At 30.5% G+C, this 115,343-nt stretch carries 126 protein-coding genes, 1 tRNA gene, 2 other RNA genes, 2 pseudogenes, 1 riboswitch and 1 other annotated feature (2 of these 133 only partly in view); of the genes and pseudogenes, 20 read left to right on the top strand and 111 right to left on the bottom strand.

Features of this window, described 5'->3' with window-relative positions; all coding sequences use genetic code 11:
* Positions 1-773, bottom strand: the 5' portion of a protein-coding gene (locus tag ACUV9F_RS01870; protein ID WP_446183997.1) for a helix-turn-helix domain-containing protein. It extends 634 nt beyond the left edge of the window; 773 of the gene's 1,407 nt are visible here — the first part of the coding sequence; it begins with the start codon at positions 771-773; its stop codon lies beyond the left edge, outside the window.
* Between the two features lie 267 nt (positions 774-1,040).
* Positions 1,041-1,820 carry a recombination regulator RecX gene (gene recX / locus ACUV9F_RS01865; RefSeq protein ID WP_446183996.1) on the bottom strand — a complete coding sequence of 260 codons (780 nt, stop codon included), beginning with the start codon at positions 1,818-1,820 and terminating at the stop codon, positions 1,041-1,043.
* Between the two features lie 68 nt (positions 1,821-1,888).
* Between recX and rlmD (ACUV9F_RS01860) the strand changes: the two genes are divergently transcribed.
* Both rlmD (ACUV9F_RS01860) and ACUV9F_RS01855 read left to right on the top strand, forming a co-directional pair.
* Positions 1,889-3,265: a 23S rRNA (uracil(1939)-C(5))-methyltransferase RlmD gene (gene rlmD / locus ACUV9F_RS01860; RefSeq protein WP_446183995.1), complete on the top strand. Its 1,377-nt coding sequence runs from the start codon at positions 1,889-1,891 to the stop codon at positions 3,263-3,265.
* Between the two features lie 9 nt (positions 3,266-3,274).
* Positions 3,275-3,751 carry a nucleoside 2-deoxyribosyltransferase gene (locus ACUV9F_RS01855; RefSeq protein ID WP_446183994.1) on the top strand — a complete coding sequence of 159 codons (477 nt, stop codon included), beginning with the start codon at positions 3,275-3,277 and terminating at the stop codon, positions 3,749-3,751.
* Positions 3,752-4,001: 250 nt separating this feature from the next.
* Here ACUV9F_RS01855 and ACUV9F_RS01850 read toward each other — a convergent pair whose 3' ends face one another.
* The 3 genes from ACUV9F_RS01850 to ACUV9F_RS01840 are packed head-to-tail and all read right to left on the bottom strand — an operon-like array spanning position 4,002 to position 7,546.
* The gene (locus tag ACUV9F_RS01850; protein ID WP_446183993.1) at positions 4,002-5,165 is read right to left on the bottom strand and encodes a hydroxymethylglutaryl-CoA synthase; all 1,164 of its coding nucleotides are present in this window, start codon (positions 5,163-5,165) and stop codon (positions 4,002-4,004) included.
* A gap of 1 nt (position 5,166) precedes the next feature.
* The gene (locus ACUV9F_RS01845; RefSeq protein ID WP_446183992.1) at positions 5,167-6,399 is read right to left on the bottom strand and encodes a hydroxymethylglutaryl-CoA reductase, degradative; all 1,233 of its coding nucleotides are present in this window, start codon (positions 6,397-6,399) and stop codon (positions 5,167-5,169) included.
* A 10-nt stretch (positions 6,400-6,409) separates the two neighbouring features.
* Positions 6,410-7,546, bottom strand: coding sequence for a thiolase family protein (locus ACUV9F_RS01840; RefSeq protein WP_446183991.1), 1,137 nt, complete (start codon positions 7,544-7,546; stop codon positions 6,410-6,412).
* 88 nt (positions 7,547-7,634) lie between these two features.
* Here ACUV9F_RS01840 and ACUV9F_RS01835 point away from each other — a divergent pair, with 88 nt between their 5' ends.
* A complete protein-coding gene (locus ACUV9F_RS01835) occupies positions 7,635-7,919 on the top strand; it encodes a hypothetical protein (protein WP_446183990.1) in 285 nt (94 codons plus the stop codon).
* Here the strand turns inward: ACUV9F_RS01835 and galU are convergent.
* The 3 genes from galU to map are packed head-to-tail and all read right to left on the bottom strand — an operon-like array spanning position 7,916 to position 10,544.
* On the bottom strand, positions 7,916-8,803 hold the full coding sequence (gene galU / locus ACUV9F_RS01830; RefSeq protein ID WP_446183989.1) for a UTP--glucose-1-phosphate uridylyltransferase GalU: 888 nt from the start codon (positions 8,801-8,803) through the stop codon (positions 7,916-7,918). The two genes, ACUV9F_RS01835 and galU, sit on opposite strands and share 4 nt — an antisense overlap.
* Positions 8,800-9,741 (bottom strand): YihY/virulence factor BrkB family protein, encoded by a 942-nt coding sequence (locus tag ACUV9F_RS01825; protein WP_446183988.1) that lies wholly within the window; start codon positions 9,739-9,741, stop codon positions 8,800-8,802. The genes galU and ACUV9F_RS01825 overlap by 4 nt, the downstream gene beginning before the upstream one ends.
* 14 nt (positions 9,742-9,755) lie before the next feature.
* On the bottom strand, positions 9,756-10,544 hold the full coding sequence (gene map, locus ACUV9F_RS01820; RefSeq protein ID WP_446183987.1) for a type I methionyl aminopeptidase: 789 nt from the start codon (positions 10,542-10,544) through the stop codon (positions 9,756-9,758).
* Between the two features lie 131 nt (positions 10,545-10,675).
* On the opposite strand from map, the gene ACUV9F_RS01815 reads away from it, so the two are divergent.
* The 3 genes from ACUV9F_RS01815 (at position 10,676) to fba (ending at position 12,574) form a co-directional block, all read left to right on the top strand.
* Complete coding sequence (locus ACUV9F_RS01815; protein WP_446183986.1) at positions 10,676-11,125, top strand: flavodoxin; 450 nt, start codon at positions 10,676-10,678, stop codon at positions 11,123-11,125.
* A gap of 9 nt (positions 11,126-11,134) precedes the next feature.
* A complete protein-coding gene (locus ACUV9F_RS01810) occupies positions 11,135-11,548 on the top strand; it encodes a GtrA family protein (protein WP_446183985.1) in 414 nt (137 codons plus the stop codon).
* A 162-nt stretch (positions 11,549-11,710) separates the two neighbouring features.
* The gene (fba, locus tag ACUV9F_RS01805) at positions 11,711-12,574 is read left to right on the top strand and encodes a class II fructose-1,6-bisphosphate aldolase (RefSeq protein ID WP_446183984.1); all 864 of its coding nucleotides are present in this window, start codon (positions 11,711-11,713) and stop codon (positions 12,572-12,574) included.
* Between the two features lie 36 nt (positions 12,575-12,610).
* Here the strand turns inward: fba and ACUV9F_RS01800 are convergent, their stop codons facing one another.
* From ACUV9F_RS01800 to ACUV9F_RS01780, 5 genes are all read right to left on the bottom strand, one after another.
* Positions 12,611-13,357, bottom strand: coding sequence for an ABC transporter permease (locus ACUV9F_RS01800; protein WP_446183983.1), 747 nt, complete (start codon positions 13,355-13,357; stop codon positions 12,611-12,613).
* Positions 13,342-14,067, bottom strand: coding sequence for an ABC transporter ATP-binding protein (locus ACUV9F_RS01795; RefSeq protein ID WP_446183982.1), 726 nt, complete (start codon positions 14,065-14,067; stop codon positions 13,342-13,344). The genes ACUV9F_RS01800 and ACUV9F_RS01795 overlap by 16 nt, the downstream gene beginning before the upstream one ends.
* Before the next feature lie 39 nt (positions 14,068-14,106).
* The gene (locus ACUV9F_RS01790) at positions 14,107-15,069 is read right to left on the bottom strand and encodes an ABC transporter substrate-binding protein (protein WP_446183981.1); all 963 of its coding nucleotides are present in this window, start codon (positions 15,067-15,069) and stop codon (positions 14,107-14,109) included.
* A 399-nt stretch (positions 15,070-15,468) separates the two neighbouring features.
* Positions 15,469-16,635 (bottom strand): site-specific integrase, encoded by a 1,167-nt coding sequence (locus ACUV9F_RS01785; protein WP_446183980.1) that lies wholly within the window; start codon positions 16,633-16,635, stop codon positions 15,469-15,471.
* 36 nt (positions 16,636-16,671) lie between these two features.
* Positions 16,672-17,055: a helix-turn-helix transcriptional regulator gene (locus ACUV9F_RS01780; protein ID WP_446183979.1), complete on the bottom strand. Its 384-nt coding sequence runs from the start codon at positions 17,053-17,055 to the stop codon at positions 16,672-16,674.
* A gap of 121 nt (positions 17,056-17,176) precedes the next feature.
* On the opposite strand from ACUV9F_RS01780, the gene ACUV9F_RS01775 reads away from it, so the two are divergent.
* From ACUV9F_RS01775 to ACUV9F_RS01755, 5 genes are all read left to right on the top strand, one after another.
* Positions 17,177-17,443, top strand: coding sequence for a hypothetical protein (locus ACUV9F_RS01775; protein ID WP_446183978.1), 267 nt, complete (start codon positions 17,177-17,179; stop codon positions 17,441-17,443).
* Positions 17,444-17,856: 413 nt separating this feature from the next.
* Entirely contained in the window at positions 17,857-18,111 is a 255-nt protein-coding gene (locus ACUV9F_RS01770; RefSeq protein WP_446183977.1) for a hypothetical protein, read from the top strand.
* Positions 18,112-18,131: 20 nt separating this feature from the next.
* Positions 18,132-19,949, top strand: coding sequence for a CD3337/EF1877 family mobilome membrane protein (locus ACUV9F_RS01765; RefSeq protein WP_446183976.1), 1,818 nt, complete (start codon positions 18,132-18,134; stop codon positions 19,947-19,949).
* A 290-nt stretch (positions 19,950-20,239) separates the two neighbouring features.
* Positions 20,240-21,439, top strand: a complete 1,200-nt coding sequence (locus ACUV9F_RS01760; RefSeq protein ID WP_446183975.1) for a replication initiation factor domain-containing protein — start codon at positions 20,240-20,242, stop codon at positions 21,437-21,439.
* Between the two features lie 7 nt (positions 21,440-21,446).
* Positions 21,447-21,887: a hypothetical protein gene (locus tag ACUV9F_RS01755; RefSeq protein ID WP_446183974.1), complete on the top strand. Its 441-nt coding sequence runs from the start codon at positions 21,447-21,449 to the stop codon at positions 21,885-21,887.
* A gap of 35 nt (positions 21,888-21,922) precedes the next feature.
* Here ACUV9F_RS01755 and ACUV9F_RS01750 read toward each other — a convergent pair whose 3' ends face one another.
* Both ACUV9F_RS01750 and ACUV9F_RS01745 read right to left on the bottom strand, forming a co-directional pair.
* Positions 21,923-22,555, bottom strand: coding sequence for a restriction endonuclease (locus tag ACUV9F_RS01750; protein ID WP_446183973.1), 633 nt, complete (start codon positions 22,553-22,555; stop codon positions 21,923-21,925).
* Positions 22,556-22,697: 142 nt separating this feature from the next.
* Positions 22,698-23,390 (bottom strand): AbiTii domain-containing protein, encoded by a 693-nt coding sequence (locus ACUV9F_RS01745; protein ID WP_446183972.1) that lies wholly within the window; start codon positions 23,388-23,390, stop codon positions 22,698-22,700.
* 34 nt (positions 23,391-23,424) lie between these two features.
* Between ACUV9F_RS01745 and ACUV9F_RS01740 the strand changes: the two genes are divergently transcribed.
* Entirely contained in the window at positions 23,425-23,607 is a 183-nt protein-coding gene (locus ACUV9F_RS01740) for a hypothetical protein (RefSeq protein ID WP_446183971.1), read from the top strand.
* Between the two features lie 201 nt (positions 23,608-23,808).
* Here ACUV9F_RS01740 and ssrA read toward each other — a convergent pair.
* The 22 genes from ssrA to murB all read right to left on the bottom strand — a co-directional run bounded on the left by ssrA (position 23,809) and on the right by murB (position 45,126).
* Positions 23,809-24,173, bottom strand: a transfer-messenger RNA (tmRNA) gene (ssrA, locus tag ACUV9F_RS01735).
* Between the two features lie 66 nt (positions 24,174-24,239).
* The gene (locus ACUV9F_RS01730; protein WP_446183970.1) at positions 24,240-25,427 is read right to left on the bottom strand and encodes an acetate/propionate family kinase; all 1,188 of its coding nucleotides are present in this window, start codon (positions 25,425-25,427) and stop codon (positions 24,240-24,242) included.
* A gap of 12 nt (positions 25,428-25,439) precedes the next feature.
* Positions 25,440-26,453 (bottom strand): class I SAM-dependent methyltransferase, encoded by a 1,014-nt coding sequence (locus tag ACUV9F_RS01725; RefSeq protein ID WP_446183969.1) that lies wholly within the window; start codon positions 26,451-26,453, stop codon positions 25,440-25,442.
* Positions 26,454-26,598: 145 nt separating this feature from the next.
* A complete protein-coding gene (locus tag ACUV9F_RS01720) occupies positions 26,599-27,120 on the bottom strand; it encodes a competence type IV pilus minor pilin ComGF (RefSeq protein ID WP_446183968.1) in 522 nt (173 codons plus the stop codon).
* A complete protein-coding gene (locus tag ACUV9F_RS01715) occupies positions 27,101-27,388 on the bottom strand; it encodes a hypothetical protein (protein ID WP_446183967.1) in 288 nt (95 codons plus the stop codon). Before ACUV9F_RS01715 ends, ACUV9F_RS01720 begins: the two co-directional genes overlap by 20 nt.
* On the bottom strand, positions 27,369-27,803 hold the full coding sequence (locus ACUV9F_RS01710) for a type II secretion system protein (RefSeq protein WP_446183966.1): 435 nt from the start codon (positions 27,801-27,803) through the stop codon (positions 27,369-27,371). The genes ACUV9F_RS01715 and ACUV9F_RS01710 overlap by 20 nt, the downstream gene beginning before the upstream one ends.
* Positions 27,775-28,080 (bottom strand): competence type IV pilus major pilin ComGC, encoded by a 306-nt coding sequence (comGC, locus tag ACUV9F_RS01705; protein ID WP_446183965.1) that lies wholly within the window; start codon positions 28,078-28,080, stop codon positions 27,775-27,777. Before comGC ends, ACUV9F_RS01710 begins: the two co-directional genes overlap by 29 nt.
* A 2-nt stretch (positions 28,081-28,082) precedes the next feature.
* Complete coding sequence (locus ACUV9F_RS01700; protein ID WP_446183964.1) at positions 28,083-29,066, bottom strand: type II secretion system F family protein; 984 nt, start codon at positions 29,064-29,066, stop codon at positions 28,083-28,085.
* A complete protein-coding gene (comGA, locus tag ACUV9F_RS01695; protein WP_446183963.1) occupies positions 29,059-30,000 on the bottom strand; it encodes a competence type IV pilus ATPase ComGA in 942 nt (313 codons plus the stop codon). The genes ACUV9F_RS01700 and comGA overlap by 8 nt, the downstream gene beginning before the upstream one ends.
* Before the next feature lie 117 nt (positions 30,001-30,117).
* The gene (locus ACUV9F_RS01690; protein ID WP_446183962.1) at positions 30,118-30,849 is read right to left on the bottom strand and encodes a YebC/PmpR family DNA-binding transcriptional regulator; all 732 of its coding nucleotides are present in this window, start codon (positions 30,847-30,849) and stop codon (positions 30,118-30,120) included.
* Between the two features lie 66 nt (positions 30,850-30,915).
* Positions 30,916-31,425, bottom strand: a complete 510-nt coding sequence (locus tag ACUV9F_RS01685) for a VanZ family protein (protein ID WP_446183961.1) — start codon at positions 31,423-31,425, stop codon at positions 30,916-30,918.
* A 5-nt stretch (positions 31,426-31,430) separates the two neighbouring features.
* Positions 31,431-33,041, bottom strand: a complete 1,611-nt coding sequence (locus ACUV9F_RS01680; protein ID WP_446184335.1) for an APC family permease — start codon at positions 33,039-33,041, stop codon at positions 31,431-31,433.
* 40 nt (positions 33,042-33,081) lie between these two features.
* Positions 33,082-34,890 carry a glutamine--fructose-6-phosphate transaminase (isomerizing) gene (gene glmS, locus ACUV9F_RS01675; protein ID WP_446183960.1) on the bottom strand — a complete coding sequence of 603 codons (1,809 nt, stop codon included), beginning with the start codon at positions 34,888-34,890 and terminating at the stop codon, positions 33,082-33,084.
* Positions 34,891-35,069: 179 nt separating this feature from the next.
* Positions 35,070-36,419, bottom strand: a complete 1,350-nt coding sequence (gene glmM, locus ACUV9F_RS01670; RefSeq protein ID WP_446183959.1) for a phosphoglucosamine mutase — start codon at positions 36,417-36,419, stop codon at positions 35,070-35,072.
* Between the two features lie 32 nt (positions 36,420-36,451).
* On the bottom strand, positions 36,452-37,486 hold the full coding sequence (locus ACUV9F_RS01665; protein ID WP_446183958.1) for a CdaR family protein: 1,035 nt from the start codon (positions 37,484-37,486) through the stop codon (positions 36,452-36,454).
* Positions 37,486-38,325 carry a diadenylate cyclase CdaA gene (gene cdaA / locus ACUV9F_RS01660; protein ID WP_446183957.1) on the bottom strand — a complete coding sequence of 280 codons (840 nt, stop codon included), beginning with the start codon at positions 38,323-38,325 and terminating at the stop codon, positions 37,486-37,488. The genes ACUV9F_RS01665 and cdaA overlap by 1 nt, the downstream gene beginning before the upstream one ends.
* Positions 38,326-38,377: 52 nt before the next feature.
* Positions 38,378-39,448: an ABC transporter substrate-binding protein gene (locus tag ACUV9F_RS01655; RefSeq protein ID WP_446183956.1), complete on the bottom strand. Its 1,071-nt coding sequence runs from the start codon at positions 39,446-39,448 to the stop codon at positions 38,378-38,380.
* Complete coding sequence (locus ACUV9F_RS01650) at positions 39,448-40,251, bottom strand: ABC transporter permease (RefSeq protein WP_446183955.1); 804 nt, start codon at positions 40,249-40,251, stop codon at positions 39,448-39,450. Before ACUV9F_RS01650 ends, ACUV9F_RS01655 begins: the two co-directional genes overlap by 1 nt.
* On the bottom strand, positions 40,244-41,062 hold the full coding sequence (locus ACUV9F_RS01645) for an ABC transporter permease (protein ID WP_446183954.1): 819 nt from the start codon (positions 41,060-41,062) through the stop codon (positions 40,244-40,246). Before ACUV9F_RS01645 ends, ACUV9F_RS01650 begins: the two co-directional genes overlap by 8 nt.
* Positions 41,063-42,142, bottom strand: coding sequence for an ABC transporter ATP-binding protein (locus ACUV9F_RS01640; RefSeq protein ID WP_446183953.1), 1,080 nt, complete (start codon positions 42,140-42,142; stop codon positions 41,063-41,065).
* Positions 42,143-42,144: 2 nt separating this feature from the next.
* Positions 42,145-44,205 (bottom strand): cation:proton antiporter, encoded by a 2,061-nt coding sequence (locus ACUV9F_RS01635; protein WP_446183952.1) that lies wholly within the window; start codon positions 44,203-44,205, stop codon positions 42,145-42,147.
* 27 nt (positions 44,206-44,232) lie between these two features.
* The gene (gene murB, locus ACUV9F_RS01630) at positions 44,233-45,126 is read right to left on the bottom strand and encodes a UDP-N-acetylmuramate dehydrogenase (protein ID WP_446183951.1); all 894 of its coding nucleotides are present in this window, start codon (positions 45,124-45,126) and stop codon (positions 44,233-44,235) included.
* A gap of 140 nt (positions 45,127-45,266) precedes the next feature.
* Between murB and ACUV9F_RS01625 the strand changes: the two genes are divergently transcribed.
* Together ACUV9F_RS01625 and ACUV9F_RS01620 are read left to right on the top strand one after the other, a co-directional pair.
* On the top strand, positions 45,267-46,448 hold the full coding sequence (locus tag ACUV9F_RS01625; RefSeq protein WP_446183950.1) for a MalY/PatB family protein: 1,182 nt from the start codon (positions 45,267-45,269) through the stop codon (positions 46,446-46,448).
* Between the two features lie 12 nt (positions 46,449-46,460).
* The gene (locus ACUV9F_RS01620; protein ID WP_446183949.1) at positions 46,461-46,994 is read left to right on the top strand and encodes a 3'-5' exonuclease; all 534 of its coding nucleotides are present in this window, start codon (positions 46,461-46,463) and stop codon (positions 46,992-46,994) included.
* Here ACUV9F_RS01620 and ACUV9F_RS01615 read toward each other — a convergent pair.
* From ACUV9F_RS01615 to ACUV9F_RS01600, 4 genes are read right to left on the bottom strand one after another with little or no spacing between them, the layout of a single operon-like run.
* The gene (locus ACUV9F_RS01615) at positions 46,991-47,443 is read right to left on the bottom strand and encodes a GNAT family N-acetyltransferase (RefSeq protein WP_446183948.1); all 453 of its coding nucleotides are present in this window, start codon (positions 47,441-47,443) and stop codon (positions 46,991-46,993) included. The two genes, ACUV9F_RS01620 and ACUV9F_RS01615, sit on opposite strands and share 4 nt — an antisense overlap.
* Positions 47,436-47,894: a tRNA (adenosine(37)-N6)-threonylcarbamoyltransferase complex ATPase subunit type 1 TsaE gene (gene tsaE, locus ACUV9F_RS01610; RefSeq protein ID WP_446183947.1), complete on the bottom strand. Its 459-nt coding sequence runs from the start codon at positions 47,892-47,894 to the stop codon at positions 47,436-47,438. Before tsaE ends, ACUV9F_RS01615 begins: the two co-directional genes overlap by 8 nt.
* Before the next feature lie 9 nt (positions 47,895-47,903).
* Positions 47,904-48,875 (bottom strand): phosphate acetyltransferase, encoded by a 972-nt coding sequence (pta, locus tag ACUV9F_RS01605; protein WP_446183946.1) that lies wholly within the window; start codon positions 48,873-48,875, stop codon positions 47,904-47,906.
* A 15-nt stretch (positions 48,876-48,890) separates the two neighbouring features.
* A complete protein-coding gene (locus tag ACUV9F_RS01600; protein ID WP_446183945.1) occupies positions 48,891-49,568 on the bottom strand; it encodes a uracil-DNA glycosylase in 678 nt (225 codons plus the stop codon).
* A 73-nt stretch (positions 49,569-49,641) separates the two neighbouring features.
* Between ACUV9F_RS01600 and ACUV9F_RS01595 the strand changes: the two genes are divergently transcribed.
* Together ACUV9F_RS01595 and ACUV9F_RS01590 are read left to right on the top strand one after the other, a co-directional pair.
* On the top strand, positions 49,642-50,505 hold the full coding sequence (locus ACUV9F_RS01595; protein WP_446183944.1) for a Cof-type HAD-IIB family hydrolase: 864 nt from the start codon (positions 49,642-49,644) through the stop codon (positions 50,503-50,505).
* Between the two features lie 15 nt (positions 50,506-50,520).
* On the top strand, positions 50,521-51,051 hold the full coding sequence (locus ACUV9F_RS01590; RefSeq protein WP_446183943.1) for a hypothetical protein: 531 nt from the start codon (positions 50,521-50,523) through the stop codon (positions 51,049-51,051).
* Positions 51,052-51,068: 17 nt separating this feature from the next.
* Here the strand turns inward: ACUV9F_RS01590 and ACUV9F_RS01585 are convergent, their stop codons facing one another.
* From ACUV9F_RS01585 to ACUV9F_RS01520, 14 genes and pseudogenes are all read right to left on the bottom strand, one after another.
* Complete coding sequence (locus ACUV9F_RS01585; RefSeq protein ID WP_446183942.1) at positions 51,069-51,449, bottom strand: hypothetical protein; 381 nt, start codon at positions 51,447-51,449, stop codon at positions 51,069-51,071.
* A gap of 32 nt (positions 51,450-51,481) precedes the next feature.
* Complete coding sequence (locus tag ACUV9F_RS01580) at positions 51,482-51,727, bottom strand: hypothetical protein (protein WP_446183941.1); 246 nt, start codon at positions 51,725-51,727, stop codon at positions 51,482-51,484.
* 42 nt (positions 51,728-51,769) lie between these two features.
* Positions 51,770-52,195, bottom strand: coding sequence for a GmrSD restriction endonuclease domain-containing protein (locus ACUV9F_RS01575; protein ID WP_446183940.1), 426 nt, complete (start codon positions 52,193-52,195; stop codon positions 51,770-51,772).
* A gap of 14 nt (positions 52,196-52,209) precedes the next feature.
* Positions 52,210-52,410, bottom strand: a complete 201-nt coding sequence (locus ACUV9F_RS01570) for a hypothetical protein (protein ID WP_446183939.1) — start codon at positions 52,408-52,410, stop codon at positions 52,210-52,212.
* Between the two features lie 14 nt (positions 52,411-52,424).
* On the bottom strand, positions 52,425-52,589 hold the full coding sequence (locus tag ACUV9F_RS01565; RefSeq protein WP_446184334.1) for a helix-turn-helix domain-containing protein: 165 nt from the start codon (positions 52,587-52,589) through the stop codon (positions 52,425-52,427).
* Between the two features lie 524 nt (positions 52,590-53,113).
* On the bottom strand, positions 53,114-53,797 hold the full coding sequence (locus tag ACUV9F_RS01560) for a DUF554 family protein (protein ID WP_446183938.1): 684 nt from the start codon (positions 53,795-53,797) through the stop codon (positions 53,114-53,116).
* Between the two features lie 47 nt (positions 53,798-53,844).
* Positions 53,845-55,002: pseudogene (locus tag ACUV9F_RS01555) on the bottom strand (pyridoxal-dependent decarboxylase).
* A 310-nt stretch (positions 55,003-55,312) separates the two neighbouring features.
* A pseudogene (gene trpS, locus ACUV9F_RS01550) lies at positions 55,313-56,329 on the bottom strand (tryptophan--tRNA ligase).
* A gap of 272 nt (positions 56,330-56,601) precedes the next feature.
* Positions 56,602-57,795, bottom strand: a complete 1,194-nt coding sequence (locus tag ACUV9F_RS01545) for a NupC/NupG family nucleoside CNT transporter (protein WP_446183937.1) — start codon at positions 57,793-57,795, stop codon at positions 56,602-56,604.
* Between the two features lie 10 nt (positions 57,796-57,805).
* Entirely contained in the window at positions 57,806-58,957 is a 1,152-nt protein-coding gene (locus ACUV9F_RS01540; RefSeq protein ID WP_446183936.1) for an iron-containing alcohol dehydrogenase, read from the bottom strand.
* Positions 58,958-58,963: 6 nt separating this feature from the next.
* Positions 58,964-59,464: a YczE/YyaS/YitT family protein gene (locus ACUV9F_RS01535; protein ID WP_446183935.1), complete on the bottom strand. Its 501-nt coding sequence runs from the start codon at positions 59,462-59,464 to the stop codon at positions 58,964-58,966.
* Between the two features lie 131 nt (positions 59,465-59,595).
* Positions 59,596-60,171, bottom strand: a complete 576-nt coding sequence (locus ACUV9F_RS01530) for a phosphoribosylanthranilate isomerase (RefSeq protein WP_446183934.1) — start codon at positions 60,169-60,171, stop codon at positions 59,596-59,598.
* Positions 60,172-60,293: 122 nt separating this feature from the next.
* Positions 60,294-60,470: a hypothetical protein gene (locus tag ACUV9F_RS01525; protein WP_446183933.1), complete on the bottom strand. Its 177-nt coding sequence runs from the start codon at positions 60,468-60,470 to the stop codon at positions 60,294-60,296.
* Positions 60,436-61,155, bottom strand: a complete 720-nt coding sequence (locus ACUV9F_RS01520; protein WP_446183932.1) for a PfkB family carbohydrate kinase — start codon at positions 61,153-61,155, stop codon at positions 60,436-60,438. Before ACUV9F_RS01520 ends, ACUV9F_RS01525 begins: the two co-directional genes overlap by 35 nt.
* A 265-nt stretch (positions 61,156-61,420) precedes the next feature.
* On the opposite strand from ACUV9F_RS01520, the gene ACUV9F_RS01515 reads away from it, so the two are divergent.
* Positions 61,421-62,515, top strand: coding sequence for a PfkB family carbohydrate kinase (locus tag ACUV9F_RS01515; protein WP_446183931.1), 1,095 nt, complete (start codon positions 61,421-61,423; stop codon positions 62,513-62,515).
* Between the two features lie 32 nt (positions 62,516-62,547).
* Here the strand turns inward: ACUV9F_RS01515 and manA are convergent, their stop codons facing one another.
* From manA to ACUV9F_RS01490, 5 genes are all read right to left on the bottom strand, one after another.
* Positions 62,548-63,513: a mannose-6-phosphate isomerase, class I gene (gene manA / locus ACUV9F_RS01510; RefSeq protein ID WP_446183930.1), complete on the bottom strand. Its 966-nt coding sequence runs from the start codon at positions 63,511-63,513 to the stop codon at positions 62,548-62,550.
* A 172-nt stretch (positions 63,514-63,685) separates the two neighbouring features.
* Positions 63,686-65,098, bottom strand: coding sequence for a PTS fructose transporter subunit IIC (locus tag ACUV9F_RS01505; RefSeq protein ID WP_446183929.1), 1,413 nt, complete (start codon positions 65,096-65,098; stop codon positions 63,686-63,688).
* Positions 65,099-65,110: 12 nt separating this feature from the next.
* On the bottom strand, positions 65,111-65,575 hold the full coding sequence (locus ACUV9F_RS01500; RefSeq protein ID WP_446183928.1) for a PTS sugar transporter subunit IIA: 465 nt from the start codon (positions 65,573-65,575) through the stop codon (positions 65,111-65,113).
* Entirely contained in the window at positions 65,575-67,458 is a 1,884-nt protein-coding gene (locus ACUV9F_RS01495) for a BglG family transcription antiterminator (RefSeq protein WP_446183927.1), read from the bottom strand. The genes ACUV9F_RS01500 and ACUV9F_RS01495 overlap by 1 nt, the downstream gene beginning before the upstream one ends.
* A gap of 181 nt (positions 67,459-67,639) precedes the next feature.
* The gene (locus ACUV9F_RS01490) at positions 67,640-68,281 is read right to left on the bottom strand and encodes a redox-sensing transcriptional repressor Rex (RefSeq protein WP_446183926.1); all 642 of its coding nucleotides are present in this window, start codon (positions 68,279-68,281) and stop codon (positions 67,640-67,642) included.
* A gap of 147 nt (positions 68,282-68,428) precedes the next feature.
* Here ACUV9F_RS01490 and ACUV9F_RS01485 point away from each other — a divergent pair, with 147 nt between their 5' ends.
* Positions 68,429-70,342, top strand: a complete 1,914-nt coding sequence (locus ACUV9F_RS01485; RefSeq protein ID WP_446183925.1) for an ABC-F family ATP-binding cassette domain-containing protein — start codon at positions 68,429-68,431, stop codon at positions 70,340-70,342.
* Between the two features lie 26 nt (positions 70,343-70,368).
* Here ACUV9F_RS01485 and tsaD read toward each other — a convergent pair whose 3' ends face one another.
* The 29 genes from tsaD to ACUV9F_RS01340 form a co-directional block, all read right to left on the bottom strand.
* Complete coding sequence (gene tsaD / locus ACUV9F_RS01480) at positions 70,369-71,382, bottom strand: tRNA (adenosine(37)-N6)-threonylcarbamoyltransferase complex transferase subunit TsaD (protein WP_446183924.1); 1,014 nt, start codon at positions 71,380-71,382, stop codon at positions 70,369-70,371.
* Positions 71,383-71,391: 9 nt separating this feature from the next.
* Entirely contained in the window at positions 71,392-71,919 is a 528-nt protein-coding gene (gene rimI, locus ACUV9F_RS01475; RefSeq protein WP_446183923.1) for a ribosomal protein S18-alanine N-acetyltransferase, read from the bottom strand.
* Positions 71,903-72,622 carry a tRNA (adenosine(37)-N6)-threonylcarbamoyltransferase complex dimerization subunit type 1 TsaB gene (tsaB, locus tag ACUV9F_RS01470; RefSeq protein WP_446183922.1) on the bottom strand — a complete coding sequence of 240 codons (720 nt, stop codon included), beginning with the start codon at positions 72,620-72,622 and terminating at the stop codon, positions 71,903-71,905. The genes rimI and tsaB overlap by 17 nt, the downstream gene beginning before the upstream one ends.
* Positions 72,623-72,682: 60 nt before the next feature.
* The gene (locus ACUV9F_RS01465) at positions 72,683-73,210 is read right to left on the bottom strand and encodes a folate family ECF transporter S component (RefSeq protein WP_446183921.1); all 528 of its coding nucleotides are present in this window, start codon (positions 73,208-73,210) and stop codon (positions 72,683-72,685) included.
* A gap of 36 nt (positions 73,211-73,246) precedes the next feature.
* Positions 73,247-73,341, bottom strand: a riboswitch (THF riboswitch).
* A gap of 52 nt (positions 73,342-73,393) precedes the next feature.
* A complete protein-coding gene (locus ACUV9F_RS01460; RefSeq protein ID WP_446183920.1) occupies positions 73,394-73,627 on the bottom strand; it encodes a hypothetical protein in 234 nt (77 codons plus the stop codon).
* A 64-nt stretch (positions 73,628-73,691) separates the two neighbouring features.
* Complete coding sequence (locus ACUV9F_RS01455) at positions 73,692-74,423, bottom strand: acyl-[acyl-carrier-protein] thioesterase (RefSeq protein ID WP_446183919.1); 732 nt, start codon at positions 74,421-74,423, stop codon at positions 73,692-73,694.
* A 9-nt stretch (positions 74,424-74,432) separates the two neighbouring features.
* Positions 74,433-75,293 carry a 16S rRNA (cytidine(1402)-2'-O)-methyltransferase gene (rsmI, locus tag ACUV9F_RS01450; protein WP_446183918.1) on the bottom strand — a complete coding sequence of 287 codons (861 nt, stop codon included), beginning with the start codon at positions 75,291-75,293 and terminating at the stop codon, positions 74,433-74,435.
* Between the two features lie 9 nt (positions 75,294-75,302).
* A complete protein-coding gene (locus ACUV9F_RS01445; RefSeq protein ID WP_446183917.1) occupies positions 75,303-75,647 on the bottom strand; it encodes an initiation control protein YabA in 345 nt (114 codons plus the stop codon).
* Between the two features lie 16 nt (positions 75,648-75,663).
* Entirely contained in the window at positions 75,664-76,608 is a 945-nt protein-coding gene (locus ACUV9F_RS01440; protein ID WP_446183916.1) for a DNA polymerase III subunit delta', read from the bottom strand.
* Positions 76,609-76,616: 8 nt separating this feature from the next.
* Positions 76,617-76,940 carry a cyclic-di-AMP receptor gene (locus ACUV9F_RS01435; protein WP_446183915.1) on the bottom strand — a complete coding sequence of 108 codons (324 nt, stop codon included), beginning with the start codon at positions 76,938-76,940 and terminating at the stop codon, positions 76,617-76,619.
* A 12-nt stretch (positions 76,941-76,952) separates the two neighbouring features.
* Complete coding sequence (gene tmk / locus ACUV9F_RS01430; protein ID WP_446183914.1) at positions 76,953-77,594, bottom strand: dTMP kinase; 642 nt, start codon at positions 77,592-77,594, stop codon at positions 76,953-76,955.
* A gap of 83 nt (positions 77,595-77,677) precedes the next feature.
* Positions 77,678-77,890, bottom strand: a complete 213-nt coding sequence (locus tag ACUV9F_RS01425) for a YaaL family protein (protein WP_446183913.1) — start codon at positions 77,888-77,890, stop codon at positions 77,678-77,680.
* 1 nt (position 77,891) lies between these two features.
* Entirely contained in the window at positions 77,892-78,491 is a 600-nt protein-coding gene (gene recR, locus ACUV9F_RS01420) for a recombination mediator RecR (RefSeq protein ID WP_446183912.1), read from the bottom strand.
* Position 78,492: 1 nt separating this feature from the next.
* Positions 78,493-78,807 (bottom strand): YbaB/EbfC family nucleoid-associated protein, encoded by a 315-nt coding sequence (locus ACUV9F_RS01415; protein WP_446183911.1) that lies wholly within the window; start codon positions 78,805-78,807, stop codon positions 78,493-78,495.
* 9 nt (positions 78,808-78,816) lie between these two features.
* Complete coding sequence (gene dnaX / locus ACUV9F_RS01410; RefSeq protein WP_446183910.1) at positions 78,817-80,514, bottom strand: DNA polymerase III subunit gamma/tau; 1,698 nt, start codon at positions 80,512-80,514, stop codon at positions 78,817-78,819.
* Between the two features lie 96 nt (positions 80,515-80,610).
* Positions 80,611-80,698: signal recognition particle sRNA small type (ffs, locus tag ACUV9F_RS01405), an RNA gene on the bottom strand.
* 45 nt (positions 80,699-80,743) lie between these two features.
* On the bottom strand, positions 80,744-81,238 hold the full coding sequence (locus tag ACUV9F_RS01400) for a nucleoside deaminase (RefSeq protein ID WP_446183909.1): 495 nt from the start codon (positions 81,236-81,238) through the stop codon (positions 80,744-80,746).
* On the bottom strand, positions 81,228-81,833 hold the full coding sequence (locus tag ACUV9F_RS01395) for a class I SAM-dependent methyltransferase (protein ID WP_446183908.1): 606 nt from the start codon (positions 81,831-81,833) through the stop codon (positions 81,228-81,230). The genes ACUV9F_RS01400 and ACUV9F_RS01395 overlap by 11 nt, the downstream gene beginning before the upstream one ends.
* An 87-nt stretch (positions 81,834-81,920) precedes the next feature.
* Entirely contained in the window at positions 81,921-82,289 is a 369-nt protein-coding gene (gene rplL, locus ACUV9F_RS01390) for a 50S ribosomal protein L7/L12 (RefSeq protein ID WP_446183907.1), read from the bottom strand.
* 46 nt (positions 82,290-82,335) lie between these two features.
* Positions 82,336-82,839, bottom strand: coding sequence for a 50S ribosomal protein L10 (gene rplJ / locus ACUV9F_RS01385; RefSeq protein WP_446183906.1), 504 nt, complete (start codon positions 82,837-82,839; stop codon positions 82,336-82,338).
* Between the two features lie 40 nt (positions 82,840-82,879).
* Positions 82,880-82,994: a sequence feature (ribosomal protein L10 leader region), on the bottom strand.
* A gap of 34 nt (positions 82,995-83,028) precedes the next feature.
* Positions 83,029-83,715 carry a 50S ribosomal protein L1 gene (gene rplA, locus ACUV9F_RS01380; RefSeq protein ID WP_446183905.1) on the bottom strand — a complete coding sequence of 229 codons (687 nt, stop codon included), beginning with the start codon at positions 83,713-83,715 and terminating at the stop codon, positions 83,029-83,031.
* A 103-nt stretch (positions 83,716-83,818) separates the two neighbouring features.
* A complete protein-coding gene (gene rplK / locus ACUV9F_RS01375) occupies positions 83,819-84,244 on the bottom strand; it encodes a 50S ribosomal protein L11 (RefSeq protein WP_446183904.1) in 426 nt (141 codons plus the stop codon).
* Between the two features lie 122 nt (positions 84,245-84,366).
* Complete coding sequence (gene nusG, locus ACUV9F_RS01370; protein ID WP_446183903.1) at positions 84,367-84,912, bottom strand: transcription termination/antitermination protein NusG; 546 nt, start codon at positions 84,910-84,912, stop codon at positions 84,367-84,369.
* A 96-nt stretch (positions 84,913-85,008) separates the two neighbouring features.
* Positions 85,009-85,191 carry a preprotein translocase subunit SecE gene (gene secE, locus ACUV9F_RS01365; protein WP_446183902.1) on the bottom strand — a complete coding sequence of 61 codons (183 nt, stop codon included), beginning with the start codon at positions 85,189-85,191 and terminating at the stop codon, positions 85,009-85,011.
* A gap of 16 nt (positions 85,192-85,207) precedes the next feature.
* Entirely contained in the window at positions 85,208-85,357 is a 150-nt protein-coding gene (rpmG, locus tag ACUV9F_RS01360; protein WP_446183901.1) for a 50S ribosomal protein L33, read from the bottom strand.
* Between the two features lie 107 nt (positions 85,358-85,464).
* Entirely contained in the window at positions 85,465-86,025 is a 561-nt protein-coding gene (locus ACUV9F_RS01355) for a sigma-70 RNA polymerase sigma factor region 4 domain-containing protein (protein ID WP_446183900.1), read from the bottom strand.
* Between the two features lie 110 nt (positions 86,026-86,135).
* On the bottom strand, positions 86,136-86,483 hold the full coding sequence (locus tag ACUV9F_RS01350) for a hypothetical protein (RefSeq protein WP_446183899.1): 348 nt from the start codon (positions 86,481-86,483) through the stop codon (positions 86,136-86,138).
* A 203-nt stretch (positions 86,484-86,686) separates the two neighbouring features.
* Complete coding sequence (locus ACUV9F_RS01345) at positions 86,687-87,256, bottom strand: TMEM175 family protein (RefSeq protein ID WP_446183898.1); 570 nt, start codon at positions 87,254-87,256, stop codon at positions 86,687-86,689.
* A gap of 16 nt (positions 87,257-87,272) precedes the next feature.
* Entirely contained in the window at positions 87,273-88,361 is a 1,089-nt protein-coding gene (locus ACUV9F_RS01340) for a lactate oxidase (RefSeq protein WP_446183897.1), read from the bottom strand.
* Between the two features lie 176 nt (positions 88,362-88,537).
* On the opposite strand from ACUV9F_RS01340, the gene ACUV9F_RS01335 reads away from it, so the two are divergent.
* Positions 88,538-88,906 (top strand): hypothetical protein, encoded by a 369-nt coding sequence (locus tag ACUV9F_RS01335; protein ID WP_446183896.1) that lies wholly within the window; start codon positions 88,538-88,540, stop codon positions 88,904-88,906.
* Positions 88,907-88,912: 6 nt separating this feature from the next.
* Positions 88,913-89,701: an alpha/beta hydrolase gene (locus ACUV9F_RS01330; RefSeq protein WP_446183895.1), complete on the top strand. Its 789-nt coding sequence runs from the start codon at positions 88,913-88,915 to the stop codon at positions 89,699-89,701.
* Positions 89,702-89,713: 12 nt separating this feature from the next.
* On the opposite strand, the gene ACUV9F_RS01325 is transcribed toward ACUV9F_RS01330, so the two are convergent.
* The 22 genes from ACUV9F_RS01325 to cysS form a co-directional block, all read right to left on the bottom strand.
* Positions 89,714-90,865, bottom strand: coding sequence for an ArgE/DapE family deacylase (locus tag ACUV9F_RS01325; RefSeq protein ID WP_446183894.1), 1,152 nt, complete (start codon positions 90,863-90,865; stop codon positions 89,714-89,716).
* Positions 90,866-91,365: 500 nt separating this feature from the next.
* Positions 91,366-91,989, bottom strand: coding sequence for an NADPH-dependent F420 reductase (locus ACUV9F_RS01320; RefSeq protein ID WP_446183893.1), 624 nt, complete (start codon positions 91,987-91,989; stop codon positions 91,366-91,368).
* Complete coding sequence (locus ACUV9F_RS01315; RefSeq protein WP_446183892.1) at positions 91,982-93,043, bottom strand: LLM class flavin-dependent oxidoreductase; 1,062 nt, start codon at positions 93,041-93,043, stop codon at positions 91,982-91,984. Before ACUV9F_RS01315 ends, ACUV9F_RS01320 begins: the two co-directional genes overlap by 8 nt.
* A 163-nt stretch (positions 93,044-93,206) precedes the next feature.
* Positions 93,207-94,949: a pyruvate oxidase gene (spxB, locus tag ACUV9F_RS01310; protein WP_446183891.1), complete on the bottom strand. Its 1,743-nt coding sequence runs from the start codon at positions 94,947-94,949 to the stop codon at positions 93,207-93,209.
* A 122-nt stretch (positions 94,950-95,071) separates the two neighbouring features.
* On the bottom strand, positions 95,072-95,275 hold the full coding sequence (locus tag ACUV9F_RS01305) for a hypothetical protein (RefSeq protein ID WP_446183890.1): 204 nt from the start codon (positions 95,273-95,275) through the stop codon (positions 95,072-95,074).
* A 123-nt stretch (positions 95,276-95,398) separates the two neighbouring features.
* Positions 95,399-98,473 (bottom strand): adhesive domain-containing protein, encoded by a 3,075-nt coding sequence (locus tag ACUV9F_RS01300; RefSeq protein ID WP_446183889.1) that lies wholly within the window; start codon positions 98,471-98,473, stop codon positions 95,399-95,401.
* Positions 98,474-98,615: 142 nt separating this feature from the next.
* Positions 98,616-98,689, bottom strand: a tRNA-Arg gene (locus ACUV9F_RS01295).
* 23 nt (positions 98,690-98,712) lie between these two features.
* The gene (locus tag ACUV9F_RS01290; RefSeq protein WP_446183888.1) at positions 98,713-99,915 is read right to left on the bottom strand and encodes a DEAD/DEAH box helicase; all 1,203 of its coding nucleotides are present in this window, start codon (positions 99,913-99,915) and stop codon (positions 98,713-98,715) included.
* 8 nt (positions 99,916-99,923) lie between these two features.
* Positions 99,924-100,910, bottom strand: a complete 987-nt coding sequence (locus ACUV9F_RS01285; RefSeq protein WP_446183887.1) for a Gfo/Idh/MocA family protein — start codon at positions 100,908-100,910, stop codon at positions 99,924-99,926.
* A 21-nt stretch (positions 100,911-100,931) separates the two neighbouring features.
* Positions 100,932-101,693, bottom strand: a complete 762-nt coding sequence (locus ACUV9F_RS01280) for a GH25 family lysozyme (RefSeq protein WP_446183886.1) — start codon at positions 101,691-101,693, stop codon at positions 100,932-100,934.
* Positions 101,694-101,709: 16 nt separating this feature from the next.
* Positions 101,710-103,059 (bottom strand): 23S rRNA (uracil(1939)-C(5))-methyltransferase RlmD, encoded by a 1,350-nt coding sequence (rlmD, locus tag ACUV9F_RS01275; protein WP_446183885.1) that lies wholly within the window; start codon positions 103,057-103,059, stop codon positions 101,710-101,712.
* Positions 103,046-104,011, bottom strand: a complete 966-nt coding sequence (locus ACUV9F_RS01270) for a diacylglycerol kinase (RefSeq protein ID WP_446183884.1) — start codon at positions 104,009-104,011, stop codon at positions 103,046-103,048. Before ACUV9F_RS01270 ends, rlmD (ACUV9F_RS01275) begins: the two co-directional genes overlap by 14 nt.
* An 18-nt stretch (positions 104,012-104,029) precedes the next feature.
* A complete protein-coding gene (gene gatB, locus ACUV9F_RS01265) occupies positions 104,030-105,460 on the bottom strand; it encodes an Asp-tRNA(Asn)/Glu-tRNA(Gln) amidotransferase subunit GatB (protein ID WP_446183883.1) in 1,431 nt (476 codons plus the stop codon).
* A 1-nt stretch (position 105,461) separates the two neighbouring features.
* On the bottom strand, positions 105,462-106,925 hold the full coding sequence (gene gatA, locus ACUV9F_RS01260; RefSeq protein WP_446183882.1) for an Asp-tRNA(Asn)/Glu-tRNA(Gln) amidotransferase subunit GatA: 1,464 nt from the start codon (positions 106,923-106,925) through the stop codon (positions 105,462-105,464).
* On the bottom strand, positions 106,925-107,215 hold the full coding sequence (gene gatC, locus ACUV9F_RS01255; RefSeq protein ID WP_446183881.1) for an Asp-tRNA(Asn)/Glu-tRNA(Gln) amidotransferase subunit GatC: 291 nt from the start codon (positions 107,213-107,215) through the stop codon (positions 106,925-106,927). The genes gatA and gatC overlap by 1 nt, the downstream gene beginning before the upstream one ends.
* Positions 107,216-107,227: 12 nt before the next feature.
* Entirely contained in the window at positions 107,228-108,379 is a 1,152-nt protein-coding gene (locus tag ACUV9F_RS01250; protein ID WP_446183880.1) for a CamS family sex pheromone protein, read from the bottom strand.
* 10 nt (positions 108,380-108,389) lie between these two features.
* Complete coding sequence (gene ligA / locus ACUV9F_RS01245; protein WP_446183879.1) at positions 108,390-110,405, bottom strand: NAD-dependent DNA ligase LigA; 2,016 nt, start codon at positions 110,403-110,405, stop codon at positions 108,390-108,392.
* A gap of 21 nt (positions 110,406-110,426) precedes the next feature.
* Positions 110,427-112,658 (bottom strand): DNA helicase PcrA, encoded by a 2,232-nt coding sequence (gene pcrA / locus ACUV9F_RS01240; RefSeq protein WP_446183878.1) that lies wholly within the window; start codon positions 112,656-112,658, stop codon positions 110,427-110,429.
* A 124-nt stretch (positions 112,659-112,782) separates the two neighbouring features.
* Positions 112,783-113,310, bottom strand: a complete 528-nt coding sequence (locus ACUV9F_RS01235; RefSeq protein ID WP_446183877.1) for an NYN domain-containing protein — start codon at positions 113,308-113,310, stop codon at positions 112,783-112,785.
* A gap of 4 nt (positions 113,311-113,314) precedes the next feature.
* Positions 113,315-114,091 carry a 23S rRNA (guanosine(2251)-2'-O)-methyltransferase RlmB gene (gene rlmB / locus ACUV9F_RS01230; RefSeq protein ID WP_446183876.1) on the bottom strand — a complete coding sequence of 259 codons (777 nt, stop codon included), beginning with the start codon at positions 114,089-114,091 and terminating at the stop codon, positions 113,315-113,317.
* Positions 114,072-114,485, bottom strand: coding sequence for a Mini-ribonuclease 3 (locus ACUV9F_RS01225; RefSeq protein ID WP_446183875.1), 414 nt, complete (start codon positions 114,483-114,485; stop codon positions 114,072-114,074). Before ACUV9F_RS01225 ends, rlmB begins: the two co-directional genes overlap by 20 nt.
* Positions 114,485-115,343: the 3' portion of a cysteine--tRNA ligase gene (gene cysS, locus ACUV9F_RS01220; protein ID WP_446183874.1), read on the bottom strand. 551 nt of this gene lie beyond the right edge of the window; 859 of the gene's 1,410 nt are visible here — the last part of the coding sequence; its start codon lies beyond the right edge, outside the window; its stop codon occupies positions 114,485-114,487. The genes ACUV9F_RS01225 and cysS overlap by 1 nt, the downstream gene beginning before the upstream one ends.

Genomic DNA, 115,343 nt, shown 5'->3' with positions numbered 1-115,343 from the left:
TATAAATGTAAGTATTCTATTTCATTTTTTGGAATCTTACGCAAGGAGAAGCTAGACTTAAAAATATTGGGAAATTTTTCAGAATCAAAATTTGTATAAATTTTATTTTTAATAAAATGATTATTACTTATTCTATAGATTTGGATACCCAAAAAAATATTTAGTTGGGTATTCTGATTTTGAGAAATACTCACCGATATATTTTGTCTAATAATTTTTAAATTATCAGAAATTATTGTATCTATACGATCGGAAAATGGAGATTGCATTCCTCCGTAATAACTAAAGAAAAGTTGAAAATAAAAACTTCTAATATTTTTTTCTTCTCCAGTTACAGTTGCTGATTTCAAACTTAAACCATACTCACTTAAAAAATTATTAACTTCTTTTTGAAGTCTATAGATTGATGAAGAACTCATATAATGCAAATCAGCAAACTCATTCAATGAAAATGATTCAAGTAAACCTACTTTAATTAAAAAATCTGCAGCAATAGACTTTTTAAAATAAGATAATCTTAAAGCTTGATAATCTTTTGACGTAAATGTTGAAGAATCAATCATTTTATCAATAATAATTATTTTTGATTTTAAAAAATATAAGTCTGATTTTAATTCTTTTAATAACTGATTGAACTTAAAGTCCGATAATTCCACTATCTTTTTTAATTCACCAGTTGAAATACCTCCTTCCTTTCTTATTTGTAGAATTTGGTAAATAAACAATTTATAGCGATCATCGTTTTCTAATAATTCATCCAATTTTGAATCCATTTCTTCTCACCCACATAACAATGTTTATTTTAACTATTTAACGCAGTTAATTTTCCCAGCTTTTTAGTGATTTTCTTAAATTTTTGAAAAATCTGAATAATAGTCATTTAAAAAGCGTGTATATAAATATTAGTACACGCGAAGCACTTGTTATTAAATACACAGAATTGAATAAAAAAATTGATATGAGTAGACTCACAATGACAAAACAAAAAATCGTTGCCGACTATTTCAGCAACGATTTTAGTTTTACTTATAAATAATAGTTTATTCTTCTCTCAAAATATCTGTTATATCAGAACTATTGAATCCTTTTCTCATTAAAGACTGATATATTTTATTTTTTTCATTACCTTTTCCTTTGTAATGTTTTTTTGCTTTTTCATATTCCCTTTGTAAATTTTCTTTTTCTTGCTCAAAATCAGGTGTGATATTTAAGTTGTTTATTACTTCTTCAATAATTTCAGTAGTATACCCTTTTTGCATTAGTCCAACTTTAATCTTTATAATTGTATCTTTAAAAGCTCTCCTACTAGATCTTTTCTCTATTTTTTTTGCAGCCTTTGTAGCATTTTCTAGCCATCTATCATAGTCAACATTTAATAATTTTTCATTTGCTAATTCTTTACTGATTCCTTTTTTAAATAGTTTATTTTGTATAGTCTTTGGTCCATCAAGACTTGTAATCAATTGTGTATTAATAAAACTTTGTGTATATAGGTTATCATTTAAGTAATTTTCTGCTTCTAGTCTTTTTATAATTTCTTTTATATCAGATTCATCTACTTCTTTTTCCTTCAAAAAATCAGATATTTCTTTTTTAGTTCTAATTTGATGACTTATATAATCTAAAGATTTAACATAATACTTATCTATGTTTTCTTTTTCTTTTATCTGAATAATTTCATCTTCAGTAAGTTCAGTATCTTTATATAAATGAAATTTTATTAAAATATTTTCACTAACAGCAAAAGAATATTTACCATCTAAAAATACATTGAATCTTCCTTTTCTCTTTTGTGCTTGTATTTTTGTTATTTTTGCCAACTATTTTCCCTCTCGTGATATACTTCAATTAATACTAATAATAAATTACTTAAAAGCAAAGGTAAATCATGCAAAACAATCAAACTGAATTACAAATTGGGGATAGGTTCCCACTTACAATCAAAAAAATCGGAATTAATGGTGAAGGTATCGGATATTTCAAGAAAAAAGCAACTTTTGTTCCTGGAGCAATTACCGGTGAAGAAATTGTCTGCGAAGTAAAAGATATCCATGACAAATATATTGTTGGAATTCTTCATAAAATTCGTAAAAAAAGTCCTAATAGAATCACTGCTTTTTCAGATTTAGCTGACAGTGTTGGTGGACTAGAACTTGCTCATATAAAATATTCAGAACAATTAAAAATAAAAAAAGATATTTTGCTACAAGCATTAGAACGTTTCAGTCCTAATGGATATAAATATTACAAAATAAACGATACTATCGGAATGGATAATCCTTTAAATTATCGCAATAAAGCTCAATTCCAAGTAAGAAAAATTGACGATAAAGTTATCTGTGGATTATATCAACATGGTACGCAAAAAGTTGTAGACTTACCAAAAATGCCAACACAAGCCAGTCTAACAATGAGTATTATTCTAAGATTAAAGACAATTCTTGAGGAATTAAATATTCCAATTTATAATCCTGAGGAAAAATCAGGAATTATAAAAACTATTGTTGTCAGAGAATCACAAGCCTTTAAAAATGCTCAATTAACATTCATCACAAACAGTAAAAAGCTTCCACGAAAAAGAGAATTAATAGAAAAAATTAATAAAGAAATACCTGAAGTAATTTCTATATCTCAAAACGTTAATCAAAGTACCGGAAGTCTTATCTGGGGTGAAGAGACCACTTTATTATGGGGTGATAAATATCTTCAAGAAAAAATTAATAATCTAACTTTTAATCTATCTCCTAGAGCCTTTTTACAACTTAATCCTTCTCAAACAAAAAAACTTTATAAAATTGCGCTTGATTATTTAGATGCATCTGCAAATAGTGTCTTATATGATGCATATTGTGGTGTTGGTACAATTGGTCTTTCACTAGCCAAAAATGTCAAACAGGTTTATGGATCCGAAATTATATCAGAGGCAATCGATGATGCTAAATTAAATGCTGAAATAAACAACATTACAAATGCTGACTATCGTGTTGGAACTGCTGTAAACATATACAATCAACTAATTGACGAAAAGATTAATATCAATACCTTGATAGTTGATCCACCAAGAACCGGTCTTGAGGATGATTTAATCAAAAATATAATAAAACACACTCCTGAAAAATTTGTCTATATTTCTTGTAATCCTTCTACACTTGCTAAGGACTTACGACAATTATCAAAAAAATATATTGTTGAAGAACTACAACCAATAGATATGTTCCCTCAAACACCTCATGTTGAAACAGTAGTAAAATTAAAAAGAAAGTAGGAAGATAAAATGAACATATATTTTGCCAATGGACTTTTTTCAAAAGCCGACTTTAATTTTAACGAAAAATTAGTTAAAAAAATTCGCGATAATTTTTCTAACTTCGATATATATTTACCACAAGAAAATGCTTCAATTAACGATAAATCAGCTTATGCAGATTCAAAAATGATTGCTCAAGCAGATACTGAAAAACTTTTACAAAGCGATTTGGTTATTGCTGTCTTAGATGGTATTACAATTGATGCCGGTGTTGCTTCAGAGATTGGTGTAGCTTATGCAAATAACATTCCAATTATTGGATTATATACTGATTCAAGACAACTTGGTTTTGATAATAAGAAGAAATTAGATGCATTATCAAAAATTGCAGAAAATCAATTTCATTATTTAAATTTATATACAACTGGGCTTATTAAATTAAATGGTGAAATAGTAAATTCTGAAGAAAAATTATTAAATTCTTTAAATAAATATTCAATATAAAGAGGCCATCTCATTTGAGATAGCCTTTTTATTTGTTCAAAGAAGAGTACGGAATTTTTCTTAATTGTAATCAATAAATTATAACTTGTGTTATGAAAAAAAACTAGGAACGATTCTGTCTCAACAACTTTGAAAGAAGGATACTAACTTAATAAACCTCAGGAGAAGATAAAACATTATCTTTGAATCTTGAAATTCAATTCCGCTCTTCCTTAATTAGAATATATCATCTTAAGAATGCTTATACAAATTATAAGCTCTTATATAGACGTTCATTATCTTTTATTTGTTCTAAATAAAATTTTTCATTAGTAAGATTCCCCAAATAAAAATTGCCATTATCTAATTTAATTTCTCTTTCAAACTCTTTTTCATATTCATCAATTGATAATTTCTTTCGATTATTCAATTCTTCAATATGATTTGTTTGGTTTAAATATTTTTCAAATCCAGAATTGATTTTTCCGGTAAATATTTCGCCAACTGATCCTGAACCATAACTAAACAGCATTATTTGATCGTTTTCTTTAATATCTTTATAATTCTCTAAATATGAAATTAATCCAAGATACAGTGAGCCTGTATATAAATTACCAACATTTTTTGAAAGCAAAATACTGCTTTCGTATTTTTTAAGTATATCTTCATACTTAGATTCAGGAATTTTTTCCTCCACTGATTTCAACGCTTTCTTTCCCATTTTTGTGTATGGGATATGGAATAACATAGCTGATATATCATCAAGAGAGGTATTATTTTCTTTGAAATAACGTAAGTATAATTCTTTAAAGAATCTAATATAAACTTCATTTGAATATTTACCACGCGCAAAAGCGTACTGAGAAAATGTTGGTCGCCAAAAATCCCCCACATTCTCACTCATGTACACTGAATCGTTTTGTAAGGTTAAGATTGCTGGATTTGCTTTTACCAACATAGCTACTGCACCAGCACCTTGTGTAACTTCTCCAGGTGTATTTAGTCCATAACGAGCAATATCAGAGCTAATAATAAGAGCAGATTTATTGGGATGTTGTGCAATAAAATTATAAGCCATCTGTAATCCGGCTGTCGCTCCATAACAAGCTTCTTTAATTTCAAATGCACGAACAGATTTAGGCAGTTTTAATAGATCTCTTACATATAAGGCACTTGCCTTTGACTCATCCACACCACTTTCAGTACCTACTATCAATAATTCAATATCTTGCTTATTTTGATCATCTAAAATTTTATCAGCAGCTGATGCCGCCATTGTAACGGCATCTTGACTCAATAAAGGAAGAGCCATCTTTTCTTGACCAATACCAATTGTAAATTTATCTGGATCAATATCACGACGTTTTGCCAGTTCAACTAGGTCAACATACTGATTAGGTGAATAAAAATCAATTCTATCAATTCCAATTTCCATATTATTTACCTCTTAAATTTTCTAAAATATTTTTGGCAGTTTTTAAATCATATTTTTCTTGTTTATTTAATTCACTAGATACAGTAACAATTTCTTCTTCAGTTATCGCACCAGCAGAAATCGCTAAACTTTTACTTTGTAGTTTCATATGACCACTTTGAATTCCTGTGGTTACCAATGCCCTCATTGCTGCTAGGTTATTTGCTAATCCAACACTAGCTACAACTTTTGCGAATTCTTTTACATCTTTAATACCTATTAACTTCATGGCAATTTGTGATGTTTTCAAACTAGAAATAGCTCCACCGACACTTCCAATTGTCATAGGCATCGTTAATTCACCTATTAACTTTTTATCTTTTATATACCAAGTACTTAATGAATTTTTATTTTTTAGATAAATCTGTACTGCGGCACTAATTGCACGTGTATCATTACCTGTCGCACTTAGTACTGCAAAAATTCCATTTAGTATTCCTTTATTATTAGTTACCGCACGATAAGGTGACAGTTGAGTAAATTCACTTAATGCGCTAATTTTTTCAGCAACTGTTGCTCCAGAAATTTCTCTTGTTTTTAATTGATCAAAATCAATTTCTACTTTTGAAGTAACTAATTGTCTTGATCCATCGTTGGATAAAATAGCAATCAGATGTGTTATTTCTAGTTTATCATCAAGGTAAGCGGCAATTTTTTCACACAGTGAATTAACAATATTAGCTCCCATAGCATCGACAGTATCAATATAAAGAAGTAGTTCTACAAAATCCTCATATGTATTAATTTGATGCGAAACTAGGCCTCCACCACGCTTAATTAAACTTGGTTTTGTTTCTTTTATTATTCTTTCTATACTTTCAATTTCATCATTAATATTATCTGATATTAACTGATTTGTTTGCCAAACAATTTGTCCGACAACAAATTTTTCATCAATTATTGATTTGAACCCATTTTCTATTGTTCTATTAGCTATATTGGAAGCAGCCGCGACGACAGATGGTTCTTCAGTTGACATTGGCACAACATAATCTTTTCCATTAACTTTAAATGGATATATTACTGAAAATGGTATGCTGACAGTACCTACAACGTTTTCTGATAAAGAAGTGACTGAGTTATTATCATCAATCGTTTTTACTAAAAAATCTTTTTCATTTAAATCAATCTTTTTTTCTTCAAATAACTTTTCAATTCTTTTTTTTACAGTCAATTCATAGAATTTTTTAGCCATATCAACCTCTTTAATGAACTTTTAGACTCATGGCAATACCCATACCACCACCAATGCAAAGTGAAGCAATTCCATTTTCTTTATTATTTTCTTTTAGATTATTAATCAAAGTAATTACTATTCTAGCACCAGATGCACCCAAAGGATGTCCTAAAGCTAAAGCACCGCCTTTAATATTAACCTTATTTTCATCTATTTTTAAATCTCTAACTATTGCAAAAGACTGAGAAGCAAATGCCTCGTTTATTTCAAATAAATCATAATCAGAAATATTCTTATTTGTTTTTTTCAACAATCCATTAATTGCATAATATGGAGCATATCCCATATAATCCGGATCAGTACCATATTCAAAATAGTCTTCTATTTCAGCTATATAATCCAAATTATTTTCTTCTGCGTATTTTTTTGTAGTTAATATCAATGCAGATGCACCATCATTAATAGGTGAAGAATTCCCAGCAGTGACAGTCCCTTCTTCATTAAAACTTGTTTTAAGTGTAGATAATTTTTCTAAACTTGTATTTGGTCTAATTGATTCATCTGATTTCAAATCATTTATGGTTAAAATTTCATTACTAAAATCTGCATTCTTAGCTTTCATGTGTGAATTATAAGCAAACTCATCTTGCGCCTGTCTATCAATACTATATTTTTCAGCAACATTTTCAGCAGTAATTCCCATATGTATATCTTTAAAAGCATCAAATAATCCATCATTAAATAATGAGTCAATCTCACTATTATCATGCTCAAGTTTGCCTATTCTTTTATTTAAAAAGGGGGCATTTGACATACTCTCGGTGCCACCAGCTATTACAACTTTTGCATCACCTGATTGTAAAGCAAATTGTCCTAATCGAATAGCTTTTAGTCCTGATCCGCAAACTTGGTTTATTGTCATTGCAGTTGTTTCATTTCCTAATCCTGAATTAATAGCAACCTGTCTAGCAATATTTTGACCACCACCAGCTTGCAAAACTGATCCCAAGATCACTTGATTAATATCTTTTATATTTAATTTTGAATTTTCAAGCATTTTTGTAATTAATTTAGTAGCTAGTTCTTCAGAACTAAAATCACTTAATCCACCGAAGAATTTACCAATTGGCGTTCTTTTTGCATCTAAGATTACAACTGAATCCATGAATAATCACCCACACCTTTATTTGTTATAATTATTACTATACAATACAGAAAAAAAACGATTGTGACAAGCGATAAGGCGGTATAAGATGCGGGTTTTAGACTTATTAGAAATGTTAAGAGATATTTCTAAAAATGAATATATTTTTGGAAATATTGAAAAAAATATTTATTCAGTGATTTCTTTAGAAGTAGTAAATAATGAAATAATTCTAAATCTTTCAAAAAATAAAAATAGCTTAAAAAATTGGGAATTATTAATTTTATTAAATAAAAAAGATCAACTTTATTACCCGATATTTTTAAAATTAGATAAAAAAAATCACCAAGTCTTTGGACTACGACTAAGTGATCAAAAAATAGTTTTAAATTAGTTTTTTCCTTCTAATTTTTTACCTAATTCAATAATATATTTTTTCAAATCATCCTTTACTTCCGGATGACTTAAACCATATTGAATACTGGTATGTAGATATCCAAATTTATTACCTACATCAAATCTTTCACCTTTAAACTCACGGGCAAAAACTCTTTGAGTTTGATTCATTCTATCTATTGCATCTGTTAATTGAACTTCATTACCAGCACCTAATTCTTGAGTTTCAAGTAAATCAAAGATTTCTGGTGTTAGTAAATAACGTCCAATAATAGCTAAGTTACTTGGTGCATCTTCTTTATCTGGCTTTTCAACGAATGTATTAACGTTATAAAGGCCTGGTGCAGTCTCACCTTCTGGATCAATAACACCGTATTTTGAAACTTCATCTTCTGGAACTTGCATTACAGCAAGAGTTGAAGCATGAGTTTCTTCGTAATCATTTATTAATTGCTTTGTCAGTGGAACCTTATCTTGCATAAGATCATCACCAAGCATAACTACAAATGGTTCATTCCCAACAAAAGATTTTGCCATTAACACTGCATCTCCCAATCCCTTAGGATGAGCTTGACGTGCATAATATAAATTAACACCTATATCAGTAGTTTCTTGAACTATCTTCAATAGTTCTGTCTTATTTTTTGATTCAAGATTTTGTTCCAATTCGGGAACAGAGTCAAAATGATCTTCGATAGAACGTTTTGACTTTCCTGTAACAATCAAAATATCTTCAATTCCTGATTTTTTTGCTTCTTCAACAATAAATTGGATTGTTGGTTTATCAACAATTGGTAGCATTTCTTTAGCTAAAGCTTTTGTTGCTGGTAAAAATCTTGTTCCTAAACCAGCAGCAGGAATAACTGCTTTTCTTACTTTCATTTTCTTCTCCCTTTTGTGCTTATAATATTTCTCGTATTTATTGTGAAACTTCCATCTAGACATTCTGCAAATGCAGCATTTATTACCGCTCCAAACATGAATACAACAGATGAAGCGTTCATCCATAATAAGAATACTATAAATGCACCGATCGTGCCATAACTACTCCAAGATTTACCAAGATATCTCATGTATAAAGAGAAAAATTGAGTTAATAACGACAGTCCAATAGTTGAAACTATTGTTCCACATAATACAGACCTTATTCGTATTTTTACACTAGGCAATAAGTAATACATAAATAGAGAAATTAAAAATAGAATCGTAAGAGCAATTGGCCATTTCCAAGTTAAAAATTCACTTAAAAACTGTTGGTGTAGATTAACGGTTTTTATCAGCCATTCTAAAAGAATTTGACCAAAAATTAATACAATTGCAATTATTGCAAAAGCAATTACAGACAGTATTGTGATTATAAATGACATTGTCCTTTTTATGACTACGTCAAGCCAAGTTTTTTGTGTATATTGAGGTAAATCTTTAACACCATATATTTCATTTATACTTAGTCTCAACGAATTTATCCCTCTGGAACTAGACCAAAGTGCAACAATAATACCAAAAGAAATTAATCCTCCACTTTGTTGGGAGAGTATTTTTCGTATTGTTGGATTTAATAAATCAGCTACTTGAGTTGGAAATATTAGTTTTATATATTCCATAGTTTCAGATATATTCAAATGTAATAAGGGTAGTAGATTTCCAATGAGAATAAGTAATGGGAATAACGATAATAAAATATAAAAAATTATTACTTTAGAATTATTTAAAATATTTCCTTGTTTAAAATATTTCCCTATCATTGAAATAAAAAGCTCTATCTTTTTCTTCAAAGAAATTTCTTGAAAAAAGATAGGGTTTTTTTCTTTTTTATTCATAATTATCCTGACTGTTATAAATATTTTGCATCAAAATTTTGATCTCGTGATGTTAATATTTTAGGACCATCATTTGTAATAGCAATTGTATGTTCATATTGTGCTGAATTAGTACCATCGGCAGAAACAAAATATTCCCAACCATCTTCATCAACTTTAGTATCAATTTCCCATGTACCTAAATTTACCATTGGTTCAATTGTAACTGTCATTCCGGGTTTTAAACGAAGTCCATGACCTGCTTTTCCATAATGAGGAACATTAGGTTCTTCATGCATTGTTGGTTGAATACCATGGCCAATTAAGTCGCGAACGTCCCCCATACCATTTTCAACTTCAACATATTGTTGAATGGCGTGGCCAATATCACCTATTCTATTTCCTACGACTGCCTGATCTATTCCTAGATATAAAGCTTTTTTTGTAACATCCATAAGTTTTTGAGTCTTTTCATCAACTTCACCTACTGCAAATGAAGAACAAGAATCACTTTCATATCCATCTAAGTTAACGGTCATATCAACTTTTACAATATCACCATTTTTTAAGATTAAACCTTTTCTTGGTGTTCCATGAGCCACTTCATCATTTACGCAAACACAAGTTGCATATTTATAACCTTCAAATCCTTTTTCAGAAGGAATACCACCATGTTCAGTTATATACTTGTCTGCAAGTTCTTCAATTTCCCAACTTGAAATACCAGGCTTAATAATCTTTTTAATTTCATTTAGAGTATCAGCAAGCAATGCTCCTGATTTTCTCATACCTTCAATTTCTCTTTCAGACTTTAATGTTATCAATTACTTTATCTCCTAATTTAATTTACTCGTTATATTATAATGCAAAATTCAATTAAATTCTTGAATATAGTTTATATTTACCATATTTGCTATACTCTATTATAGCTTTTAATCACCTTGGAGGACAAAAAATGCCAAAAGTAAAAATAGTTTACTGTAGTATAACTGGAAACGATGAAGAAATAGCCGATGTATTAGACGAAAAATTTCAAGAATTAGGTTGTGAAGTTGACGTTTCAGAAATGGGACAAACTGATACTTCAGATTTTTTAGATAATGATATTTGTGTTATTGCAACTTATACTTATGAAGATGGAATTGTTCCAGAAGAAGCACTTGATTTTTATGAAGATTTACAAGAAGAAGACCTATCTGGAAAAATTTATGGAGTCTGTGGCTCAGGAGATCACTATTACGATGATTATTGTCGCGCAATCTATGAGTTTGGAAAAGTTTTTGATAAAATTGGCGCAGTAAGTGGAGCAAACCCAGTTGAAGTTGAACTTGCTCCTGAAGAAGAGGATATTAATAATCTAGATAACTTCGCAGAAGAGCTCTTTACAAAATTTCAAAATCAATAGGAATATAAAATGAAACTTTTTTTAAAATATACTGTCTTTGGATTCTTAGCATCAATAATTAATGTTGTTATTTTTAATTTTTATCATGTCGATATGAAAAAGACAATTTTTGTTTCTAATACTTTTGCTTGGTTCGTTGCTAATCTCTTTTCTTTTTTTACTAGTAAGCACATCGTATTTAAAAATAATAAACATACATTAAGTACCTACATGAAAGAACTAGGTTCTTTTTTTACTACTCGAGGTTTTTCATGGATTATCGATATGATGATTATGTACGTTGGAATATGGATAATTCCAAAACATCCTGTCGTTGTTAAAATAATTAATCAAGTTTTGATTGGAATATTAAATTATTCAACATCAAAATTAATTTTCACTTACAATAACAGAAGTTTAATAAGAAAATTCAAGAATCGATAAATACTTTTTTAATTAAATTCAAATATTTATGACTTGTATTCTCTTTTTAAAATGAAAGCGTTTTAATTTTTCTATTCACTACAAATATAATTTATAAAACTGTATAATTGATTTGTTGAATGAAAAAACCATATTTTATGGTAAATACTTAGGAGGATTATCATGACTCTAGTAAATGGTAATGATATTTTTAAAGCTGCTCGTGAAGGTCACTATGCAGTTGGTGCTTTTAACACAAACAATCTTGAATGGACACGTGCTATCTTAGCTGCTGGTCAAAAGACTAATACACCTATTTTGATTCAAACATCAATGGGTGCTGGTAAGTACATGGGTGGATATAAACTAGTTAAAAACCTAGTTGAAAACACAATTGAGTCAATGGGTATAACTGTTCCAGTTATTATGCATTTGGATCACGGTAACTTTGAAGCTGCTAAAGAAGCTATTGCTGCTGGTTACAACTCAGTAATGTTTGACGGACATGATCTACCATTTGAAGAAAACCTTGCAAAGACAAAAGAAATCGTTGAATTAGCTCATTCAAAAGGTATCTCAGTTGAAGGTGAAGTTGGTTCAATCGGTGGAGAGGAAGACGGTATCATTGGTGCTGGTGAATTAGCTGATGTTGAAGAAGCAAAACAACTTGCTGCAACAGGTATTGATTACTTAGCTGTTGGTATTGGTAACATTCACGGTGTATACCCTGCTAACTGGCAAGGACTTAACTTCGATCGTTTGGAAGAATTAGCAAAAGAAATCAAAACACCTCTAGTTTTACATGGTGGTTCAGGAATTCCTAAGGAACAAATCGTTAAAGCAATCTCAATGGGTATTGCTAAAGTTAACGTTAATACTGAACAACAAATTGCTTGGTCAAAAGCTGTTAAAGAATACTATGAAGCTGGTAATGACAAGAAAGAAAAAGGATTCGATCCTAGAAAAGTTCTTGCACCAGGAACACAAGCAATTCAAGATACAGTTGAATCACGTATCGAATGGTTTGGTACTCCAGAAGTTAAATAATTTTTGAAGCAAAAAAGCTCGCTATGCGAGCTTTTTTTATTTCTTCCATTTTGATGTTTTTTTATCTAGAGATTCTAAAACTAAAAATAATATAAAAGATACAATACTCAAAACAATAATTACAGAATACATTTCTAAATAATTTAGTCTATTCCAACTATCCATAATTAAATATCCTAACCCATATTCAGTACCGTACACTTCAGTAAAGAATAATATAGCAATTGCAGTTCCTAAAGCTACCCGAAGTGTTGTAATGAGTGCCGAAACGGAAGCTGGAAAAGTAATGTTTATAAATAATTGCCATTTTGAAGCATGTATAACTTTAAATGAATCATAAAGTTGACTAGGAATACTTATAACCGAATCACGAACTGAAATAATTATTTGAAAAACAATTATTATTGTCAATAAAATAATTTTTGAACCTTCTCCTAATCCAAAAAGTAACATAATAACAGGTAATAATGCTATTTTAGGTATTGGATATGTTAAATAGACAATCGGAGATAAAATTGAACCTATTATTTTTGATTTAGCCATTAATAAACCAACTATAAATCCGATAATTGATGAAATCAATAAACTCCAAAAAAGACGATATAGACTAAAATAAACGTGTAGAAATATTTTATCATCAATTAAGTTAGGAAAATATTTATAAACATCAATTGGATTAGGTAGTATTGCTTTATTAATAATCAATGCAGCAATTAACCACACTACATGAATTACTACAATGGCATACATAATTTGTAATATTTTATTTATTCTAATTCCCATATATTTTCTACCAAGCTAATAATTTTTTGATTTAATTCAATACTTTCACTAGAAAGTCTTCTATTTTTAAAAGGTATGTGGCTAACAGGATTATCTATGATAGTTTCTATTGAACCTTCTTTAGATAAAACGACTATCTTATGTGAAAGATTAATTGCTTCAGAGATATCATGAGTCACTAAAATTACTGTTTGTTTTTTCTTTTCCCATACCTCATTAAATAAATTATGTACACTAATTCTTGTTAAGGGATCTAATGCTGAAAATGGCTCATCCATTAGCAATATATCAGGATCAATACAAAAAGCTCTTGCAATTGCCACCCTTTGAGCTTGTCCTCCACTTATTTGATTAGGATACTTATCCATAAGATTATTTATACTTAATTCAGAAATAAGCTGACTTATATCATTGAATGAGTTAGTAATTTTCATACTAAGCAAAATATTTTTTTTAACTGTTTTAAATGGCAAAAGGCCATAATCTTGTGGAATCCATCCTATTTTCTGTTTTGAAATTGATACATTATTGATTTCAAAAGTCCCAGAATCAGGTTCTTTCAATCCAGCTAAAGTTTTCAATATTGTTGATTTACCTATTCCTGATGGACCAATTATCGAAATAATTTCTCCTTTTGGCAAAGACAATTTGAAATCTTTAATGATATGAGTATTCTCATATGAAATATTAAGGTTCTTTATTTCTAACATACTTATCTCCAAAGAAAAAGCTAGGAAATCCTAGCTTTTTTATTTCAAAATATTTGTCAAATAAGATTTTGGATTTTTGTTTTTATCGTAAATTTTTTGACTCTTAGAGTAATCTAGAGCTTTCTGTAAGTCGTCAGTTTTAACCTCAGTTGCCTTACTATACTTAGGAAGGCTTACCGAATCAATCATTCCTCCTTTATATCCAAGATCTGTAACTAAAACTTTTTTCATGTCTTTTACATCATGAGCATTAATATAATCAACTGCCCTATCGTAAGCTCTGTAAAAAGCTTGAACGGCTTCTTTGTTGTTTTTTAAAGTTTTATCACTAAATGTATAAATTGTCGATTTAAAGTTTTCTGGTGTACTTTGTGCTATAACTCGCATACCAGATTTTTTACTTATTGTTATAAATGGATCAGGTACTACAGTAGCGTCTACTTTTTTAGCTTGTACCATTTGAACTCTTACCGGAATTTGAGGAATTTCTTTTAAAGTTAAATCTTTTAAGCTAAGTCCATTTTTCTTCAATTCATTACTCAAATAAAGTTGTGGAGTTTGTGATGGCATTAGTGCGTATGATTTTCCTTTTAAATCTTTCACTGACTTAATATTTGGATTATTAGTTATAATTCCAAAATATCCTGTTGCTTGACTAGTAATCTTCCAATTCAAATTACCTTGGGCATACGTTGCAAATGCAACCATATCAGAAATTGCTCCATCTAATTGATTAGCAGAAATGGCAGAATCTCTTTCTTTAGGAGATTGAAATTTAGTAATATCCACTTTTAAATTTTCATCTTTAAAGTATCCTTCTTGCTGAGCTATGTATACAGGCAAAGAATCTGGTGCAGGCATAGTTCCAAGCTTAAGCGTCATTTGTTTATCATCATTTGACTTGCTTGTTTTTTTACTATTATTAGAACAACCAGTAATAATTAAAACTAATATAACTAATAGCGGTACTAAAACAGCAACCTTCTTTGTTACTTTTCTCATAATTTCACTCCTTTATAAATGCATAATTACAAGATAAGTCTAACATAAATTGAAACCGTTTTTTTATAATTACAGAGAAATCTCATAATATTTATAAAATTTCGTATTCATATATATTTTTTTAAAATTAACCTATCATCAACTTCCTTGAAATCATAATCATTTAAACTTAGTTTTAACTAAGTTTAAATGTATTTCAAGTACATTAAATTTAATTACTATTCAAAAAAGTCAAAAAGTTTATTACTAAACTTTTTGACTTAATCTAAAAAATTATAGATATTTCTTGATGGAGTCGGCGGGTATTGAGTACATTTTCTAAAAAAGACTGTTATATTAATAATATCAAAGGTTTAAATGACTAAAATTTTAACTAACTACCCTTTTAACTACCCTTTCCTAAAAATCAAGGTAATTAACTACTTTATCTACAACTTCTTTACTTTGTTTTTCAGTAATGTGAGTATAAATATTCAATGTGGTCTTTACATCATCGTGGCCTAATCTATCTTGTACTTCTTTGATAGAAGCACCAGCAGAAAAAAGTGCCGAAGCGTGTGAGTGTCTAAACCCATGAACACTAATTTTAGGTAAATTGGACTTTTTAATAATTGATTCTAGCCACTTAGCAGGAGTATTTAACGATTTATGAGTATTATTTCTTGTAGAAAATATTAATTGATTATCTTTATTCACGTTAAATCCCATCATCAAAAAGTCTTTTCGTTGTTTAATTTGCCATTTTTTTAAATAATTTAAAGTAATTTCGTCAATAAAAATAATTCGATTACCTTTTTTAGTTTTTGTTGGTTGTTCAATTTGTCTTCCTCGAATACCCTGAGTTAAAGTTGTATTGATATTTAGAGTCTTTTCGTTAAAATCTAGATCTCTCCATTTTAAAGCTAAACATTCTCCTCGTCTTATGCCTGTAAATGCTAATAATCTAAATAAAGTATATTTTTCTAATTCTTTTTGTGGGTCAATATAATCAAAAAAAGTTTTTAACTGTTCTTTACTCCAAAAATTAGGCTTTTTGTTACCACCGTGTCCATATTTTTTAGGCATTATAATCTTTTGAGCAGGATTTTTAATTACATATTCTTGTCTTTCAGCGTATGAAAATACAGCTTTAACATAGTTAAACCATTTCTTATAATTTACTTCTGTCTGTTCATACCATTTATTTAACGATTTTTGACATTGTTCAGTACTAATCATTTTAATTCTATACTTACCAAATTCTGGCAGAATATGATTAGAAAACATTCCACGTGTTCTACTATAAGTACTTTCACGGACAGTATGGATATAACTTAAATACCATTCTTCATAAACATCTTCAAAAGTGATGTTTTCCTTTGAATGTTTAGTCTCAAAGGAATTTGTTACAACTTTATAATCTAAAATTTTCAGTGCTTTTTCAGCTTCTTTTATTGATTTGAAATTACTACGTGTAGTACGTTTTTTCTTACCGGTTTTTTCATCAATCCCTAAATATATTTGAAACTTATAGGCGGTAGAACCGTCTTTTTTTGTATACGTTTTAATTCTTTTATCTTTACTCATTTATACTCCTAACGCCATCGGGGCAGGCATAGGAGTTTACTCGTTATTTTCTTTTTTATATTTTAAAACAGTATTCTTAATTTCTTTTAGTTGTGATTCATTTAAATAATGAATGTTATCTAAAATATCATATTCATCTTCAGACAAAATTGTATGTCTAATTTCAATATTATTTGCGTTAGACAAATTGCTCTTGTAGTCTTTGTACTCTTCTATGTAAGGTATGTAATCAGTAACACCAGTCAGATATGGAACTGTTGCATGAAGTATTTTAGCTAACCTTTCAGCCTTATCAACTCTTGGCTGTCTCTTGTTTTGCTCCCAATATGTAATTGTAGCCGTACTAACATTCATTAATTTAGCTAAATCTTGTCTACTAAGGTTATGTTCTTCCCTTAAAAATTTTATATTATTTTTCATCTTATTTTCTCCTTAACAGTTGAATTATATTTTAAATTAACTTTAAAGTCAAAAAAGGTTGATTAACTTTAAAGTTAATGATATATTATTAACATAAAAGTTAATTAAAAGGAGTGCTGAAATGGTTGAAATCATTTTAAATGAAAATCAAAAACAAGAAATAGCATTGCAAATTAGAGATTTAATCAATAATGAAATCTCAAGAATAAAAGATACTTCTAATATTAATAATCAAGAATGGTTTAGAAAAAAAGAAGCAATTAAATATTTAAGAGTATCTAATGTAACGTTTGATAAGTTTAGACTTGCAGAATTACCAAGTCATGAGGTTGCTGGTATTACTTTATATAATCGGCATGAACTTGATGAATTCTATTTGAATCATTAAAAGCTAGTTTGGAATTTAGTAAGAGTTCAATTCTCTTACCTAGCTATTGCTAGAAGTTATTTCTAGTTTGTCCTTTGAAAACTAAATAAGTAATGAGTTGTAAGTTATCTATTAAAACTTTCAGACGTAGTGCTTATAGTGAGTGGTACGAACCTAACAGGTATAGTTGCGGATTTTAAATAATCTTTAACGCCATGATGTAATTGTTGAGTTGAAATATAATTATTGAGCGATTATTTATATATAAGAAAAAACAAAAATTTCAAATAAAAAGATGAGCCGTCGGGGCAGGTAAAAAAAACAATATATAAAAAATACCCATGGATATTGGAAGTATCCGCGGGTATTAAACAAACTATTCTAAATATAAAGAACATAGATATTTTAACATTAAAAATAAGGTAGGTCTAAATATGAAAGAATTAAAGTATTCAATTAATGTATTTGAATTAGAGTATAACTTTAGAAATATGAGTAAGCAAGCAAAGAAAACAGCTAAATTCATTTTTAACAATACTTCTAAAAGCTTTAGTATAAATGAAATCATGATAAATTGTAAATTTCATAAAGAAGAATTAATTCAATCTTTTTGTGAACTTGAAATGCTTGGAGTTATTACTTTTAGAGTTATCGAAAGTCTTGAAAAAAAGGACCTATTAAGTGTTTAAAATAGGAAAGAAGGTAATTATTGAAAAAAAAAGTACAAATATTACTTATACCAATATTTGCTTTTTTATTATTTGTAAAGACTAGTCCAGTACTTGCTGTAGACAATCAGTTAGGAAAGTATGATTTAACATACTATCAAAGTCTATTTAAGCCAGATGGTGGTTGGTTTAATTTTGTAGATTCAGGCGTTTCAAATATATTAAACTCATTGACTAATTTTTTCTTTGGTCTTAATAAGCTACTTTGGACAGGGTTTGATACCGTAATTAAGTATTCAATGAAAGGCAATATATTTGGTACTTATGCAGATATAGTTGGAAACATTGCAGATAAAATGTACCATTCACTGTTTAGTTCTGTAGGATTACTTTTTTTAGCTTTTGTAGTCGCTTCTTGTGCAGTTCTATTTATTACTGTTTCACCAGAAAAAGCATTTAAACAGCTTTTTAAAACATTTTTAATAATAATAGCTTGTGGAATATGGTTTAAACAAAGTGGCTATTTTATGCAAGTAATTAATGGTGCCACAACAGAAATACAAGCGGATATTAGTTCGGCAGGTACAATCTCACAAGATAAACTAGTAAATAATGGTAAGGGAGACTCTTTACAGTCCGCAGCTTATAATCTGAGAAGTTCATATTTTCTAGAATCAGTTGAAGAACCTTATTACTTAATGAATTACGGTACTACGAATACTAAAAAAATTAAAGAACGTACAATTGATGGTAAAACAATTGATGAATTTTTATCTAACAAAGTGGATGAGAAAACTTCCAAGGAAATTACTAATAAATTATCTAAAGTGGATTTCTCTAAAAATAGGTATTTGATGGCTGACCAATTACCATTTCATCTCACTGTATCTGTAAATTCTATTTTTCAAACTCTTATATTTGGATTTATACAATCGGTTATATCAATATTAAACCTTGTACTTCAATTTTTGGCTGTATTAATAGACTTATTATTACCAATATTTGCCATACTAAGTATATTCCCTCGATTTAATAATATGTTTTTTGGAGGGGTCAAAGGAATGATGATGGTCTTATTATCAAAAGCTGGATTAGGATTAATAATGCTTTCATTTAGATTGGTAATAATATTCGTTGATGATTTAATTAGCAGAGATAGCGTAGCAGGTTATACTGGAAATCTACTATTTAAGAATATGTTATTAATAACAATAATTTTATTAAGAAAACCAATATTTTCATTAATGAAAACAGTTATTGGTATGGGTTCAACTGCTGTTAAAAATACAATGCCAGATTCAGTAGTACAGGCAGTAAATCCTAATACTGATTTGAGTAAACAACATCAAATTGATCAAAACGATTTGAGTTTAACCCCACATACCTTAGATAAATTAAATAGTGGAATAAATAATTTGGCTGATGCAATTAAGGGTAATCCAGATAATGATGAAGATGTTAACAATGTACCTGATGATAATGAAGTTCCAAAAGAAAATGAAGAAGAGTTAGAAGAACAAGAAAATCAAACATTAGATAATGAAACGCTAGATGATATTGATTCTGATGAATTAGATAATGCTGATGAAAATAATCTAGAGAATGCCGAAAATACTGACAATATTCAAGCTGATACTTCAATGAGTAATCCTGATGATATCAAAGCAGAGATGTTAGAAAATGAAGAAAGTATTGAGAACAGTAGAGATAATGTTATTAATATGCAGGAATATCAAAATCTAACGGCATTAGATTATCAAAGTGAAAATGGTTTCCAATCATTAGAAGAGACTACACCACCCGAGCAATTTGATAAAGAAGCATTTCAAAAAGAACTTATACAACTTCGCAACGCATAATAACCATTCGACGATAAAAATACATAAAGTGAGTTAGCGAGTGTCGAAGCGTAAGCACGGCATTAAGCCGTGTGAGACTCACTTTATGAATGGAGTGCGGAGTGTCGTAGCACGGAATGGTAATTTTTGAAGTCGCAAGCGGAGGCGAACTTTGTTCGCTGACGCTAATTTAGACCCCCTGTTATTAACAAGGGGGTCTGGTGACAATTATTCCTCATAGGTTATAGCTTAAAAAGTTAATATAAAGGGATTTTAATACAAAATTTATTAGCAACATTTGTAGCTAATAAATGTTACTAAAAAAGGACGTGATGATAATAAAGGTTTCAAAAGAGTTAGAGGCATATAGAATTAGGAATAACTATACGCAAAAAGAAATGTCTAATTTATTAGAAGTTAGTCGTAGTTATTATAATCAAATAGAAAATAATAAAAAAAATTTATCAGATGAAGTTATGAAGAAAATTTATGGGCTTATGCCATACTTAAAAAGTGGAAATAAAATGAACTGTATTTATGATTATATAAGAATTCGTATTGATGATATTCAACCAGAGTTAGTTATTGATAATATTTTGGGATTAAATCATAAAATGTTTTTTAAAGAAAAGAATGGATTTTATGGGTATAATTCAATGTATACCTTAGAAAATATAAAAGTAATGTATGATGAGCCTAAGTTAACTAATAAGGGTGTTCTAATTTTAATGACCGGTCAAGGTTGTAGAGAGTTTGAAAAATATTTAGTATTTCAAAATTCTGAATGGTATCATTTTTTTAATAAGTGCTTTTCTGTCAATGGGGTATTTAAAAGAATTGATTTAGCAATTAATGATTATTATAGATTTTTAGATATTTCAAAATTAATTAGTAAAGTAGAAGATGGAGAGTGTATTTCAAAATTTAGAACTGTTAATACAAATGGGACTATTAATTCCGATGGAAAAAGTCGTGGTAAGACATTATATTTTGGATCTCCCCAATCAAACATGAGAGTTGTTTTTTATGAAAAAGATTATGAACAGTCTGAAAAACTAAAGATATCTCGTGATTTAATTGAAATAAAAAATCGTTATGAATTGAGATTTATGGACGATTATGCGCAAGACTTAATATCAAAGCTAATGCTAACACGTGATGAATTGCAAACTGCAAAAAATATTTTAAGTACGTATATAAGTTTTCGTGATAAAAGAAGTACTAATAAAAAATACTGGCCCTTAAATATTGAATGGGACGCATTTTTAGGAGAAGTTGCTAAGCTGAAGCTTGAGATGAAACCTAAAGAAGATATTTATGAGACAAGTGTTAATCATATGGCTTATCAATATGGTTCTACTTTGAAAATGGTTAAAGAATTAGACAATACTTTGGGAACAGATACATTTTCAAATATTATTGATAGTGCTGAAATGAAAGAAAAACAATATCATATGTTAAAAATTAAATTAGCCTCTGTTAGTGATATTGTTTTAAAGAAAGGAAATTAATTTGTTTATGAAAAAACAATTTATGAAAGATATGATAATTAAGGGATTATACTTCTATGTGCCAATTTGTTTTTTTATTACAATTTCATTTAAAGCTTGGACAGATACATACATATATCCCAAATTTACAATATATTTATTTATCATTATTTTATTAATGTTGCCATTTAGCTGGTTCTCAATAGGAAAACTTTATCACAAAAAATCAAGTAAAAGATTTTTTGAAAAAAACAGGTTTTCAACAAAATATAGTAAAGTAATGATAAGAGTAGGACATAATGGGTTTGTACCAGGTTATAAAAAAAGTGTTTCTACTAATATAGGAACTAATCTATTTAAAATATTTTTAATTTTTATGTTTAGTGGATTTGTACTACCTTTTACATTTATCCTTGGTCCAACTGGAGTATATTATTTCATTAAAGATTATAAAGCATTAACAAACTAAAAAGAGTACTGGTCAATCTGATCAGTACTCTTTTTTTAATTATCGCTTACTATTTTATAATTATCTTTATTAAAAAACTTCATTCCACAATCTAAACAATGCATGTATGTATCACTAACTTTAATTGTATTTAATTTTTCAACTTGCAATGTATATATCATTTTTCCATTACATTCAGCTCTTCTACAGTTTTCTAACACTTCGATTGACTTATAATAATCACCCATTGAAACATTTTCATAATACTTAGACATCAATTGAAACAGTTGCTTTCGGTCTATTAAAGTTATTCTCTCACTATTTTTAGCGTATTCTTTAGCTTCGTCAGAAAAGTACCCTCTATCTACATATATAAATCCATCATAAACCTTTTTTGTAATTCTATTTAATAGAGCTAATGTATGGCTACCCATTTCTACTGCCTTAGCCTGTTCTTGATTAACTCCAGTTAGTCCAACTCTTACACTATAGTATTTATTATTTTTTACTACAGTCAATGTACTAGTTTCCAAATCAAAAATAGTTTTATATCCCATTTTTTTAAAGATATCATTCAATAAATTCAAAGTAGAATATGTAGCTTCGTCTGTAATAATATCCATATTTTCTAAAAACTTTGTTACTATTTTTTCTTCTTTATATCCTTTAATAGATATCGTATCAACCATAATAAAAAGCTCCTTTTTTAACTATATTAAATATAATTAAAAAAAGAGCCAGTTACAACTATAGCTTATTTGACTTATTTTCTCAAACTCCCTATAAAATTAATATAGATTATACTTTTATTACTAATGATAAATAAAAAAATCATTTAATTATTTTTTTTAAGAAACCTAATTTTGATTTTTTTATTGTATTATTGTCACCAATTTTAATAGAATCTCCAAAAATAATTTTTTCGATATTTATATTTAGTTTCTTAATTTCTTTTACATTCTCTTTAATTTCATCTTTTACATCTAATTTATTAATAGATTCGACAGAAAATTGGTTTTCTAATTTTTGAATTATTTCAATAAGTTTATTTTTTATTTCTGAAATAATTTCATTTAGTCTAGATGCATCTACTTCTGATACTGCAGAACTAAGTTGTAATTTTTCCGAAGAAATTGAATACAATAATTCAGTTGGAACTGGCACTCCTATTTTTTCATTATTTGCCATGGTTGAAACTATAACACTGATAGAATCACTTATTTTTAAATCCTCTAAACTTTCAATTATATCTTTCTCCAACGTTGTTATTTTCAAAGGAACTAGGGAATGTGTATACTGTGTATTATAATTAACTACGAAATTACCATATATATATCCATGTAAATGGCGATATTTAGGTAATTCTTCTCCATTAGGATACCCCGTCAATTCATTATTCAACCAATTTTGAATATTTTCAGAATTAGGAATATCTGATATTATTACTTTTAATCTAAGCATTACATTTTCTATATCTGGATTTTTAGATAATACATCGATTAATAAATCACTTCTTTTAGACATAAATATTAGACCTTTCATATTAAGCAGGGATATCATGAAAAAATTAAGAATAAATATTGGTAATAACAATAAAATTAATCAATCTCAAATAGGTTATTTCAATGATTCAAAAAAACAAAATTCAAAAAAAATTTTAAAATGGATTATAGGAATAATTGGTAGCATTATTGCTGGAATTATTGTTGCCATATTTTCAAAATTCTTTAATTTAAAATAATTGTATTATTATTTTTGTCAAAAAAAGGAAAATAATTTATTTTCCTTTACTGCCCCGATGGTTAAATTTATTAACTACCCGTTTAACTACCCGTTTAACTACCCTTTTTATCAAAAACAATGAAATCATTTGAAATTCAAGAAACAGTAAAAGCTATTATATCAATGTTTTATCATCATATAACAGTCTTTAAAATACGCCCAATGGAGTCGGCGGGAGTCGAACCCGCGTCCAAGCATAACGCTATGTAAACCTCTACACTCATAGTTGTGCTACTTAAACTTCGCCACTATGTACGCCACACAACCAGGCAAGCCATAATGGCTATCCTGATCAGTCTCTTTTTAATTATTCAGAATGCATAATTAAACGTAGTCCCATTCTTTAGGACCCATGACTGAACCTGGGACGAATTCAGATGGATCACGTAGTGCTGGTTATTAAGCAGCTACTGCGTAAGAGTTATTATTTTTTGCAGTTATAATTAAACTGTGTCCTTTTAACGTAGTGGACACTACGAAGTGCAGTTCACACGCTATTACACATGTCGAATCCTTAACGACCCCGAATTCACTTTAATATTGTAACGTTAATTAAAACTTAGAGCAAACAAAAAAAGCCCAAAAGGCTTTTTATTTTGTTAATCTAACAACATCTCTAACAATCATTAATTCTTCATCTGTTGGTATCATTAAAACATCTACTTTTGAATCGTCAGCACTTATTACTCGTGGACCATTACCGGTCTCATTACGTTCTTTATCCATTTTCATACCAACATATTTAAAGTTATCAATAACTGCCTGTCTAATTTGTGGATTATGTTCGCCCATTCCGGCTGTGAATACAACTGCATCCACACCACCCAGTAAGGCAATGTATGATCCAACATATTTAACCAATCGATTAATAAAAATATCAATAGCCAATTGAGCTCTAGGATTATCATCCTTAGCTGCAAGTAAATCACGCATATCAGGAGATACCCCCGATATACCTAGTAATCCTGATTTATTATTTAAAATATCAATCATTTCTTCCGGATCTTTAATTCCTTCTTTTTCCATTAAATAAGCAACTAAAGAAGCATCAATATCTCCTGAACGTGAGCTCATAGTTACACCTGCTAATGGCGTGAACCCCATTGAAGTGTCAACAGATTTACCACCATCTATAGCAGTAATAGAAACCCCACTACCAATATGCATAGTAATCATTTTTAAGTCTTCTAACGGCTTATTAAGAACTTCAGCAGCTTTCATAGAAACATATTTATGTGAGGTACCATGGGCTCCAAATTTTCTAACTCCATACTTTTCATAGTACTCATAAGGAATACTGTAAAGGTAATTTTCTTTAGACATTGAAGTATGAAATGCTGTATCAAAAACAGCAACTTGAGAAGCATTTGGCAAAATCTTCATAAATGACTCAATCCCTTTAAGTTCGGCTGGATTATGAAGTGGTGCAAATTCTGCATATTTTTCAATACCTTCAAGAACTTTTTGATCTACTACAACGGAGTCTGTATATTCACTTCCACCAGATACGACACGATGTCCTACACCTTGTATTTCTTCAATATTTTGTAGTACACCCATATCAATAAGATTATCTAACAACATATTAACAGCTTGTTCATGAGACTTTATATCTTCATTTATTTCACGTTTATCTCCATTGTATTTAATAGTAAATACAGAACCCGGTAAGCCTAGTCTATCAACCATACCTTCAGCTAACACACTTTCAGATGGAACTTCATATAATTTCCATTTTAATGTTGAACTACCAGAATTTACAGATAATATTTTACTCAAGATGATCACTCCCTATTTAAAATTTGTCTCAGCCCATTTTTTTATTTCTGACTCAAATCTTTTAACCAGTTTTATATCTTTTAACGAGGGAATTTCTCCCATCAAAACATTTTGAACTTGATTAGCACCATCACCATGTTTTTGTAAAATGACTAATGATTTTTGTGCAGACTTTGAGTGAAACATGTCAGTTGGAAAACTTAGGACTCCCTGTAAGTATACATTTGAAACCATCCACTTGGCTAGGCTTTCAGACTGATTTGTTTCAAATATTTCACTTGGTACTATAAATAGTCCAAAACCACCATTTTTTAAATGTTTCATTGAATTTTCAATTAATAAATGGTGAGCATATGATTTTCCACTTTTTGACTTAGTTTCAAATTTATCTAATCCTTCTTCCATTGGATAATATCCGACTGGTAAGTCAGCTATTACAAAATCAAGGTCAGATACGGGCCACATTGAAACAGAATCTTGATGATATAACTCCAAGTTAGTATCTATCAATTGTGAATAAGAATCTGCAACACTTAATAATGAATCATCATTATCAATTCCAATACCTGTTAATTTAGTATCTGTGGTACTTTCAATATTATTTATTAACTGCAACATTAAATTCCCATTTCCAATTACCGGATCAAGAAGACTTGTACTCTTGACATTCAATGAAACAATTAGTTCGTGTAGTACTATACTAGTTATCATAGCTACAGAACTTGGTGTCATTAATTTATTTACTTCTGTATTATCATCTTGTTCTGCCTTTAAAATTGCTAACTGCATAACATTAAAAATATTTTCTTTAGTAAATCCACTTAAACTCATATCGTTATAGAGTTTTTCTAATTTATCAACTGTTTTTTTATCTGGAGCGCCATTTTCAACAAATACTTCACCAGTTAATAAATCGTGAATATTTTCAGATAACGCATCATGATTACTTACTTGTAAGGAATCTTTTAAAATAGTAGTCGTTGCCACCAATTGCTTAAATAACTGTTCAATTTTTTCTTCTGCCATAAATATCCCTCATATTTCTTACTATGTAATTTTACAAATAAAAAAATAGTATTACAAGTAACTTATCCAGGTTTATTTATTTTCTAATATTGAATTTATTTTTCTTTGATATGACTTATCTAACTGCTGAATATTAGTAATCTCATTATAAAATGATTTTACTTTTATTAACAAACAACCTGTCGTTAACTGTAAAACCATTACTGAAACCAGTAAAACTGATGCTTTTGTTTTTAATCTTAAAAATTTGTTCAAAAATTTTGCCATTTGTTCTAACTACCTTCATACATAAAAATCCGTCCTTGCATTTAAATGAGACTTGATTTACATCATTAAGTACCGGCATATGTCCTGATGATGATCCACTAATCCTTAGCATCTTTTTATACTTCCCTAGTTCATAAATCTTTTGGGGTTCTTTATAATCAGAACTCGTTTTAAAGACTAACTTTCTATTATCTAACTCAACTATTTCAGAATTATTTATCATATTACTTAATTTCATCATAGAACTATGCCAATTAATTACTTCTAAAGATTCACGAGTCATTACTTTCTTTGTAAAAAAAATTTCATTATAAATAGTAGAAAAACAAATACCACAAATAAATAAGTAAATTAACATTTCATATAAAATAAAACCTTTACTATCTTTTTTTAATTTCAAAAACAGAACCTCTATTAATGTTTCTAATAAAATATTTATTATTTTTTTCAATTAATTGATACACTTCATTATTAATTTTTAAAGATTTTATATCAGAGTCATTCATTTCAATAAAAGATAAATGAGCATTAACCTTATCTTTTTGTTTATCAGAAAATTGATTCATATTTTGAAATGAAATTACTAAAACTAAACAACTCATTATTGTTATTGTCAATCCAACTAATGCTTCAGGTATAATGAATCCCTTAGTCAACAATAATTTCACCCCAATCCATCTGCACTTTAAATTTTAATAATTTATTTGTATCTAAATCCCGTATTGCCATTGTAAATGGACGAACCGTACCATCACTTCCAATCTTTACAGTGCCTGATGATTCTAAATAAAAATTCTTAGGAACGATTATTTTCTTTTTCCAAATTGAATTTTTAAAAGTTATATCCTGAGTAGTTTTATTCAGATGCACAAGTATCGTAGCTTGATTTATTTTTGAATTAACTAACGAATAATTCCAATTTGACTTGAACTCACTAATAAAAGTTGATTTAGATAGATTATTATTAAATTTAGAATAAGAATTCATTGGGATAGCAAATATTAAAGTAAGTATAAACAATGCTACTGTTGTCTCAATTAAAGTAAAACCATTTCTATTTACCTTTTTCGACTGTTCCATCATGAATCGTTATTCCTTTTTCATTTGCGTGCTTTAATTGTTTTTCAGAAATATAGTGTTCCTTAGCCAATTGTTCTAAACTAGGAGTACCATCTCCCTCGTATAAGTCGGCTTGCCCTTGTATTGTTGTAATAAATGCCTCATCAGTTTTGTTTGTCGCATGTGATTTTTGTTGAGAGATATTAGGTATTATTATCAATAATAATAAAGAAATTATAAAAATCACAAAAACCATTTCGATGAGGGTGAAGCCGGACCTTCTTTTCAAATTTTTCTTCATTTTTAATACATTCCTTCCATCATTCCGTAAACAGGAATTAATATTTTTAAATACGTAATCAAAATTAAAACTGCAATTATTCCAAAAACAAGTGGTTGTAATTTTACCGTTACTTTCTTTAATTCATCCATTGTTTCATCATATTTAAGTTGGGCCAAAACAAGTATTTCATTTCCTAAATCAACATGATTAGCTCCATAAGACAATAAGATATCTAATTCATTAGGTATAAACCTATTATCTTTAATAAAATCAGATAAGCTCACTCCTTTTCTCAGTTCTTTATTTAGCTTAATACGAAGATTTTCATATAATGAATTATTAGAAAAACTCAATTTACAAATATCAGAAACTTTTAAACCATTTTTTATGATAGATCCTATACCAAATAATAAGTTGTACTCACAATATAACTTATAAATTTTACCTACTATGGGTAATTTAATTTTTTGATTAATAGCTTCAAAGCTGCTAGATTTTTTAATTTTTATCAATTTATATATTGAGATAATCACTAATCCACAAATAACCCCAGCCATCACTAAATCAAGTATGTTTAAACAATTACTAAAAAACGATGGCTCATAGTCAAATTTAAAAAACAATTTGATAAAAACAAGAATCACTAACAAGAAGCAAAAAATAAAAATTGGATATAACATCAATAATTTAATCTTCTTTAGTTGTTTATTTTGAATATTTAAAAGTTCTCCAGTTTGTCTAACAATGCTTTTTAATAACCCATTTTCTTCTGCAATACATAATTGAGAAACTATTATTTCAGATAAGCCTAATAATTTGAAACTGTTAGTCAATTTTTCACCATTTTGCAGTTCACATTCAATTTTTTTAAATATTTTAATATACTTGTTATATTTAATTTTTAAACATTTAATAGAACTAGCTATTGAGAAGCCGTTATTTAAAAGTTTCCCAAGTGTAAATAAAATATCTGCTTGCTCATTTTTTTTGATTTTTTTATCCATAACAATATTCTTCAAGTATTTTTTTGTTAATAACATTCTTTTTGTATAAATCATCTAGTAATAATCGCCAATCTTTAAACTCATCTATTTCATTGGAAACTTCAAAATTTTCTTTCAATAAATCTTGTACACAAATTAAATCATTTTTAATCGTTGGAATGAGTCGTTGATAAGAAATAATGTTTAAAACTGATTTTAAAGAGTATTTTTCTACTCCAAACTCTAACATTCTTGTTATGACTGAATACTTTGATTTAGCATGAACAGTCGACATTACAAGATAACCGCTCAATGCAGCTTTTATGACTAACTCAGCTGTTTTCTTATCTCTTATCTCTCCAATAATCAAAACATCTGGTCTTTGACGAAGACTCGATTTAATTAATGACTCATAAGTAATCTTTGCATCATTATTAACTTGAAGTTGGATAAAGCCATCAACATGAATCTCAGTAGGGTCTTCAATACACATTACTGTTTTTGATTTTGAAAGTTCTCTAGCAAGTCCATACATTGAAGTAGTTTTACCAGAACCCATAGGTCCACTAAATAAAATTAGGCCGCTTTTATTTAGTGATGACTTAAAATTTGAAATATCTTGAAATGAAGATTTAGTTTTATAAATAATTCTAATAACTAAAATTTCTTGTCCCAAATAATTACCCACAGAAGAAAGTCTTACATTTGTTTCTTTATATTTAAATGCACCAATTTGAGGCCTTCTTTTTTCACTTATATCCATATTCCCTTGAAATTTAAGATAATTAATCAGCTTATTTCCAAAATCACTATCTATCTCTTTAAAATTTTTTCTAGAATTACTTAATTTAAAACTAATTTGAATTTTTGATTTTATAGGAATTAAAAAAATATCAGATGCAAAATTTAAAATTGCCCTATTAAATAAATTCTCAGTAAATTCTTGAACTTCCACTTTCTCACCTCCATTCTTATAACTAATTACGCAAAATAAAAAAGAATTTCTATAAATAGAAATTCTTTAATCACTTTTTTAATAATAAGAAATGCTGATAATGTATCCCTTAAAATCTTATTCGTCATCTTCTTCAGCGGCTGTATAAACATTTGAAACATCATCATCGTCTTCTAATTGCTCAATCATGTGTTGGAATTGTTCTTTTTTATCAGCAGGAACAGGTGTCGTATTCTGTGGAATCATTGTTAATTCGGCATTTGCCAACTCATAACCTTTAGCTTCCAAAGCGTCACGAACTGCTGTAAAATCTGTTGCTTCTGTATAAATTTCAAATGCTTCATCTGATGTTTGCAAATCATCTCCACCAGCATCCATTACATCTTCAAGCATTTGATCTTCATCTGCATCTGTTGTTGTGCGATCAATTGCAATGTATCCTTTACGGTCGAACATATATGCAACCGAACCAGCCGAACCCATACTTCCACCATTTCTTGTTATTGCAACACGAACTGATGAAGCAGTTCTGTTTTTGTTATCTGTTAATGCTTCAATTAAAACAGCTACACCACCTGGTGCATATCCTTCATAAGTGATTTCTTCATAGTTATCTGCTGAACCACCAACAGCTTTGTCAATAGCTCTTTTAATATTATCTTTTGGCATATTAGCAGCACGAGCCTTATCCATTACCAAGCGAAGTGCAGCATTGTTCGCAGGGTCAGGATCACCACCTTTTGCAGCCATGAATAATTCACGTGAAATTTTTTGGAAAATTTTTCCACGTTTTGCGTCTTGGGCGTTTTTACGACCTTGTATATTGTGCCATTTTGAATGTCCTGACATCTTGCGTCCTTCTTTCTATAATTTAATTATGAAAACCTCCTACATTTTATCAAAAAAAAAGCTATTTTAAAATAGCTTTTTTCTTCTAGTTTTATAAATAATGCTAAAAATTATAATCGTCATTATTATTCCAATCAAAGCACCACAACTATCAATCATTACATCGTCAACTAGTGGTGTTCTTCCACCTGTTAATTGTTGATGAAATTCATCTAAGGAAGCAAGTCCAGTTACACTTAACCATGAGAACATAAACAATGTCAATTTTGATTTTACTTGGCTAAATGTAGCCACCCACAAAGTAGCTCCCATTATAAAATAGCTGCCAAAATGTGCTCCTTTTCGTATTATAAATTCAACAAACTTATAATATCCAACTGTTTGAATTGATTGGTCAGCACCATCATAATGAATATGAAAATTACTCAATAGTCCATATAATGGCTTACTCGTTAAATATTTACTGAATGTTGGAACCATTGTTTGCTGCTTATATGTCATTGAAGAACTAATGAATATAGAAACTAACATTACGATAAAAATTATTCCTGCAATTTTCTCAATTTTTTTAGGCATCTTTCTCACAATTTTTCGTTAATTTTTTTTGCAAAGCTAAAATCTTCTGTTTTATATGCTCCATTTAATCCCATTAAATAAAAAATGTATGAAACAATAATTATCACAACAAAATCCAACGGATAATGTATCCAATTTAAACCACCGAATTCTTTACTTCCTATAATAGACATTATACCTAAGAATAATAATAGATATAGTATCCACAGACTTCCTTTTAATTGCTTTTTAAAATCATTCCATCCAAGTTTATTCTCATAATAAAAATAAATCGGTAAACCTAACAATATAATACCTATCACTTCTATAGTAGTTGGAAATTTTGCCCAATATATTGCTAAAGAAATTATACTAAATGTAATAGGAGCAAATACATTTGCAAATTTCACCTTAAAGGGTCTAACAAACTCTGGAGCAAGTCGTCTTAAAGCAATCAAAATTACAGGTCCAGTCAACATAGCTATTAACATCATGGATGAAATCATGCTTGATAATATCGACCATTTTTTAAAAACAACAATAATGATTATTCCAACAAATAAATTAAATAGCATTGCATTTCTAGGAATACCATATTTTTTATTTTGTACACCTAAAAATTTAGGTAAGTGTCGATTATCAGTCATACTATACAAAGTCATTGCTGTTGAGGTTGTAAATACCACTCCTGATCCTAAAGGCGAAATAAAAGCATTTAGATATAACAATGTAGTAAACCATCCCAAATTTAGTAAAACTGCTAAATTAGCAAATGGCGAAGTAAATGAAACGTTTTGCCATCCGCTTTTTATCAACTCAACGGGTAAGGAACCAATAAAAGTTACCTGTAATGTTATATAGATAACTGCACTAATTGCAAGAGAAATAATTATTGCTCTTGACATATTTTTCTCGGGATTTTTCATAGAGTTGCCTAAATTAATAACCGTTTGAAAAGCATTATACGACAAAATAATACCTGCTGAACTAATAGCAGTAAATATCGGTGCTGTATTATATGGCATAAATTGTTGCAAACTTGCTCCGAAATTCTCAGTATGAAATGAACTCATCATAAACAATAATATCGTTAATATAGGAATCAGCATTTTAAATACAATAACAACATTAGTAAATCGTGACATTAATTCGACAGTCCAATAATTTAACAATGTAAAAATTATCATCATTACAATGACAGCTATCAAACCACTAATAGTAATATCGTCTTGTTTAAAGAATATTTTAGTCCAACTTGCCCACTTCCAAGGCCAAGTACTCATATATTGAATTGTAGCAACTGCTTCAATAGGCAACAATGTCAATAATCCTAACCAATTTGCCCAAGAAGAGATAAACCCTAACAATGAACCATGTGTAAACTGAGCATACCTACTCATTCCACCACCTATAGGAAACATCGAACCTAACTCTACATAAATTAATGCAACACAACCTATTATTATAGCCCCTAATATCCAAGATATAATAGCAGCTGGACCAGCTTCTTGAGCAGCAATTCCTGAACCAAACAGCCACCCAGAACCTATTAATCCGCTTAAAGAAATCATTGTTGTTGAAAATAAACTTATTTTTTTGTTTCGCAAAATAACCGTCCTTTTAAATCTATAACTAATATAATAACATAAATAAAAAAATCCTCTTTCGAGGATTCTTTTATTCTACAGTTACACTCTTAGCTAGATTTCTTGGTTGATCAACATCATTACCACGTTCTAAACTTGCATAATAGGCAAGGATTTGAGCCGGTATAATACTTATTAATGGCTCCAACATCTCATTAATTGAACTTAAGACAATTTGATCACTGTCTTGTTTATATTTTTCATTTGAAATAACCAATACATTGGCACCTCTGGCTTGTACTTCTTTGATATTTCCACGTGTATGTTCTGATGTATTTGGATCATTAATGAAAGCAACAACTGGCGTACCCTCTTCAATCAAAGAAATTGTTCCATGTTTTAATTCACCCGCTGCAAAACCTTCAGTATGAATATAAGAAATTTCTTTTAATTTCAAGGCTGCTTCTAAAGAAACGTCATAATCAACTCCACGGCCAATATAAAATGCATGTGCTTGATTAATAAAGAATTCATGAGCTAATTTTTTTAGCATTTCTTTTTCATCAACCATTGATTGCATTCCATTTGCAGCTAAAGCCAATTCTTCTTTTAAATCTAGTTCTTTAGCTTTTTGACTATTCATTTTTTCTCCTACAGCTTTTGCTAAAACTGCCTGTATTGCAATTTGAGCAGTATAAGCTTTAGTAGAAGCAACTGCAATTTCAGGCCCCGCAAATAACTGCATTTGATAGGTTGATTCTCTCCAAAGTGTTGAATCTTTAACATTTGTAATAGTTAGGGTTGGTAAGTTTAATTCCTTAACTTTAACAAGAACTTGGCGACTATCTGCGGTTTCTCCACTTTGTGATAAGAATATAAAGAACGGATGTTTTGATAGCTTAGGCATATGATATCCAAACTCACTTGCCACTTTTACATCAACAGGTATGTCAGTCATTTCTTCAATTAGAGTTTTACCGACTAAACCAGCGTGATAACTAGTTCCGGCAGCTACAATATAGATTCTATCAGCCTGAGCCATATCATTTACTAACTTTTCTTCAACTTTTACATCATCATTGTTATCAAAATAACTTTCACTTATTTTTCTCATTACAGCTGGTTGTTCATCTATTTCCTTTAGCATGTAATGTTCATAAGTGCCTTTTGAAATATCATCAGGATCTAAATCTACTGTATATGAATTTCTTTGGATTTCATTATCATCTTTGTCAAAAATCGTATAAGAATTTTTTTCTAAAACTACAACTTCTTTATCCATCAATTCAACAAATTGATTTGTCTGTTCAATCATTGCCATGGCATCTGAACAAATAACATTAAAGCCATCACCTAAACCTATTAGAAGCGGGCTCTTATTCTTAGCCACAAATATTTCATCTGGATTTTTTTTATCTACCATACCAAATGCATATGATCCCTTAATTAAGTTAACAGTCTTCTTAAATGCTTCTAACGTTGACATCCCTTGTTTTGAAAAATAAGAAACTAACTGTACCGCTACTTCTGTATCTGTTTGACTAGCAAATTTTACATTTGATAAATATGTATTTTTCAATTCCTCATAATTTGTAATAACACCATTATGAACCAAATAAAATCTCTCATCTTCTGAAAATTGAGGATGAGCATTTTCAACTGTTGGCTTACCATGAGTTGCCCAACGAGTATGACCTATTCCCATTGCGCCATTAACATTACTTGAAATAGCATTTTCTAGTTCTTTTATTTTTCCGACTTCTTTAACTAAAAAATCTTCTTGTCCATTATTTACAAAAATTCCAGCGGAATCATATCCTCTATATTCAAGTTTTTTTAATCCATCTATTAAAATATCCTTAGCATTATTATTTCCTATTATACCTACTATTCCACACATAATTATCTTCCTTTTTAAAATTGGTATAGACAAAATTTTTAAAATCCATCATTTAATAACAAGAATAAATGTACATTCATAGGCGATAATTGTCAACTATTTTTATAATTTCTTTATTTTTGAAATAATTGGTATATACAATAATGCCAAAATAAACAAAAAAATAGAGCTTTCCAGCTCTATTTTCCAATTTCTGATTTAACTACATCAACGATACTATCACAATATTCGTTTACTTTTTCTTCTGTTGAAGCTTCAACCATAACACGTAATAAGTCTTCTGTCCCACTAGGTCTTACTAAAACACGTCCATCGCCAGCCATTTTTTCTTCAACTAATTTTATTGAATCGACTATCTTACTATAGTTTTCCCAACCTTTTTTATCAGTTACAGAAACATTAACAAGTTTTTGTGGATATGTTTTTACTGGGGCTGCAAGTTGTGACAATGTTTTACCAGTTTGTTTCATCACATTCATTAATTGAATTCCTGTCAGCATACCATCACCAGTGTTATGGAATTCAAACAATACTACATGTCCTGATTGTTCTCCACCTAATGAGTATCCATTTTCTCTTATTTCTTCAACAACATGACGATCGCCAACATCAGTTTGAACGGATTTCATATCATTAGCTTCAATAGCTTTATAAAGACCAATATTACTCATTACAGTTGTTACTATTGTATCTTTTTTCAATGTTCCATTGTCTTTGAAGTAGTTACCCAAGATAAACATAATCTTATCTCCGTCAACAATTTCCCCATTTTCATCAATAGCAATACAACGATCGCCATCACCATCAAAAGCTAACCCTAATTGTGCACCTTGTTTAACAACTTCAGCTGCCAATTTTTCAGGATGAGTTGAGCCAACTCCATCATTGATATTAATTCCATCAGGATTATTAGAAATAATATTAAAGTCAACATCTAAATCAGCAAATAAATTACCTGCAATTTTACTTGTTGCTCCATTTGCAGTATCAGCAACTAACTTAATTCCAGACAAATCTCCAGGAACTGTTTGTTTCAAGAATTCAACGTATTTCAAAGATCCTTCTGGATAATTTTCAATTGTTCCTAATCCTTGTGCCGATGGTCTAGGTAGGTCATCTTCTGTTGCATCAAGATATTTTTCAATTTCTAGTTCAGTTTCATCAGCTAATTTATATCCATCTGAACCAAAAAACTTAATTCCGTTATCCTGGGCAGGATTATGAGATGCTGAAATCATGATACCAGCATCTGCATTTTGAGCTTTTACTAGATAAGCAACTGATGGTGTTGTTATCACATCTAAGTTTAAAACTTCAATTCCTACCGAAAGTAGCCCTGAAATTAATGAATATTGAAGCATTTCTCCTGAAATTCTTGTATCTCTTGCAACCAATACTCTTGGTTGTTTTTTTTCAGTATGTTTTGTTAATACATATCCACCAGCTCTACCTAACTTAAATGCAAACTCTGGTTTCAAACCAACATTAGCAATGCCTCTTACTCCATCAGTTCCAAAATATTTACCCATTTTAAAATACCTCTTCCTTAAGAAAAATTGGTTTAATTATTTTTTTCGTCATTATTATTATTTTTATTAGTGTCAGTATCTGGAGAATCATTCTTTTTATCTTCTGTCTTTTTTACTGTTATTTCCACAGTAACAGTTTTTGGATCTGAATCCCAAATCTGATCTTTAAAAACATCAGTAAGTGTTATTGTTTTTTTAGTATCTGACTTAATTTTAGATACATCTATCGGAATACTTAATTCACTTATTCCTCCTAGTGTATCTTCATCACCATATACTTTTACACTTTGAGTATCTAACTTCATGGCATATTCATAGCCATCAACAGGACTACCTGTTTGTTTAGTTGTGAGTGATACTTGTTTACTTGGAATTGTAACTGGGATTGATACGTGCGTTGTCTGTGGATTTAACACTACGTTAACTATTTTACCATCACTATCTAATGCTTGTAATAAAACTTCTTTATCAATATTAGATTTAATATTTTTAGGTAAGTCAACATCAGCGACAACTTGAGCAACTTTTCTTACTTCAGACCTTGGACCAGATACTGTTACAGTATCTGGATTAGCAGTTGGCATAGCAACTTTATAGCCAGATTTTATTGAACTTTTATCAAAAACAATTTGAATTGGAAATACTCTTGAAATTTTTGTTTGAATATTGACAGTTACGTATTCAGGTTTGATATTTGTTTTTATCTCATTATTTAATCCCGTTGTTCTTAGTTTAACTTTATGTTGTCCAACGCCTAAGTTTGTTAAGTCTAAAATAACATGAAAGTTTTTAGTTTTCTTTGTTGTTTCTACTAACGATGATGAACCAGTTAGTTTAACATCAACGGTACTAGGATATCCTGTTACAAAATATTTATCATCATCTACATTCGTTTGAACTTGCACATCTTTAACTGTAACAACTTTAGTTGCAGTTTGCTTAATTTGTTTACTTGCAGCATCTCTTGTTGAAAGTGATCCCGGAGAGCTTACACTAATAAATAACCATATAGCAATGACGAGAGATACAAGAGCGTATGCATATTTACTATCAAAGAAATTTTTCATTATTTCTTACCCCCTTGTCCATCTTTACTAAAAATTGAAGACAAGAGACTACTTTTTTCATTATTAATATTTAATTGAGCATTTAAATATTTTAGATAATCTTCACGTGATAAATTAGTCATCATTTGACCATTTCTTGTGATCATTACTTCACCAGTTTCTTCTGAAACCACAATTGTTAATGCATCAGTCACTTCACTAATACCAACTGCAGCACGGTGCCTTGTACCAAATTCTTTAGGTATAGTATTACTTTCAGATAGTGGTAAATATGCAGCTGCAACTGCAATCTTGTTATTTTGAATAATAACCGCTCCATCATGAAGTGGAGTATTAGGTATAAAGATATTTATTAATAGCGCTCCTGTAACTTCCGATTCAAGTGGAATACCAGTTTCAATATACTCTTCAAGCCCTGTATTCATTTGAATAGTCATTAAAGCACCAATTCTTCTTTTTGACATATATTGAATAGCATCATCCAAACTACTGATTAAGTTTTCAGCAGAAGCATTAGTTTCTTCATTATTACCAATTCCAAAAAATGGTGCACGTCCAATGTGTTCCAAGCCTCGTCTGATTTCAGGTTGAAAAATAACGATACTTGCAATAATTGCCCAACTTAAAACTTGATCCATTAAGTAAGAAACAGTATGCAAGTTTAAAAGCCAACTGAATCCTTTAATAATTAAAATAACAAATATTCCTTTTAGAAGCTGAATGGCTTTTGTACCTTTGATAAGCATTAATAACTTATACAAAGCAAACCACACTACTAAAACATCAATAATGTTAGTCAATGTGGACCAACTAAAAATATCATAATTTAATATGGTCATTGTCTCTCTCCTAACCTATAAAACCCATTATACCAAATACACAATTATTTGATTAATTGGATATCATTTTAAACTCTAAAAATAAATCATTATATTTTTGAATATATTTTTTACCTAAATCGTTATAAACTTGCAAATTATCTAAAGTAGATTTTTTAGGATAGAGTTCTTTATTATCAATTTGCTCTTTATTTATATATTTTTTTGCAAATTTATTAGGAGTTGCATAACCAATATAATTAGCATTTTGAGCAGCATTTTTAGGATCTAGCATAAAGTTAATAAAGTCATATGCGCCCTTTTGATTTTTACTAGTTTTGGGAATAACAATATTGTCAAACCACATGTTACTACCTTCTTTAGGAACAACATATGTCATATTTTTATTTCTATTCATTATCTCAGAAGCTTCACCGGACCATGTAACTGCGACTGGTGCTTCATTATCTTCCATATACATCTTAATTTCATCGGCAACTATTGCTTTTATATTAGGCGACAACTTATCTAAGTGTTTCTTAGCTTTGATTAACTGTGTATCATTTTTTGAATTTACAGAATATCCTAAATCTATTAATGACATCCCCATAATATCTCTAGCAGAATCTACGATTAGAACTTTTTTCTTAAATTGTTTATTCCATAAGTCAGACCACTTTTTTGGCTGAATATTTTCAGGCATTCTTTTATCATAAACAATTCCTAATGTCCCCCAGAAATAAGGAATTGAATACTGATTATTTTTATCAAATGAAAGGTTTAAAAAAGAATTATCAATATTATTTATGCCATGAATTTGTTTCTTATCTAATTTTTTTAATAGTTTTGCACTTTTCATTTTTTGAATCATATAGTCACTAGGTATCGCAATATCGTAATTTGTTCCACCTTGTTTCACTTTTGAAAACATCGCTTCATTGCTATCAAAAGTTTCGTATATAACTTTATAATGATATTCTTTTTCAAATTTTTTAATTAATTTAGGGTCAAGATAATCTCCCCAATTATAAATAATTAATGTTTTAGAATTGGAATCCGTAGTTTTATTTAATTTGATGTTAGCAACAGTAAATACTCCACATAGGCTAAGCAATAAGAAGATATAAATAACTACTTTTTTCATTACATTATTCTCCCTTTCCCTACTCCTACAGATTTCTTATTGCGGACTGATAATAAATAATATATTACAATTAATATCAGTGAGAACACAAAAATCAAGGCAGATAAAGCATTAATTTCTAAACTAATACCTTGTCTAGCACGTGAATAGACTTCCACTGATAAAGTTTCAAATCCATTTCCAGTTACAAAAAATGTTACAGCAAAATCATCAAGAGAATACGTAAATGCCATAAAAAATCCAGTCAAAATACTAGGAAATAAAAACGGCAAAGTTACTTTATTAAATGCTTGAAGATTTGATGCACCTAAATCCTGAGCTGCATCAATCATTGTTTTATTCATTTCCTTTAGTCTTGGAAGAATCATTAAAACAACAATGGGAATACTAAAAGCAATATGACTCAATAAAACTGACATAAATCCCAAACTAAAGCCTAATACAGTAAACAAAATTAAAAAACTCGATCCAATAATAACATCCGGAGAAACTAATAAAATATCATTTAATGATAAATAAGTTGTAATCAATTTTTTTGAGTGCAAACTATCAATGAATAACGCTCCTGCTAATCCAATAATTGTTGCAATTAAGGATGACAAAATAGCAATCAAAAAAGTATTAATCACTATACTTATTAATCGATTATCAGAGAATAATTCATTAAAATGATCCAATGTAAAGCCCTGAAAGCTTCCCATACTATTTCCAGTATTAAATGCAAACAATACTAAATAAGCAATTGGTAGATACAAAATAACAAATAATAAAATTAAATAAACTTTTGAAAAAATTTTATTCATCTACTTTTATACCTACCTTTCTTTTTGAAGATTTAGATGTAATTAATATGATAATAACCATTATGATCACTAAAATTACACCTACAGTGGATCCCATTCCCCAATTCATTGTTGTTAAAAAATGTTCTTCAATTGCCGTACCTAAGGTAATAACACGATTGCCACCAATTAATCTGGTAAGCATAAATAATGATAATGAAGGAATAAATACAGTTTGAACTCCGGTTCTAATTCCATTCATTGTTAAAGGAAGAATAATTTTATTAAACGTTTGAACCTTGGTAGCTCCTAGATCTTGACTTGCCTGTATATAAGTTTTGTCTAGAGCTTTTATCGAATTATAAATTGGCAATATCATAAACGGAATTTCGATATAAGTAGCGACAAATATAAAACTAAAATTAGTAAATAATAATTGCTTAGGAGCCACTCCTAAAAATGACAAAAAAGAATTAACTGTACCATCGTGGCTTAATATACCAATAAAAGCATAAGCCTTTAATAACAAATTAATCCATGTTGGCAATACTACCAATAAAATTAAAAAAGAATCATATTTTGAATTGGCTATAAAATATGCCGCTGGATAACTAATTATTAAACACAAAAAAGTAATTATAAATGCAAATAAAAATGAATTAAATGTCATCTTTAAGTAAGTTATAGAAGAAAAAAAGTTAAAGTAATTACTAAATAAATTTGTGCCTTTGTTAATTGAAAGCGACTGAATAAAGATTAACAAAATAGGAACAATCACAAAAAACAGTATCCAAAAAAAGTAAGGTATGTAAAAGACTTTTTTTCTCATCATTTACTCCTCATAACTTTCTAATCGGGCATCAAATTCTTCTTCAGATTCATTTAAACGCATAACATGAATATCTTCTGGTTCAAAAAATAATCCAATTCCTTTTTCTTCTTTTGCAAAATTAGTTGAATGAATTAACCATTCATTATCATCTTCATCATGTGCCAATATTTCAAAATGATCGCCTCTAAAAGACTGACTATCCACATTAACCACCAATTTTCCATTTTCTTTTGTAGTAATGTCTAAATCTTCAGGACGAATTACAATTTCTATTTTTTCATTTTTAGGAATACCTGCATCAGCACACTCAAATTCTTTACCGACAAATTCCACTAAATAATCATCAATCATTTTTCCTGCAACAATATTACTATCTCCAATAAAATTAGCCACAAAATGATTAATAGGTTCATCATAGATATCAACAGGTGTTCCACTTTGTTGTACAATTCCATCATTCATAACAATTATTTCATCACTCATTGCAAGAGCCTCTTCTTGATCATGAGTAACAAAAATAAATGTAATGCCTAAATCTTGTTGTAATTGTCGTAATTCATATTGCATCTTTTTTCGTAACTTCATATCTAATGCTGATAAAGGTTCATCTAACAATAATATTTCCGGTTCATTAATTATTGCCCGGGCAATAGCTACTCTTTGCTGCTGGCCACCTGATAATTCATCTATCATTCGACCTTCAAAATTTTCGAGCTGCACTAACTTCAATGCTTTTTTTACTTTTTTTGTAATGATTTTTTCATCAATTTTTTTTAATGACAAACCAAAAGCAACATTTTCATAAACATTTAAATGCGGAAAAAGTGAGTAGTTTTGAAAAACTGTATTCATATTTCTTTTATTAGCAGGAAGATTGCTTATATTTTTCCCATTAAAGATTACTTCTCCACTAGTTGGCTGCATAAATCCTGAAATAATTCTTAGAATTGTTGTTTTTCCTGATCCAGAAGGTCCTAAAACTGAATAGAATTTTCCTTTTTCAATTTCTACATTAATGTTTTTCAAAACAACATTATCATCAAAAACTTTAGTTACATTTTTTAATTCTAAAAGAGTCATATCTACTCCTCTAATTCAATATTCATTGAATTTTCCGCATAATTAATTTTTGTTCTTATATTTGAAGCTGTTTTTCGAGAGATCTTTCCTTGCTCAAGTAAATTTAAAACTGCTACTCTTTGTTCTGACAATACAGCAGTTCTTAATATATTTACCTGTTCTTCGTAATCTTCAATAACTTTATCCACATGCTTCAAAGTCTCTACTCTACGACGATAACTCGAAGCTAGTTGATAAACAAGATTTTGGTTGTATTTTTTTTCAGTTTCATTTAAATACTCAGATAATTTTTTAATAGCGTGCTTAGCTAGCTCTTTTTCATAAATTTTTGCTTCGTGCATCATTTTTTTATGTTTTTTGGATTCTAGTTTAAAGTATTTTTTTAGTCGTCTTAAGTTTAGTATTAACGAACTTATCATTAAACTCCAAATCGATATAGAACGATTATCCTTATTAAGATTAATTTTTTTCAATATTTTGTTAAGACGTTTAGACTCATACTTAAAAATATCTTCACTAATATCACTTTTTTTATGAAGATCATTAAGTTTTTGAAGCTCAGCATTTAAAGTAACCGCATGCAATTCCATATTTTGACGTAATAAGTCCGAAACTCCATTTATTGAACTTTTACTTAGTTCATACGTAGCCAATATTCGTTCGTATTCAGAAATCAAATCAAGAGTGGCTTGTTGATTGTCTTGTCTGCGCTGCCCTTCTAAATATTGAATGGCTATTTTTGTAATATAAATTTCAGCATTTGTTTGTGATACTAAGCCTTGATTATTTTCATCACTATCTTCATCTAATGAACTACCACGATAATGAACAGGACTATTATTTTTAGAAATTAAAGGTATAAAAATGGTAGCTGAAATCAAACTTAAAATAATTACAACACTAGCAATAAATAACACCAGTGTTCTTTTGGGAAAGGGACTTCCATAATCTATAACTAACGGCAATGATAAAACACCAATCATAGTAACTGCACCACGTACTCCTGACAGTCCACTTAAAATCGCCATTTTAAGACTTGCACGTTTTTTTCTAGAGAATAGATCATATATAAAAGACCAAGCAGTTCGCACTAATAATACAGCTAGCCAAACTACAATGGCGTAGCCAATTGCCAAAATTGTACTGTGTTCAGAAACAATGATACTTCTCATAGCAGAAGGCAACTCAATACCTAAAATCACAAAAACAATACCATTTAATACATATACAAATAAATTCCAAGTTTTAGTTGTGACAATTTGTAATTCTGACGAGTATACAGAAAATCTCTTATTACTTGAACCCATTTTGAATATTCCACCGACTACTACTGCCACAACACCTGAAGCATGAAAAACTTCTTCAGAAATAAAATAAATTAAAAATGGCGTTATTATTCTAATAATTGTATGTAATGTACTATCGTCAATTCCTTGTTGATAAATAAACAACTCTAAGATATCAATTAACCACATTATGAATAAACCAACTAAAGCTCCGACAATACTCATATAAAAAAAATCAACGACCGCAGCCTGTAAAGAAAAAACACCAGAAACGGTTGCTGCAACCCCATATTTAAAGCATATTAATCCTGAAGCATCATTGATTAGACTTTCACCACTTACCAAATGCATTAAGTTGCTAGGTAGCTTGGCTTTTTTAGAGATTGACTGCACCGCAATTGGATCTGTAGGTGCTAAAATTGCTGCTAATGCAAAACTTGTTGCCCAGGGAATATTAGGAACAATTAGATGAATAATTCCACCAACTAAAAAAGTCGAAATAATAACTAAAACAATCGCATTTGCTATTATTGGCTTTTTCATTGTCCAAAGTTCTTTTTTAGGGAACCGACTCCCATCATAAAATAAAATTGGCGCGATAAATAATAACATAAACCAATCAGTCTCAACTGAAATCTTAACTTTAAACAAAAGAGCCACAACGAGTCCTAGAGATATTTGTATCAAACTTCCCGGAATAAACACAACATAATGTGAAATAACGTTTGATAAAACAACAAGAGTGATTAAAAGCAAAATCACTTCCATAATTGCCATCTAATCACTCCCATCTTTTTTATAAATTTATTTATCTTCACCAATAATTCTAACTTCTGTTTCTAAATCAACATCAAATTTTTCCTTGATAGTTTTTTGAATTAACTTAATTAATTCTAAATAATCAGTAGCTGTTGCAGTATGATTTCGATTAACAATAAATCCTGCATGTTTTTCAGAAACTTGTGCTCCACCAACCCAGTGGCCTTGAAGTCCTGCTTTAATAATTAATGGACCAGTAAAGTGACCTTTTGGACGTTTAAATACACTTCCACATGAAGGATATTCTAAGGGTTGTTTAGATCTACGTAGCTCATTTAGTTCATCCATTTTTGCTTGAATTACGTCATGTTTTCCAGGTGTAAGTGCAAATGTTGCACTAATAACAATTCCACCGTTTGATTGAACAGCACTCATTCTGTAACTAAAGTTCATATCATTATTACTAAAAATAACAATCTTACCATTAGGCATTAAAATTTCAGCAGATTCAAGACACTCTGAAATTTCACCACCATAAGCACCGGCATTCATAAATACCGCGCCACCAACACTTCCTGGTATACCTGCAGCAAATTCAAGTCCTGATAGACTAAATTTACTTGCAACTTTAGTAGTTTCAATAATTGTTGCACCAGCTTCAGCAGTGATGTTTTGACCTTCTACCTCAATATTTTTAAATTCTGGTAGAATGATTACCATTCCACGAATTCCACCATCTTTAATAATCAAATTACTAGCATTTCCAATAACTGTAATTGATATATTCTCATCATGACAGTAATCTACGAGGCTAATCAATTCCTCACGATTTTTAGGAAACGCTAAAGAATCAGCCGGTCCACCTGTTTCTGTAAATGTATACTTACTTAATGGTTCATTTTTTAAAATTTTAATCTTTGAAATATCAAAATTAGACAACTTAAAAGCCTCAAATCTATATATAGTTTATATTTAATTTTAACATAATCTACTTTATAGAACATTTTCAAACTTCCATATTTAACAATTGTGTTAGAATTTTATTGTTAAATACTAATTAAGAAAAGAAGTAAGTAATTATGTATGATTTTGATGAAATTATTGATAGAAAAAATACTAATTCTGTTAAATGGGCAGCAACAGGCTCACGTTATAATAACCCTAATATTTTACCGATGTGGGTTGCTGATATGGATTTTGCCACACCAAAACAAATTGTTGAAGATCTAAAAAAGACCGCAGAAAATTCAATCTTTGGTTATCCTCTACCACCAAATGAAAATAAAGAATTGATTAATGCAGTTAAAATTTGGTTAAAAAGACGTAACGAATGGAAAATCAATTCTGAAGAAATTGGCTTTTCAAATGGGGTAATTCCCGCATTATCATTGGCGCTTAAGTCAGTTACCGAGTTAGGTGATTCTGTGATATTACAAACTCCTTTTTATGGACACTTTAAAACATTAATTGAAGATTCTCATAGAACTCTTATAAATAATCCTGTTATTGAAGACCAATATGGGTATCAATTAGATTTTGAAGATTTTGAACAAAAAATAATTGATAATAATGTAAAAGCCTTCATTCTTTGCAATCCTCATAATCCAACAGGTAGAGTTTGGAGTGAAAATGAACTTTTACAACTAGCCAAAATCTGTAAAAAACACAACGTATGGATTTTATCTGATGATATCCATAGTGACTTAGTTCTTCCTGGATATAACTACCAACCTCTCGCAAAGATATGTCCAGAATATAAAGATCATATTGTAACTTTTAAATCTGTATCCAAGACATTTAATCTTGCTGGATTACAGTCAGCTTATTACATTACAACAAATAACGAACTTCTTAAAAAAATGGATATGAATAGAAACGAAAGCTTTCAGCCTAAAATGCTTAATACATTTGCAACTGCAGCTATGATTTCCGCATATCACTTTGGAGAGCGCTGGTTAGAAGAAGTTCTTAAATACATTGAAACTAATTATAATTACTTAGACTCTTTTATCCAAAAAAATCTTCCTAAAGCTAGAGTCGCAAATCTTGAAGCAACATATTTATCATGGATTGATGTATCATACTTAGGGATTACAGAAGAAGAATTAAAACAAAAGCTAGATAATGCAGGTTTAGGTGTTGAAACTTCTTCAGAATTTGGTATTACTAGTCCTAAAAGATTATATATAAGAATCAACATTGCTACTCAAATGAGCAATTTACAAATTGGCTTACAAAGACTAGTAGAAGCCTTAAATTAAGAGGAGATATATATGGATTTTATTTCGATGGATTTTGAAACCGCAAATCGCTATCGCTCAAGTGCATGTTCAATTGCGCTGGTTATGGTTCGCAATAATGAAATAGTAGATAGTTTTTATTCACTTATTAATCCACAAGACCAATTTGATTACAGAAATATTCAAGTGCACGGCATACATCCAGAAGATGTAAAAAATGCTCCAACATTTGATCAAGTTTGGAATCACATATATCCACTTTTTGACGCTAATCATTTAGTCGCAGCGCATAACGCTTCATTTGATAATAGTGTATTAAAATCTACATTAAATTCTTACAAAATAAATGTTCCTCATTATCTTACAATAGATACAGTTAGAACAAGTAAGGCATTTTATCCAGATTTTCCTAACCACAAACTTAATACAGTATCTGAGATGTTAGATATCGATTTAAAGCAACATCATAACGCTCTATACGATAGCGTTGCATGCGCTGAAATACTGTTACATACTGCTAATGAATTTGGATTTGAAAGACTAAAAAAGATGATTAAGTTAACTTAATCATCTTTTTTTAATTCCATTTTTAAAATATTGTCATTTTTACTTACAGTAATAAATCCAAATTTCTCATATAAATGAATTGCAGATTCATTTTTTAAATAAACTTCAAGCCATATCTTTTCTAAATTTGATAGATTTAAAAACCAATCTATTGTGTCTATCATTAACTCACTGCCAACGCCAAAATTCCAAAATTCTTTGTCAACGACAATGCCTAATTCGCCATTATCAATATTACTAAAACCAATTATTTGATCATCATTGATTGCTACTACTAAATTATCAGTTAAGGAATCATAGATTTTAGCGATATTTACTTTCATATCTTCATCTGAAACATTAACTTCTGGTACTTCTAAGAATGGATAGTTCTGAATTTTTTTATAAAAGTTGACCAAATTTATAGAATCATCTGGTATTGCAGGTCGTATTATTAATTCATCACTCATTTTTTGATACCTCTTTGACTATATCTTCATAATGAGCACCTGTTGCAGTTAATTCTATTGATCTTGAATTATCACTGATTTTATTAATTTCTATTTTTAAATATTGATCAGGTAAAAGATCCAAAATAAACTCTGACCATTCAATAACAGATATCCCGTCCCCTCCAATGTACTCATCAATTCCTACTTCAAAAGGATCCGAAAACTCCAAACGATACATATCCATATGATATAAAGGAATACGTCCGTCTAAATATTCTCTTACTAAAGTAAACGTTGGGCTTTTAACATTTTTATTAATTTCTAAACCTTCCGCGATACCTTTAGTAAGAGTTGTTTTACCTGCTCCTAATTCTCCATCAAGCAAAACAACATCCCCAGCTTGTAGAGATGTTGCTAGTTTACTTCCAAAATTTATTGTCTCTTCTGCGTTATTTACTATTTTTTTCATATAATCATATTAAATCAATGTTTGAGCAGCTGTCAAAATTGAAACCTTATATACATCTTCAGCATTAGCACCACGAGATAAGTCAGAAACTGGTTTATTCATTCCTTGCAAAATTGGTCCTATCGCTTCAAAACCACCCATTCTTTGAGCAATCTTGTAACCAATATTTCCAGCTTCAAGTTCTGGGAAAATAAATATCTTAGCATTACCAGCAACTTTAGAATCTGGAGCTTTTGATTTAGCAACACTTGGCACAAAAGAAGCATCGAATTGTAATTCGCCATCAATTTCCAAATCAGGATCAAGTTCATGAGCAATTTTGGTTGCTTGAGCAACTTTATCAACTTCGTCAGACTTAGCTGAGCCTTTAGTTGAAAAACTCAACATGGCAACTTTTTGATCAATATCAAATAATTTAGCTGTATTTGCAGCTTCAACTGCTATTTCAGCTAATTCTTGAGCATTAGGATTAATATTTATAGCACAGTCAGCAAATAAATATCTTTCATCACCCTTTTGCATGATAAATGAACCAGCAGTTCTTGATACACCAGGTTTTGTCTTAATTATTTGTAATGCCGGTCTAACAGTATCTCCAGTTGGATGAGCAGCACCAGATACAAGTCCATCGACTTTATCCATATAAACAAGCATTGTTCCAAAGTAATTAGGATCTAATAACATAGTCTGTGCTTGTTCAGCTGTGTTCTTGCCCTTTCTTCTTTCGACAAATGCAGTAACCATCTCGTCAAATTCTGAATAATTATTAGGGTCAATCATTTCGATTTTTGAAACATCAAAACTTAGCTCTTCAGCTTTTTTAACTATTTCTTCTTTTTTTCCTAATAATACAGGCACTACGATTCCTTCTTGTTGCAACTTAGCAGCAGCTTCAATAATTCTAGGATCGTCACCTTCTGGTAATACTATTCTCAAGTTCTTACCATTAATTTTAGTTTTTAAAGTGTCAAATAAATCCATCATCATTCCTCCAACTTATACTTTTTTAGGTAATTGCCAATCTATTGGTTCCATCCCATATTCTACCAGTAATTCATTAATTTTGGAAAACGGTTTCGTTCCAAAAAAACCTCGATGCGCTGAAAAAGGGCTAGGATGCGCTGAACTAATTATTTTATTCTTGCTTTGATCAATTAAAGAAGTTTTAGCTTTAGCCGAATTACCCCATAAAACAAAAATCACATGACCTCTATCAGATAATTTTTTTATAGCAGCATCAGTTAAATTTTCCCAACCTTTATTCTGATGAGAATTAGGCTGATGTTCTCTAACAGTTAAAACAGTGTTTAACATTAATATGCCCTGTTGTGCCCAGGATTTCAAATAACCATGATCAACTGGTTCAATTCCCAAATCGCTATATAATTCTTTATATATATTTTGCAATGAAGGCGGAATTTTACAACCCGGAGCAACAGCAAAACTTAATCCAATGGCCTGATTAGGGCCATGATAAGGATCCTGTCCCAAAATCACTACTTTAGTATCTTTAAATGAAGTCCAAGAAAAAGCTTGATAAATATTATGCATATCAGGGTAGATAGTTTGTGTTTGATATTCATTTTTTAAAAAATTATGAAGTTTTTTATAATAATCTTTTTCAAATTCAGGTTGTAAAACATCCTGCCAATCATTATTAATAAATCTATGCATATCTCTAACCACCTAAATTAAATATATATGATAAAATTCTACATGTATAGAATAACATTTGGAGGAATATTTTTTGATAAAATTAATCGCTTCTGACATGGATGGAACTTTACTAAATGATCAGATGGAAGTTTCAGATAATAATGCAAACGCAATAAAAGCAGCACAAGATTCAGGTATAGAATTTTTAGTTGCCACAGGAAGAGGAATTAAAGAAGCTCGACCATTTTTTGAATATGCACATATCAATTCAGGATTCATTACATTAAATGGTGCTGAAGTATTTAATACCAAACAACAAGTAGTTGATACTCACAAAATAAAACCAGCACTAGTAAAAAAAATCACTGACAAATTCAGTAACGAAGATATTTATTTTGAATTAATTACTAATAAAGGGATTTTTTCGAATAGTTATGACAAGCGACTATCAAGTGTTGCCGATTTAATGATTCTTTTGAATCCAGGTCTTACAATGGCAGAAGCCATGAAGATTTCTGAAGAAAAATTAAAATTAATGACAACCAACTATATTAATTCTTATGACGAAATTTTGGGCAATAATGATTACGACATATTAAAAGTGATTGCCTTTGATTCAAGAGGACGTGATTATTTAAAAGATCTAATTGCAAAAGATAACGAAGATGGTAATTTGGTTGTTACATCCTCATCAGTTAACAATATCGAAATTAATGATAAAATGGCTCAAAAGGGATTGGCATTATTAGACTACGCAAAGCATCAAGGCTATAAGCCAGAAGAAATTATGGCAATCGGAGATAATTTAAACGATTATTCAATGATTAAAATGGCTGGAGTCGGAGTTGCAATGAAAAATGCCATTCCAGAAATAAAAGAAATTGCCAATATGCAAACAGATACAAACGTAAATGATGGAGTTGCCAAAGCAATAAAAAAAGCTATAAATCTCTAAAAAAGAGGCTAGACTATGGAGTTTTATTTAGAGTTCAACAGTGCAACTACAAAAGTTGTATATGATAATGAATATAAAGCTAAATATATAATTCATAAAAATAAAAACTCACTAGTATTAACAGATTTAAAACAAAACACACTTGGAACTATTAAAAGTGTCAATTCGATGTTAGATACTTATGAGTTTTTAATACCAGATGAAATCTCCGGTCGATTTGTTGTGCTATCTTATTTTGCTAACAACTTTATCTATATACCAAAGTTACAAATGTTAGTTGGTGGAAATACAAAGAAGTTTACCTTTTTAATTAGAAAAGGAACAAAAAAAATAGCTACCACACAGTCCATTTTATTAAAAAACGGACCTCATATTTCAATCAATATATCAGATAAAAACAATGTATATTTAATAATTTTATTAATAGAGTTATTTGATCAGATAGGATTTATCAGCGATAAAGATAAACGAAATCAAAAAAACAAAAAACGCAAAAGTAAAATTATATTCAATAATTTTGAATGCACAGAAAAAGACGAGTTATGAACTCGTCTTTTTTTGAACTAAAACCATTTTTTACGTAATTCCTTTAAAAATTGGGGAGAAATATCATAACCATTTTTTTCAGGAATTACAGCATCAATATCACAATAAGGACAAATTGCAGTCTCACCATCATCTGTCCATTCATTAATTCTTGAAGTTTCAAAAATATCTAGGCAATAACAACATCCACATAATGCAACTTTGTCTAAATATTGTTTATTATATCTTGTTAATTCATGTTCATCTTCTTTTTTAGGGAGAGACAGAGAAAGATAATAATACGAATCATCATCCAAAATAAATGTATATAGAGGAATACCAAAACCATCATTTTTAATACTTTTCATTAAAATTTTAATGAAAAATTCTACTAAATCGGAATCAACGTCCTCACTCATTTCATCATTTTGAGGTATTATCCATAGACTACCTATACTTCAATTTTATCCATATACAGTGCAATTGACATTGTGTAATCGCAAAAGTCAAATGATGCTTCAAATATACTATATGGTCTTACCTCGTCAATTTCTAACTCAAGGTCATCGGGTGCATCACCACACGTAATAAGCATGCGTCCTTTTATCTTTGCTGATCTATCAATATCTTTTCTAAAAGATCTATTTTCTTCTAAATATTTTTCAATATCATAAAATAATGATCCTTTTTTTAACATACTTTTTCCTTATCGACTATTATAATTCTTTTTTTTATTGAGTTACATTTTCAAAAACTTATCTCTGGATTTATTAGAATCTTCCAATTTAAACATTTTGATAAAACTTTGATAATCATCTAATCGTTTATCTGGTATCGGTGTCAGTGCTTCTTCAGGCTGAATATCCACACGATTTAATCCCCATTTTCTTAACACATTAAAAAATTCATCTGAAATACGAATATCACGTTCTCGAATTTTATCAAGACCCCAATCATTTTGCTCTTTAGAGAGGTTGAGCAAAATTTCTATTTTGGATTTTTGATAACTTTCTTGTTTTTTAGTGAAATAATTATTGCTAGCTATAATATTAAGTTTCTTTTGCAACTCACGAGATTTCAAAGCACGTGGCATAATTAGTTGACCTCGAGTGCCAGTAATCAAATCAGGCTTTATTTGTTTTTTCTGAATATTCTTTGAATCCATAACGAATATAATTCTCATTCGCCCAGATGATATTTTTTTGTTCTCGTTGTCGAAGTAGTACGTTCAGTCAACAAAATATCAAGGATATCTGGCATTGTTTCGCGTAGCAAATTTTCTTGAATATTTGCCGCACTGATATTTTCAATTACGTTATCACGATTGTTAGTTAATTCTGTTCTTTTTTCTAACACAGGCAAATAACCTTCGTCTTTCATTTCTTGATATTACTTTATCCTAAATTGATGTTGTCGCCAATATCAACTTCCAATGTTTCTGCAATTTTCATCAAAGACACTAATAATGCCACTGGCTTGTTTTTATTGAACTTAGCGATGACATTTCCACTTACCCCAGTTGAATCACGTAATTGTGTTTTATTCATCTCTTTATTAATCAGTAATTTCCAAGGGTTTTTATAAGTAATAGATACGTTCTTACCTCAGCTTTTATACTGTTCTATTTTTTAACTTTTAATTCGCATTATATCACGATATACAAATATCATTTTAAAGTATTTATAATTTAAAAATTCCTCTCCCTCTTTCGAATAAACAAAAGACCTCATGATGAAATCCTGTGTGAAATTAAAAAGTCTCTCAATCCACAAGATCAAAAATGTCCATATTATCTTTTTTTACGATATATCTGGTTATTTTAAATGAAATCAACTGAAAATAGTTTATTTATTAAAACTTCCCGAAAATCATCAGACAACTTGAATAAATAACGCTTATTATCAACGAATCCTTTATTTTCAAACAAGGTTAGTACTTTTTAACTTGCTCAATAATTTTGATTCATTTTTTATCACAAATATTTTTCTCCAAAATAATTTTTAAGAAATAAAAAAGAGATTAAGTTAATTCCTTAATCTCTTAAATAATTTATAGTCATATTTTTTAAATATGAAAAATTCCTTTAATTGCGAAGAAAATAATTGGAATTAATAGCGATGGCATCATATTTGCAGCTTTTAAATCTTTTAATTTTAATAGATTTTAATAGACTTAGGCCTGATGCAGCAACCATAAATCCACCCAGAATTGCTATTTCTGTGATAAAGGGGTCACTCAACCATCCTCTAGCAAAAGTTGAAATTAAAATTATTAAAAACTGGAAAAGAAAGATAATTGGTGCAGTAATCATTATACCAATTCCATCAGCTGCGGCTAGTATAATAACCATTACAAAATCTAAAGATGAATTAACAAATAAAAATGTAAAATTATGCGATGTAGCAGCCATAATAGCACCTACAATTGGTAAAGCACCTAAAGTTGATAGAATAACTTCAGTAACAATAGATTTTGATAATCCTTCAGACTTTCCTGCAGTTAATTTATTTATTTTCCCTTCTAGATCCCACCATGTAACTAGTACTGTTCCTAACACAAGTGAGATTATAAATGAGACTGCGTATTGTGATTTTTGCATGTACACAACTACACTCTCAAATCCAACACCAAATGCTATGAATCCCAGAATAGATAGTAAAATGTCTTTATAACTACCATTCATTTTCTTTCCTATAAGATTGCCAAGTATTGAATCTATTACGATTCCACCTACATCTGCAAAAGTTCCAGTTAAACTTTGTATCATTATTTCTCTTTAACCTTGTTATCAGTAAATTACTTAATCAGTACTTACTAGATAATCCCTTCTGTCTTAGAAATTAACTCTAGACGGCCCTGTATTGCTTCTGTTATTCTTGGTGCCCAATAATTAAATGTTTCTTCGTTATATACCCAGGGAGACATTGTTGATGCACGTAGTATTTCTAATTTTTCTTCTTTGTCATATTCCTCTTATTTTATTCCCAATGACTTAATAAAAGTAACTGGAGATTTTCCATAAATATCTGAGCTAAATGTACTTGCTGAAGTGAGGAAATCTAAATTATAAATATCTCCACCTTTTGCTGACGAAGTATAATCATAAAATGCCTGAGTCAATTCATTCATGTCTTTTAAGCTATTATTTCCCTCTTCTTTATATACCCAGTAAATCATATTAAAATCAGGATCATATACAGCATGTGAAACAATTGTTTTACCATTAACAGTAAATTTCTGACCATCAAATAAATCATGAAACTTGTGTGATGAATATAGACTACGAGCTACTAATCTTCCATATCCTGCAATATTTAATGGTAATACTTTATTTGTGGCCCAGACAGCAGCTGCAGATCCTGCTGCTTTTGAGCCTTCCAGTGTAAATTGTCCAATTGAGGCAGGAACAGCTACACCTTCCTGAAATGCATAAGGGGCGTAATAAGTAAGAGAATCTTTCATTCTAGTGTCTGCGATTGTTAATCCACCGGCATTATAAGGAATGTATCCGACTTTATGAGGATCAATTGTTACTGAATCACTCTGAGCAATTGCTTTATATGCTTCATACACATTTCTTTTTAAGAATTGATTATTTTCAGTAAAAATACCATATTTTTCAAAATTTTCTTTTAATTTGTCATATTCAATGAAATTATTATCTTCATCTATATGTACTGCTCTACCGTATCCACCATATGCTGCATCGATATGAATTGCAAAATCCACTCCCTGTTTACGGAATTTCTCTCTTAATTCTACAAATTTGTCTACTCGGTCAATGACACCTTCTTCTGTAGATCCAACCACCGCAACAACTCCTAATATAGGAATACCATCATCGACATTTTCTTTAATAATTTGTTCCATTTTTTCTATATCAACACGATAATGATTATCTACTGGCAATACTATTAAATTATCTTCACCTATTCCCGTTATGTCTAATGCTTTTTGCCATGAATAATGCATTGTTGAAGGTACCAACCATTTCCCTAATTTTTGTAAGTTTCTTCCACTTCTTGCCGAAGCTGCTTTAGCTTCATTTTTTCTTTCACCTGTTGCATCAAGCAAGTCTAAACATTCTTTTATTGACATATTTTGAAGTTCCCACTCGCTTTTATCTTTAACTAACTCAGGCATGACTTCTTTTACAGCAAAAGGAATGGATGCAACATTTCTAATCATCCATAATGCACTAACATTTGCAATTGTTCCATCTGTGGCAACATATCCCCAACCATTATCTGAATATCTATAGGCTTATTTCGAATTTATAGGCTTATTTTCTAAAGTAATTAATGCCCATTGCACTCTTCACTTCATACAGTGTTTGGTTAGCAATCTCATTAGCTTTTTTACTTCCATCTTCTAACATTTTATATACAAAGTTAGGATTTTTAGCATATTCTTCTCTTCTAGTACGAATTGGTTTTAAAATACTATTTAAAACTTCAAATAAATATTTTTTTATCTCAACATCACCAAGTCCACCTTTTTGGTAGTGAACTTTTAGATCTTCAATTTTATCACGGTCTTTTCCAAAAATATCTAAATAAGTAAATACAATATTTCCTTCTATTTTTCCTGGATCACTAACATGTATATGATTGGGATCAGTGTAAATTGACATAACTTTTTTATAAAGAGTTTCCTCATCATCTGATAAATAAATAGTATTTCCTAATGATTTACTCATTTTAGCATTTCCATCTAATCCAGGTATTATACCCTGTCCTTCAGGTGGAAAAATTCCTTCTGGTTCAACTAATACATCTTCATAAGTACTATTAAAAGATCTGACTATTTCACGAGTTTGTTCTATCATAGGTTTTTGATCATCTCCAACTGGTATAAGTTCTGCCTTAAATGCTGTAATATCGGTTGCTTGACTAATTGGATAAGTTAGAAATCCAGCTGGAATCGATTGATTAAATCCTTTTTATTTAATTTCAGACTTAACTGTTGGATTTCTTTCTAAACGAGAAACTGTTACTAGATTAGAAAAATACATATTTATTTCCGATAATGCTGGTACTTGAGATTGAATATATATATTTATTTTATTAGGATCAAGTCCAATTGCTAAATAATCCAATGCAACTTGAAGAACACTATCTCTTACCTTTTCTGGATTGCTAGCATTATCAGTCAAAGCCTGTAAATCAGCTATCATGACATACATCTCATAATTACCTTCATTTTGCATCTTTACTCTATTAACAAGAGATCCTACAAAATGTCCTATATGAAGTTTTCCAGTTGGTCTATCACCCGTTAAAACAATTTTTTTATTCATAACTTTTCCTCATTTCCAATTTTTTATAAAAAAAAACCGTCTTATTCTCTAAAGAATAGGACGGATAAACCGCGGCCACCTAAATTGTAGATTAACTACCACTCATTATTATTAAAATAAATAGACATCAAGTAACCCAATTCGTTTATTGTTTCTATTTCAGTAAAAAAGAAACTCCCTTTATCAAACTACTTTATTACTTACATGTATAATACCTTTTATTCATATGTCAAGTATTTATTTACTTGTTATAATTATTTAATTTTCAAATCCTAAAAGAAAAGTCCTACCATTGTCGCAGTTAATAATGATGCCATTGTGGCTCCTAATAACAGCTTTAAAGAATATTTAGCAACAATCTTACCTTGCTTAGCATCAATTGCTTTGATTGATCCTGATATTATTCCTAAAGTTCCAAAGTTTGCAAAACTTATTAGGTATGTAGAAATCATTGCAACACCTTTTGGAGTCAATGATTTTACAATCTTAGCTAATTCGCCCATTGCAACAAATTCATTAGTAATTAATTTTGTAGCCATTATACTTCCGATTTTTACAATATCTTTTCCTGGAACTCCTATCAAATAGGCAATTGGTGCAAACACATATCCTAAAACATGCGTAAAGCTAAATCCAAAGAAAAATGAGAATATATTATTTAAAAATGCTACTAATGCAACAAATCCAATCAGCATTGCAGCTACTGTTACAGCTAAGTGGAAACCATCTAAAATATACTCACCTAACATTTGGAAAAATGGTTCACGTTCCTTGTTGGCAATACCATCTTCTCTTGTTTCAAAACCTTCTTCTTTAGGTTCATATGGATTTACTATACAAGAGATTATTAATGCTGAAAAAACATTTAAGAAGACTGCTACTACAACAAATTTTCCGTCTACCATAGACATATAAGATGCTAACATTGCAGCACTAACCGCTGACATTGATGAAGCACATATTGTATACAATTGTTTTGACGATAGCTTAGAAATTTGTTCCTTGATAGTCAAAAACACTTCTGGTTGTCCTAATACTGCTGTTGAAACCGAAAAATAACTTTCTAGTTCTCCCATTCCGGTAATCTTATTTATTATTTTACCAACCCATTTAATAATAAAAGGCAAAACTTTAATATAATTCAAAATACCCACTAATGCTGAAATAAATACAATCGGCATTAATACATTAAAGAAGAATACTGAACTTCCTTTTGTAATTGAGATACCGCCAAACACAAAGTTTACTCCATCTGCGGCTTGTGCCATTAACCAACTAAAAAAATTGGAAATCCCAGTTAAAACTGATTCTCCACCGGTTGTATGTAAGCATAAAAATGAAATAATCAATTGTAATCCAAGCATAATTCCCATTTGTTTAAATCGAATTTTTTTTCGATTTGAACTAATCAAGAATCCTAACGCAAAAATAAACAATAGTCCTATAAGGCCTCTAATTATACTCATAGTTATCTCCTTATCCAAACATCTTTAATAATGTTCTAGATAAATCTTCATCAATTTTCATTGGTGAATTGCCGACAAATCGTTCCTTCATCAATCTATCAATATTATTTAACATTTCTTTTTCATCTATATTAAAAGTAGAAAATGCAGGTAATCCTAATTTTTCATCTCTAAATTCTTTGAATTTTTCTGCTGTAACTTCTCCAATTTCTAAATCTGTAGCGTCTTCAGGGAAACTCGCTCCCAAAATATACCCTATTTCACGTATTTTTTTCATTTTAACAACTGAAGTATATTGGAGTGTTCCTGGTAATGCATATGCACAGGCCATTCCATGAGGGATCTTATACTTAGCCCCAATTACGTGTGCTTGTGAATGTCCCACATGTGTTCCTGCATTACTTAATATCCAACCACCTAGTGCAGCCGCAACCATCATTTCTTGACGTGCTTCTAAGTCATCTCCATTTTTAACTGCTTTGGGTAAATATTTAACAACTAAGTACATGATTTTTTCACAAATTGCATCTGTAACTGGTGATGACAATAGTGATGTATATCCTTCTGCTGCATGGGCAAAAGTATCTAATCCCGTTGCAATTGTCATATTTTTAGGTAAAGTAGCAACTAACTTAGGATCCAAAATAGCAAATTCACTTACAGCATTATTAGACAAAACTGCTAATTTTTCTTCTGTTTCTTTATTAGTAACAATTAAAGCATTTGATAATTCGCTACCAGTTCCCGAAGTTGTGGGAATTGCAATTAATCCTTCAACCCTATTAGGTATTTCTTTTCCATTAGCATATTCACTAATTTTTCCACCGAAAGTTCTAACAATATTTATTCCTCGTGCTGAGTCAATTGAACTTCCTCCTCCAATACCAATAATACAATCACAATTTTCTTCTTTGAAAATCTTAGCTCCGTTGTCAACCACTTCTGTTGGTGGATCTGGAACAACTTGATCATAAATAACCGTATTAATATTTTGAGATTTCAATTCAGATAACATCTTTTTAATTTCAGATGTTTCAAGTAAAAATTTATCAATGACAATCATTGGTTTTTTAAACTTTTTTTCTGAAATAATTTCTAAAATACTTTTTGATAATTCATAAGAAACAATAACTTTTACATTTTGTTCTAATTTATAATCCAATTTTACTTACCTCTTATATATTAATTTTCTAAACTTCATACTCAAAAACTGAATAGCTGGACCTGTTGTTAGTGCTGTAAATATTGTGATTAATCCAAACATTCCGCCTAACAAGTGACCAACTATTGTTAAAACAATATCCATTGTAATTTTAGATCTTCTAATGCTCCATCGTGTATGATCTCGTATAGTAAACATAAATCCGTTAAATGGATCAACACCAATATCACTTGCCACAAATAGACTTATACCAATGTAATATAAAGAACATCCAACAATTCCTGCTAAAATTCTTATTGATATATCTGTACCCGTAAAAATATGTGGATATAAGTTACTTCCAATTGAAATAAAAGTTCCATACGGTACAAGATATAAAATTGTTCCAATATTTAAATACTTTCTTTCAAAAAAATATAAGAATATTATAAGAGCAATATTTACAAAATTTGATACAAATCCCAATTGCACTCTATTTAGTCCAAAAAAAAGCTCTAATTCCATCATATACAATTCCAACAGGATCATTCCCAAGCAAAGTATTATTATTAAATGCCAATCCTATGCATACTGTAAAAATCCCCAATAAAGAAATAAATATAGATTTGGCGGTAATTCTGTTATTTACAATTTTCATTCTAATAATTCAACTCTTTATATGCTTCATCAGCATTTTTACAAAATTCGACAACTTTTGGTATATCTTTTTCCATTACACCATCACTATATTTATAACTAGTTTTTGTGAGTGAATCTACACCGTAAGGCTTTACTTCTTTAACACATTGAGCAACATTATCTAGTCCTAATCCACCAGCTATTATTACCGGAATATTTACTGACTTAACAATTTCTGCGTCAATATTCCAATCATGAGTTTCCCCACTTGCACCAATTCCTGTATCAGCTGCTAATCCAGAATCAGTAAGGATATAGTCTACATATTCAGAATATTCTTTTGCTCTATTAACTGCATCTGGACCATCTACTAAAACTGCTTGCATTAGTTCAACACCAGGACATTCTCTATGTAATCTATCAGCAAACTCTTTATCTGCTGTGTAATCCATACCAGCAATATGTAAAATATCAGGCTTCACTCTTTTAGCAATGAAAATCATTTCGTCAACATCTTTGTTTAACATAATTGCTACAAACTTCACTCCACGCCTTCTAGTTTCAGCAGCAATTCTATCAACAACATCAAAAGGCACCCTATGTGCAGGTACTCATCCACTTTGCATTGGAACAAGTCCTATATGATCCGCACCAGCATCCATTGTTGCCACCGCTTCGTTATAATTTACAATTGAATATATTTGTTTTTTATCATTTTTTACACCATTTCCATAAATTTTTTAGCTCCATTTATTACATTTCTAATACTTAAATCTGAAGAAACTGCTTTTTCAGATTCTAAAGTTAAACTTGCCGCAGCTTGAGTCAGTTGTCTTACTTCTTTTAAGGGTAGTGAATGTTTATAGTAAAACGCAGCCCAGGTTATTGTTGCCATACTGCATACTGCAATCACCAGCTCCATTAGCACTAACGATTTTTTCTGCAATTGTAGGAATTATATTTACTTCACCATCTCTTGAACACAATATTCCTTTTGCACCCATTGAAATAAATACGTTTTTTGCTCCACACTCATCCAACGCCTTAGCTGCTTTTATAGCACTATCTTGATCATTAATCTCAATACCAGTTAACAACCCCGCTTCTAATTCGTTAGGCTTAAAAGTATCTAGCTTATTTAAGACATTTCTGAACTTACCTACTTTGGCTATTGATACTGGATCGGCAAATATTGGAACTTTAAAATTATCGGCAAGCCACTCTATAGAATCTTGAGAAATATTTCCATCAATCACACAAATTAAAGCATTATTTATAAAATCTATTCTTTTGTTTAAAAAATCAGGAGTAATATTCTCAACGATTTTCATATCATTGATTGCAGTAACCATATCGCCTTTTTCATTAGTTACATATAGATATGCTGAACTAACCCCACCTTTAATCTGTTCAGCATAGTCTAAATTTATATTTTCTTTTTGACATTCTTCTTGCAAAATATTTCCAAAGTAGTCATCTCCAAAAACAGTAATTAAGTATGAAGGTACTTCAAGTCTTGTTAAATTTTGTGCAATATTTTGTCCTAATCCGCCTACATTAATTAATCTTAATATTTCCAACTGTTAGAATCTCTCTCGATAAACATTTCCACATAAACCTGCTAAGTCTAAATTAAGTCCTCCAACAACAACCACATAGTCTTCGTTCATCATTTCCTCCTTACTAAATATATTTGATAAAATCATTTTAGCATGCGCTTACACATCAATCAAACAATAGTTTAAAATCTAAACATATGTTGGTAAAAAAACGAATTAATTGTATAATTAATGAAAGCGATCACACCAAATTAAACATAAGTGTAATATTCATAAAGGAGAAAATATGTCTAATCGAGAAAATGAAATTCTAAAACTAATAAAGGATAATCCATTTATTTCTCAAAATGATCTTTCTTATAAATTAGGAATAACACGCTCTGGAGTTGCAACCCACATACATAATTTAACTAAAAAAGGGCTTATAAAAGGACGAGGATATTTACTAACAGATAACAAAGTAGCATCTATTGTTGGAGGTATTAATATTGATACTTTAGGTATATCAAGCGAACAATTGATAACATATAATTCCAATCCAGGAAACATAATACAATCTCTAGGAGGTGCTGGAAGAAACATTGCTTTAGCTTTAACAAAATTATCAATATCAAATAATTTTATTTCTGTATACGGTGATGACATCAACGGTGATAAGTTCATAAATAATTCTCATGAAAACAATATGGATATTGAATGCTGCGAACGTTTAAAAAATGAAAGAACATCTTCATTCTTATATGTAATTAATCCTGACGGAAAACGATATGTTGGGGTTGAGGATATGAGAATATATGAACAGATAACTCCAATTTTTCTTGAAAAATATATTGATAAAATTAATCAATCAAAGTTTTGTATTATTGACACAAATATATCTGGAGAATCAATTCTATATTTATGTAATCATGTTAATGTACCTATAATTGTTAAAACAGTATCATTAAATAAGAATTCTCGCTTATTAAAAAGCGCTTCGAAAATAGATATTTTAATCACAACAAAAAAAGAGTTAGTAAAACTAATCATTGATGGAGGATACAGTTTTTTAAATATCAAACAAGCTACTAATTTGTTATTAAAAATGGGAATAAAAAATGTTATTATTTTTGACGTTACAGATGGGTTACATTATTTTTCTTCTAAAAAAAGATTAAAAATCACTAAACCTCAAATAAGTGTTTCAAATTTAAATGGCTCAAATGCTGTATTTACTTCTTCTCTTATTAAAGGACTCTCTCAAGGACTATCTTGGAAAGATAATTTAACCTTTTCCTATGCTGCCGCAATAGTTAATTCACAGTCTGAAAAATCAGTATCTCCAAACTTATGTACCGATACAATAACTAAATTAAGTACACAAATTTTTAGTGATAAATAAAAAAGCTACCGGCTTTAATAGCCAATAGCTTTTTATTTTTCTTCACTCTCACTTGAAATCAATTGCAAATCTCCACTGATTGTCCAATTACTTATTTGTGCTGGAATTAAGAAGTGGTCTCCTTTTTTTAGTTCATATTCATTACCATCAGTCACTAATTTACCTGAACCTGTAATTACTGATGCTAATGTATATTTACCATCTTTATGTTGTAGATTTAATTCATCTTTTATCAACCATTCATAAACTGCAAAAAATGGTGATTGTGGGGAATGAACAAATGTATTAATTAAATTTTTGCCATTTTTTTTTGTTTCAATATTAATTTTTGGATCAACGTGGGGAACCGTTATTGTATCTTCTGATTGTTTAATGTGTAGTTCGCGTTTTTCACCAGTTTTTTTATCAACGCGATCGTAATCGTACATACGATATGTTGTATCACTACTTTGTTGTGTTTCCAACACCATGATTCCTTTATTCAATGCGTGAACTGTACCACTTGGCACATAGAAAAAGTCTCCTTTTTTAACTGGAACTTTTCTTAATAAGTCATTCCATTGTCCGTTTTCTAGCATTGAGTTTAGTTCTTCATGAGTTTTTGCATTATGTCCATAAATTAATTCTGCACCTTCTTCGGCATCAATTATGTACCAGCACTCAGTCTTTCCTAGCTCTCCTTCGTGTTCTTTTGAGTATGCGTTATCTGGATGAACTTGAACAGATAGACTATCTTCAGCATCAAGAATTTTGGTTAATAGTGGGAAAACATCCCCCTTTGCATCACCAAACAGTTCACGATGTTCATTCCATAAATCACCTAATTTTGTGCCAGCATATTCACCATTTATTACAACACTTTGTCCATGTTGATGTCCTGATATTGCCCAGCATTCACCAATATCACCTTCTGGAATATCATAATCAAATATCGTTTCTAGCTTACGACCACCCCAAATTTTTGGTTGGAAGTATGGTTTCAAAAATAATGGTTCCAAATTAATTACCTCTTATCAAATTAATATGTTTTTATTCTATCATTGTATGCGTATTCAATAAATAGAAATCTCTTACCATTTGGAACAAATTCAATTTCTTAAATCTCTTTGTCTAAATAAAAATGACATTGAATTCAATGTCATTTTTTCTGTAGTACTTAGATTTTAGTCTTTATTTTGCTTTTCTTACTGCTCTACTTTGAAGAACAATTAGTAGTACTGATCCAACAATTACTCCAATTAAGATTGATAATAAGAACAATCCTAAGTTATTTGTTGCGCCTAGTACACCAACAATAGGTCCACCATGAGGAACAACGTCAGTTATTTTAAAGATTGCACCCATAATTCCTGCTACCGCACTACCAATCATAATACTTGGAAATACTCGTTTTGGATTTGCTGCAGCAAATGGTATTGCGCCTTCTGTAATTCCAATTAATCCCATTAGAATAGCTGGAATTGAAGCTGATGATTCTTCTTCACTAAATAGTTTTCCACGTGTTGCTGCGGCAACTCCAACTGTCAATGGAGGTACGGCAACACAACATGCAACTATTCCCATGATTTGTGGAGTATTAGCTGTGATTGAAGCAACACCGAATAAGAAAGCAATCTTGTTAATTGGGCCACCCATATCTGAAGCAACCATAACTCCAATAATTGCACCTAAAACAATACTTGTTGAAGGATTCTTTGACAATGCCGTTAACATATTTTGTAGTGCTGTCATTAACCATGAAATTGGTCCACCAAGCAAGAATACAAATAATCCTGAAAGTATTGCTGTACCTAGTAGTGGAATAACAAATATTGGCATAACTGGACGTAAGTTCTTTGGTACTTTCCAACTATTCATCCATTTAACTAAATATCCACCGACATAACCAATTAAAATTGCACCTAAGAATCCTGTACCAGCTTTTGTTCCTAAGATATCTGGAGAATTAGCAACCATAGCTGAAATCATAACTGGTGCCAAAGCTGCACGTCCTGCAATAGCATCAGCAATATATCCAGCAAGAATAGGAATCATCAATGTAAATCCAAATACACCTACTGCATTCATCTTAGCCCAAATAGTACCTTCAGGAATAACCATTCCTTGAGCTGTTGCATGTCCACCAATAGCAATTGACAAAGCAATAAACAATCCACCAACAACAACAAATGGAATCATGTGTGATACACCGTTTAGAAGTTGTTTTACAGCTGGTTTTTGTTGTTTTGATTTACTGTTACTACTTGTTTTTTCCTTCTTTTCTCCACCATTATAAACTGGTGCTGAAGACATTTTATCCAGTACTTCATTTGCATCTTTGATTGCATCTTGAGTATTACTGAAGATAACTTTTTTACCTTCAAAACGATCCATACCGTCAATTGCAACATCATTTGCTAAAACGACTACATCTGCATTTTTTACGTCTTCATCTGTAATAACATCTTCAGTACCAGATGCACCTTGTGTTTCAATTTTTACATCATAGCCTTTTGCTTCAGCTGCTTGTTCTAGCTTTTCAGCTGCCATATATGTATGTGCTATACCGACAGCACATTTTGTGACACCTACTATTTTTGTCATTTGTATACTCCTTTATTTATTAACAATTTCTGCAATCATATTAAACAAGCCATCTTGATTGTGTTTATTGTCATGTAATTGTTTTACAAATTCTTCATTCATTAATTTTCTTGAAAGCATTGATAATAACTTCAAATGATCCTGATTTCCATTACTATTTGGTGTTAACAACACTGTAGCAATTTCAATATCTTTCCCATCTAAAGATTCCCAAGAAATTGGTGTTTCAAATGTTACGACTCCAATTCTTGCGTCATTTAAATCAGAAACTTGTGTATGAGGAATGGCAATTCCATCTGTAAATCCTGTCGTTCCTTCTTCTTCTCTTGCTAATAAACCTTTTTCAAGTTGTTTAGCATCCACATTTAATATTGATCCTAAATCTTTCGCAATTTCTGCTAATGCTACATCTTTTTTTGCAGGATTTATTTTTAAGTCTGTTATTACACAATCCTTTAATAGTACTTCGCTTGACATTATTTCTCTCCAGTTAATATATTTAAAATTTCTTGAATGTTTTTGGCATTCTCTAATTTAGATATTCGTTCTTTGTTCTCAATTACATCATTTAAATAATGATAAAATTTTCGAATATATGGACTAGTTTGATCATTCATTCCCATAAAAAATACAATTTTTACATTTGCAGACATCCAAGAAATTCCTTTTTTAGATATCACAACAGAAATGAATGGTTCTTTTATAAATTTGGTATCTGCGTGTGGTAAAGCAATATTATCAACTGCAGTACTTGAAATGTCTTCTCTTTTTAATGCTGATTCAGTTAATCCATGTGTAGCAAATTTTTCTTCTATAGCTTTATTTGTAACTTTTTTAATTACTTCTTCATATTCCACTTTTTCTTCTTCAATAAAGATCAAATCATTTTTAAATAGTTTAGAAAAATAGCTGAATGATTCATTTTTTGAGTTTATTTTTTGTATTGTTTCTTTGATTTTTTCTTTATCATCATCAGTTAAAAATGGTGATACTGTAACTATAGGTTTTTCAAAATTTAGCAAAGGTACTGTTGAAATAACTAAATCTTCTTGAATATCAGAGTCTTGTACTTCATGACTTCTAAGAATTCTTTTAACTGATACAATATTTCTCATATTTTGGTTGATTTTCTCTTCTAATAACCTGGAAGTTCCAATGCCTGTATTACATACAATCACTGCATTTACAGGACTGTCAGGCGTATGTTTTCTTTCAAAATATGATTCAAAATGCAATGCAGTAAATGCGACTTCATCCTCACTTAGATTTGTATTCATCAGAGTATCTAGTTTTGATATAAGTTTTAATGCTTCCTCAAAAGATAATGGAAATTTCCGTTTAATCTGCTCTGTATAAGGGTTAGAAACATTCATTCCAAATTTATATCTTCTTAATGCACCCGATAAATGCTGATATAAGCCTTCAATTAACTGTGTATCATAATCATTTTCTAAGAATTCTTTTATATCTGACTCTAAACTTATTAAATCATCATCGTGATTTATTTTTATATGATTCTCTAATTTGATTAGAGCAATAAAGTTATTTAAATATATGAGTTGTTCTACGTTTAATTTGTAATTAAATATTTTGTAGTAACTTTTACTCAACTCATTAGTTTCGTCCTCTAGTTTTATCACTGATTCCAATTTTTTTTCATCAGAATTAGTCAAAGATAGTTGAAGAATTAAATAGATTATTAAGGTTTCGTATTCATAATCCGTCAACTTATATCTATTCTGCTCAATAAAACTGTCGACCAACTTAAATATCTTCTTTGTTTCATTTTGTTTAATATACTTATTTAATATATATGGAAAAACCACATTTTCATGGTTACTAGACATTAATTTATTTCCCCAGAATTTATGTATAACATCTATTAAAAATGGATATTTAATCTTTTCTGGTAACACAACACTTAATGAACCACTATTATTTATCAAGGTGCCACCATTTTCGGAAATAAAATTTCTAACTTTTGTAAGATCTGATTCTATGGTCCTTCTGCTCACATATAATTGATCTGACAATTGTGCAATAGTTACTCTTGATTTTTTAAAAATCAAAGTCGCTATTATATACATTTGTCTATCCTCTGGAGTATCAGGAACTACCAAGTCTGAATCTTCTTTAAATATTTTTTCAAAGTTATCTAATTCACCTTCAAAAAATATTCCCTTTGTTCTACTTCGTCTTAAAGTAATATTTTGATCACTGACACGTTCAGATAATAAGTTAAGATATTTAGTTACCGTTGGTCTAGAAATATTGAATTGTGCAACTAAATCTGAGTAATGGACTTCTTTATTGTTCAAAATATACTGAGCCATTTGTAACTCAGTTTTTGATAATGACATTTTAACCCCCTTCCTTATGAAACCCCTTACAAGAATTATCATAGCATTATATATTTTTTGTGCGTGCAGATAAGTTAATTAACTATTAGTAAAATATTTGCGGAACAAAAAAACATCCCCAAAAAGGATGTTTATAAAAAGTATAGCATGTATATTTTTGTTAAGGAAAATACGTCCTTTGCTAACTATTGTTTTCGTTTTCCATATTGTCTAAGAAATAAATTAATGTTTGTAGTTCATTAGCCAAATCAACGTTGTGAACTCGTATATCATCTGGTACAGATATCCGAATTGGCGTAAAGTTTAATATTCCTTTTACTCCAGCTTCAACTAAATCGTTAGCTGTTTTTTGAGCAACATCAACAGGAACCGACAAAATAACTATATCTATTTGTTGGAGTCTTAATTGATTTTGTAACTCTTCCATTCTATAAACTGGTACACCACTTTGTACTGTATCAACAATTTCAGAATTAACATCAAATGCTGCTGCTATTCGTACATTATTTGTTTGTGAAAAATTATAGTTTAATAAAGCATGTCCTAAATTACCAACACCTATCAACGCAACATTAGTTCTTTTATCTTGATTGAGTAATTTTTTGAAAAAAGCTAATAAATCCTCAACATCATACCCATATCCGCGTTTACCCAATGCACCAAAATATGAAAAATCACGTCTAATCGTTGCACTATCAACCTTTGTAGCTTCGGCAAGCTCTGATGATGACACCTTATCTGTTCCAGCATCATTTAAATATTGAAAATAACGATAATAAAGAGGCAAACGTCTAACAGTCGCCTTTGGAATTTTTTGATCCATAACTTCCCCCATGCTGTTCATTTTTTCACGTACTTTTATACTTATAGTATCTAATACCCATCAAAATTACAATAATCATTGTATAACTTTGTGAATTTTTTTTAATTAGATGTTACTATATTATTATTACAAACTAGGAGACATATTTTGATTTTATTACAAGTTAACAAGGTAGCTCGTTTTTTTGGAGTAGATAAACTTTTTTCAAATATTACTTTTTCAATCCAAGAAAATTCAAGAATTGGATTAGTTGGACGTAACGGAGTCGGTAAATCAACTCTATTAAAAATTATCAATGGACAAAATCCTCCAGATGAAGGCGAAGTTAGTAAAAGAAAAAACTTAAGCATTGGATATCAACAGCAATCATCAGGTCTTAATTTGAATAATACTATTTATTCTGAAATGCTAACTGTCTTCAAAGATTTACAAGCTCAAGAAGTTGAATTACGTAACTTAGAATCTCAAATGGCAAATGGAGATCCAGAATTATTAAAACACTATGATCAACTACAAAATGACTTTAAAAATAATAATGGATATGGCTATGAAGCTGAAATAAGGTCTGTTTTAGCAGGATTTTCTTTTCCTGAAGACACACATAACAAAAAAATATCAACTCTATCAGGTGGAGAAAAATCACGTCTTGCTTTGGCAAAACTACTATTAGAACACCATGATTTATTACTTCTTGATGAGCCAACTAACCACTTGGATATCCAAACATTAGAATGGTTAGAAAATTATCTAAAAAGCTATAATGGTGCTCTTTTAATAGTCTCTCACGATCAATACTTTTTAGATAAAGTTGTAAATGAGATAGTTGAAATCGATCATCACAGTTCAACTCATTATTCAGGTAATTACAGTTTTTATTTAAAAGAAAAAAAGAAAAATCAAGAGTTAGCTTGGAAGAAATACAATCAACAACAAGATGAAATAAAAAAATTACAGGAATTCGTTGATAAAAATATTGTTCGAGCTTCTACTACAAAACAAGCACAAAGCAGGCGCAAACAGCTTGAAAAAATGGAAATCATTGAAAAACCTCAAGGACAGATGGGAAGTGCCCGTTTTAGATTTTCTGCTAAGCGTCCAAGTGGAAAAGATGTACTAGCAGTTAAAGACTTAGCAGTAGGATATGATAGTAACAATATAATGTCAGAACCAATTAATTTTGAAGTAAAAAAAGATGAAAGAATCGGAATAATTGGTCAAAATGGCGTTGGTAAATCGACTTTATTAAAAACTATTTTAAACATTATTCCTGCTCTTAGAGGTAATATTTCTTTTGGAACTAACGTTGATATTGGATACTATGACCAAAATATTCAAAATCTAGACAATAAAAAAACTGTCTTTTCACAGATTCATGATGAACATCCCCTAATGACCGAACAAGAAGTTAGAAGTATTTTAGGGTCATTTTTATTCAGAGGAGATGATGTAACTAAACTTGTTTCATCTTTATCAGGAGGAGAAAGAGCACGTCTTCTTTTAACAAAGTTAAATATGGAACATGATAATTTCTTAATTATGGATGAACCTACAAACCACTTAGACATTGACAGTAAAGAGGTCTTAGAAGATGCATTGTCTGAGTTTGATGGGACTGTTTTATTCGTATCACATGATCGTTACCTTCTTAATACTTTAGCTACTAAAATTATTGAAATAACACCAAACGGAAGTATAACTTATCTTGGAACGTATGACTATTATGTAGAAAAAAAGAATGAAAATGACCTTCTTGAAGCTGCCGAAAATGCTAATACTCCTGTAGAAAAAACTATCAGTGATAAAAAATTATCCTACGAACAAAGTAAAGAAAAGCAAAAGCAACAAAGAAAAATTCAACGTGAAATCGATGAACTAGAAGCACAGATTGATAAAATTGAAACTAGAATTTCTGAAATTAATACTGCAATGTTTGATGAAAAACTTGTTAATGATTACGAAAAAATGTCAAATTTACAAAAAGAATTAAATACACTTTCTTTACAATTACCTGAACTAGAATCAAAGTGGACTGAAAAAAGTGAAGAACTAGAAAACATTTAAAAAAGCTTGCCTATTGGCAAGCTTTTTTATTCAAAGTCTAAACTTGGATCTGCGTTTAATGATAATTCTGTAAAATTATTTTTATCATATTCCACTTGAGCAGCCGCACCAATCATTGCCGCATTATCCCCACATAATCTTATAGGTGGAACTATTAGGTCTAAATCTAGATTGCGTTTTGTAATCTCATCTGCAAATCTTTTCTTTAAACCACTATTTGCAGCCACACCACCAGCTACAATTAATTGCTTCACTGGATTATTTTTTAATGCTCTAAATGTTTTTTCAGTGAGTATATCTACAACACATTCTTGAAAACTAGTAGCTAAGTCATTTTTATCCAATTTTTCTCCAACTTGATCAGCATGATGAACAGTGTTTATAAAGGCACTCTTTAGTCCACTAAAACTAAAATCAAGATTATCTTCTTGTAACATCGCTCTTGGAAAGCCAAAAGTATCATTACCTAACTGAGCCATTTGATCAATTTGTTTACCTGCAGGATATTTTAGTCCTAACACACGACCAATTTTATCAAATGCCTCACCAACCGCGTCATCCCTTGTATCACCAAGTCTTTTAAATTCTCCTGGGCTATCTACTCTTACAATTTCCGTATGTCCACCGGAAACAATTAAAGCCATGAAAGGATATTTCAAATCACTTACAAGATTTGCAGCATAAATATGGCCAGCCAAATGATTTACTTTAATCAAAGGCAAATTATGTGCAAAAGCTATACTTTTAGCCGCCATAATCCCAATTAATAAAGATCCTACTAAACCTGGCCCATAAGTTACTGCTACTGCATCTAAATCTTCATAAGTTACTCCTGCTTCCTTTAAGGCTAAATCAGTACAGATTGTAATTTGTTCAACATGATGTCTGCTGGCAACTTCGGGCACAACACCACCAAATCTTTGGTGGCTTTTAATTTGAGTGGCAATTATATTTGAAAGTATTTCTTTTCCATTTTTTATAACGGCGACACTAGTTTCATCGCAGCTAGACTCAAATGCCAAAATAAGCGTATCTTTCACTTGTTTCTCCTAATCCTTATTGATATGTTTACACAACTCAATTGCATCGTGTCCATTATCATAATAGTTTTTATTAACTCGTATTTCATTAAACTCTAACGATTTATATAGTCTAATTGCATTATCATTTTTTGAATCAACTTCTAAAGTTAATTTTTTAAAATCATTTTCTTGAACCATTTTAAACAAAATTTCTAACAAAAAATGACCTACACCATTATTTTGAAATTCAGGAATAACTCCTATATTAGTAATGTGTGCTTCATTTTTATTTCTTTTAGATAGTCCAACTATACCAACAATATCGTTTCTTTGTTCAACTAATAAATAGATGTTTTTTCGGTTTGTTAATTCAAAAATATAAGTTTGTTTACTCCATGGTTGAAAAACTGGGAAAATTAATTTTTGTATTTTAAATAACTCTTCCACGTCCTCAAGATTAGCTTCTCTTATTTTAAAATTTATATCATTTAAAATAATATTTTGTTCTTGAAAACTAAAAGGTTTTTTTAATAAATTTTTAAACCCTTTTAACATAATTATCATCAATATCCTTATTATCTCTATTCTTTAGCCAATCATATTCAGCTTTGGTATATCTGAGATACTTAGGAATAAAATCATCAATATTTTCAACTGGTTTGATTGATTTTGATAATTCAACTAGATTATGAGCATTAGGCTTATACAGATCAGAAAAGTCTACATTGTTTAGTTGATTATTAGCTTTTTGCTGAAGTTCATCAATATCTGTACCTACAAAAATCACTTTATCATCAATATCTTTTAGTTGATTTATTAAATCATCAATTGTGTAATGTCCATCTTCTAATTTTGAAATAAGTACATTATCTTGCCATTTATAGGCACCTGCGAAAACATTACTTCTTCTAGCATCAAAATATGGAACAATAATAACATCTTGTTTATTAATATTTGCAGCAATTAATTCTAGGCTTGAAACACCTTTTAAATCAATATTTAAAGTCCAAGCAAGTGTTTTAGCAGTAGTTACAGCTATTCTAACTCCTGTAAAAGATCCAGGTCCTTGAGCAACTATAATCTGATCAATATCTTTCATAGTTAATTCAGCTTTTTTTAGCGATTCATCTATTGCCGGTAAAAGCGTGATACTATGAGTCTTTTTTTCATCACTAAAATATGAAGATAGTTGTTTACCGTCTTCATCTATAGAAACAGATAGTACTGTATTTGAAGTATCAAAAGCTAATGTTTTCATATATTTATAAATCCTACGTTTTTTTCTATTTTAACATTAAAAAAAGAGCTCTTCAGCTCTTTAGTTAATTCTTCTAAATTTTGATCTATCAACCCAAGCCAAAACTAACCATAAAATAATAGTTTGTATTGGAAGAGTTATAAGTTCTTTAGGCAATCGAATCAAAAATAACTTACTAAATGGAACTGCTCCCATCATGCTTATCCAAAGCGTTGTGAAAAACATATTAATAATTACAACTATTAATGTGACTACTAATAAAACTCTCCAAAAAGTTATTTTCTTTTGAAATAGCACCAGTCCATATATAAATCCTGCGATTCCGGCGGACAATGTGAATCCCCAGAAAAAACCAGCAGGATCAGGAAATACAACATTAGCAATAATATCCGTTAACATCCCTGCAATAGTTGCTTTAATTGGTCCAAAATAATATCCAATTAAACCAGTTGCTATAAATCCAAAACCTACTTTGACAATACTTGTTCCTACTGTCAACTTACTCAAAATTATCTGTAATGCTATTAATGCTGCAAGCCAAGTCAATTCTCGAACGCGAAAAGCATTTGTTTTTGCACTATTATTCATTACGGACACCTCCTATTAAAGAGCTGCCACAAAAAGCGTGGCGAATGCGGAAATAAAATCGCGAGTAATCTCTTCGTCCAACGTTCACATTCCGTTCCGTCGGCACTTAACGCTTTAATTCCTACTCCATTATTTTGAAAACTTAATTATAATAGCACAATTTCAAAAAAAGACCTAAGATTATTACTCTTCTCTAAAATCATGATCATAATCATCATTCTTTTTAACATGCTGTCTGCTTACAACTCTTCTTGGTCTTAATAATAAAAGAGGTATTACTATTAAAAATACCCACCACAAATGGAAGAACAAGCTTACTAAGCCAGCAACCAAAAAGAATGGAAAAATAAACCAAGCAAAACTGCCTAAAAATCTAAACATTAATATTGTTATAAGTATGAACCACAAAAAGCCCATTTTTTTACTTCCTTTTATTGAATTTGAGAGTATTCTACTCCTTCAATAAAAAAAATCAAGTGATTTATTTCCACTTGATAATTAATTCTGCATTCTTTTTTTCTTCGGTTTCAATTCGGTGATATGTCAATAGTTCTTTTTCATCTATTTTTACAAAAGACCGTGGATTATCTCCATAAACCAATTCGTTTTCATATTTTATATCTACAGTTTTTATTGAATGTTCATTTAAAAAATCTATATCTAAATTATCTAGTGCCCAGTCAAAATAATAAGAATTATTAACATGTTGATTAATGTCAATATTGTAATATCCAATATGTATATCACGTTTATTATCTTCAAAATCAGTTTTTTTAATTCTAGGAAATTTTTCCATACCTGTTAATGCTATTGATCCCAGTGGCTGAACAATTTCTGGAGTTATTTTAACCATTGATCTTTTTTTAATATCAATTAATACAAAAATACTATTAATCTTAACTAATTCATTACCTTCTAAATCTTTAATCCAGAAATCACGGTAACAAAAGAATTTATTATAACTCTTAGCTTGAGTTGAAATATCTATTTCTTCATTCACTTTCGGCATACGGGTTATATCAATATGATACTGAGTTACAACCCATCCAAGCCCTTTTTCTACCATACTTTCACCATCTAAATGTAAACTATTTAGTTGGTTTTCTGATACTAGCAAAACAAAGTTTAACATTGAAGATAAACTCATCTCACTATTTTTGTTGGTGAAAAAAAATGGTACGTTATGTCTTTGCGTATATATATCTGCCGTCATTTTATTTCCTCATAATTCATGATAAATATCATAAACTTCATTTTTAGATTTATTAACCAAATTAGCAATCTCTTTAATAGCAGCCTTAGGCTTATAGCCATCATCAATCAATGCTTGTACTTCTTTTTTTATATCAGTATTATCGACATTAATTTCACTAACTTGCTTTTTACCAGAGACAACTATCACAAATTCACCCTTAGGATCATGTTCAACAAACCATTGTTTCACTTCTTTGATAGCTCCTCTAACAAACGATTCATGAATTTTGGTTAGTTCTCGTGCAGTGACAATTTGTCTATCATCACCAGCAACTTTTCTTATATCATCTAGTGTTTTTAACACTCTAAAAGGAGATTCATATATTATTGAAGTCTCAACTCTATTAACTATATCTTCAATTTCTTCATTTCTTTGTTTCCCTTTTCGAGTTAAAAATCCATAAAAGTAAAATGGCTGCGGAACAAGCCCTGAAGCTATTAATGCTGTTATTGAAGCAGTTGCACCTGGGAGAGGAATTACATTTATTCCTTGTTTTATTGCTTCTTGTACTAGTTCTTTACCCGGGTCACTTATGCTAGGAGTTCCAGCATCTGACACTTGTGCAATATTTATACCCTTTTTCAATTTTTCAATTAATTCAGGAATACGTTGCACTTTATTGTGTTCATGAAAACTTATTTGTGTGGTGTCTATTTTAAAATGGTTCAATAAATTTTTTGTGTTTCTTGTATCTTCAGCTGCAATCAAATCAACATCTTCTAGTTGTCTAACTGCTCTAAACGTCATATCTTCAAGATTTCCAATGGGAGTTGGTATTAAAAAAAGAGACCCAAATGAATTATCTTGAAAACTCTTTTGTTCATTCATTTATGTCCCTCAATTCACTTTAGATTTATTATCACTTCTGCCATAAATGATTCCTAAGCAAAATGCACATTCCTCGTTATCCTTACGATGAGACCCATACATCGGAGTACATACATGATACCCTTGGCTATATAGTTTTTCTAAATTTTGATGTGCTTGCGATACATCGTCATTTGCTTTAGCAGAATTTTTATTGTTCAACTTATTACGTAAATTATCATTTTCAATTTTAAGTTCAGCGTTTTCAACAAGAATTGATGATAGTCCCTCTTGCATGTCCTTAATCTTAGCATTTAAATCTTTTGCCTGGGCAAGAAGCTTTTCAAACTCTTGGAAATAATCTTTTTGTACCATTAATTATCCCAACCCCTTAATTTTTTATTAAACTCAAAGTTAATGCTTCTAAACATGCTTGAAATGCTACATTACTCTTCCACTTCTTCACAGTTTCTAAGTAAAGATCAATCTGCTTAGTTAATTGTCTAATTGTTGTTGATTCACTCAGATCTTTAGCAAGTATAAGTTCTTTATTTAAATCATATTTAAATGATATCTCATCACTGAACAGTTTTTCAACTATATCCCAGAATAATTCTTGCTTATCTCTATTATCTACAAGTGTTTTAATTTTAGTTTGAATATTTACAAAAGCGCTCATATCCTGGTTTTGAATTCTTTCAAACCAATTTATTACTATTTCTAAAAATTCTGAAAATGATTTATCGTCAAACTCTAAAATATTTTTTAATTCGGTAGTTTTATCAATAATATTTATATTTTTTTCAGAAAACCCTTTTTCCTTTAAACTATCAGCTAATGAACTGTTGTCAGTTATATTTATTTTGAATGTTTGTACTCGTGATAATATAGTTGGCAAAATTTGGTTTTTTGAATCTGTTAATAATATTATTAATACTTGCCCTTCAGGCTCTTCAATAAATTTCAATAAATTATTGGCTGCTTGAGGAGTCATTTTTTGAGCATCATTAATAATTAATATTTTTGTATCACCTTGAGTCGCACTTGTTGACATAGCTTCTTTATACATTTTAACTACATCTACACCAATGCTTCTCTTGTCTGTATCTATTTCTAATACATCTGGATTATCATTTAAATCAATCGTCTTACATGCGACACATTGCATGCATGGTAATCCATCATGTAAATTTTGGCAAAATCTTGACTTCGCCAAAAACAACGCCATTTCATGGCGCTGCTGTGTGTTTCCACCCTCAAATAAATAAGCATGGGCTAAACGTTTATTATTAATAATACTTTTAAATTCTTGAATAATCTGATTATCTAATGACATATTTTCCCTTAAAATCTATGAAATCCTTCAACTGGAAGAATGAATACAGTTGCTCCACCAACTTGAACTTCAACTGGTGTCTGCATTGTAGCATCAGCAGCCATACTTATTGGTGGTGTCATAAATTGTTGTCTCGTATGTGAAGTTGATTTAATTATATCTAGAATTTCATCAATTTTTTCATCCTCAGCACCAATCATAAACGTTGTATTACCAGATCTTAAAAAACCACCTGTGGAAGCTAGTTTTGTTGTTCTAACATTTGCATTCATCAACGCATCGCCTAATTCCGCGCTATCTTTATCTTGAACAATCGCAATAATCATTTTCATAATAATTTCCTCCTATTCAAAAACCCTTGGGAATTTGTTTAATATTAATTCTAATACATCCAAAGCAACTTTTGTTGGATCTTGATTTGCATTTATTATTTTTATACGTTCAGGATTTTGTTTTTGCAATTCTAAGTACGTATTTCTGACTCTTTGATGAAATTCCAACTTTTCTTTTTCTAAACGATCTTCAGTACCTGAACGATCTTTTTTTATACGTTCAAGACCAACCTCTGAAGGAATGTCAAAATATACTGTCAATTTGGGCATAATACCTTCGATTGCAAAATCGTTTATACTTGCAACTTCTTCAATACCGATTTGTCTTCCACCACCTTGATAAGCAATTGAACTATCAACAAATCGATCGCTTAAAACAATCTTATCTTCATTAAGTGCAGGAATCACAATATCAATCAAATGTTGTCGGCGTTGTGCTGCATATAATAAAGCTTCTGTTCTATCATCCATTTCTAAATTTTTAACATCTAAAATTAAGTCACGAATTTTTTCAGCAATTGCACTTCCACCAGGTTCTCTAGTAGAAATAATTTCCCTACTAGTTTTACTTTTTAATTCTGGCAATATTTTATTGAGTGCAGTAGTCTTACCCGCACCGTCCGGACCTTCAAATGAAATAAACAAACCACTCATACATTAATACCTCTTTCATATAGTTACTATATTACTTTAATTAGGGTACAAAAAAAAGAGTATCGGCGTAAGGAATACTCTCTTTAGTTTGCTTTAACATTTCTATTACGCGCTTGTTTATATAAAAAACGATGCTTTGCTTTTTGAGTTTTAACTCTTAATAACATTTCATCAGAAATATCAACTGCATGCTCTTGTATTACATGTAAGTTATTAATCTTTGTTTGCACTTTATCAATCTCAGATAATAATCTGTTATCTTCTTTTTCTTTATACATTTTTTTGCTTTTAAACATACTAAATCTCCCTACGACCTGAAACTGCTCGTTGCAGTGTCATTTCATCTGCATATTCGATATCAGCTCCAACAGATAATCCATGAGCTAATCTTGTAACTTTAATTCCTGCAGGCTTAATTAATTTTGAAAGATACATAGCTGTTGCTTCTCCATCAGGTGTTGCGTTTGTTGCAATTATAATTTCACTTACCTGATTATTATCTTTAAGTCTATTCAATAGTTGTTTAATATTCAAGTCTTCCGGTCCAATTCCATCAATTGGTGATAAAACTCCACCTAATACTTGATATAATCCATCATATGTATTCATTTCATCAAATACCATGATATCTCTAACTTGTTCAACTACTAAAATAGTTGATTGATCTCTTGTTTTATCCTTACAGATATCGCAAATGTCATCTTCAGTAATATTCCCACATATTCTACAAAACTTTAAATCTTTTTTTGTAGCAATAAGAGATTGAGAAAAATCAGTGACGTCATCTTTTTCCATATTTAATGTATAAAAAGCTAGTCTCGTAGCTGTCTTTTTACCTATTCCTGGTAGCTTCATAAAACTTTCAATTAATTGTGCTATTGGTCTTGGATATTGCATTTTATAGTCCCTTAGCGTATTTTCCTAATTTTTTTTCAGTAGTTTCTGCAATTGATTTTTCACCCTCATTAATTGCCATTATCAATAAATCTTGAAGCATATCAGGATCTTCGGGATCAATTACTTTAGGATCAATTTTAATATCTGTAACTTCGTGCTTACCATTAAAAGTCACCACTACTAAATCATCTGCTGACTTACCAACAAATTCTTGTTCATCAATTTCTTTTTGAGCTGCTGTCATTTCCTTTTGCATTTTTTGAACTTGTTTCATCATTCCTGCCATATTTCCTGGCATTTGAGGCATTCCCTTCATATTTACCACCTAATCTTCCTTTATATTTATGTTTTCTTTGCCAAATAAATTTTCAGCAATTTTTACTGCTTTTGATTCTTGCTCTGTACTAGTATCTATTTCATCTTCTTCAGAATTTTTTAAATCTGCACCATGCTCTTGAATATATTCATGTCTAATTTCTGGCCATTGGTTCTTTGCTACCAAAACAATATCCATGTTTCTTTTGACTAAACTATTTAAGTTGTTTTTTAATGTATCCATCATTTCTTGATCTTGTGTGACCTTTTCAAACCAAAGAGCATAATCAAAGGCAACAACAACACCTTCATTGCTTGCTGCTACAGGGTTTGATACGTTCATCATTGCCCTTTGTGTTATTGGTAGCATTTGCATCATATCAGGCCAAATTTCACGAACTTCATTCAATGCTTCTTTAGTTGCAGCTTTCAATATATCAAATATAGCGGGTTTATTACTACTGATACTTTTCTTAGAACTTTTCTTTCTGACTGCTTTTTTTTCTTGAATACTTACTTTAGAAGTTGAACTTAATTTTTCTTGAAGCTGACTAATCTTATTTTCTAATTGTGAAATTTTATCGTTTAATTTCGAATCACTTTCTATAACATTATTTTGTGATTTTGTTTCTTCCTTAGAAGCGGCCTTAACTGTCATAATTTCTAAGTAAATATCTATTTGATTTGAATTTTTTAAGTTTCTTTGGGTATCACTTACAATATTTACAATATTAAATAATCTGTCTTGGGTAAATAAATCTTTAATTTCTTCTAAATCTTTTTTTATTGAAGTTTGAGATATTTGTTCTACATTATCAGATTTTAATAATATCAAATCTCTACATAAAGTAATGATACTTTCGGTAAGCCTTTGAGGTGATCTACCAGTTGCAAGAATATTATTTAATTTTTTTAGTGCTTCTGAAGTATTGTTCTCGGCTATGTCTTTAAAGTAAGAAAGTAACTGATCGTTTCTCAGTGCTCCCGTGACTTGTAAAGCATTATCTAAAGTTAATTCATCATCTCCAAATGAAATTGCTTGATCCATAATACTTAATGCATCACGCATACCACCCTCAGCTGCAGTAGCAATTATATTAACCGCTTCATCGTCAAATTTGATTTTTTGATCATTTAAAACAAATTCAAGTCTTTGTATAATTTCAGATTTACTAATTCTTCTGAAGTCAAATCTTTGTGTTCTAGAAATTATCGTAGCTGGTATTTTTTGTGGCTCTGTTGTTGCAAGAATGAATACTACTTTAGCAGGTGGTTCTTCTAATGTTTTTAAAAGTGCATTAAATGCACCTTGAGACAGCATATGAACTTCATCAATAATATAAACTTTATACTCTGCTTGTGTCGGCGCATATTTTGCTTTGTCTCTAATTTCACGGATTTCTTCAACACCATTATTTGAAGCAGCATCTATTTCAATAATATCATTTAATCTATTTTCATTAGCATCTTTACAAATTTCACATTCATTACAAGGCTCACCATCTTGTGGGTTCAAGCAATTAATTGCTTTAGCCAAAATTTTGGCACAAGATGTTTTTCCAGTACCTCTAGGTCCACAAAATAGATAGGCATGACTAGTTCTTTTATTTTGAACAGCATTTTTTAACGTCTTCGTAATTACTTCTTGGCCGACAACGCTACTAAAGTCTTGTGGTCGAAATACACGATATAAAGCTTGATATGCCATCTATGAACTCCTTAATTAATCTAATATCTAATGTTTTAATTATACTTTACTTTCTATAAATAAAAAACTCCCAGCTAATTGCTGAGAGTGTTGATTTACAAACATAAGGCACATGACGCAACCTACTTAGTGCTGCTTTCTTCCGAACCTGACACGATTCATAAGAGCACCATTGCCTATGGCCTTGCGGCAAATACTATATTAACAAAAAAATACTAAAATTACCATATTAAGACTTATTTTTTTTTCGAATTTCTTGAAAAAAATCTTTCAAAATTGTTGCACATTCATCTTCTTTAACACCTGAAACAATATCAGATTGATGGTTATATCGTGCATCTGTCAATAAATGGTTTAGTGTGTCTACTGACCCAGCCTTTAAATCTTTAGCACCGTACACAACATTTGGAATTCTACTATTTATTATTGCACCAGCACACATTGGACACGGCTCAAGAGTAACAAATAATGTAGTATTCTCTAATCGCCAAATATTAATTTTTTTACAAGATTCTTGAATTGCTTCAATTTCTGCGTGCCAAACTGAATCTTGAAGAGTCTCACGTTTATTAAACCCTTTCCCTATTATTTTTTTGGTTTTATTATCTACAACAATTGCTCCGATAGGTACTTCAGCAATTTCTTTTGCTAATTGAGCTTGTTGTAATGCTAAATCCATAAATAACTCTAATTCATTTTCAGTAAATATTTCATCAGTCTTCATTAATTGATTTTATTATGTAATATCCTTTATCTTTATTTACTATTTCAGCATTTCCAAATGTTTTTAACATTAATTTTTTTGCAGATGGAGCTCCTTGTTTTTTTTGAATTACCACCCAAATGCTGCCTCCAGTAATCAAATGAGCTTTTGAACCTGTTATCATTTCGTTGACAACATCTTTTCCAGCTCTTATAGGAGGGTTCGTTAAAATAGATGCATATTTATCATCTATATTTTCATAAATGGACGATTCTTTAATAGTTATATTATTAATTTTATTTATTTCGGCATTTTTTCTTGCTAATTCTAATGCACGATTGTTTACGTCTGATAAAGTAACATGGCGCTTTGTTAGTGATTTAGCTAGTGACAGTCCAATTGGGCCATATCCACAGCCTAGGTCTAATATATCCCCTTCTGGAACTTGTGATTCATTAAAAGTATTGATCAATACTCTTGAACCGTAATCGACAGTGGTTTTGGAAAAAACTCCATTATCAGTTTCAAATTTTAATTTGTTACCTAATAAAATAAAATCCCACACTTTTATATTATGTTCAGAATTAGGATTGCTTTCAAAATATTGTTCAGACAATGGCTTTCTCCTAAAATTTTATTAACTTAATTTTACTAAAGTTCTGCAAACAAAAAAAGCCTCCATTCAGAGACTTTTTATCAGTTATTATTTAAGGTTAACTGTTGCGCCAACTTCTTCAAGTTTAGCTTTCATTTCATCAGCAGCATCTTTAGCTACGCCTTCTTTAAGAACTGAAGGAGCGTTATCTACAAGATCTTTAGCATCTTTCAATCCAAGACCTGTAATTTCACGAACTGCTTTGATAACTTTAACTTTTTCTCCACCAATTTCTGATAGTTCAACATCAAATTCATCTTTTGTTGCTGCGGCTGCACCGTCAGCTGCACCAGCTGCTGCTACAGGAGCTGCTGCTGAAACATCAAATTCTTCTTCGATTGCTTTTACTAAGTCGCTCAATTCCATGATTGAAGCTTCTTTTAGTTGATCAATAATTTTGCTTGTATCTAAAGCCATTTTATTTTCCTCCATTAGAAAAAAGTTTTTTATTTAGTTTAATTAATTATGCTGCAGGTTCATCTTTACTATCAGCAACTGCTTTAACTGCATAAGCAACGTTTCTGACAGGTGCTTGAAGAACTGATAACAACATTGATAGTAGACCTTCGCGGTTAGGTAATTTAGCAAGTGCTTGAATTTCTTCAAGTTCAGCAATTTTACCTTCGATCATTCCACCTTTGATTTCCATTGCTTCAACGTCGTTGGCAAACTTGTCAGCGATTTTTGCAGGAGCAACAGGATCTTCATTAGAATAAACAATTGCTGTAGGGCCTGTGAATTGTTCATCTAATCCTTCAAAGCCAGCTTTATCAGCTGCACGTTTCAAGATTGAGTTCTTGATAACTTGCATTGAAGCATCATTTTCACGCAATTCAGCACGCATATCAGTTACTTGAGCAACTGTTAAACCAAGATAATCAACGATTACCAATGATTTAGCATTTTTTAGAATTTCTGCTGTTTCATCAACAGCAGCTTCTTTTTTAGCTATGATGTTTTTGTTCAAACCATTTCACCTCCGAATAATATTTTCTACTTGAGATAACCCGAGCATCAAAAAACTCTGCACCCAAAGGCACAGAGTTCATCATCGATAAACTGGCCTCGGCAGGATATTAAGACTTTCGTCACCTGAGTCTTCGGTAGAATTAATAGTTATAAATTATCACTTAATTTACATTAAGTCAACTTGATATTAAACTTCTGGATTAATTGTAACGCCAGGTCCAAAAGTTGATGTCATGTTGATACTCTTGATGTAAACACCCTTTAATGAAGCAGGACGTGCTTTAACAACTACATCGTACATTGCTTTGAAGTTTTCTGCTAATTTATCTGCATCAAATGAAATCTTACCGATTGGTGCATGAATTAATCCATTAGCATCAACACGATATGCAACTTGACCAGCTTTAATATCATTAACAGCTTTTTCAACATCCATTGTAACTGTACCTGTCTTAGGGTTTGGCATTAAACCTTTAGGTCCAAGTACACGTCCTAATTGACCAACTTTGGCCATCATTGGTGGTGTTGCAACAACAACATCAAAATCAAACCAACCGTCTTTAATCTTGTCAACAAGATCATCTGAACCAACAAAATCTGCACCAGCAGCTTCTGCTTGTTTAGCTTGTTCACCTTCAGCGAAAACAATAACACGTTGAGTTTTACCTGTACCATTTGGTAATACGATAGCACCACGTAATTGTTGATCAGCTTGTTTAACATCTAAATTCAAATTGAATGCAACTTCAACAGATGCATCAAATTTTGCAAAATCGATTTCTTTTAGTAATGTTGCAGCTTCTGTAGCTGAGTAAGTCTTGTTACTGTCTACTTTTTTAGCTGCTTCTATATATTTTTTACCATGCTTAGGCATGCTAAGTTCCTCCTTGCTTTGTGGTCTAGTGGAGTTTTACTCCTCCCACTTGTTAGAAATGTTTTCACATATCTTGTAAAACTGCGTTACTAAAGTAATTGGATTAACCTTCTACAGTGAATCCCATGCTTCGCGCAGTACCTTCAACCATACGCATTGCAGCTTCAACGTCTGAAGCGTTTAGGTCTTTCATTTTGGTTTCTGCAATTTCGCGAACTTGATCTTTTGTTACGCTAGCAACTTTTTCGTCTTTTGGATTACCAGAACCCTTTTTAACACCTGCAGCTTTCAATAATAATATTGCAGCTGGAGGAGTCTTTGTAACGAAGTCGAATGAACGATCTTCATAAACAGTGATAACAACAGGAATAATCATTCCGTTTTGATCAGCTGTTCTTGCATTGAAGTCCTTTGTAAAAGCAACGATATTGATACCAGCTTGACCTAGAGCAGGTCCAACTGGTGGAGCTGGTGTTGCTTGTCCAGCAGGAATTTGCAATTTAACAATGTTTGCAACTTTTTTAGCCACGGTACATACCTCCTTTGTCCGTGATGTGGTTTTAATGAGGATCTATATTTCCTCTCCCACAGTGCTTATAAAACACACTTGAATAGTTTAACATGTTGAACATGTATTTTCAATATAGTTAATTATTGTTTGTCGACAAAATCATAATCTAATTCTGTGTTAGTCAAACGACCAAACATATCAATTTCTACTTTTAATTTCATATGTTCTTCGTCTACTTCAGTAATTTTACCAGATAAACCTGAAAATGCCCCTTCTACAATAGTGACAACTTCACCGACACTAAAGTCCGTGTCGTGACTACGTTTACTCATACCAAGACTGTGTAATATATGATCAACTTCCTCTGGTAGTAAAGGTGCGGGCTTACTTCCTGCTCCGTGGCTACCAACAAATCCCGTAACTCCAGGAGTATTACGAACAACAAACCAAGATTCATCAGACATAGCCATTTCAACTAAAACATACCCTGGGAAAGTCTTTTTCATTTCCGTTTTAGTTTTACCATTTTTAGTTTCTGTTTCTTCTTCTTCAGGAACTATTGCGCGGAAAATATGATCTTCCATTCCCATTGATACTGCACGTGATTCAATATTTTCTTTAACTTTATTTTCATATCCTGAATAAGTATGTAAAACAAACCATTGTTTTAATGTTTCTTCTGCCATAACAGCCTCCTAAAATTAAGCAAAATAAAAAAACCTTCAACAATAAAGGTTTTTACTCGCAAGTAAATATTATCAAATAAACTTTAAATTCTCAAATTATTTTGAAACAAAGTTATTTATTAAAAATATAATCAATGCATCTATTGCTGCAAAAAAAATACCATACATAACAGACGTCATAATTACTGTCCAAGAATCTCTACGAGTTTCTTTTGCTGTTGGCCATGTAACAATTTTCATTTCATCTTTAACGCTACCAAAAAATTTAAATAATTTCATTATATTAATACCCCTACTATCTTGTTTCCTTGTGAAGAGTATGCTTTCCACAATGTTTACAAAATTTTTTCATCTCTAAACGCTCTGTACGTGCAGGATTTTCAGTAACCGTATAATTTCTAGATCCGCAAATAGTACAAGCTAAAGCAATCTTTCTCAATCCCATATCATAAACTCCTACACTTCTTTAACATTCAATAAGTATATATGCAACTAGATATTATGTCAATTAATCAAAAAAGGATGACGATCGTCATCCTTTACTCGCGAACTTTATTTAAAATAATCTAATAATTTCTTTTTACAATTTGTTTGAGCTAATTGTATCTGACGCTTATTTGCTTTTATTTCATTGGCTTTTTTATAACCTAATAGCATTTTAAAGACTTCAGTTTCAATTTTTGTTAATCCACCCATAAAGTCATCTAGATCAAAAATCTCGTGGTTATAAATAACTGTATGATTTGCTCCAACAAATCCACCCTCAAAAGAATCTTCTATAATACTAGTTTCAAAAGAGCTGGCTTCTTTATTAATTTTTCTTTTTAGTGCAAGTTCACGACGTAAAAGACTTTTTGCATGATTGGCTAGGCGCATCTTATAAAAGTTTCCAAATTTAGATCCCTGCTCCCCATTAAATCGAAAGCATGTTTCATGACACACAATATATGCTTCCTGTATCCAATCATTTCGATCAAAATTACGAATATAATACATACTAATAATTCCTTCGGTTATTGGAAGAAATTTATTGAATAATTTTTTTAATGCTTCAGAACTATTTTGATATTTAACTAAATTTACCAATTCTAAGTCATCCGACTTTTCTTTCATCTAACCTCCTTACCATCAACATTTTAAAAATACACATATATCCTATGTTTAGTAAGCGAACAGATGTTTATTGAACAATTTTTTCAATTGTTCAATAAACTCCTAATTTTCTAATAAGTTAAATAATATCTCAAATAAAGAAACCAAAAGTATAAAAAAATAATTACTACAGAAGCTACGTATTTTTTATTTAAGACTGTTTCCTGTAGTTCTAGTAAAAAAATGAATACTTTAAAGAATATTACTTCTGAAACATTGTCATCTCCCATAGATTCTTTTACATTATTTTTCTTAATTTTTCTAAATAGCTTAATTAATCCAGTAACAATAAGAAAAAAGATAATTTTATTCTTATCTAAATTTAAATCAATTCCAATAACTCTATTAATATGAAGGTTATTTAATATATTTATATTCACAATTGCATTTACAATACAAAAAACATTTTGTGCTACCATTGCTTCCTCTCCTGATTTATTTACATCAACTATAATATACACCATTTAATGTAATTTTATGATAACATATTCATATCATAAAAAAAAGGATAACACAAGTTATCCTTTTTTTGCTAAATCTTTAAAAGTACAAAAACACATCAACTATAAATACACATAATGATTAAATTTAGCGTAGCAATTTTTTAAATGAATTTCAATTCCTATATGTTTTTTTCTATTTTTTTGTTTGGTATTAACCATGCCATAGTAGCAAATAAACTTAAAATCATTCCTAAAATTGGAAGTATAAATGCCAATATAACTCCCAAAATGTATAACCCCATTGAGTAATAAATCTTATTGTCATTTTGCGTACTTTTTGTTATCAATTCATGTTCTTCATGAACAGAAATTAAGCTCATATTAAATATATAATATGCAATTGAAGCCATCAAAAATATCAACGCATAAAAAAATTCAGGAATCGATGAATAAATATGATTACCCACCCAAGATGTCGCAAAGGGTACTAAAGATAACCAGAATAATAAATTTATATTTGCCCAAAGTACTTTCCCAGAAACTCTTTTAGTTGCTTGCAATAAATGATGATGATTGTTCCAATATATAGCAATTGACACAAAACTTATAACATATACACAAAAAGGCTCAACAAGCTTTAGTAAGTTTTCAAATTGATCACCATCTGGTGCTTTTAAATCCAACACAAGAATAGTAAGAATTATTGCCATTACTCCATCAGTAAATGCTTCTAATCTTGCCTTTGACATAGTCACTCCTTTAATACTAATCCATTAACTTAGTATTTTTTACATCTTCAATTGTTTTTGTTCCAGCAAGCTGCATAGTGATTGAAAGTTCCATATTGATATGTTCCATTACATCATATACACCTTGTGCTCCACCTAAGTTTAAACCATAAATGATAGGGCGACCAATTGCAACTAAATCTGCACCACTTGCAAGAGCCTTAAATACATGTTCTCCACGTCTTACACCACTATCAAAAATAACTGGTACTCTTTTAGCAACTTTTTGAGCAATTAAAGGTAGTACTTCAAATGAAGCTGGTCCACCATCAAGTTGACGTCCACCATGATTTGAAACCCAAATACCGTCTGCTCCAGCATTTATTGCAATTTCAGCATCTTCTGGAGATTGAATTCCTTTAACAATAACTGGTAAACCACTTAAATCTTTAATTTTTTGAATATCTTCAGGAACAAAATCTTGTTTTGCGGCTGCATAGATTTCTCCAATTCCCTTACCAGTTCCATCAGCTTGGCTATATTCTGCTAAATTTGGCATTGGTAGTGGAAATTCAAAGTTATTAATTACATCTTCTTCACGATATCCACCTAGTGTTGAATCAACTGTAAGAACAATTGCTTTTGCATTTGCTTCCACAGCTTTTTTAATAATGAATTCATTAAATCCATCATCTTTACTCATATAAATTTGGAAAAATTGTGGTGCATCAGGTGCAGCGGCAGCGGCATCTTTAATTAACGTATTTGCATAAGTACTGATGGAAAAAATTGAACCAGCTTTTGCCATTCCAATAGCAGTATTAACCTCTCCTTTTTCATGAGATAGTCCTTGAGCTGCTGATGGTGCTTGAATAATTGGTGTTTTTAAATCAATATCCCATAATTTAGTACTTAAATCAGCATGATCAATTCCTTGTAATACTCTAGGTACAATTTTTTTTGTGTTGAATGATTCAGTATTTTGGTCCATCGTCCATTCATCTTCTGAACCGCCACGAATGTAACCAAAAGCACCAGGTTCCATTCTATCTTTTACTTCTTTTTCTAATGATTTTAGATTAACTATTTTAATATTTCCTTCTGCATTACTTGCTTGATATGACATCCCCATATCCTCCTTAAATCTATACAAAATATTAAAGCAAGAATAATCATAATTCTGTGTTTTTTTTTAGTCAAATATTTGTTCCGACAATTTATTTTAACGATTTGAATTATTAACGTTTTTGCTTTTCAAAGATTATAATATGTTTAAAATTAAGAATTTTTAGGAGGTATATTATGTTAGACGTTATTGATTCTATTAATCGTTTGTCTTGGACAATAGAACATCATCATGCTCACATATTAAATAAGCATGGTTTTATGCGTGCTTGGGCAATTCAATTTGAGCTTGCATATACTGACTTTAGAACAATTCAAATGGCTTTACAATTAAGCGGAACAGAGAATCACAATCTATTAAAAGAATTTACTTCAAATTATGAAGAAGTATATAAATATGAATATGAGTTTGCTACAAATGGATTAGATGGTTTCAATTTAAAGTTTAATGATAGTGATTTACCTAAATATACTGAAGCTAAAGATAAAACTTTGTCTACTCTAGATAAAATCAAAGAGCTTCAAAATAATACAAAGGGAGAATAAATTTATATGGTAGCTATTAAAAATGACATTACTTATGACGATAAACATAATTTAAAACTGGATATATATGAAGCAGATAATCCTAAGAATATAACTATTCTAGATATTCACGGTGGCGGATGGTTTAGAGGTGATAAGAAAAAAGATACAGATGTTGGTGAATTCCTTTCAAATAATGGATTCAACGTAGTAATACCCAATTACAGACTTGCTCCTGATTATTTTTACCCCGCTCCATTAGAAGATATGGACAATGTAATTAACTGGATAAAAGAAAAATATCCAAAGAATCTAATAATTGTCCTTGGGTCTTCGGCTGGAGGAAATATGTCGGTTGAGTTAGCTATTAAATATGGATTCGCCGCAATTTCTCTTTCAGGGATATTTGATATTGACGATTGGCTTCAAACACATCACGATGTAAAAGGTCAACGGGATCAAAAACAAGATTTCACTAATTCACCTAGTTCATCAATTAACCAGTCTGGAGAAGATGATCCATTTTATAAGTGGTTCATTTTAAATTATTTAAATAATGATGAAAGCATCGCGCCAATTGCAACACCATATCATCGAATAAACGAAAAAACTGGACCATTATTTATCGCAAATTCTCTTGATGAATTTGTTCCTAATTCGGGAGTTTTAAAATTATCAGAAGTTTTAAGTCAATTTAAAATACCATTTACTGTAAAAATGATTCCTGGACATCGTCATGCTAAAGGCTACCTAGAAGATATTTGGCCATCTATTTTAGAATTTATTAACGAGAATAGTAAAAAAAGAGAATCCTAGGATTCTCTTTTTTTACTGCATATATTTAATCATAAGTTCTTCATAGATTTTAATAAAATCTAGATACATTTTTTTCTCTACAAATTCATTTGCTTGATGGGCAACAACAGTTTCACCAGGTCCAAACACAACAAATGGAAAATCATAATCTTTTTTCTTTAATAAATTAGATGCATCTGTTACACCAGGAGATACTAACTTAGGAATTTCTCCGTTCGAGTACTTCTCCCCTATTTCTTTAGCTAAATTCAAAACTTTTGAGTTATCAGAATGTTCAACTGATTCCAAAGACATAAATACATTCATATCAACTTTAGAACCATTTTTGTTTTCTTGGTCGACTAATTGCTTCAAAGTTTTTTCAACCATTTTATTATCGAATTCTGGTATTGTTCTAACATTTATTTCTGCTGTTGCGTTTTCAGGAATTGAGTTCACCTGATTTCCTCCATCAAAGACTGTCGTATTAAATGTCAAATCACCTAAAAGCTTGCTTTTTTTATCTGTACTTCTAAACTGTTCGTTAGCCTTGTTTAATATGTTAATCAGTGGGTCTATTGCATTATAACCTAAAGAAGGCATTGAGCTATGAGCTGCCTCACCTTTTGAAGTTAGTCTTATATCCATTGACCCTTTATGTGCATATACCAAACGATATCCAGATGGTTCGCCAATTATCAGTGCATCAACATCTTTCATCACATCTTCTTCAGAAAATTTTTGAGATCCTTTTTCACCAACTTCTTCACCCACAGTTGCCATTAGTCGAATAGTACCTTTGGTTAGCGCATTATTTTCTTTAATTTCAATCATTGAAATAATAAATGCTGCAAGACCAGATTTCATATCCGTTGAACCACGTCCAAATAATTTTCCATCTTTTTCAACTAGTTCAAATGGATCAGTGTCCCATTTTGACATTTCACCTGGATCTACAACATCCATATGACCAGAAACTCCAAGAACTGGTTTCCCTTGACCTATTTCAGCTACTAAATTCACTCTATTTTCTTCAATAGGAATTATATCTGTAGCAATGTCATATTTTTTAAATAAAGCAGTAATATAATTGGCAACTGTCAATTCATTACCATTTACTGAATTAATTTTAATTAAATCAGCTAAAATTTTCACCTTTTCATCATCACTAAAAACCGCTTTCATTACTTAATATCTCCTTTATCAACTAATATAAGTCGAGTGTAGTATTGAAAAAAATAATTTTCAACGGACACGTATAAAGAATTTTTTCAAGTGATTTGCATTATTTTTTTATAATTCTTTTAATAAGTTTCTTGCTTCTTCATTTTTTTCTTCTTTTAACAACCCGCTAATTTCTTGTCCTATAGCTAAGATTGCTTGATCATCTTGAGTACTTGCCATAATAAAAGCTATTTTTAAAAACGTATCTAGTTCTTTAATCGCATCTAAATTACCTTTTATAGCTTGATTCGTATAAGATCTAATAATTCTTTTGAATTTTTTAATCTATTTTTCTTTTTTATCACTAAAATAAGGTATAAATAGCGCAACGGAAACTGCTAGAATCTCTGCCACAGCAGTTACCCATTCTGATAATGGCCCTATTTCCATCATTATTCTCCTATTTTAAAAGTTTAATATATTAAAAGGGATGTTATATACATATTAACATCCCTTTTTGTTTATTTATTAAGTAATTTTTTTATTCCTTCAGTCGTTTCATCAACACCAAATAATACTCCACCAGGTTGCAAAACTTCTGTATTTTTTAATGTCCCTAAAAAGTAAGGGTCAAATCCAAAGTCATTTATTACAGTAGCAATCTCTTCATATACGCTTGGATCATCTCCAGCATATGCTATGGCTTTTCTTTTACTCGATTTTGATTCATCAAGCAAATCATGATATCCCATATGATTAAATGCTTTAACTACATGACTTTCATTAAAATACTTTTGAACTTCCTGTGTTGAGGTTGTATTTTCATCATAGTATATATTATCAACACCATCAATTTCCCACCAATAATTCATGGCGTCAATAATTACTTTATCTTTTAATAACGATTTATCTAAACTTCGATATTTACTTAGAGGCATAGCTAAAATAATCAGATCTGATTTTTCAATTACTTCATTGCTATACATTGGAACAGCACCTTTAGTAATTACATTAACTGACAAAGAAATCTTTTCTGGATCAGAAGATCCAGAAATATTAATTGAATACCCCGCATCTATTCCAAGCTTTGCCAAAGTAATTCCTAATTTACCAGCTCCTAATATTCCAATTACTGGTTTAGTCATTTTTATTTTCTGAATTTAATATTTCTCTTACGCGAGGAATGACTTTTGTACCATATAACTCAATTGTTTTTCTTCTATCTGTTTCAAACTGTCCACCAGTACCATAAACAAGATCAAAACGACCAAGGCCTAGTTCCTTAATTACACGGGCCATTTTTTGAGCAACAGTTTCAACACTTCCAACATAATATGAACCCTTATCTACTTCAAAGCTATATCTTTCTTTTGTCATTGCTGGCCACCCACGGTCTTCACCGATTCTGTCCATATTAGCTTTGATGTATTTCCAACCAATTTCAAATGCTTCTTCATCAGTGTCAGCAATTATTCCATGAGAATGCATACCAACTGGTTTTACAGGCATTCCTAGTTTTTCAGCAGCTTTATGATACAAATCTATATATGGAGCAAATCTTCCAGGTTCCCCACCAATAATAGCTAGCATTAATCCATAACCATATCTTACAGTTCTAATTACAGATTCTGGCGTTCCACCAACACCAACATAAACTGGCAACTCATGACCCACAATCTTAGGATACATTTCTACATTTCTTAATGATTGAGTAAAATTACCATCCCAGTTAATAACGTCTTCTTTCAACAATTTATCAAATAAGGCAATTTTTTCTTCAAAAAGTTCTTCATAATTTTTTAAATCAAATCCGAATAATGGATATGATTCCGTAAATGATCCACGTCCGATCATAATTTGAGCTCTTCCACCTGAAATACCATCGACTGTGGCAAATTTTTCATAAACTCTAACTGGATCATCTGAACTTAAAACAGTAACAGCTGTACTTAATTTTATATTTTTTGTAACACTAGCAATTGCACCGAGTAAAACTTCCGGACTAGAAATTGAATATTCTTTACGATGATGTTCACCAAGAGCAAAGATATCTACTCCAACTTCATCAGCAATCTTAGCTTCATTTAATACATTTTGTAGTGATTCACTTGAATTCATTAATTCTCCATTAGAATCTTTATAGGCTACATCCCCAAAGGTATTCAAACCAAATTCGATATCATTTCCATTTAATACCATCTTAAATCCTCCAACAAACTTAATCATCTTATTAAGTTTTCTTATATATAAATAATTTAGACCACAATCTCTAGGTCAAAAACATTGTACGTCATTTTGAAAATTAAGTCCTTGATTTTTGCTCGGATCAAAAAAATCCCCTAAAATTGGGGATTTTAAGTTATTAAATTCTGTCTAATATTTCACTTAAAGCTGGTTGATCACGTACATCATACGTCTTGCGATATGTATCAATAGTTTCTTGATCAAATACATTTGGATCAAGCGGTACTAAATGTGTATCAATTGGGTCAATATCGGCAATTTTTGCATCTAATACAATAGGTTTTTTATTACCATTTTTTTGTAGCTCATTAATTTTTTCAAAGGCTTCTTTTAATGAAGGTAAATCAGTTGCTGTAAATCCAATAGCACCCATATCTTCAGCAATATGTGCCCAATTTGCGCCTAATAAATCAATTCCATAAGGAGCTTGATTAGCAGCAATTTTTTCATGAGCAATAAAACCAAATGATTTGTTTTCTAAAACAACATTGATAACTGGTAAATCATATTTTACTTCAGTTAAAATATCTTGCATTACCATTGCATAACCACCATCACCAGAAATACTATAAACCTGACGATCTGGATAGCTCAATTTTCCTGCCATACCAGCTGGCATTCCATAACCCATTGTTGCAAACCATGCTGAAAGTGTGAATTTTTGATTCTTATTCAAAGGAATTTGACGAATTGCCCATTCAGTATTATTACCTACATCCAATCCGTAAACTGTATCTTCATTTGAATTTTCTTTAATAGCCTGAATTACACTCTCTGCACGTAGTCCCTTACTATCATCTTTAGATAATTCTAACAACCAGTTATCCCAATTCTTTTTATCTTCTTGAGCGGCTTTTAACCATTTACTTTCAGGTAATTTGATATTTTTGTCTAGTAACGCTTTCATGAAGTCTTTAGCATCAGCAAGTATAGTAATATCTGCATCGTGTTGCTTACCTAAATCTTCAGCATTGTTATTAACTTGAATAACTTTGACATTATTAGGCCAAAAGCGAGCAAATGGAAAGTTTGAACCAACAAATAAAATTAAATCTGCACCTTGAGCAACTTCAAAAGCAGGTTTTGTACCAAGTCTTCCCATTGACCCCATAAAGCTTGGATGATCACTAGGAATAATTCCCGTACCAGGAACGGTTGAAACTACTGGCATTTGAAAATTATTTGACAATTCAATTACTTCGTCTCTAGCACCATAAGCACCACGACCTATCCAAAGAACTGGATGTTTTGCTTCTTTTAGTAATTTAGTTGTTTCTTCAATCGATTCATTTGAAATTTTTGAAGTAAATTCATTTCTATATACTTTTGAAGTTTTAAATGGTTCAAAGTCAATCTCTTCACCTGATAAATCATCTGGAATTATTACAACTGCAGGACCCATGTGTGTATATGCAGCTCTAATTGCTTCATCAACTACGTAAGGAATTTGATCAGCGCTCACAACTTGTTTGTGAAAAACGGCAACATCAACAAACATAGGATCTTGATTCATTTCTTGGAAGAAATTAGTATTCATTACACCTGTTTTTGACTGACCAATAATTGCTAACACAGGAGCATGATCCATTTTAGCATCGTATAATCCATTAAATAAATGAGTAGCTCCAGGTCCTGCAGAGCCAAAACTTACTCCAATTTTTCCAGTTAGTTTGGCATCTGCTGAAGCAGAAAGTGCACCCACTTCTTCATGTCTAACTTGAATATATTTCAAATCTTCACGTTCTTGATATAATCCATCAACTGTATTATTTATTGAGTCAGCAGTAATACCATAGATATGGTCTACATCCCAACTTTTTAAAACTTTAGCTAAAGCTTGTGCGGCTTTCATTTTTGACATAATATATTACCCCTTAAATCATTTTTCGTAACAGAATGTTATGCTACATTTTTATTTTTTTTATGTCAAAGAATTTGTCACGCAATTTAAAATAAAAGAGTTTTACTAATAGCAAAACTCTTTTATTTATTATTTTTTTGATCATGTAAATAATTATATAAGCCCAACATTGTTTTATCTTCTAACTCAATAGGCTTGTCATCAAGAGTAACAGAACTAATTTCTGTATAGTCTTCAAAATCAGGAACTTCAAGAATTTGCCTTCCTAAGAATTGATCAGCTGTATCATATGTTTTTGTTTTACCTTCATAATTTATAACTAGCATTTTTCTTTCCTCCTATATTTATTTGTATATTACACCTAATAAAATTAATAATCACGTAATTAACATTCTGAATTTATTATAAATGCATAAAAAATAATCCACCCATTATGGCGGATTACTTTCTTATTTCTTAGTAGGAATTAACTTTCTTAAAAAAACAACTATTGATAACATAAATGCTCCTAAAATCGTCCAAATTGAACTATTCTTTTCACCTGTATTTGGTAAAGTATTTCTTTGATCTTCATTACTAATTTGACTATTTAATCCTGATCCATTACTCATGTCCTTAAATCTTACTTGCGCTTTACTACTATCAGAAGTAAGTCCATTACCCTTAGAATTATTATTTTCAACTCCAGGAACTTGATTGTTATCTCCATTACCACCATTTCCAGGATTTTCTCCCGGTTTAGTTGATTTTTCTTTAACAATAACCTCTACTTTTTCACTGTCTTTAGTGAGTGATTTATTTTTTGCGACAGTTTTTAATACAACTTTATCACCTTTTTTAAATAAGACTGCATCAATTTTGAAATTACCATCTGAATTAATTGTTGTTTTCTTTGTTGTTCCATCTGGTAATACTGCTACTACTTCAAATGTTGTTCCTTCCGGAATCGGTTGTTGTAAGTCAACATGTCCCGTTACTTTTGTATCACCATTGTATATAGGGTCAACAATAGGAGCTGCTACTGTGTACTTATCTAATGAATTATTTGTATCTTTTGCCTGCACTGTTGCAGTTACTGGTGTACTATCTTTTGTAAACTCTCCATTTTTAGCCGTTACTTTAACAGTAATTTCATCTCCAGCTTTTAATGAATCCACTGGCAATTCAAAGTTTCCTTGACTATCAACTGTTACTGTTTTTTCCGTTCCATCTGGTAACGTTACTACTGCTTCAAATGTTGTTCCTTCCGGAACTGGTTGTTGTAATTCAACATGTCCTGTTACTTTTGTATCACCTTCAGTAATTTTGTTAATTGTTGGTGAATTTACTGTATATCCATCTAATGGATTACTTATTTCTTTTGCCTGCACTGTTGCAGTTACTGGTGTACTATCTTTTGTAAATTCTCCATTTTTAGCTGTTACTTTAACAGTAATTTCATCTCCAGCTTTTAATGAATCTACTGGCAATTCAAAGTTTCCTTGACTATCAACTGTTACTGTTTTTTCCGTTCCATCTGGTAACGTTACTACTGCTTCAAATGTTGTTCCTTCCGGAACTGGTTGTTGTAATTCAACATGTCCTGTTACTTTTGTATCACCTTCAGTAATTTTGTTAATTGTTGGTGAATTTACTGTATATCCGTCTAGTGGATTATTCACTTCTTTTGCCTGCACTGTTGCAGTTACTGGTGTACTATCTTTTGTAAATTCTCCATTTTTAGCCGTTACTTTAACAGTAATTTCATCTCCAGCTTTTAATGAATCTACTGGTAACTCAAAGTTTCCTTGGCTATCAACTGTTACTGTTTTTTCCGTCCCATCTGGTAACCTTACTACTGCTTCAAACGTTGTTCCTTCTGGAACCGGTTGTTGTAAATCAACATGTCCCGTTACTTTTGTATCACCTTCAGTAATTTTGTTAATCGTTGGTGAATTTACCGTGTATCCGTCTAGTGGATTATTCATATCTTTTTGTTGAACTATACCTTTAGCAGGTAAACTGTCCTTAGTAAATTCTCCGTTCTTTGCTGAAATAACTGCTGATATTTCTTCTCCAGCTTTTAATGGATCTACTGATAATTCAAAGTTTCCTTGACTATCAACTGTTACTGTTTTTTCCGTTCCATCTGGTAACGTTACTACTGCTTCAAATGTTGTTCCTTCCGGAACTGGTTGTTGTAATTCAACATGTCCTGTTACTTTTGTATCACCTTCAGTAATTTTGTTAATTGTTGGTGAATTTACTGTATATCCATCTAATGGATTACTTATTTCTTTTGCCTGCACTGTTGCAGTTACTGGTGTACTATCTTTTGTAAATTCTCCATTTTTAGCTGTTACTTTAACAGTAATTTCATCTCCAGCTTTTAATGAATCTACTGGCAATTCAAAGTTTCCTTGACTATCAACTGTTACTGTTTTTTCCGTTCCATCTGGTAACGTTACTACTGCTTCAAATGTTGTTCCTTCTGGAACCGGTTGTTGTAAATCAACATGTCCCGTTACTTTTGTATCACCTTCAGTAATTTTGTTAATCGTTGGTGAATTTACTGTATATCCGTCTAGTGGATTATTTTGATCCATTGGAAAATTAAGCGTAACAGAACTACCTCCAGCATTTATTGCAGAAAGAATATCTGCAGAAATGACGGCGTTATTAATGGCAGCAGCTTTTATTGTAGACTGTGCAACTCCAGGATGTTTAACTGTCACGTTCAATGTTCCACTAGTTTCACCTAAAATATTAGCTGATAAAGCATTATTTAAAATATCCGATGTTCCATTGGCAACTTCATCAAGCACTTTGAACAACTCATCACTAGCAAGCTGCAACGTTTCAACAAGAGGCTTTATAAGAGGATTAGTAACATTTATAGCATCTATTGCATCTCTAAGAGGATAAAACAATGCTACATATGCTTGATGTATGTACTTACCTAATCCATCTGTAAAATCAACAGATATAGACTTACCATCTGCAGAGACAGTTGCTGGAAGAGTTTCACTATAACTTCCTAAACTCTGTATATTTTTTAATGCATTAAATGCTGCTATAACAGAAGGAATCTTATAAACTGCATTTAGTCCATCAATTGCGGTTCCTAAGGCTGTAAACAATTCATGAACTCCAGGAATTTCTCCAGGAGTTATAGGTAAAAGCTTAGCATCAACATTTACAGTAGCTCCTCCAATAACCTTACCTTGTAATTCAGGAGGAAGCGTGTATACAAGTACTTTCTTGTCTGCTACACCAACTGAAGCTAATGCTTGACCAGTGAATTTCAAAGATAGATCAAAATTTCCCTGACTATTAGGTGTTAAATCAGTTCCTGTCAGTGAACTTAAACTTGTATTTGAAGCAATCGAAATATCACCTAATCCAATACTACTCGGTGAAATCTTCGTACTGTTTGCATCTTTAGGTTGCACTGTAGTTGCTGCAACTATACCGCTACTATTACCTAACAATAAAAGCGCACCATTGGCGATATACAACGTTTTCACTAATAGTTTCTTTTCCATGATAATTATTTTCCTTTCGTATTTATATTTAAATTAAAATTATCATGTAGAATGAACTAAGTAAATAAATATACTTATGAAAACCATAAAATATCATTTATTACAATAAAAGGACTAGGTTTAAAAACCTAGCCCTTTATTATGATCGCTCCCGGATTCGAACCGGGGACCTACTGTTTAGGAGACAGTTGCTCTATCCATCTGAGCCAAGCGACCATTATAAATAGCATTATAAAATGCTATTTTTTTCTCTTACCTTTATTTTTCTTATCTCGCCAACGTTCTTTTTTCTTTTCTTTAGCCTTTGTATCATTTTTTTTAGAAATAACTTTTTTTATATTTGTTGTAAAGCTACCATCTTCAGTAATCATAACTTGCTTAACATCAAAGTCTTTAGCAATATCATTTTTAAAGTTACGCATGTCATGGGCATTTCCAAAAGTAATACTAATACCATCTCTTCCCATTCTACCAGTTCTTCCGCTTCTATGAACGTATTCTTGAGTAGTTCTTGGAATCATGTAGTTAACAATTGTATTGATTGATGGTATATCTATCCCTCTAGCCGCCACATCATTTGTTAAAATCAAATTAACTTTTTTACTTGAAAATTTATTTAAGGCATCTTTTCTTTGTTGCGATGACGATTTACTATCCAAAACAACAAAATTTATTTTTTTATAGTTCAAATTTGTTATTGTCTTATGTAACTGTCGTGAACTATTAAAAAAAACCACCCCATGAAATTTATTATTGTGAGCCAATCTTCTGATTAATTCATCTTGATTATTTGTTGCCTGAATAAAGAAATGTTTAATTCCTTTTCGATATTCATTATTGTCCCTATCATCAATAATATCAAAATCGCGTCCAAACCACTTATGTAGTTCATAAAAAATTGGATTGGAAGTTGCTGAAAACATGGTTATTTGAGCATCTTCTTTAACCCTTCCAACTATATCTCTAATCTCTTCTAATTTTATATTAGATAGTAATTCATCAGCTTCATCAATTACTAATAAATCAACACTTCCTGGCTTAACTTTTTTTAAGCTCATCATTTCTTGAAGCCTACCTATTGTTGCCACAATAACTTCAGGCTTCTCTTTTTTTAATTTTTCAAGTTGTCGCTTAGAATTAGCCCCACCTGTTAATGCCATAACTTTTGCACTTACTGTTTTTAAAATTGGCTGCAAAACATCCCTAGTTTGAATTGCTAATTCTTGTGAGGGTTCTAATATAATCACTTGCAATCCTGACTTAGGGTTAACCATTTCAGTTAACGGCAAAGAAAATGCCAATGTTTTGCCAGATCCTGTAGGAGCCATAGCTAATAAATTTTCACCATTTTTAAATGATTCATATACTTTTTCTTGAATAGAGGTTAATTCTTTATAAGATTTTTCTTTAAAATAATTTTCAAATATTTCGGGTACTTTCAAATTTACACCTAGTCTGCTGAAAATTTAATTCCAGCATCTTCTCTTAATTTATATAATGTTTCGTTTACTATTTTTGCATACTCAAACAATCGTTTATATTCTTCGATATTTTGCTTTTCTATAATTGATGAAAAAGTTTTAGCTTCATCAACCATTGGATTAGTATTAGCAGTGAATTGGATTTTCTTTTTTTCGTCATTACTTATTTCAGTAATGTCACGAATCGTTCCAGCATTATCCAATTGAAGTGTATCTTTTCCAAAATATATTTCAGAACTCATAAAGGAATTTTTAGTTTTACCAAATAAAATGTTTACATCAAACTCATTATATTTTAACGTAACCACTCCACTACCATCAATACCCGTTTTTATAATTTCAGGTTCATACCTCACACTTTCCGGTCTTCCAAACCATACAATAGCATCATATATCGTATAAACTCCAAGATCATATAAAGCTCCCGCAGAAAATTTTAGAGAAAATATGTTTGGTTCCTCACCAGCAAGAACTTGATCATATCTACTAGAATACTTCATATAGCTCAAACTTGCTCCGGTCAAACTTTCCCTATGTTCACCAATATATTCATTTACTTTTTTAAAACTATTTTCATGTATGTGTCTAGCCGCCTCAAATAAAAACAGGCCACTATTTTTTAGCAATTCTTCTATTTCTTCAAATTCTCTCGGATTAGAAAAAGATGGTTTTTCAACAATTACATTTTTGCCATGCTCTAGAGCAGACTTAGCTTGCTTAAAATGAAGGCTATTAGGTGAGGCAATGTAAACCGTATCAAAGTCTGAACTCTCAAAAAACGCATCCAAATCAACACTAACTGCAGCATCAGGTTTATTCACATCAGCCGCAAATTTTTTTGCTTTCTCTTCTGTTCTAGAGTAAACATGGGTCAATTCAAAACTCCCACTACTATGACTTGCATCAACAAATTGCTTTGTAATCCAATTTGTTCCAATAATTCCAAGTTTTTGCATAAAAACACCTCCAAAATATAATCACTCATTAGTCTGAACTAAGCTATTCAGTGAATCCACATTCCCATTTAAAACTGATAGTCTATAACTTTTTTCTCCAGCATATCCAGGAATACTTGTCGAATTATTATATTGCCAAATCAACCAATTATCACGTTGTGGCTTAGATTCTGAAACATACCATATTCTTGAAAAATAACTACTTAATTTTTTTGAAGAATCGTCTAATTGAATTATACAATTATCACCATAATAATTCTTTATATCAGTTTTTAATGTATCAACTATTTTTATAGCCTTTTTTTTCGGAATACCTTCTTGCTCATATTTTCCATACGATGAAACTTTTAATACAAAAGGTAACGTACCACGTTGCATTACCAAGGTTTTTGTAATATTTTCAAATTGTTCTTTTGCAGTAGTGTCAAAACTCACAACATGAAAAAAACCATATTGTAATTGAGTACCCTTAATTCTGGAAGTGTTACTTTCTAAAAAATCATCTGAAAAATTTGCTCCTTGAGTCGCCTTTATATAAACAAACTTTACTTTATGATTTTGTAATGCCACGAAATCTTGATACCCATCACTTTGATCAAGCATTACACCTAAAATTGGATATTGAATTTCATTTGGCCTACCAGCACTTTGAATTTTTCTCAAAATTACACCCGTCAATAAAGAAATCATAAGTATAGTAATAGCTATAAAGATTAAAATATTTCGATGTTTTTTTATATCTTGACTTTTATCAGAATATATCGGTTGTACTCTTTTTTTCATACATTCCTCGAAAAAATTAACTGTTTTTTATTGTTAGTCTTGTAACACTTTCAATATGATTAGTCATAGGAAACATATCGACAGGAGTAATATTTCCTATTTCATAATGATCAGAAAGATTCTGTAAATCCCTTACTAGAGTTGCCGGATTACAACTTATATAAACAATTTTTTTAGGCATAATCTCTTTAATCGTGTCAATTAATGATTTATCCAATCCTTTTCTTGGTGGATCTACCATCAAAATATCAACTTTTTTACCATCTTGTGCCCAATTTTTTAGTATATCTTCAACTTTTCCAACCTGAAAACTTGCATTTCCAATATGATTTACGGTTGCATTTCTGTTTGCATCTTTAACTGCTGCTTCTACTATCTCAATCCCATCAACTTTTTTGGCTTTTTTTGCCATAGTCAATCCAATTGTACCTATCCCAGAATAAGCATCTACAACTACTTCTTTTTCACTCAATTCTGCTTTATCAATAGCTATTTGATACAATTTTTGAGTTTGAATAGAATTCACTTGATAAAATGAATTCGGAGATATTCTATACTTATTACCCAAAATCTCATCTTCAATATATGGATAACCTCTTAAAGTTTTATTCTTCTTTCCTAATAAAGTATTAGTTTTATTTGAATTTATATTTTGAATAACACTAACAACTTGAGGTAATTGTTGAAGTTCATCTGCAATCAAATTTAACTCTGCAATTTTTTCTTTAGTAGTTACTAAAACTATCATGAATTGGTTAGTAAAGTGTCCTTTTCTAACCATTATATTTCTTATTTGTCCACTATTATTTTCTTCGTTATAAGCTTTAACATTATATTTTCTTAAAATATCACGTACATCTACAATCAACTCATCAATTCCGTCTTCTTGAATTAAAAAGTTTTCCATCGGAACTAGTTCATGACTATGACGTCTGTAAAATCCTGTTTCTAACTTTCCATCTATGTTTCTAACAGGAATTTGTGCCTTATTACGATATTTAAACGGATCTTTCATTCCTACCGTTTCTTTAACCTGTATATCATCCATATGTTGTTTTTTTAGTAGATTTTTAATCTGTTTTTGTTTAAACTCCAATTGTTTTTCATACTTTAAAAAAAGTAGTGGCGCAATTCCAGTTTGAACATATCTACTATCTTTTACTTCTTGTCTATCTGGACTTTGTTTTAATATTTCGATAGTTTTTGCAAAACCGTAGTCTTTGCCTACTTTTAATATTTGTACTTTTACCTGCTCATTAGGTAAAGCATTATCTATAAACAAAGGATAACCATCCACTTTGGCTATCCCTTTTCCTTCGTAGGTCAAATCTAAAATATCAACAATTATTTGATCATTTTTCTTCATTATTCACCTTTTCATTTTCAATTAAAACGTCTTTACTTATTGAATTCTTTAATTCATCAGTATTCGCATATATATCAATATGTTGCTGCAAATTGGTAAATACAACGGGAGCATCTCCACCGTATTCTCCATCCAAATTTATCATTAATTTTTCATTATCTTCTGGAGTTATTTTTATTTTTCTAGTATTAGAATAAATGATTTTATCATTGTCAACGTGTCTTCCACCATTTAATGCTAACGCTATCAGATGAAGAATTTCTTTTAAATTACTTGTTTTAATAACTATTAAAGTAAATAATCCATCACTAAACTGTTGATCAGGAACAATTTGCTCCATTCCTCCGACTGAATTAGTCATAGCTATGAAAAACATTGAAGCTTCACCATCATATTCTCCATCGTCATATTCTATTTTCATTTTTGTTGGTTTAATTCTAGGAAGCATCTCGGCTCCCTTAACTAAATATGCCAAATATCCCAATACTGATTTCAAAGCAGAAGGAACTTCATAGGTTAATTCGGTCATTGATCCACCAGCAGCAATATTCATAAAATATGTATCATTTGCCTTACCTATATCCATTGGTAAATATGTTTTATTCAAAACCACTTTTGCAGCTTCTATCGGATCTTCACGAGGAATTTTTAAAGCGCGTGCATAGTCATTAGTTGTACCTGCTGGAATTATCGCTAGTTGTGGCCTTTTATCAAGCCCAGCTATTCCATTTACGACCTCATTAATTGTTCCGTCTCCACCGGCAGCAACAATTAACTCAAACCCCGCTTTTGCGGCTCTTGTAGCCTCATTTTTTGCAGAATTTTGGTCAGCGGTTGTCCTAAATGCACTGGCTTCGTATCCTGCTTGTTCAAGTATATCTAATATTCCGCCAACATTATTAGGCATGATTTCATGACCTGAAGTTGGATTATAAATTAATCTTGCACGCATAACATCATCCTCGTGAAATTATCTTTTCTTTATTTCATCCATTAATATCTTATTAACAACCTTAGGGTTAGCTTGTCCATGAGTTTCTTTCATTATTTGACCAACTAAAAATCCAATAGCCCTATCTTTACCATTCTTAAAGTCGATTATAGACTGTTCATTATTATCAAGTATATTTGAAATGATTGGTATTAATATTTCAGGATCAGATTCTTGAACTAGTCCCTTTTCTTTTACCCATGATTCAGGTTCTGTTCCATTTTCAATTGTTTCCTGGAATACTTTTTTAGCAATCTTAGATGATATTGTACCGTCAGTAATCAATTTTATCATTGTTGCTAAATTAGTTGTCGTCAATTTTGTTTCTAATAAATCTAACTGATTAGCGTTCATATAAGCATTGACTTCACCCATTAGCCAGTTTGAAACAAGCTTAGGATTTGCACCTAGCTTAACAGACTCTTCAAAAAAATCTGACATTTCTTTTGTTGCTGTTAGTACGCCCGCATCATATTCAGGAATTTCTAACTCGTTAACATATCTTGTTCTTCTTTTATCTGGCATTTCAGGAAGATCATTTTTTATTTCATCTACCCAAGATTGCTCAATATCATACTCTGGTAGATCAGGCTCAGGAAAATAACGATAATCATCTTTACCTTCTTTGACACGCATCAATATTGTTTCACCAGATGGTTCATCATATCTACGAGTTTCAGGTAAAATTTCTTCTCCCATCATTAGCATTTGTGCTTGACGCTTTTCTTCAAATGCTAATCCTAATCTAACATGGTTAAATGAATTTAAGTTCTTTAACTCAATTTTTTGTCCATACTTTTCAGATCCTATTGGTCTGATTGATATATTACAATCAACACGCATTGATCCTTCTTCCATCTTAACATCAGATGCACCGGTAAACTGAATAGTTTGTTTTAATTTTTCTAAATAAGCGTATGCCTCTTCAGGACTTTTCATATCAGGCTTTGAAACTATTTCAATTAATCCTGTTCCCTGTCTATTTAAATCGACATATGAATATCCGTCGCCGCCATGTGTATTTTTACCAGCATCTTCTTCAACATGCATTTCTTCAATACCAATTTTTTTCTTTTTACCATCAATTTCAATTTCTAACCAACCATCATGTGCAAGCGGTTTTTCATATTGGGTAATTTGATAAGCTTTAGGATTATCGGGATAAAAATAATTTTTTCGATCGAAATGCGTATGATGTTCAACCTCTGCATGTAAAGCTAGAGCAGTCATTATTCCTAATCGATATCCTTCTTTATTTACAGTTGGTAGTGTACCCGGAAATCCAAAATCTAATACATTAGTATTTGTATTGGGTTCGGCACCAAACATTACAGGAGATGGACTAAACATTTTAGATTTTGTCTTTAATTCTACGTGAACTTCAAGTCCAATAGTTGTTTCAAAATTCATATTAGCTATCTCCTTTCAAACTTGGTTTATTTTCATAAAATTTATTTGTTTTTTCATATGCATATGATGCATTCAAAACACCTTGATCATCAAACTTTTTACCTATTATTTGTAATCCAACAGGCATCTCGTTAACCATACCAGCAGGTATTGAAGCTGCTGGTATTCCTGCCATATTTGCTGGAATTGTTAACATATCATTCATATACATTGTCACTGGGTCATCAATTTTTGACCCAATATCAAAAGCAGTCGTTGGTGTAGTTGGTCCCATTATGTAATCATATTTAGTAAATATTTCATCAATTTCTTGATTTATTAAAGTTCTAACCTGGGCAGCTTTCTTGAAATATGCATCATAGTAACCAGATGATAGAGCGAATGTTCCTAGCATCAAACGACGCTTTACTTCATCTCCGAATCCTTGTGATCTACTCTTAACAAACACATCATCAAGATTTTTAACATCTTTTGCCCTGAAGCCATAACGAATACCATCAAATCTTTGTAGATTTGAAGAGGCTTCACTTGATGCCAAAATAAAATAAGTTGGAACTGCATTTTTTACATTTGGCAAAGATATGGTATCAACAGTAGCACCCATTTTTTTAAATTCTTCAAGTGCACTTGCTATTACTTCTTTAATTTGTTCATTAACTCCGTCCCCCATAAATTCCTTAGGGACAGCAATTTTTTTGCCGTTCATATCTGGATTTATATTCTGTGAGAAGTTAGGGACAGCCTCAATTGCAGAAGTATAGTCTTTATCATCTTTGCCACTGATAGACGTTAATACGGCAGCAGCGTCTTTAACTCTTTTAGATAAAATACCAACTTGATCTAAACTTGATGAAAATGCAATTACTCCCCATCTAGAAACTCGTCCATAAGTTGGCTTTATTCCAAATACTCCATTAAATGCAGCTGGTTGACGTACAGAACCACCAGTATCAGTACCTAAACTTGCGATAACTTCTCCTGCCGCAACAGATGCAGCAGAACCACCTGATGATCCACCAGGTACTTTATTCAAATTCCAAGGATTATGAATATTCCCAAAATAAGATGTTTCACTAGAAGAGCCCATAGCAAATTCATCCATATTTAGTTTTCCTACATTTATTGCTCCGTCACTATACAATTTTTCCATAACTGTGGCATCGTAAACAGGTACGAAGTTCTCTAACATTTTACTACCGGCAGTAGTTTTTAAATCTTTTGTTATAATATTATCTTTTATTGCGATAGGAATTCCACTTAAAAGATTATTAGGATCAATTCCTACTTCATCTAGTTGCTTTGCTTTTTTTATTGCTGCTTCTTTATTTAAGGTAATAAATGCATTTATCTTTTGATCAATATTTTCAATGTTATCAAAAGTATCTTCAACTAATTGAGTAGCAGTTATCTCTTTATTGACTAACATGTCATGTAATTTTTCAATTGAATTTTCAAAATAATTCACTAGTTGTCACCTTCTGTCTCTAAAATTGATGGAACTTTTATTAGTCCTTTATCAGTTTCTGGAACATTTTTAAATAACTCTTCTCTGGTTTCTGAAGTTTCTGGAATATCTTCGCGGAACAAAGTTTTTCTAGAAGCTAAACTAGTTGTTGGCTCAACTCCTGTTGTATCAATATTTCTTAACATTTCTTCCATTTTTATAACATCTTGGAGTTTTTTTGCAAATTCATCATCTGAAAACTCAAATTTTGACAAATCAGCTATATGTTTTATTTGTTCTTTATTTATCATTTTATTACCTCATTAATAATCATTAAATACATGTGCGTAGAAGTTCTTCTGCCCTTCTTCTCGAGAAATGAACGCTTGTAATCCATTAACAGACTCAACTTTAATCTCAAGAGGAACTCCGACTGGCAAATATGTCGAAGCTGCATTTTGAGTGTATTGTGTAAAGCTTCTAACTTCTGACTCTCCATAAAATTGAGTTGTTATAGTAATACTCATTCGCTGTAAGGTTCCATTATCATAATGAACCTTAGCAACTACACCAGATAATTTGGGGAAATAGTTTTGTATATGTGATTTAAATGATGCAAAGCTGTCCGCATCTGAACTATTAATTACCTTTGCTTCGCCAACAACTGGTAAAATTTGGCTTTCATAACTTAAATCTTTCCAAGAACTGATTTCAGATGTTCCATTTTTGCTTACACCGTACATAAAATAGCTTCCACCAACTAAACTATCAGATTCTTCTGCCTTATACAATCCAACAACTATTGGTATATCTTTAGTCTGTTTCATTTTTCTCATTCTTTGAATAATTTCATCTGCCATTTTTTTACCTTGTTCAATACGTTTGGCTTCAGAAATTTTCGTTTTATAAGTTGAACCATATTTAACTTTAGTATAGTAGTCTACCTGGTTCATAGATAATCCTATAGAAACACCTGAAAGAGCATAATTACTCCCTGATTCTTTATAAAAATCATTTTCCATTATTTGAGAAAGATACAAGGGATTTCTATCATTAGGTTCTTTTTTTCCGTTATCTTCAGGATTTAATCCATCAGGATTTTGAGATGATTTTCTACCAATCCACTGTTGTACTGTATTTGCTTTTAAAACTTGTCCTTCTTGAAATGTGTAATTTTTGGTTGGAAATTCTTTTTTTGATACATCAATTAATCCAGATTCAAAACTTTGAAGATTGAACTGATTATCATTATTTCCACTCACAAGCCCAGCTATTGGGCTTACTTGATATTGTTTTCCCTGCAACAAGGTATTATAAGAATTTCCATCACTTGACGATGTTGTTTGAACAGTTTTAGTCTTTTTAGAGTCATCAGTACCACCAGTTGACAAGCTTGAATTTTGTAAATTTCCACATCCAGCTATTATTACAGCTATTAAACTTAGAATTATGGTTCCTAAAAATTTTTTCTTCAAAATAACCCTCCTAGTCAGCACTTTTGCTATCTGACAAATAACTATCCAATGTATCTTCGTCTATTATATCAATATTTAGGCTTTGAGCTTTAGTTAATTTACTTCCAGCCTTTAATCCTGCAATAAGTATATCTGTATTTTTTGTTACAGAACCTGTCACCTTAGCTCCCAAGCTATCTAATTGATCAGAAAGTTCTTTTCTCTTATATTTTTCCAGAGTACCAGTTATTACGACTGTTTTACCGTTAAAATGTTCATTATTATCTAAATTCAATGTTGAGTTCAAATAAGTCATATTAACATTTGCTTCTTTTAATTCTTTAATTAATTCTTGAGCTTCAAGGTTTGAAAAATAAGTTTGTAAACTATCAGCAATAGTTTCGCCGATAGTATTAATTTTTGAAATTTCTTCCTTTGATGCATTTATAATATTATCCATATTAATAAACTCTTCGGCCAATAGTTTGGCCGCTTTAGCACCAACATGCCTAATTCCTAAACCATATAGTAATCTCTCTAAAGAATTTTCTTTGGAATTTCTAATAGCTGTCAATAAGTTATTAATAGATTTTTCCTTAAAACCATCAAGTTTTAACAAATCTTCAAAGGTTAGCTTGTATAAACCAGCAACATCTTTGATCATTTCTTTACTAAAAAGTTGTTCAACAATTCTAGGACCTAAACCGTCAATATTCATAGCATTTCTTGATGCAAAATGAGTTAGTCCTTCTTTAATTTGTGCTGGACACATCGGATTAATGCATCTTAAAGCAACTTCATCCTCTAGATGAACTAGCTTAGAGTCGCAGTATGGACAGTTTATCGGAATTGAAGTTTCTGGTAAATTTTTTGGTCTTTTATTTTTCAAAACTTTCGATACTTCAGGAATAATATCTCCCGCTTTGTGTAGAAGAACAAAATCTCCGATACGAATATCTTTATCTTTTATCATCTCTGCATTATGTAAAGTTGCTCTTGAAACAGTTGTGCCGGCTAATAACACTGGTTCCATTACAGCTGTTGGAGTTAATACACCCGTTCTCCCCATCGTCCACTCTATATCTAAAATTTTAGTTTCAGATTGTTCTGGAGGAAATTTATATGCAATTTCCCAACGAGGAACCTTTACAGTATTTCCTAATTCTTGTTGCAAATTCAAGTTATTAACTTTTAACACAATGCCATCAATTCCGTAGTCTAAATTATCTCTTTGTTCTTGATACTTTTGGATATAATCTTCAATTTCATTAATGTCATTAATAGTTGTCGAACTAGGATTAGTATGAAAACCTAGTTTATTTAAGTAACCAATTGCCTGACTTTGTGTGGTCACTCCAAATTTTTGGGCATCCACTAAAGTATAGATAAATGTACTTAAATTTCTTGATCTTGTTATGTTTGAATCTAATTGTCTTAAACTACCAGCTGCAGCATTTCTTGGATTAGCAAAAACTGCCTGTCCTTCGAGTTGTCTTTTATCATTTAGTTTCTTAAAAGATAACTTGGGCATATAACATTCACCACGAACTTCAATGTTCAAAGGTTCAGTTAGTTGTTTAGGAATATCAGTGATTGTCATAATATTAGCAGTAACATCTTCTCCAGTTGTACCATCACCTCTAGTAGAACCTTGAATAAGTTCACCATTTTCATATATTAAAGATAAAGCAAGTCCATCTATCTTCAACTCAACATTATAATCAGTTTTTTTTCCAATATTTTTTTGTGTTCTCTGATCGAATTCCTCTAGTTCTTCAAAAGAAAACACATCACCCATTGATAACATAGGGATCTCATGTGTCACCTTAGAAAATTCTGATAATACTTCCCCGCCTACTTTTTGCGTAGGGGAATCTTTTGTAACTAGTTCAGGAAACTCTTTCTCTAAATTTTCTAATTCACGATACAAAAGATCGTACTCACTATCTTCAACTAAAGGAGCATCTTTTGTATAGTAAGCTTCACTTAATTCAGAAATCTTTTTTCTTAATTCACTAATTCTTACCTGTGCATCATCTACGTTCATAAGATCACTCCTTTAGTAATTCTAGGCTTTTTTAATTGGCGCAAATTCGGCTAAAAGTCGTTTTACTCCTTGTGAATCAAAAGCAACATCAAGTTCAGCATCTTTTCCTTGACCGTTAACTTTCACAATAGTACCAATTCCCCATTTTTTATGTTCAACTTTTTGACCTATATTCCAATCTTCAGCAGCTGCATTATTATTTGCTGAATGTGCAACAGGTGCAACATAAGTCCCGCTAAATGTTCTAGCAGATTTATTTTTTGAAAATGGATATTTTTCATTGCTTTTTTCGAATGGAATATTTCCAGCCTTAGGATCTTCTTGATCTAAATATTTATCATCTATTTCGACAATAAATCTTGAAGGAGCATTTGATTGTAATCTACCGTAGAGCATTCTACTATGCGCATTGGTGATAAATAATTTTTTCTCAGCACGCGTAATTCCCACATATGCCAATCTACGTTCTTCTTCTAGTTCACTATTATCTGCAGCTGCTCTACCAAGTGGAAATATTCCCTCTTCCATTCCAACTAAAAATACAACTGGAAATTCTAGTCCCTTTGCAGCATGTAAAGTCATTAAAGTAACTTCTTTTACATCCTCTTCAACATCATCTTGATCGCTCACAAGCGATAGTTCAGTTAAAAAGCTTTCTAGTCTTAAAGTGTCTTCATCTTCGTATTTGTCATCAAATTGTTTTGTAACAGTTAATAATTCTTCAATATTTTCAATTCTTGATTTTGACTCTAAAGTATCTTGGGATCTTAAATCATCGATATATCCTGTTTTATCAATAGTTTCTTCTAATATCTCAGTAATTGGTGCCACAGTTATTTTGCTTTGAATTTCAGTTATCTTTTTAGCAAAATCACCTAATGTATTACGAACTCTACTTGGCAAGTTGGATAATTCGATATTTCTTGAAGCTTCTAATAATGACCAATTATGACTTCTTGCAAAATCTTCTAGCTTGTCTAAACTAGTTGGTCCAATACCTCTTTTAGGTGAATTAACTACTCTTCTAAAACTCATAGAATCAGATGAATTTCCAATTAACCTTAAGTATCCCATAATATCTTTAATCTCTTTACGATCATAAAACTTATGACCACCAACTATTTTATAGGGAATATTTGCTGATAATAGTTTTTCTTCAAAAACACGAGACTGAGAATTAGTACGATATAAAATCGCGAAATTTCCGTAATTATAATTATTCTTAGCAATTATTTTTTTAATATTTTCAATAACAAATATTGCTTCATCTGATTCACTTTGTCCACGATAATAAGTTATCTTTTCACCTTCATTATTTTCGGTCCAAAGTTCTTTTGGTTTTCTATTATCGTTAAAATTAATAACATCATTAGCAGCGCCCAATATATTTTTAGTAGAACGATAATTTTGTTCTAACATAATTGTCTGTGCATTTTTATAATCTTTTTCAAAGTCTAAGATGTTATTCATATTGGCTCCACGCCATCCATAAATACTTTGGTCAGCGTCACCAACTACACAGACATTTTCATGAACTTGCCCTAATAAATGAACCAATCTATACTGAGCTTCATTAGTATCTTGATATTCATCAACATGAATATATTCAAACTGTTCTTGATATTTCTTTAATACTTCTTCATTTTCTTCAAACAATTGAATAGTTTTCATAATAAGATCGTCAAAATCCATTGACTGATTATTTTCTAATTCAGCTTGATAGTCCTTATAGCACAATGCTACTGCCTCTTCAAAAGGCCCACGTGTATTCAAAGCATACTGCTTAGGTGTTAATAGCTCATTTTTAGCATTACTAATCATTGAAAGTATCGCCTTCGGATCATATTTTTTAGGATCCATATTATGATTTTTTAATATTTGCTTTAGTAATGTTCTTTGTTCTGCTGGATCGGCAATTGAAAACGATCTTGAAAATCCAATATATTCTGCGTCACGTCTCAAAATTCTTACACATAGCGCGTGAAACGTAGAAATCCATATACCGTTTGCTTGATCACCCAATAATTTATTCACACGTTCTTGCATTTCGCGTGCAGCTTTATTAGTAAATGTAATCGCCAAAATTCTCCATGGCATAATATTTTTTTCTTTTATCAAATATGCCACTCTATGAGTCAATACACGAGTTTTTCCACTTCCCGCACCCGCCATAATTAAAAGAGGTCCTTCAGTTGTTAAAACTGCTTCTTTTTGTTCTTTATTCAACCCATTCAACAACTGATTTTCACTCAAAACACTAACCTCTTTTTTCAAATTTATTACTGATAAATTGTACTATACTATTATAGACAATTAAAATGCCTTTTGCATTGTTAATCCAATTTTAAATAATCAAAGACAAATAAAAAGAAGATACTCAATTATCTTCTTTCCTATTTAAAAATTTTTTCAATTGTTTTAATTGTTCATCACTCCAAGGACTATTACGAACAATTTGCCTATCATAATGATTTTTGACATCATTATTTATCTCATCTTTTAAATTTTTTATTCTTTTATAAAACTCATATGAAGGAATTCTGACTGCGCCTCTAGAAAAAACCGTCCATTGCTCAGCCTGATCACTTGTAACTACAGTCACAATATTTAAAGGAGAGTTTAATTCATCACTTAATGCTTCTATATACGAATCAGCTGTTTGATCTTCTGGTGTAAAAACAACCTCTAAATTAAACACATTAAACGTCTCTTTTATTCCCGGAACATACATTGCATCAAAAACAACAATCATTCTTACTTGTTCTATTTTTTTATATTCAGCCAAAGAGTTTAATAATGTATCTCTTGCTTCAGAAAGTCTATCTTGATTTTTTAATTTGCTTAAATTTGGCCAGCTTCCAATCACGTTATAGCCATCTACAATTATAATCTGATTCTTTTTCACATTATTATCCTCTACGCGAATTAAACGCTTGATACATCAATACTCCAGCAGCAACACTTGCATTTAAACTTTGAACATGACCAACCATAGGAATTGAAATAGTCTGATCCATCTGTTTTTTTACGACTGGAGATATTCCCCTACCCTCGTTACCGATAACTAATCCAATATTCCCTTTGGCATTCCATTTAGTATAGTCAATCCCAGACATATCGGTACCAAAGAACCATACGTTTTTTTCTTCTTTTAACTTCTTAATGGTGTTAACTATATTAGTTACTCTTACAACTGGTACATGTTCAATTGCTCCAGTTGAAGTTTTTGCAACAACTGAAGTCAATCCACTTGAACGATGTTTAGGTATGATAATTCCATGAACTCCTATTGCATCTGCAGTTCTTAAAATTGAACCTAAATTATGAGGATCAACAATACTATCTAAAATGAGTATAAACAAGTCTTCTTTTTTTGAATCGGCTATTGCATAAATATCTTCTAATTCAGCATATTGATAAGCTGAAATACTTGCTATTACACCCTGGTGATTCCCGTTATCAGATAAATTATCAAGTTTATTTTTAGGTACTTCTTGGATAACTAATTTATTTTCTTTTGCCGTTTTAAATATTCTTGATAGCTGTTCACTTCGCAAATCTTTTTGCATAAATATTTTATTTATTCTTGAGCTTGCATCATTAGATTTAAGCACTTCTAACACAGCATGAATTCCAAAAATAAATTCATTTTGTTCTTCATCATTGTTATTGGAGATGTTTTTCATGTGCTTCACCCGCTTCTACTTTTTCAATGCAATATTTTGCCAATTCATCAATTCTATCTTTTTTTTCAAGTAAAGAAAGATATCCAAAAACAGCCTCAAATCCTGTAGACATATGGTATGTAACAATACTTGTATTTTTTGCTTTAGTATTTACTCGAGCATTGCGACCTCGCTTATAAATACTTAGCTCTTCATCTGTTAAAATCTTTTCTTCTTCCATTAACATTATTAACGAAGCTTGTGCTTTAGCAGAAACAAAATTTGTGGCTTTTTTTTGTAATGCATTTACTTTAGTAAGCCCTTTACTTAAAAGATACTTTCGTATATATACCTCATAAACTGCATCGCCTAAATATGCAAGTGTCACACCATTTAACTGTTCATAAATATTCATTAATTTTCTTCCTTATGCCAACGAGTTCCATTAGCAGTATCTTCTAAAATTATTCCCTGATTTTTTAATTCATCACGAATTCGATCACTTTCAGCAAAATCTTTATTCTTACGTGCATTATTTCTAGCTACAATTAATTCTTCGATTTTTGTATCAAGATTTTGTTCTTCAAGCTCAATTCCAAATACACTAGTTAATTCAATCAAAGTGTTTTTTAAATAAATCAAATCATCTTTTGAAGTTTCTTCTTGTTCTAAATAGTTATTGATTAATTTAACTAAATCATAAACAGCAGTAATTCCATTTTGAACGTTAAAATCATCGTCCATAGACTCAATAAAATGATTTTTTATTTTTGAAATTTGGTTTTCAAGCAATGGTTCTTTTGAACTATTAGTATTCTTAAGTCGATAATTTAGGTTATTAAAGCTCGTCTTAATTCTACTCAAATTATTTTTTGCATCCTCAATATTTTCTTGAGTATATTGAAGTGGTTTTCTGTAATGCACCGTAGACATAAAAAATCTTAACACTTGCGGATTGACTTCTTTGATTAATTCATGAACAGTGATGAAGTTTCCAAGAGATTTACTCATTTTTTCTTCATCTTTTCCAATTGTTACAAAACCATTATGCATCCAATAATTAACAAATTTTTGACCTGTCTTAGCTTCACTTTGTGCAATTTCATTTTCATGATGTGGAAATTCCAAGTCTTGTCCACCCCCATGAATATCAAAATTGTCACCCAATATATCAGTAGACATAACTGAGCATTCAATATGCCAACCGGGTCTGCCTTGTCCCCAAGGAGAATCCCAAGAAATTTCTTCAGGCTTAGCAGATTTCCAAAGGGCA

The organism is Daquilactobacillus linshuiensis, assembly GCF_052828685.1.
The sequence above is the reverse complement of the archived record's forward strand: the minus strand, read 5'-3'. Positions and strand labels throughout refer to the sequence as shown.

Coding starts and splice junctions, on each gene's coding strand:
- rlmD (WP_446183995.1), top strand. CDS start 1,889: ATGCAAAACAATCAAACTGAATTACAAATTGGGGATAGGTTCCCACTT.
- ACUV9F_RS01855 (WP_446183994.1), top strand. CDS start 3,275: ATGAACATATATTTTGCCAATGGACTTTTTTCAAAAGCCGACTTTAAT.
- ACUV9F_RS01850 (WP_446183993.1), bottom strand. CDS start 5,165: ATGGAAATTGGAATTGATAGAATTGATTTTTATTCACCTAATCAGTAT.
- ACUV9F_RS01845 (WP_446183992.1), bottom strand. CDS start 6,399: ATGGCTAAAAAATTCTATGAATTGACTGTAAAAAAAAGAATTGAAAAG.
- ACUV9F_RS01840 (WP_446183991.1), bottom strand. CDS start 7,546: ATGGATTCAGTTGTAATCTTAGATGCAAAAAGAACGCCAATTGGTAAA.
- ACUV9F_RS01835 (WP_446183990.1), top strand. CDS start 7,635: ATGCGGGTTTTAGACTTATTAGAAATGTTAAGAGATATTTCTAAAAAT.
- galU (WP_446183989.1), bottom strand. CDS start 8,803: ATGAAAGTAAGAAAAGCAGTTATTCCTGCTGCTGGTTTAGGAACAAGA.
- ACUV9F_RS01825 (WP_446183988.1), bottom strand. CDS start 9,741: ATGAATAAAAAAGAAAAAAACCCTATCTTTTTTCAAGAAATTTCTTTG.
- ACUV9F_RS01815 (WP_446183986.1), top strand. CDS start 10,676: ATGCCAAAAGTAAAAATAGTTTACTGTAGTATAACTGGAAACGATGAA.
- ACUV9F_RS01810 (WP_446183985.1), top strand. CDS start 11,135: ATGAAACTTTTTTTAAAATATACTGTCTTTGGATTCTTAGCATCAATA.
- fba (WP_446183984.1), top strand. CDS start 11,711: ATGACTCTAGTAAATGGTAATGATATTTTTAAAGCTGCTCGTGAAGGT.
- ACUV9F_RS01800 (WP_446183983.1), bottom strand. CDS start 13,357: ATGGGAATTAGAATAAATAAAATATTACAAATTATGTATGCCATTGTA.
- ACUV9F_RS01795 (WP_446183982.1), bottom strand. CDS start 14,067: ATGTTAGAAATAAAGAACCTTAATATTTCATATGAGAATACTCATATC.
- ACUV9F_RS01790 (WP_446183981.1), bottom strand. CDS start 15,069: ATGAGAAAAGTAACAAAGAAGGTTGCTGTTTTAGTACCGCTATTAGTT.
- ACUV9F_RS01785 (WP_446183980.1), bottom strand. CDS start 16,635: ATGAGTAAAGATAAAAGAATTAAAACGTATACAAAAAAAGACGGTTCT.
- ACUV9F_RS01780 (WP_446183979.1), bottom strand. CDS start 17,055: ATGAAAAATAATATAAAATTTTTAAGGGAAGAACATAACCTTAGTAGA.
- ACUV9F_RS01775 (WP_446183978.1), top strand. CDS start 17,177: ATGGTTGAAATCATTTTAAATGAAAATCAAAAACAAGAAATAGCATTG.
- ACUV9F_RS01770 (WP_446183977.1), top strand. CDS start 17,857: ATGAAAGAATTAAAGTATTCAATTAATGTATTTGAATTAGAGTATAAC.
- ACUV9F_RS01760 (WP_446183975.1), top strand. CDS start 20,240: ATGTTACTAAAAAAGGACGTGATGATAATAAAGGTTTCAAAAGAGTTA.
- ACUV9F_RS01755 (WP_446183974.1), top strand. CDS start 21,447: ATGAAAAAACAATTTATGAAAGATATGATAATTAAGGGATTATACTTC.
- ACUV9F_RS01750 (WP_446183973.1), bottom strand. CDS start 22,555: ATGGTTGATACGATATCTATTAAAGGATATAAAGAAGAAAAAATAGTA.
- ACUV9F_RS01745 (WP_446183972.1), bottom strand. CDS start 23,390: ATGTCTAAAAGAAGTGATTTATTAATCGATGTATTATCTAAAAATCCA.
- ACUV9F_RS01740 (WP_446183971.1), top strand. CDS start 23,425: ATGAAAAAATTAAGAATAAATATTGGTAATAACAATAAAATTAATCAA.
- ACUV9F_RS01725 (WP_446183969.1), bottom strand. CDS start 26,453: ATGGCAGAAGAAAAAATTGAACAGTTATTTAAGCAATTGGTGGCAACG.
- ACUV9F_RS01710 (WP_446183966.1), bottom strand. CDS start 27,803: ATGATGGAACAGTCGAAAAAGGTAAATAGAAATGGTTTTACTTTAATT.
- comGC (WP_446183965.1), bottom strand. CDS start 28,080: ATGAAGAAAAATTTGAAAAGAAGGTCCGGCTTCACCCTCATCGAAATG.
- ACUV9F_RS01700 (WP_446183964.1), bottom strand. CDS start 29,066: ATGGATAAAAAAATCAAAAAAAATGAGCAAGCAGATATTTTATTTACA.
- ACUV9F_RS01690 (WP_446183962.1), bottom strand. CDS start 30,849: ATGTCAGGACATTCAAAATGGCACAATATACAAGGTCGTAAAAACGCC.
- ACUV9F_RS01685 (WP_446183961.1), bottom strand. CDS start 31,425: ATGCCTAAAAAAATTGAGAAAATTGCAGGAATAATTTTTATCGTAATG.
- glmS (WP_446183960.1), bottom strand. CDS start 34,890: ATGTGTGGAATAGTAGGTATAATAGGAAATAATAATGCTAAGGATATT.
- glmM (WP_446183959.1), bottom strand. CDS start 36,419: ATGGGTAAATATTTTGGAACTGATGGAGTAAGAGGCATTGCTAATGTT.
- ACUV9F_RS01665 (WP_446183958.1), bottom strand. CDS start 37,486: ATGAAAAATTTCTTTGATAGTAAATATGCATACGCTCTTGTATCTCTC.
- cdaA (WP_446183957.1), bottom strand. CDS start 38,325: ATGACCATATTAAATTATGATATTTTTAGTTGGTCCACATTGACTAAC.
- ACUV9F_RS01655 (WP_446183956.1), bottom strand. CDS start 39,448: ATGAAAAAAGTAGTTATTTATATCTTCTTATTGCTTAGCCTATGTGGA.
- ACUV9F_RS01650 (WP_446183955.1), bottom strand. CDS start 40,251: ATGAATAAAATTTTTTCAAAAGTTTATTTAATTTTATTATTTGTTATT.
- ACUV9F_RS01645 (WP_446183954.1), bottom strand. CDS start 41,062: ATGATGAGAAAAAAAGTCTTTTACATACCTTACTTTTTTTGGATACTG.
- ACUV9F_RS01640 (WP_446183953.1), bottom strand. CDS start 42,142: ATGACTCTTTTAGAATTAAAAAATGTAACTAAAGTTTTTGATGATAAT.
- ACUV9F_RS01635 (WP_446183952.1), bottom strand. CDS start 44,205: ATGGCAATTATGGAAGTGATTTTGCTTTTAATCACTCTTGTTGTTTTA.
- ACUV9F_RS01625 (WP_446183950.1), top strand. CDS start 45,267: ATGTATGATTTTGATGAAATTATTGATAGAAAAAATACTAATTCTGTT.
- ACUV9F_RS01620 (WP_446183949.1), top strand. CDS start 46,461: ATGGATTTTATTTCGATGGATTTTGAAACCGCAAATCGCTATCGCTCA.
- ACUV9F_RS01615 (WP_446183948.1), bottom strand. CDS start 47,443: ATGAGTGATGAATTAATAATACGACCTGCAATACCAGATGATTCTATA.
- tsaE (WP_446183947.1), bottom strand. CDS start 47,894: ATGAAAAAAATAGTAAATAACGCAGAAGAGACAATAAATTTTGGAAGT.
- pta (WP_446183946.1), bottom strand. CDS start 48,875: ATGGATTTATTTGACACTTTAAAAACTAAAATTAATGGTAAGAACTTG.
- ACUV9F_RS01600 (WP_446183945.1), bottom strand. CDS start 49,568: ATGCATAGATTTATTAATAATGATTGGCAGGATGTTTTACAACCTGAA.
- ACUV9F_RS01590 (WP_446183943.1), top strand. CDS start 50,521: ATGGAGTTTTATTTAGAGTTCAACAGTGCAACTACAAAAGTTGTATAT.
- ACUV9F_RS01585 (WP_446183942.1), bottom strand. CDS start 51,449: ATGAGTGAGGACGTTGATTCCGATTTAGTAGAATTTTTCATTAAAATT.
- ACUV9F_RS01580 (WP_446183941.1), bottom strand. CDS start 51,727: ATGTTAAAAAAAGGATCATTATTTTATGATATTGAAAAATATTTAGAA.
- ACUV9F_RS01575 (WP_446183940.1), bottom strand. CDS start 52,195: ATGGATTCAAAGAATATTCAGAAAAAACAAATAAAGCCTGATTTGATT.
- ACUV9F_RS01570 (WP_446183939.1), bottom strand. CDS start 52,410: ATGAAAGACGAAGGTTATTTGCCTGTGTTAGAAAAAAGAACAGAATTA.
- ACUV9F_RS01560 (WP_446183938.1), bottom strand. CDS start 53,797: ATGATACAAAGTTTAACTGGAACTTTTGCAGATGTAGGTGGAATCGTA.
- ACUV9F_RS01545 (WP_446183937.1), bottom strand. CDS start 57,795: ATGAGTATAATTAGAGGCCTTATAGGACTATTGTTTATTTTTGCGTTA.
- ACUV9F_RS01535 (WP_446183935.1), bottom strand. CDS start 59,464: ATGATGGAATTAGAGCTTTTTTTTGGACTAAATAGAGTGCAATTGGGA.
- ACUV9F_RS01525 (WP_446183933.1), bottom strand. CDS start 60,470: ATGGCAACAATAACCTGGGCTGCGTTTTACTATAAACATTCACTACCC.
- ACUV9F_RS01515 (WP_446183931.1), top strand. CDS start 61,421: ATGTCTAATCGAGAAAATGAAATTCTAAAACTAATAAAGGATAATCCA.
- ACUV9F_RS01505 (WP_446183929.1), bottom strand. CDS start 65,098: ATGACAAAAATAGTAGGTGTCACAAAATGTGCTGTCGGTATAGCACAT.
- ACUV9F_RS01500 (WP_446183928.1), bottom strand. CDS start 65,575: ATGTCAAGCGAAGTACTATTAAAGGATTGTGTAATAACAGACTTAAAA.
- ACUV9F_RS01495 (WP_446183927.1), bottom strand. CDS start 67,458: ATGTCATTATCAAAAACTGAGTTACAAATGGCTCAGTATATTTTGAAC.
- ACUV9F_RS01490 (WP_446183926.1), bottom strand. CDS start 68,281: ATGGATCAAAAAATTCCAAAGGCGACTGTTAGACGTTTGCCTCTTTAT.
- rimI (WP_446183923.1), bottom strand. CDS start 71,919: ATGTTAAAAGGGTTTAAAAATTTATTAAAAAAACCTTTTAGTTTTCAA.
- tsaB (WP_446183922.1), bottom strand. CDS start 72,622: ATGAAAACATTAGCTTTTGATACTTCAAATACAGTACTATCTGTTTCT.
- ACUV9F_RS01465 (WP_446183921.1), bottom strand. CDS start 73,210: ATGAATAATAGTGCAAAAACAAATGCTTTTCGCGTTCGAGAATTGACT.
- ACUV9F_RS01460 (WP_446183920.1), bottom strand. CDS start 73,627: ATGGGCTTTTTGTGGTTCATACTTATAACAATATTAATGTTTAGATTT.
- ACUV9F_RS01455 (WP_446183919.1), bottom strand. CDS start 74,423: ATGACGGCAGATATATATACGCAAAGACATAACGTACCATTTTTTTTC.
- rsmI (WP_446183918.1), bottom strand. CDS start 75,293: ATGAATGAACAAAAGAGTTTTCAAGATAATTCATTTGGGTCTCTTTTT.
- ACUV9F_RS01445 (WP_446183917.1), bottom strand. CDS start 75,647: ATGGTACAAAAAGATTATTTCCAAGAGTTTGAAAAGCTTCTTGCCCAG.
- ACUV9F_RS01440 (WP_446183916.1), bottom strand. CDS start 76,608: ATGTCATTAGATAATCAGATTATTCAAGAATTTAAAAGTATTATTAAT.
- ACUV9F_RS01435 (WP_446183915.1), bottom strand. CDS start 76,940: ATGAAAATGATTATTGCGATTGTTCAAGATAAAGATAGCGCGGAATTA.
- tmk (WP_446183914.1), bottom strand. CDS start 77,594: ATGAGTGGTTTGTTTATTTCATTTGAAGGTCCGGACGGTGCGGGTAAG.
- ACUV9F_RS01425 (WP_446183913.1), bottom strand. CDS start 77,890: ATGTTTAAAAGCAAAAAAATGTATAAAGAAAAAGAAGATAACAGATTA.
- recR (WP_446183912.1), bottom strand. CDS start 78,491: ATGCAATATCCAAGACCAATAGCACAATTAATTGAAAGTTTTATGAAG.
- ACUV9F_RS01415 (WP_446183911.1), bottom strand. CDS start 78,807: ATGAAGGGAATGCCTCAAATGCCAGGAAATATGGCAGGAATGATGAAA.
- dnaX (WP_446183910.1), bottom strand. CDS start 80,514: ATGGCATATCAAGCTTTATATCGTGTATTTCGACCACAAGACTTTAGT.
- ACUV9F_RS01400 (WP_446183909.1), bottom strand. CDS start 81,238: ATGAAGACTGATGAAATATTTACTGAAAATGAATTAGAGTTATTTATG.
- rplL (WP_446183907.1), bottom strand. CDS start 82,289: ATGGCTTTAGATACAAGCAAAATTATTGATCAACTAAAAGAAGCTTCA.
- rplA (WP_446183905.1), bottom strand. CDS start 83,715: ATGCCTAAGCATGGTAAAAAATATATAGAAGCAGCTAAAAAAGTAGAC.
- nusG (WP_446183903.1), bottom strand. CDS start 84,912: ATGGCAGAAGAAACATTAAAACAATGGTTTGTTTTACATACTTATTCA.
- secE (WP_446183902.1), bottom strand. CDS start 85,191: ATGAAATTATTTAAATTTTTTGGTAGCGTTAAAGATGAAATGAAAATT.
- rpmG (WP_446183901.1), bottom strand. CDS start 85,357: ATGGGATTGAGAAAGATTGCTTTAGCTTGTACTATTTGCGGATCTAGA.
- ACUV9F_RS01355 (WP_446183900.1), bottom strand. CDS start 86,025: ATGAAAGAAAAGTCGGATGACTTAGAATTGGTAAATTTAGTTAAATAT.
- ACUV9F_RS01350 (WP_446183899.1), bottom strand. CDS start 86,483: ATGGTAGCACAAAATGTTTTTTGTATTGTAAATGCAATTGTGAATATA.
- ACUV9F_RS01345 (WP_446183898.1), bottom strand. CDS start 87,256: ATGTCAAAGGCAAGATTAGAAGCATTTACTGATGGAGTAATGGCAATA.
- ACUV9F_RS01340 (WP_446183897.1), bottom strand. CDS start 88,361: ATGTCATATCAAGCAAGTAATGCAGAAGGAAATATTAAAATAGTTAAT.
- ACUV9F_RS01335 (WP_446183896.1), top strand. CDS start 88,538: ATGTTAGACGTTATTGATTCTATTAATCGTTTGTCTTGGACAATAGAA.
- ACUV9F_RS01330 (WP_446183895.1), top strand. CDS start 88,913: ATGGTAGCTATTAAAAATGACATTACTTATGACGATAAACATAATTTA.
- ACUV9F_RS01325 (WP_446183894.1), bottom strand. CDS start 90,865: ATGAAAGCGGTTTTTAGTGATGATGAAAAGGTGAAAATTTTAGCTGAT.
- ACUV9F_RS01320 (WP_446183893.1), bottom strand. CDS start 91,989: ATGACTAAACCAGTAATTGGAATATTAGGAGCTGGTAAATTAGGAATT.
- ACUV9F_RS01315 (WP_446183892.1), bottom strand. CDS start 93,043: ATGGTATTAAATGGAAATGATATCGAATTTGGTTTGAATACCTTTGGG.
- spxB (WP_446183891.1), bottom strand. CDS start 94,949: ATGTCAAAAATGAAAGCCGCACAAGCTTTAGCTAAAGTTTTAAAAAGT.
- ACUV9F_RS01305 (WP_446183890.1), bottom strand. CDS start 95,275: ATGCTAGTTATAAATTATGAAGGTAAAACAAAAACATATGATACAGCT.
- ACUV9F_RS01300 (WP_446183889.1), bottom strand. CDS start 98,473: ATGGAAAAGAAACTATTAGTGAAAACGTTGTATATCGCCAATGGTGCG.
- ACUV9F_RS01285 (WP_446183887.1), bottom strand. CDS start 100,910: ATGCAAAAACTTGGAATTATTGGAACAAATTGGATTACAAAGCAATTT.
- ACUV9F_RS01280 (WP_446183886.1), bottom strand. CDS start 101,693: ATGAAAAAAAGAGTACAACCGATATATTCTGATAAAAGTCAAGATATA.
- rlmD (WP_446183885.1), bottom strand. CDS start 103,059: ATGAAGAAAAATGATCAAATAATTGTTGATATTTTAGATTTGACCTAC.
- ACUV9F_RS01270 (WP_446183884.1), bottom strand. CDS start 104,011: ATGCGTGCAAGATTAATTTATAATCCAACTTCAGGTCATGAAATCATG.
- gatB (WP_446183883.1), bottom strand. CDS start 105,460: ATGAATTTTGAAACAACTATTGGACTTGAAGTTCACGTAGAATTAAAG.
- gatC (WP_446183881.1), bottom strand. CDS start 107,215: ATGATAAATAAAGAACAAATAAAACATATAGCTGATTTGTCAAAATTT.
- ligA (WP_446183879.1), bottom strand. CDS start 110,405: ATGAACGTAGATGATGCACAGGTAAGAATTAGTGAATTAAGAAAAAAG.
- rlmB (WP_446183876.1), bottom strand. CDS start 114,091: ATGAAAAACATCTCCAATAACAATGATGAAGAACAAAATGAATTTATT.
- ACUV9F_RS01225 (WP_446183875.1), bottom strand. CDS start 114,485: ATGAATATTTATGAACAGTTAAATGGTGTGACACTTGCATATTTAGGC.